Source organism: Actinoplanes sp. NPDC049599, from assembly GCF_044465625.1.
GTDB lineage: Bacteria > Actinomycetota > Actinomycetes > Mycobacteriales > Micromonosporaceae > Actinoplanes.
The window spans coordinates 55,841-167,417 of the sequence record NZ_JBITLX010000013.1 but is presented as its reverse complement, the minus strand read 5'-3'; the positions used below and the strand labels follow the sequence as shown (position 1 = coordinate 167,417).

Annotated in this window: 107 protein-coding genes and 1 pseudogene (2 of these 108 cut by a window edge); 61 read left to right on the top strand and 47 right to left on the bottom strand. The window is 73.1% G+C overall.

Annotation, left to right across the window (positions count from 1 at the left end; all coding sequences use genetic code 11):
• The 7 genes from ACIBQZ_RS23440 to ACIBQZ_RS23410 all read left to right on the top strand — a co-directional run.
• Positions 1–1,302 carry the 3' portion of a RecQ family ATP-dependent DNA helicase gene (locus ACIBQZ_RS23440; protein WP_396090888.1) on the top strand. It extends 384 nt beyond the left edge of the window, so the window shows 1,302 of its 1,686 coding nt (coding positions 385–1,686); its start codon lies beyond the left edge, outside the window; the stop codon is at positions 1,300–1,302.
• 10 nt (positions 1,303–1,312) lie between these two features.
• A complete protein-coding gene (locus tag ACIBQZ_RS23435) occupies positions 1,313–1,816 on the top strand; it encodes a hypothetical protein (protein ID WP_396090887.1) in 504 nt (167 codons plus the stop codon).
• Between the two features lie 63 nt (positions 1,817–1,879).
• Positions 1,880–2,725, top strand: a complete 846-nt coding sequence (locus ACIBQZ_RS23430; protein WP_396090886.1) for a helix-turn-helix domain-containing protein — start codon at positions 1,880–1,882, stop codon at positions 2,723–2,725.
• Positions 2,722–3,123: a VOC family protein gene (locus ACIBQZ_RS23425; RefSeq protein WP_396090885.1), complete on the top strand. Its 402-nt coding sequence runs from the start codon at positions 2,722–2,724 to the stop codon at positions 3,121–3,123. The genes ACIBQZ_RS23430 and ACIBQZ_RS23425 overlap by 4 nt, the downstream gene beginning before the upstream one ends.
• A 244-nt stretch (positions 3,124–3,367) precedes the next feature.
• The gene (locus ACIBQZ_RS23420; protein WP_396090884.1) at positions 3,368–3,649 is read left to right on the top strand and encodes a hypothetical protein; all 282 of its coding nucleotides are present in this window, start codon (positions 3,368–3,370) and stop codon (positions 3,647–3,649) included.
• Between the two features lie 77 nt (positions 3,650–3,726).
• Positions 3,727–4,194 carry an RNA polymerase sigma factor gene (locus ACIBQZ_RS23415; protein ID WP_396090883.1) on the top strand — a complete coding sequence of 156 codons (468 nt, stop codon included), beginning with the start codon at positions 3,727–3,729 and terminating at the stop codon, positions 4,192–4,194.
• A complete protein-coding gene (locus tag ACIBQZ_RS23410; RefSeq protein WP_396090882.1) occupies positions 4,191–6,077 on the top strand; it encodes an EAL domain-containing protein in 1,887 nt (628 codons plus the stop codon). The genes ACIBQZ_RS23415 and ACIBQZ_RS23410 overlap by 4 nt, the downstream gene beginning before the upstream one ends.
• A gap of 176 nt (positions 6,078–6,253) precedes the next feature.
• Here ACIBQZ_RS23410 and ACIBQZ_RS23405 read toward each other — a convergent pair whose 3' ends face one another.
• On the bottom strand, positions 6,254–7,459 hold the full coding sequence (locus ACIBQZ_RS23405) for a glycosyltransferase (RefSeq protein WP_396090881.1): 1,206 nt from the start codon (positions 7,457–7,459) through the stop codon (positions 6,254–6,256).
• Positions 7,460–7,577: 118 nt separating this feature from the next.
• Between ACIBQZ_RS23405 and ACIBQZ_RS23400 the strand changes: the two genes are divergently transcribed.
• Together ACIBQZ_RS23400 and ACIBQZ_RS23395 are read left to right on the top strand one after the other, a co-directional pair.
• Positions 7,578–8,033, top strand: a complete 456-nt coding sequence (locus ACIBQZ_RS23400) for an SRPBCC family protein (RefSeq protein WP_396090880.1) — start codon at positions 7,578–7,580, stop codon at positions 8,031–8,033.
• The gene (locus tag ACIBQZ_RS23395) at positions 8,030–9,034 is read left to right on the top strand and encodes an SDR family oxidoreductase (RefSeq protein ID WP_396090879.1); all 1,005 of its coding nucleotides are present in this window, start codon (positions 8,030–8,032) and stop codon (positions 9,032–9,034) included. Before ACIBQZ_RS23400 ends, ACIBQZ_RS23395 begins: the two co-directional genes overlap by 4 nt.
• Positions 9,035–9,037: 3 nt before the next feature.
• Here ACIBQZ_RS23395 and ACIBQZ_RS23390 read toward each other — a convergent pair whose 3' ends face one another.
• Positions 9,038–10,627 carry a phytoene desaturase family protein gene (locus tag ACIBQZ_RS23390; protein WP_396090878.1) on the bottom strand — a complete coding sequence of 530 codons (1,590 nt, stop codon included), beginning with the start codon at positions 10,625–10,627 and terminating at the stop codon, positions 9,038–9,040.
• Positions 10,628–10,733: 106 nt separating this feature from the next.
• On the opposite strand from ACIBQZ_RS23390, the gene ACIBQZ_RS23385 reads away from it, so the two are divergent.
• Positions 10,734–11,744 carry a YihY/virulence factor BrkB family protein gene (locus ACIBQZ_RS23385; RefSeq protein WP_396090877.1) on the top strand — a complete coding sequence of 337 codons (1,011 nt, stop codon included), beginning with the start codon at positions 10,734–10,736 and terminating at the stop codon, positions 11,742–11,744.
• Between the two features lie 47 nt (positions 11,745–11,791).
• Entirely contained in the window at positions 11,792–12,256 is a 465-nt protein-coding gene (locus ACIBQZ_RS23380; RefSeq protein WP_396090876.1) for an SRPBCC family protein, read from the top strand.
• Between the two features lie 52 nt (positions 12,257–12,308).
• Here ACIBQZ_RS23380 and ACIBQZ_RS23375 read toward each other — a convergent pair whose 3' ends face one another.
• On the bottom strand, positions 12,309–13,016 hold the full coding sequence (locus ACIBQZ_RS23375) for a hypothetical protein (RefSeq protein ID WP_396090875.1): 708 nt from the start codon (positions 13,014–13,016) through the stop codon (positions 12,309–12,311).
• 118 nt (positions 13,017–13,134) lie between these two features.
• Here ACIBQZ_RS23375 and ACIBQZ_RS23370 point away from each other — a divergent pair, with 118 nt between their 5' ends.
• Positions 13,135–13,332 (top strand): hypothetical protein, encoded by a 198-nt coding sequence (locus tag ACIBQZ_RS23370; RefSeq protein WP_396090874.1) that lies wholly within the window; start codon positions 13,135–13,137, stop codon positions 13,330–13,332.
• 27 nt (positions 13,333–13,359) lie between these two features.
• On the opposite strand, the gene ACIBQZ_RS23365 is transcribed toward ACIBQZ_RS23370, so the two are convergent.
• The gene (locus ACIBQZ_RS23365; RefSeq protein ID WP_396090873.1) at positions 13,360–13,785 is read right to left on the bottom strand and encodes a hypothetical protein; all 426 of its coding nucleotides are present in this window, start codon (positions 13,783–13,785) and stop codon (positions 13,360–13,362) included.
• 115 nt (positions 13,786–13,900) lie between these two features.
• Between ACIBQZ_RS23365 and ACIBQZ_RS23360 the strand changes: the two genes are divergently transcribed.
• The gene (locus ACIBQZ_RS23360; protein WP_396090872.1) at positions 13,901–14,248 is read left to right on the top strand and encodes a DUF6401 family natural product biosynthesis protein; all 348 of its coding nucleotides are present in this window, start codon (positions 13,901–13,903) and stop codon (positions 14,246–14,248) included.
• A gap of 79 nt (positions 14,249–14,327) precedes the next feature.
• Here ACIBQZ_RS23360 and ACIBQZ_RS23355 read toward each other — a convergent pair whose 3' ends face one another.
• Entirely contained in the window at positions 14,328–15,518 is a 1,191-nt protein-coding gene (locus ACIBQZ_RS23355) for a hypothetical protein (protein WP_396090871.1), read from the bottom strand.
• 100 nt (positions 15,519–15,618) lie between these two features.
• The gene (locus ACIBQZ_RS23350; protein WP_396090870.1) at positions 15,619–16,524 is read right to left on the bottom strand and encodes a cellulose binding domain-containing protein; all 906 of its coding nucleotides are present in this window, start codon (positions 16,522–16,524) and stop codon (positions 15,619–15,621) included.
• Between the two features lie 191 nt (positions 16,525–16,715).
• Here ACIBQZ_RS23350 and ACIBQZ_RS23345 point away from each other — a divergent pair, with 191 nt between their 5' ends.
• From ACIBQZ_RS23345 to ACIBQZ_RS23310, 8 genes are all read left to right on the top strand, one after another.
• Complete coding sequence (locus ACIBQZ_RS23345; protein WP_396090869.1) at positions 16,716–18,854, top strand: SpoIIE family protein phosphatase; 2,139 nt, start codon at positions 16,716–16,718, stop codon at positions 18,852–18,854.
• Positions 18,855–18,899: 45 nt separating this feature from the next.
• Positions 18,900–19,571, top strand: coding sequence for an HAD family hydrolase (locus ACIBQZ_RS23340; RefSeq protein WP_396090868.1), 672 nt, complete (start codon positions 18,900–18,902; stop codon positions 19,569–19,571).
• A 55-nt stretch (positions 19,572–19,626) separates the two neighbouring features.
• The gene (locus ACIBQZ_RS23335; protein WP_396090867.1) at positions 19,627–20,928 is read left to right on the top strand and encodes a cation:proton antiporter; all 1,302 of its coding nucleotides are present in this window, start codon (positions 19,627–19,629) and stop codon (positions 20,926–20,928) included.
• A gap of 156 nt (positions 20,929–21,084) precedes the next feature.
• Positions 21,085–21,867, top strand: coding sequence for a VOC family protein (locus tag ACIBQZ_RS23330; protein ID WP_396090866.1), 783 nt, complete (start codon positions 21,085–21,087; stop codon positions 21,865–21,867).
• 37 nt (positions 21,868–21,904) lie between these two features.
• Positions 21,905–22,114, top strand: a complete 210-nt coding sequence (locus ACIBQZ_RS23325) for a DUF3072 domain-containing protein (RefSeq protein WP_396090865.1) — start codon at positions 21,905–21,907, stop codon at positions 22,112–22,114.
• Between the two features lie 102 nt (positions 22,115–22,216).
• A complete protein-coding gene (locus ACIBQZ_RS23320) occupies positions 22,217–22,453 on the top strand; it encodes a helix-turn-helix domain-containing protein (protein WP_396090864.1) in 237 nt (78 codons plus the stop codon).
• Between the two features lies 1 nt (position 22,454).
• A complete protein-coding gene (locus tag ACIBQZ_RS23315; RefSeq protein WP_396090863.1) occupies positions 22,455–23,081 on the top strand; it encodes a Clp protease N-terminal domain-containing protein in 627 nt (208 codons plus the stop codon).
• A gap of 97 nt (positions 23,082–23,178) precedes the next feature.
• Positions 23,179–23,601, top strand: coding sequence for a hypothetical protein (locus tag ACIBQZ_RS23310; RefSeq protein ID WP_396090862.1), 423 nt, complete (start codon positions 23,179–23,181; stop codon positions 23,599–23,601).
• On the opposite strand, the gene ACIBQZ_RS23305 is transcribed toward ACIBQZ_RS23310, so the two are convergent.
• Entirely contained in the window at positions 23,589–24,119 is a 531-nt protein-coding gene (locus tag ACIBQZ_RS23305; RefSeq protein WP_396090861.1) for a GNAT family N-acetyltransferase, read from the bottom strand. The genes ACIBQZ_RS23310 and ACIBQZ_RS23305 overlap by 13 nt on opposite strands.
• 103 nt (positions 24,120–24,222) lie before the next feature.
• Here ACIBQZ_RS23305 and ACIBQZ_RS23300 point away from each other — a divergent pair, with 103 nt between their 5' ends.
• The gene (locus ACIBQZ_RS23300) at positions 24,223–24,882 is read left to right on the top strand and encodes a class I SAM-dependent methyltransferase (protein ID WP_396090860.1); all 660 of its coding nucleotides are present in this window, start codon (positions 24,223–24,225) and stop codon (positions 24,880–24,882) included.
• 5 nt (positions 24,883–24,887) lie between these two features.
• On the opposite strand, the gene ACIBQZ_RS23295 is transcribed toward ACIBQZ_RS23300, so the two are convergent.
• Positions 24,888–26,075, bottom strand: a complete 1,188-nt coding sequence (locus tag ACIBQZ_RS23295; protein ID WP_396090859.1) for an ROK family protein — start codon at positions 26,073–26,075, stop codon at positions 24,888–24,890.
• A gap of 51 nt (positions 26,076–26,126) precedes the next feature.
• On the opposite strand from ACIBQZ_RS23295, the gene ACIBQZ_RS23290 reads away from it, so the two are divergent.
• The 5 genes from ACIBQZ_RS23290 (at position 26,127) to ACIBQZ_RS23270 (ending at position 30,755) form a co-directional block, all read left to right on the top strand.
• Complete coding sequence (locus ACIBQZ_RS23290; RefSeq protein ID WP_396090858.1) at positions 26,127–26,750, top strand: HAD-IA family hydrolase; 624 nt, start codon at positions 26,127–26,129, stop codon at positions 26,748–26,750.
• A 4-nt stretch (positions 26,751–26,754) separates the two neighbouring features.
• Complete coding sequence (locus ACIBQZ_RS23285; RefSeq protein ID WP_396090857.1) at positions 26,755–27,834, top strand: hypothetical protein; 1,080 nt, start codon at positions 26,755–26,757, stop codon at positions 27,832–27,834.
• A gap of 56 nt (positions 27,835–27,890) precedes the next feature.
• Positions 27,891–28,355, top strand: a complete 465-nt coding sequence (locus ACIBQZ_RS23280) for a MarR family winged helix-turn-helix transcriptional regulator (protein WP_396090856.1) — start codon at positions 27,891–27,893, stop codon at positions 28,353–28,355.
• A gap of 11 nt (positions 28,356–28,366) precedes the next feature.
• Entirely contained in the window at positions 28,367–29,338 is a 972-nt protein-coding gene (locus ACIBQZ_RS23275; RefSeq protein WP_396090855.1) for a pirin family protein, read from the top strand.
• Between the two features lie 160 nt (positions 29,339–29,498).
• On the top strand, positions 29,499–30,755 hold the full coding sequence (locus ACIBQZ_RS23270; RefSeq protein WP_396090854.1) for an ATP-binding protein: 1,257 nt from the start codon (positions 29,499–29,501) through the stop codon (positions 30,753–30,755).
• Between the two features lie 38 nt (positions 30,756–30,793).
• Here ACIBQZ_RS23270 and ACIBQZ_RS23265 read toward each other — a convergent pair whose 3' ends face one another.
• Together ACIBQZ_RS23265 and ACIBQZ_RS23260 are read right to left on the bottom strand one after the other, a co-directional pair.
• Positions 30,794–32,194 (bottom strand): Nramp family divalent metal transporter, encoded by a 1,401-nt coding sequence (locus ACIBQZ_RS23265; RefSeq protein WP_396090853.1) that lies wholly within the window; start codon positions 32,192–32,194, stop codon positions 30,794–30,796.
• On the bottom strand, positions 32,191–32,517 hold the full coding sequence (locus tag ACIBQZ_RS23260) for a hypothetical protein (RefSeq protein ID WP_396090852.1): 327 nt from the start codon (positions 32,515–32,517) through the stop codon (positions 32,191–32,193). The genes ACIBQZ_RS23265 and ACIBQZ_RS23260 overlap by 4 nt, the downstream gene beginning before the upstream one ends.
• Before the next feature lie 121 nt (positions 32,518–32,638).
• Between ACIBQZ_RS23260 and ACIBQZ_RS23255 the strand changes: the two genes are divergently transcribed.
• Together ACIBQZ_RS23255 and ACIBQZ_RS23250 are read left to right on the top strand one after the other, a co-directional pair.
• Complete coding sequence (locus ACIBQZ_RS23255) at positions 32,639–33,316, top strand: TetR/AcrR family transcriptional regulator (protein ID WP_396090851.1); 678 nt, start codon at positions 32,639–32,641, stop codon at positions 33,314–33,316.
• Positions 33,317–33,441: 125 nt separating this feature from the next.
• A complete protein-coding gene (locus ACIBQZ_RS23250; RefSeq protein WP_396090850.1) occupies positions 33,442–34,194 on the top strand; it encodes a hypothetical protein in 753 nt (250 codons plus the stop codon).
• A gap of 166 nt (positions 34,195–34,360) precedes the next feature.
• On the opposite strand, the gene ACIBQZ_RS23245 is transcribed toward ACIBQZ_RS23250, so the two are convergent.
• A complete protein-coding gene (locus ACIBQZ_RS23245; RefSeq protein ID WP_396090849.1) occupies positions 34,361–35,734 on the bottom strand; it encodes a hypothetical protein in 1,374 nt (457 codons plus the stop codon).
• A 95-nt stretch (positions 35,735–35,829) separates the two neighbouring features.
• A complete protein-coding gene (locus tag ACIBQZ_RS23240) occupies positions 35,830–35,958 on the bottom strand; it encodes a hypothetical protein (RefSeq protein WP_396090848.1) in 129 nt (42 codons plus the stop codon).
• A 99-nt stretch (positions 35,959–36,057) separates the two neighbouring features.
• On the opposite strand from ACIBQZ_RS23240, the gene ACIBQZ_RS23235 reads away from it, so the two are divergent.
• The 3 genes from ACIBQZ_RS23235 to ACIBQZ_RS23225 all read left to right on the top strand — a co-directional run bounded on the left by ACIBQZ_RS23235 (position 36,058) and on the right by ACIBQZ_RS23225 (position 39,654).
• Positions 36,058–37,635, top strand: a complete 1,578-nt coding sequence (locus ACIBQZ_RS23235) for a phospholipase D family protein (RefSeq protein ID WP_396090847.1) — start codon at positions 36,058–36,060, stop codon at positions 37,633–37,635.
• Positions 37,636–37,705: 70 nt separating this feature from the next.
• Positions 37,706–39,013: a sensor histidine kinase gene (locus tag ACIBQZ_RS23230; RefSeq protein WP_396090846.1), complete on the top strand. Its 1,308-nt coding sequence runs from the start codon at positions 37,706–37,708 to the stop codon at positions 39,011–39,013.
• Entirely contained in the window at positions 39,001–39,654 is a 654-nt protein-coding gene (locus tag ACIBQZ_RS23225; protein WP_396090845.1) for a response regulator, read from the top strand. Before ACIBQZ_RS23230 ends, ACIBQZ_RS23225 begins: the two co-directional genes overlap by 13 nt.
• A 4-nt stretch (positions 39,655–39,658) precedes the next feature.
• Here ACIBQZ_RS23225 and ACIBQZ_RS23220 read toward each other — a convergent pair whose 3' ends face one another.
• The 4 genes from ACIBQZ_RS23220 to ACIBQZ_RS23205 all read right to left on the bottom strand — a co-directional run bounded on the left by ACIBQZ_RS23220 (position 39,659) and on the right by ACIBQZ_RS23205 (position 44,138).
• Positions 39,659–40,594, bottom strand: a complete 936-nt coding sequence (locus tag ACIBQZ_RS23220) for a sigma-70 family RNA polymerase sigma factor (protein WP_396090844.1) — start codon at positions 40,592–40,594, stop codon at positions 39,659–39,661.
• A gap of 10 nt (positions 40,595–40,604) precedes the next feature.
• Entirely contained in the window at positions 40,605–41,795 is a 1,191-nt protein-coding gene (locus tag ACIBQZ_RS23215) for an NAD(P)/FAD-dependent oxidoreductase (protein WP_396090843.1), read from the bottom strand.
• Between the two features lie 67 nt (positions 41,796–41,862).
• Positions 41,863–42,969 (bottom strand): protein-L-isoaspartate O-methyltransferase, encoded by a 1,107-nt coding sequence (locus ACIBQZ_RS23210; protein ID WP_396090842.1) that lies wholly within the window; start codon positions 42,967–42,969, stop codon positions 41,863–41,865.
• Positions 42,966–44,138 carry a phosphotransferase family protein gene (locus tag ACIBQZ_RS23205; protein ID WP_396090841.1) on the bottom strand — a complete coding sequence of 391 codons (1,173 nt, stop codon included), beginning with the start codon at positions 44,136–44,138 and terminating at the stop codon, positions 42,966–42,968. The genes ACIBQZ_RS23210 and ACIBQZ_RS23205 overlap by 4 nt, the downstream gene beginning before the upstream one ends.
• 65 nt (positions 44,139–44,203) lie before the next feature.
• On the opposite strand from ACIBQZ_RS23205, the gene ACIBQZ_RS23200 reads away from it, so the two are divergent.
• A complete protein-coding gene (locus tag ACIBQZ_RS23200; protein WP_396090840.1) occupies positions 44,204–44,989 on the top strand; it encodes a transglutaminase domain-containing protein in 786 nt (261 codons plus the stop codon).
• Here the strand turns inward: ACIBQZ_RS23200 and alc are convergent, their stop codons facing one another.
• Together alc and allB are read right to left on the bottom strand one after the other, a co-directional pair.
• A complete protein-coding gene (gene alc, locus ACIBQZ_RS23195) occupies positions 44,990–45,991 on the bottom strand; it encodes an allantoicase (RefSeq protein ID WP_396090839.1) in 1,002 nt (333 codons plus the stop codon).
• Positions 45,991–47,304: an allantoinase AllB gene (gene allB, locus ACIBQZ_RS23190; protein WP_396090838.1), complete on the bottom strand. Its 1,314-nt coding sequence runs from the start codon at positions 47,302–47,304 to the stop codon at positions 45,991–45,993. Before allB ends, alc begins: the two co-directional genes overlap by 1 nt.
• Positions 47,305–47,356: 52 nt before the next feature.
• On the opposite strand from allB, the gene ACIBQZ_RS23185 reads away from it, so the two are divergent.
• Entirely contained in the window at positions 47,357–47,977 is a 621-nt protein-coding gene (locus ACIBQZ_RS23185) for a hypothetical protein (protein WP_396090837.1), read from the top strand.
• A 45-nt stretch (positions 47,978–48,022) separates the two neighbouring features.
• Here the strand turns inward: ACIBQZ_RS23185 and ACIBQZ_RS23180 are convergent, their stop codons facing one another.
• From ACIBQZ_RS23180 to ACIBQZ_RS23170, 3 genes are read right to left on the bottom strand one after another with little or no spacing between them, the layout of a single operon-like run.
• Positions 48,023–49,180, bottom strand: coding sequence for a DUF6986 family protein (locus ACIBQZ_RS23180; RefSeq protein ID WP_396090836.1), 1,158 nt, complete (start codon positions 49,178–49,180; stop codon positions 48,023–48,025).
• Between the two features lie 2 nt (positions 49,181–49,182).
• A complete protein-coding gene (gene aceB, locus ACIBQZ_RS23175) occupies positions 49,183–50,730 on the bottom strand; it encodes a malate synthase A (protein ID WP_396090835.1) in 1,548 nt (515 codons plus the stop codon).
• On the bottom strand, positions 50,727–51,182 hold the full coding sequence (locus ACIBQZ_RS23170; protein ID WP_396090834.1) for a DUF4267 domain-containing protein: 456 nt from the start codon (positions 51,180–51,182) through the stop codon (positions 50,727–50,729). Before ACIBQZ_RS23170 ends, aceB begins: the two co-directional genes overlap by 4 nt.
• A gap of 79 nt (positions 51,183–51,261) precedes the next feature.
• Here ACIBQZ_RS23170 and ACIBQZ_RS23165 point away from each other — a divergent pair, with 79 nt between their 5' ends.
• Positions 51,262–51,864, top strand: a complete 603-nt coding sequence (locus ACIBQZ_RS23165; RefSeq protein WP_396090833.1) for a TetR/AcrR family transcriptional regulator — start codon at positions 51,262–51,264, stop codon at positions 51,862–51,864.
• Positions 51,865–52,339: 475 nt separating this feature from the next.
• Here ACIBQZ_RS23165 and ACIBQZ_RS23160 read toward each other — a convergent pair whose 3' ends face one another.
• The 5 genes from ACIBQZ_RS23160 to uraD form a co-directional block, all read right to left on the bottom strand.
• On the bottom strand, positions 52,340–53,839 hold the full coding sequence (locus ACIBQZ_RS23160; RefSeq protein WP_396090832.1) for a DUF1996 domain-containing protein: 1,500 nt from the start codon (positions 53,837–53,839) through the stop codon (positions 52,340–52,342).
• Positions 53,840–54,020: 181 nt separating this feature from the next.
• Entirely contained in the window at positions 54,021–55,373 is a 1,353-nt protein-coding gene (locus ACIBQZ_RS23155) for an 8-oxoguanine deaminase (RefSeq protein WP_396090831.1), read from the bottom strand.
• Entirely contained in the window at positions 55,370–56,230 is an 861-nt protein-coding gene (gene pucL / locus ACIBQZ_RS23150) for a factor-independent urate hydroxylase (RefSeq protein ID WP_396090830.1), read from the bottom strand. Before pucL ends, ACIBQZ_RS23155 begins: the two co-directional genes overlap by 4 nt.
• A 3-nt stretch (positions 56,231–56,233) precedes the next feature.
• Positions 56,234–56,596 carry a hydroxyisourate hydrolase gene (gene uraH / locus ACIBQZ_RS23145; protein WP_396090829.1) on the bottom strand — a complete coding sequence of 121 codons (363 nt, stop codon included), beginning with the start codon at positions 56,594–56,596 and terminating at the stop codon, positions 56,234–56,236.
• Entirely contained in the window at positions 56,583–57,092 is a 510-nt protein-coding gene (uraD, locus tag ACIBQZ_RS23140; protein ID WP_396090828.1) for a 2-oxo-4-hydroxy-4-carboxy-5-ureidoimidazoline decarboxylase, read from the bottom strand. Before uraD ends, uraH begins: the two co-directional genes overlap by 14 nt.
• A 106-nt stretch (positions 57,093–57,198) precedes the next feature.
• Between uraD and ACIBQZ_RS23135 the strand changes: the two genes are divergently transcribed.
• A complete protein-coding gene (locus ACIBQZ_RS23135; protein WP_396090827.1) occupies positions 57,199–60,156 on the top strand; it encodes an ATP-dependent RNA helicase in 2,958 nt (985 codons plus the stop codon).
• A complete protein-coding gene (locus ACIBQZ_RS23130) occupies positions 60,153–60,683 on the top strand; it encodes an adenylyl-sulfate kinase (RefSeq protein WP_396090826.1) in 531 nt (176 codons plus the stop codon). The genes ACIBQZ_RS23135 and ACIBQZ_RS23130 overlap by 4 nt, the downstream gene beginning before the upstream one ends.
• 677 nt (positions 60,684–61,360) lie before the next feature.
• On the opposite strand, the gene ACIBQZ_RS23125 is transcribed toward ACIBQZ_RS23130, so the two are convergent.
• The 5 genes from ACIBQZ_RS23125 to yidD all read right to left on the bottom strand — a co-directional run bounded on the left by ACIBQZ_RS23125 (position 61,361) and on the right by yidD (position 67,162).
• Positions 61,361–63,670 carry a putative bifunctional diguanylate cyclase/phosphodiesterase gene (locus ACIBQZ_RS23125; protein ID WP_396090825.1) on the bottom strand — a complete coding sequence of 770 codons (2,310 nt, stop codon included), beginning with the start codon at positions 63,668–63,670 and terminating at the stop codon, positions 61,361–61,363.
• 134 nt (positions 63,671–63,804) lie between these two features.
• Entirely contained in the window at positions 63,805–64,527 is a 723-nt protein-coding gene (locus ACIBQZ_RS23120) for a PP2C family protein-serine/threonine phosphatase (RefSeq protein ID WP_396090824.1), read from the bottom strand.
• A 94-nt stretch (positions 64,528–64,621) separates the two neighbouring features.
• The gene (locus ACIBQZ_RS23115; RefSeq protein WP_396090823.1) at positions 64,622–65,644 is read right to left on the bottom strand and encodes a hypothetical protein; all 1,023 of its coding nucleotides are present in this window, start codon (positions 65,642–65,644) and stop codon (positions 64,622–64,624) included.
• Positions 65,641–66,768 (bottom strand): transporter substrate-binding domain-containing protein, encoded by a 1,128-nt coding sequence (locus tag ACIBQZ_RS23110; protein ID WP_396090822.1) that lies wholly within the window; start codon positions 66,766–66,768, stop codon positions 65,641–65,643. Before ACIBQZ_RS23110 ends, ACIBQZ_RS23115 begins: the two co-directional genes overlap by 4 nt.
• Before the next feature lie 55 nt (positions 66,769–66,823).
• Positions 66,824–67,162 (bottom strand): membrane protein insertion efficiency factor YidD, encoded by a 339-nt coding sequence (gene yidD / locus ACIBQZ_RS23105; RefSeq protein ID WP_396090821.1) that lies wholly within the window; start codon positions 67,160–67,162, stop codon positions 66,824–66,826.
• 69 nt (positions 67,163–67,231) lie between these two features.
• On the opposite strand from yidD, the gene ACIBQZ_RS23100 reads away from it, so the two are divergent.
• The gene (locus tag ACIBQZ_RS23100; protein ID WP_396090820.1) at positions 67,232–67,981 is read left to right on the top strand and encodes a hypothetical protein; all 750 of its coding nucleotides are present in this window, start codon (positions 67,232–67,234) and stop codon (positions 67,979–67,981) included.
• Between the two features lie 12 nt (positions 67,982–67,993).
• Here ACIBQZ_RS23100 and treZ read toward each other — a convergent pair whose 3' ends face one another.
• The 3 genes from treZ to glgX form a co-directional block, all read right to left on the bottom strand.
• Positions 67,994–69,727: a malto-oligosyltrehalose trehalohydrolase gene (treZ, locus tag ACIBQZ_RS23095; protein WP_396090819.1), complete on the bottom strand. Its 1,734-nt coding sequence runs from the start codon at positions 69,725–69,727 to the stop codon at positions 67,994–67,996.
• Between the two features lie 263 nt (positions 69,728–69,990).
• Positions 69,991–72,306 (bottom strand): malto-oligosyltrehalose synthase, encoded by a 2,316-nt coding sequence (gene treY / locus ACIBQZ_RS23090; protein ID WP_396090818.1) that lies wholly within the window; start codon positions 72,304–72,306, stop codon positions 69,991–69,993.
• A 1-nt stretch (position 72,307) separates the two neighbouring features.
• Entirely contained in the window at positions 72,308–74,419 is a 2,112-nt protein-coding gene (gene glgX, locus ACIBQZ_RS23085) for a glycogen debranching protein GlgX (protein ID WP_396090817.1), read from the bottom strand.
• Between the two features lie 235 nt (positions 74,420–74,654).
• Here glgX and ACIBQZ_RS23080 point away from each other — a divergent pair, with 235 nt between their 5' ends.
• The 3 genes from ACIBQZ_RS23080 to ACIBQZ_RS23070 all read left to right on the top strand — a co-directional run bounded on the left by ACIBQZ_RS23080 (position 74,655) and on the right by ACIBQZ_RS23070 (position 76,919).
• Positions 74,655–75,632, top strand: a complete 978-nt coding sequence (locus ACIBQZ_RS23080; RefSeq protein ID WP_396090816.1) for an ATP-binding cassette domain-containing protein — start codon at positions 74,655–74,657, stop codon at positions 75,630–75,632.
• Positions 75,629–76,480 (top strand): ABC transporter permease, encoded by an 852-nt coding sequence (locus tag ACIBQZ_RS23075; RefSeq protein ID WP_396090815.1) that lies wholly within the window; start codon positions 75,629–75,631, stop codon positions 76,478–76,480. Before ACIBQZ_RS23080 ends, ACIBQZ_RS23075 begins: the two co-directional genes overlap by 4 nt.
• Before the next feature lie 232 nt (positions 76,481–76,712).
• Positions 76,713–76,919, top strand: coding sequence for a hypothetical protein (locus ACIBQZ_RS23070; RefSeq protein WP_396090941.1), 207 nt, complete (start codon positions 76,713–76,715; stop codon positions 76,917–76,919).
• 30 nt (positions 76,920–76,949) lie between these two features.
• Here ACIBQZ_RS23070 and ACIBQZ_RS23065 read toward each other — a convergent pair.
• The 6 genes and pseudogenes from ACIBQZ_RS23065 to ACIBQZ_RS23040 all read right to left on the bottom strand — a co-directional run.
• Positions 76,950–77,234 (bottom strand): annotated as a pseudogene (locus ACIBQZ_RS23065) (IS630 family transposase); the annotation flags it as partial.
• 761 nt (positions 77,235–77,995) lie between these two features.
• Positions 77,996–78,355 (bottom strand): hypothetical protein, encoded by a 360-nt coding sequence (locus tag ACIBQZ_RS23060; protein WP_396090814.1) that lies wholly within the window; start codon positions 78,353–78,355, stop codon positions 77,996–77,998.
• Positions 78,356–78,599: 244 nt separating this feature from the next.
• Positions 78,600–78,788, bottom strand: a complete 189-nt coding sequence (locus tag ACIBQZ_RS23055; RefSeq protein WP_396090813.1) for a hypothetical protein — start codon at positions 78,786–78,788, stop codon at positions 78,600–78,602.
• Positions 78,785–78,949, bottom strand: coding sequence for a hypothetical protein (locus ACIBQZ_RS23050; RefSeq protein WP_396090812.1), 165 nt, complete (start codon positions 78,947–78,949; stop codon positions 78,785–78,787). The genes ACIBQZ_RS23055 and ACIBQZ_RS23050 overlap by 4 nt, the downstream gene beginning before the upstream one ends.
• Entirely contained in the window at positions 78,946–79,212 is a 267-nt protein-coding gene (locus tag ACIBQZ_RS23045) for a UBP-type zinc finger domain-containing protein (RefSeq protein WP_396090811.1), read from the bottom strand. Before ACIBQZ_RS23045 ends, ACIBQZ_RS23050 begins: the two co-directional genes overlap by 4 nt.
• Entirely contained in the window at positions 79,209–80,783 is a 1,575-nt protein-coding gene (locus tag ACIBQZ_RS23040) for a Na+/H+ antiporter (protein WP_396090810.1), read from the bottom strand. Before ACIBQZ_RS23040 ends, ACIBQZ_RS23045 begins: the two co-directional genes overlap by 4 nt.
• Before the next feature lie 142 nt (positions 80,784–80,925).
• On the opposite strand from ACIBQZ_RS23040, the gene ACIBQZ_RS23035 reads away from it, so the two are divergent.
• The 6 genes from ACIBQZ_RS23035 to ACIBQZ_RS23010 are packed head-to-tail and all read left to right on the top strand — an operon-like array spanning position 80,926 to position 86,761.
• Positions 80,926–81,936, top strand: coding sequence for a 3-oxoacyl-ACP synthase III family protein (locus ACIBQZ_RS23035; RefSeq protein WP_396090809.1), 1,011 nt, complete (start codon positions 80,926–80,928; stop codon positions 81,934–81,936).
• Positions 81,933–82,664 (top strand): glycosyltransferase family 2 protein, encoded by a 732-nt coding sequence (locus ACIBQZ_RS23030; protein WP_396090808.1) that lies wholly within the window; start codon positions 81,933–81,935, stop codon positions 82,662–82,664. The genes ACIBQZ_RS23035 and ACIBQZ_RS23030 overlap by 4 nt, the downstream gene beginning before the upstream one ends.
• Entirely contained in the window at positions 82,664–84,115 is a 1,452-nt protein-coding gene (locus tag ACIBQZ_RS23025) for a class I adenylate-forming enzyme family protein (protein ID WP_396090807.1), read from the top strand. Before ACIBQZ_RS23030 ends, ACIBQZ_RS23025 begins: the two co-directional genes overlap by 1 nt.
• Positions 84,112–84,846 (top strand): glycosyltransferase family 2 protein, encoded by a 735-nt coding sequence (locus ACIBQZ_RS23020; RefSeq protein WP_396090806.1) that lies wholly within the window; start codon positions 84,112–84,114, stop codon positions 84,844–84,846. Before ACIBQZ_RS23025 ends, ACIBQZ_RS23020 begins: the two co-directional genes overlap by 4 nt.
• Positions 84,843–85,925 (top strand): cytochrome P450, encoded by a 1,083-nt coding sequence (locus tag ACIBQZ_RS23015; protein WP_396090805.1) that lies wholly within the window; start codon positions 84,843–84,845, stop codon positions 85,923–85,925. The genes ACIBQZ_RS23020 and ACIBQZ_RS23015 overlap by 4 nt, the downstream gene beginning before the upstream one ends.
• The gene (locus ACIBQZ_RS23010; RefSeq protein WP_396090804.1) at positions 85,916–86,761 is read left to right on the top strand and encodes an NAD-dependent epimerase/dehydratase family protein; all 846 of its coding nucleotides are present in this window, start codon (positions 85,916–85,918) and stop codon (positions 86,759–86,761) included. Before ACIBQZ_RS23015 ends, ACIBQZ_RS23010 begins: the two co-directional genes overlap by 10 nt.
• Here ACIBQZ_RS23010 and ACIBQZ_RS23005 read toward each other — a convergent pair.
• Entirely contained in the window at positions 86,749–87,387 is a 639-nt protein-coding gene (locus tag ACIBQZ_RS23005) for a hypothetical protein (RefSeq protein WP_396090803.1), read from the bottom strand. The genes ACIBQZ_RS23010 and ACIBQZ_RS23005 overlap by 13 nt on opposite strands.
• Before the next feature lie 31 nt (positions 87,388–87,418).
• Positions 87,419–88,120, bottom strand: a complete 702-nt coding sequence (locus ACIBQZ_RS23000) for an EcsC family protein (RefSeq protein WP_396090802.1) — start codon at positions 88,118–88,120, stop codon at positions 87,419–87,421.
• A 199-nt stretch (positions 88,121–88,319) separates the two neighbouring features.
• On the opposite strand from ACIBQZ_RS23000, the gene ACIBQZ_RS22995 reads away from it, so the two are divergent.
• From ACIBQZ_RS22995 to ACIBQZ_RS22985, 3 genes are all read left to right on the top strand, one after another.
• Positions 88,320–90,665, top strand: a complete 2,346-nt coding sequence (locus ACIBQZ_RS22995; RefSeq protein WP_396090801.1) for a putative bifunctional diguanylate cyclase/phosphodiesterase — start codon at positions 88,320–88,322, stop codon at positions 90,663–90,665.
• Positions 90,666–90,761: 96 nt separating this feature from the next.
• Positions 90,762–91,673 carry a proteasome assembly chaperone family protein gene (locus tag ACIBQZ_RS22990; RefSeq protein ID WP_396090800.1) on the top strand — a complete coding sequence of 304 codons (912 nt, stop codon included), beginning with the start codon at positions 90,762–90,764 and terminating at the stop codon, positions 91,671–91,673.
• Positions 91,674–91,884: 211 nt separating this feature from the next.
• Positions 91,885–93,342: a GAF domain-containing protein gene (locus tag ACIBQZ_RS22985; protein ID WP_396090799.1), complete on the top strand. Its 1,458-nt coding sequence runs from the start codon at positions 91,885–91,887 to the stop codon at positions 93,340–93,342.
• A gap of 15 nt (positions 93,343–93,357) precedes the next feature.
• Here the strand turns inward: ACIBQZ_RS22985 and ACIBQZ_RS22980 are convergent, their stop codons facing one another.
• Positions 93,358–94,128, bottom strand: coding sequence for an alpha/beta hydrolase (locus ACIBQZ_RS22980; protein WP_396090798.1), 771 nt, complete (start codon positions 94,126–94,128; stop codon positions 93,358–93,360).
• Positions 94,129–94,171: 43 nt separating this feature from the next.
• On the opposite strand from ACIBQZ_RS22980, the gene ACIBQZ_RS22975 reads away from it, so the two are divergent.
• From ACIBQZ_RS22975 to ACIBQZ_RS22925, 11 genes are all read left to right on the top strand, one after another.
• Positions 94,172–94,711, top strand: coding sequence for a putative immunity protein (locus ACIBQZ_RS22975; protein ID WP_396090797.1), 540 nt, complete (start codon positions 94,172–94,174; stop codon positions 94,709–94,711).
• Positions 94,712–94,970: 259 nt separating this feature from the next.
• Positions 94,971–95,312, top strand: coding sequence for an ArsR/SmtB family transcription factor (locus tag ACIBQZ_RS22970; RefSeq protein ID WP_396090796.1), 342 nt, complete (start codon positions 94,971–94,973; stop codon positions 95,310–95,312).
• Between the two features lie 3 nt (positions 95,313–95,315).
• Positions 95,316–95,822, top strand: coding sequence for an SRPBCC family protein (locus ACIBQZ_RS22965; RefSeq protein ID WP_396090795.1), 507 nt, complete (start codon positions 95,316–95,318; stop codon positions 95,820–95,822).
• On the top strand, positions 95,822–96,442 hold the full coding sequence (locus ACIBQZ_RS22960; protein WP_396090794.1) for a dihydrofolate reductase family protein: 621 nt from the start codon (positions 95,822–95,824) through the stop codon (positions 96,440–96,442). The genes ACIBQZ_RS22965 and ACIBQZ_RS22960 overlap by 1 nt, the downstream gene beginning before the upstream one ends.
• A gap of 33 nt (positions 96,443–96,475) precedes the next feature.
• Complete coding sequence (locus tag ACIBQZ_RS22955; protein WP_396090793.1) at positions 96,476–96,946, top strand: hypothetical protein; 471 nt, start codon at positions 96,476–96,478, stop codon at positions 96,944–96,946.
• A gap of 615 nt (positions 96,947–97,561) precedes the next feature.
• The gene (locus tag ACIBQZ_RS22950) at positions 97,562–98,167 is read left to right on the top strand and encodes a hypothetical protein (RefSeq protein ID WP_396090937.1); all 606 of its coding nucleotides are present in this window, start codon (positions 97,562–97,564) and stop codon (positions 98,165–98,167) included.
• 105 nt (positions 98,168–98,272) lie between these two features.
• Positions 98,273–99,283, top strand: coding sequence for a TolB family protein (locus tag ACIBQZ_RS22945; protein ID WP_396090792.1), 1,011 nt, complete (start codon positions 98,273–98,275; stop codon positions 99,281–99,283).
• A 585-nt stretch (positions 99,284–99,868) separates the two neighbouring features.
• Entirely contained in the window at positions 99,869–100,552 is a 684-nt protein-coding gene (gene trmB / locus ACIBQZ_RS22940; RefSeq protein WP_396090791.1) for a tRNA (guanosine(46)-N7)-methyltransferase TrmB, read from the top strand.
• 582 nt (positions 100,553–101,134) lie between these two features.
• Entirely contained in the window at positions 101,135–103,180 is a 2,046-nt protein-coding gene (locus ACIBQZ_RS22935) for an ATP-binding protein (RefSeq protein ID WP_396090790.1), read from the top strand.
• A 59-nt stretch (positions 103,181–103,239) separates the two neighbouring features.
• Positions 103,240–104,646, top strand: coding sequence for a selenium-binding protein SBP56-related protein (locus ACIBQZ_RS22930; protein ID WP_396090789.1), 1,407 nt, complete (start codon positions 103,240–103,242; stop codon positions 104,644–104,646).
• The gene (locus ACIBQZ_RS22925) at positions 104,643–105,308 is read left to right on the top strand and encodes a hypothetical protein (RefSeq protein WP_396090788.1); all 666 of its coding nucleotides are present in this window, start codon (positions 104,643–104,645) and stop codon (positions 105,306–105,308) included. The genes ACIBQZ_RS22930 and ACIBQZ_RS22925 overlap by 4 nt, the downstream gene beginning before the upstream one ends.
• Here the strand turns inward: ACIBQZ_RS22925 and ggt are convergent.
• The 4 genes from ggt to ACIBQZ_RS22905 form a co-directional block, all read right to left on the bottom strand.
• On the bottom strand, positions 105,305–107,101 hold the full coding sequence (ggt, locus tag ACIBQZ_RS22920; protein WP_396090787.1) for a gamma-glutamyltransferase: 1,797 nt from the start codon (positions 107,099–107,101) through the stop codon (positions 105,305–105,307). The genes ACIBQZ_RS22925 and ggt overlap by 4 nt on opposite strands.
• A gap of 92 nt (positions 107,102–107,193) precedes the next feature.
• Positions 107,194–109,095 (bottom strand): acyl-CoA dehydrogenase family protein, encoded by a 1,902-nt coding sequence (locus ACIBQZ_RS22915; protein ID WP_396090786.1) that lies wholly within the window; start codon positions 109,093–109,095, stop codon positions 107,194–107,196.
• 97 nt (positions 109,096–109,192) lie between these two features.
• Positions 109,193–110,728: an alpha/beta hydrolase gene (locus ACIBQZ_RS22910; RefSeq protein ID WP_396090785.1), complete on the bottom strand. Its 1,536-nt coding sequence runs from the start codon at positions 110,726–110,728 to the stop codon at positions 109,193–109,195.
• Positions 110,729–110,831: 103 nt separating this feature from the next.
• Positions 110,832–111,577 carry the end of a M14 family zinc carboxypeptidase gene (locus tag ACIBQZ_RS22905; protein ID WP_396090784.1) on the bottom strand. The gene runs 2,314 nt beyond the window's last position, so the window shows 746 of its 3,060 coding nt (coding positions 2,315–3,060); its start codon lies off the right edge, out of view — the gene reads right to left on this strand; its stop codon occupies positions 110,832–110,834.

Sequence of the window (111,577 nt, the reverse complement as noted above, 5' to 3'; positions counted from 1 at the left end):
CCGGAGCGGCTGGCCGAGGTGCGGGCGCTCAAGCCCGGCCTGGTCGCCATCGACGAGGCGCACTGCATCTCCATCTGGGGCAACGACTTCCGCCCGGAGTTCCTCTCCCTCGGATACCTGATCAAGGAACTCGGCCGGCCGCCGGTGCTGGCGCTGACCGCGACCGCCTCGCCGCCGATCCGCGAGGACATCATCAACCGGCTGGGCCTGCACAAGCCGGAGATCCACGTCTCCGGCCTGGACCGGGCCAACCTCTTCCTCGAGGTCGCCTACTGCCCGGACGAGGACTACCGCTGGCGCCGGCTCACCGCGCTGCTGGACGAGGCCAAGCCCCCGGGCATCGTCTACGTCGCCACCCGGCGCGCCGCCGAGGAACTCGCCGAGCGGCTCACCACGGCCGGCTACAACGCCGCGTTCTACCACGGCGGCATGGCCGGCGGCGCCCGCGAGCAGGCCCACGAGGACTTCCTCGCCGACCGGGTCGACATCATGGTGGCCACCTCGGCGTTCGGCATGGGCATCGACAAGGCCAACATCCGCTGGGTCGCGCACGTGGCCCTGCCCGACTCCCCGGACAGCTACTTCCAGGAGATCGGCCGGATGGGCCGCGACGGCGAGCCGAGCCGGGCGCTGCTGCTGTGGCGCGCCGAGGACGAGGCCATCCAGCGCTTCTTCGCCGGCGGTTCGCCGGACGTCAAGGAGCTCCGCGACCTGGCCGCCGCGCTGCGGGCCGGGCCCGCCACCAAGACCGCGCTCAAGGAGCGGACCGGCTTCGGCCCGCGCAAGCTCGGCCAACTGCTGGGCCTGCTCGAACAGGTCGGCGCGGCGGTCGCGGGCAGCACCAACAAGTGGACGGTCCCGGTCTTCGCCCCGCTGCCGGCCGCGGCGGCCGAGGCCGCCGTCGCCGAGCACGAGCGCCAGCAGGTGGTGCAGCGCTCCCGCACCGACATGATGCGGGGGTACGCGCAGAGCAACGCCTGCCGCTCGCAGACCCTGCTGGCGTACTTCGGCGAGGACCTGGCCAAGCGGTGCGGGCACTGCGACAACTGCGTCGACGGGGTGGCCGAGGAGACCGAGGAGGAGACCGGCGACGAGCCGTTCGCCGTGCACAGCACGGTGCGGCACGCCGAGTGGGGTCCCGGCATGGTGATGGGGTACGAGGAGGATCGCATGACCGTGCTGTTCGAGGAGGTCGGCTACAAGACCCTCTCGGTGCCGGTCGTCCAGGAGAACGCGCTGCTGGTCGCTGTGCCTACCCGCGGCGGAAAACCCCAGAAAAACCTCGTTGTGAAGAAGAAATGAGTGAGATTTCGTGACCGACGAACCGTTGTACGCCACGTTCGGGTTCACCGACGCCGAATGGGGGCTGCTGGTCGGCCTCCCGCAGTCGGTGCTGACCGCCGCGAGCGTGGCGACCCACGACAGTGCCCGCAGGACCCGTGCCGAGACGGCCGCCGGGCTCGACCGGATCGCCGACGCGCGCGCCTCGGCCAGCCCGCTGGTCACCGCGGTCGCCCGGGCCGTGCTGGACCAGACCGGCGACCCGGACCGCGGCGAGGAACTGCCGGCCATCGAGCCGGCCGACCCGGTGGGTTACGCCCACGACGTCCTCGGCCGCGCCGCTGAGGCGAACGCGCTGCTGGCGGCCAAGGCCGACGCGGCGGACGCGGAGACCTACAAGCACTGGCTGGTGGAGATCGCCGAGAGCGTGGTCGGCGCGGCGTCCAGCGGCGGGGTGCTGGGGATCGGCGGCGACGTCGTGACCGACAACGAGCGCGACTTCCGGGACACCCTGGCCAAGGCCCTGTCGGACTGACCCGCTCCGGGGCCGGGTCGCGCCGGGCGGCGCACCCGGGCCCGGCGGTGGGATGCTCGGGGCATGGTGACGGACGAGTCCGCCTGGGCGCGACCGGCGGCGGCGCTGCGGCCGTACGTCGCGCACTATGCGGGCTGGCGGCAGCACGGGGTGCCGGCGGTGACCCACCGCGGGCTGCCGTCGCCGTACCTCACGCTCGTGCTGACCCTCGACGACCCGCTCGTGGTGTACGCGCACCCGGACCGCCGCCAGCCGCCGGGCCGCTACGACGCGCTGGTCGGCGGGCTGCACCTGGCCCCGGCCCTGATCGCACACGGCGGCCGGCAGTCCGGCGTCCAGGTCGCCGTGCACCCGCTGGGCTGCCGCACGCTGTTCGGCCTGCCCGCGGGCGAACTGGCCGGCCTGGACCTCGAACTGGCCGACCTGCTCGGCGCCGCCGGCGTCGAACGGCTGCGCGCCCGGCTGCTGGCGGCGCCCACCTGGCCGGCCCGGTTCGCGGCCCTGGACACCGCGCTGACCGACCTGGCCCGGAGCCACGACGCCGAGGTGCACCCGGAGGTCGCGTACGCGTTCCGCCGGCTGCTGTCCACCGGCGGCCGGCTGCCGGTCCGCGAGCTGGCCGGCGAGACCGGCTGGAGCCCACGCCACCTCACCGACCGGTTCCGGCTGGAGACCGGCCTGCGCGTCAAGGAGGCGGCCCGGGTGATCCGCTTCGACCGGGCCCGCCGGCGGCTGACCCCGGCCACCCCGCTGGCCACGGTGGCCGCCGACGCCGGCTACTACGACCAGGCCCACCTGACCCGCGAGTTCCGGGCGCTGGCCGGCTGCTCCCCGACCCGCTGGCTCGCCGACGAGTTCAGTTTTGTCCAAGACGGCACCGCCCCGCCCGGCGCATCATCGGCGCCATGACAACTCCGCAACCCCAGGTCTGGCCCACCCTGTCGGCCACCGACGCCCGGGCCCTGATCACCTTCCTGGTCGACGCGTTCGGCTTCGTCACCCTCGCCGTGCACGGCGAGGGCGACGAGATCACCCACGCCGAACTGGCCTGGCCGCCGGGCGGCGGCATCATGCTCGGCTCCTACCGCCCGGACCGGGTCTGGTCGCTGCGCCCGGGCACCTTCGGCGCGTACGCGGTGACCGACGACCCGGACGGCCTGCACGACCGGGCGGTCAAGGCGGGCGCGACAATCGTCCAGGAACTGACCGACACCGACTACGGCTCCCGCGACTTCATCGCCCGCGACCCGGAGGGCAACCTGTGGTCGTTCGGCACCTACCGCGGCGCGCCGCGGCCGGCCGGATAGCACAGCTCGACCGCGCCAATTCTGTTGCTCCGCCGGACCCACGGCTGTTCGCGTTGACGGGAGGCAACCCACGCGTTACTCACGGTAGCCACCCTCGTCGTCGGCAGGAAGTTGCGGACATAGATATGTGCACTTGAGGCGCGTGATCAATGATCATGTCGAAAATTAGTCACCGTTTCGGGGCTTACAGACAGTCGCCTTCGCGGAGTTATATGCGGAAGCGAAGTGCCCTGAAGGGACAGACATGATCGACATGAACGAGTGGGTGGCGGCCGGCGCCGGGCTGCTGGGGACGGCCGTGGCCGCCCTCAACGGGGGCCGCTTGCTTCGGACCCACCTTCGGCATCGCACCCAGGTGCAACTGGAGCGAGAACGCTCCACCCGAAGCATCGCGCGGACGACGAGGCTCGCCCAGGTCTTCAACCATCCACACGCGAGAGTGCGGGTAGTGGAACGCGATGGAGACGGCGAGCGGCTGATCGAGATCGGTGCGCCTGCCGCCACCGGAGAGACGGCAGCCCGATGACGTCCGCCTCAGCGCTTCAGCCGGATGACGGAAATGGGTACCGCCGAGCCGACCGCAGCGCGTCACTGGACAGCTTTGTGACCCAGAACTACTCACGGCTGCTGAAGTTCCTCCTGCGCCAGTGCTTCGATCAGCACCTCGCTGAAGACGCACTGCACGAAGCGTTGATCGTGACGATGCACAAATGGGAGATCGTGTCCAAGCACGAGAGACCGCTCTACTGGGTCCGCCGCACCGCATGGCACAAGCTGCTCACCCTGGACGACAAGCAGAAGTGGAAGGACACCGTCCCGCTCGAGTCCATCCCGGAGGAACCCGCCGAGCCCACCGGCTCGCAGGAGGCCGAGATGGTGCTGCGATTCCTGCTCCGCCAACTACCCCTGCAGCAGCGGGCCGTCCTGGCCCTGATGGTCGAAGGGGACACCGACGATCAGATCGCGCTGCAACTGGGCCTGGCGATCACGACGGTTCGAACGTACAAGTGCGAAGTGCGCAAGAAGTATCGCAGTCTGTACCGCTCCGGCGATGAAGGGAGCCCGGCATGAATCTCGACGACTTGGTCATGCTGGCGGCCCTGGACGAACCCACTCCGCTGGAGCACGCACGGGCGCGTCGCGCCATGCGGCGCATCCACGAGGATCACGAACGCCGGCTGAGCGAAGGTGCGGAGATCCTCAGCGACGTTGACCTGCTTGACCCGCTGAGTGACGAGATCACGGAGGCCAAGCGGATAGGGCGCGCCGCGGAACTCCGCAAGCGCGGCGCTATCGTCTGGGACTCGAACACGCGGAGGCTGGACTGGTCGGACGAGATGTCACGGATCTTCGGTCTCGCTCCGGTCGAAGCCCGCAAGTCGCTCACCAGCCTGTTCGCCCTCATCCACCCCACGCATCGGGCAGCGGTTCGTAGACGGCTCCGGGCCGCCTGGCGCAACCAGTCCGCCGTCGACTTCGTCTGCCGGATCGTCGTGCGAGATGGATCCACAAGGTACGTCGAGGTTCTGCTCGAAGTGCTCACCGATCGCCTCGGCCGGCCTACCGGCATCATCGGCACCGGCCACGACGCCACTGCAACCCACAAGCGGCTGCAGGATGACAGGCGACGAGAGGTACGCGCCAGCAGCGTTCAGAAGGATCTGACCGAAGTGGATCCGGTCACCGGACTGCTGAGCCGCAAGGCCTTCGCCGATGAGGTAGGCCGAGCCCTGCGGGCCGGGACCGGCACCCTCCTGGTGATCTCCGCTCCGCCCTACATTCGGCTCAGCACAGACGCGGACACCGACCGCGACGACTGGTTCAGCACGGCCGCAGCCAACCTGGTCCGTGACATCGCGGGTCCGGACCCGTGTGGACAACTCGCCCGCCACGAATTCGGTGTCCTGATGCCATACACGACGTTGGAGACGGCCACCCCGAAAGCGGAGCGGGTGATCAGCAGTCTTCGCGAGACCCGTTTCATGGCCGGTTGCGGGCGCCTGGACGCCTTCGGCGGCCTGGTCCACTACGACTACCGGTTCCCGACGGCGAGCATCGAGCTGCTGCTCGACGCCGAGACTGCGTGGCGCCGGGCCAAGCACGAGGACCGGCCGCTGTACGTTCTGCGAAAGCCGCCATCAGCGGAGGAACGCGGTGAGATCTGCCGGGCCGGCATCCGAAACGCGGTCAAATACGGCCGTTTTGCCCTCTACGTGCAGCCGTTGCGTGACCTGGAACTGAACCGGACCACCCGACACGAAATCCTGCTACGGGTTCTCGACGACGTCGGCCGTCCGGTGCCGCCGACCGCGTTCCTGGACCTCGCCGAACACGTCGATGAGATCCTCGCGGTCGACAAGTGGGTGATCAACCAAGCGCTGCGGCTGATCGGCCAGGGCCCCCAGACATCGCACTACCAGATCAACATTTCCGGACGCTCGCTCGCAGATCCGCTGCTCCTCCATCACCTCCGCGACGCCGTCGAGCGATATGAGGTCGACCCGGAGAACCTGACGATTGAGATCACGGAGACTGCCGCCATCGGCAATCTGTCCGTCGCGCGCCGGTTCGCTGACGGCGTCCGGCAGTTGGGCTGCCAGCTGGCACTGGACGACTTCGGCACGGGCAACACACCGCTGGGCTTCCTGACCAAGCTGCCGGTCGACCTCGTCAAGATCGACGGCAGCTTCATCCACGGGCTGCCCGACTCCGAGCCGCTCCAAGCGGTCGTCGAGGGTCTGGTGCAGATGTGCCGGAAGCTGGGAATTCTGACCGCTGCGGAATACGTGCAGGACGACGCCACCCTGGACCTCCTGCGCGAGTACGGTGTCGACTTCGCACAGGGGTTTCACATCGGCGAGCCGGAACAACTCGCCACCGTTCGACGACCCACCCGATCCATCGAGTTGGAGCTGCCGTTGGCCACCATCCTCCATCAACGTGACGCGGTGTAGCAGCCGATTGATGCCCGACGGGTGTCGCCCGTCGGAAGCCGAGCAGGCCGCGCGCGTAGGCGGCGGCCACGACGCGCCGCGCGACGCACTCGACGGTGGTGGTCTTACCGGCGCCGTTCGGGCCGAGGATCTCGCCGGCCCACCGGTCACCCGATCGGTGGACCCGTGGTCACGCCTCAGACTGCGGGTGCCTCGGCGCCGGCCTCGCTGGGCTTGCGGCCGGCGACCGCCGAGTAGACCGAGCCGACCTGGGCGGCCACCCGCTTCCACGAGTACGCCTGGCGGGCCCGGTCCAGCGCCGCCGTCGCGTACGCGAAGCGGCGCACCTTGTCGTTGACCAGCCGGCGCAGCGCGCCGCCCAGCGCCCGTGGGTCGCGGGCCGGCACCAGGTCGCCGGTGAGGCCGTCGACGACGGTCTCGTTGATGCCGCCGACCGAGGTGCCGATCACCGGCAGGCCGCAGGCCATCGCCTCCAGCGGGGCCAGCTCGAACTGCTCCTGCCAGGGCGCGGCGACCAGCAGGTCGGCCGAGCGGTACCAGCGGGGCATGTCGGCGCTGGGCACGCCGCCGACCAGCCGGACCCGGTCGGCGACCTGGTAGTGCTCGGCCAGCGCGCGCAGCTTCTTCGCCTGCGGGTCGTCGGCGAGCTGGGCCGCGGACGGGCCGCCCACCACTACGTACTCGGCGCCGGGCAGGTAGCGCATGGCCTGGATGACGTCGCCGTAGCCCTTGCGCTCGACCAGCCGGCCGACCGAGAGGATCCGGGGCCGCTCCGGGTTGCGCTCGGCGACCGGGCCGTCCGGGGTGAACCGGTCGCTGTCGACGCCGGCGGGCACCACGGTCAGCTGGGTGCGGGGCACGCCGATCCGGACCAGCCCGCGCAGCTCGTTCTGGGTCTGCGCGACCACCCGGTCGACCGCCCGGCCCAGCGCCCGCTCGTAGCCGGCCCGCGACGGACCCGTGCCGGCCGGCTCGGCCGCGCCGAGCTCGTGGAACGACTGCACGACCGGGATGCCCACCTGCCGGGCCGCGGTGACGGCGGCCAGGCCGCTGGTCCAGAAGTGGGCGTGCGCGACCTCGGGCAGCCAGTCGGCGTCGCGCCACTCGGTGCGCAGCCACTGGGCGAAGTCCCCCATGTGCGACAGCAGCCGCTCGGACGGCAGCGTCAGGGCGGGGCCGGCCGGCACGTGGACGACGTGCACACCCTCGCTCATCTTGACGACGGCGGGCAGGTGCGGATCGTCCCGGCGGGTGTAGACGCGAACCTCGTGCCCCAGCTCGGCCAGAGCGGTCGACAATTCGGCGACGTGGCGGTGTTGCACGCCGGTGTTTTCCCTGGTGGTGAGCGGGCTCGCGTGCTCGGAGATCATCGCGATACGCACGGGGTCCTCCTCCGACAGCTTGATTCCGGGAGAAGACCGGAGTTGAGGCTGTGATACGCGGCGAGACATGCCCGTCACCCAAAAGCGTAAACATGCTGGTGCCGGGTATGGGAGCCGCGTGGCTATCGTGCAGCGTACCGTCCAGGCGTCCCCTCAGCAGATCTTCGCCGTGCTCGCCGACGGCTGGACCTACAGCGACTGGGTGGTCGGCACCGTCCACATCCGGGAGGTCGACGAGCATTGGCCGCGGGTGGGCGCCGAGCTGCACCACAAGGCCGGTCCCTGGCCGCTCTCCCTGCAGGACAGCTCGACCGTGCTGGCCGTCGAGCAGGACCGGCTGCTGAAGCTGCGCGCCGGTCTCTGGCCGCTCGGCTCGGCCGTCGTCGAGCTGGTGCTGGACCCGCAGCCCGGCGGCGGCACCCGGATCACCATGAAAGAGGACTTCGAGGCGGGCCCGCTGCGCTGGGCCCGTAACAAGATCAACGATCTGGTGCTGCACCGGCGCAACATCGAGTCGCTGCGCCGGCTGACCGACATCGTGCTGCGCTCGGCGAAGAACGGGGTGCGCCGATGAGCCAGGTCGTCGTGATCACCGGCGCCAGCGCCGGGGTGGGCCGGGCGGTCACCGCCGCGTACGCGGCCCGGGGCGCCAGGCTCGCCCTGATCGCGCGCGGCCGGGCCGGTCTGGAGGGCGCCTCGCTGGAGGCCCGGGCGGCTGGCGCCGCCGACGTCCGTACCTTCCAGGTGGACGTGGCCGACGCGGAGGCGGTGCAGGAGGTCGCGGACGAGATCGCCCGGGACTGGGGCGGCATCGACGTGTGGATCAACGACGCGATGGTGTCGGTCTTCGCGCCGGCCTGGGAGATCACCCCGGCCGAGTACCGCCGGGTCACCGAGGTCAACTTCCTCGGCACCGTGCACGGCACGCTGGCGGCGCTGCGGCACATGCGCCGGGCCGGGCACGGCGCGATCGTGCAGATCGGCTCCGCGCTGGCCTACCGGGGCATCCCGTTGCAGGCGCCGTACTGCGCGACCAAGCACGCCGTCCAGGGCTTCAACGACTCGCTGCGGGCCGAGCTGCTGCATGACGGCGACCGGGTGAAGCTGTCCATGGTGCAGCTGCCGGCGGTCAACACGCCGCAGTTCTCCTGGGTCCGCACCCGGCTGCCCCGGCACCCGCAGCCGGTGCCGCCGATCTACCAGCCCGAGGTGGTGGCCCGGGCCGTGCTCTGGGTTGCCGACCACGGCAAGCGCGAGATCAACGTGGGCGGCCCGACGCTGAAGACCCGGCTGGGCAACATGGTCGCGCCGGGCCTGCTGGACCGGTACCTGGCCCGCGACCAGCAGGGCTACCAGGGCCAGCAGACCGGCGACCGGATCGACCCGGCCACCTGGCAGGACAACGTCGACAAGCCGGTCGACGAGGACCGCGACCTCGGCGCCCACGGCGTGTTCGACGCCCGGGCCCGGACCAGCTCGTTCGCCCTCTGGGCGGCGATGCACAAGCCGCTGGTCACGAGCCTCGTCGGCGCGGGGCTGGGCGTCGCGGCGACGGCCCTGCTGCGCCGCCGCTGACGCTCAGCGGTAGATCGCCTTGTGCGCGGCGCCGACCGCGGCCTGGTAGAGCTTGCCGGTCAGCAGCCGGTCGCGGGCCAGGGCGGCGCGGGCCGCGTTCGCCCCCGGCGCGCCGTGCACCCCGCCGCCCGGGTGCGCGGACGCGCTGGCCAGGAACAGCCGGTCCACCGGCGTGTCCGCCCGGCCCAGCCCGGGGATCGGGCGCAGGAACAGCTGCTGGAACGCGGCCGCCGTGCCGCCGCCCAGGGCGCCGCCGACCAGCGACGGGTTCTCACGTTCCAGGTCGGCCGGGGAGAAGACGTTGCGGCCCACGACCATCCGGCCGAAGCCCGGCGCGTGTTCCTCCAGGACCGCCTCGATCCGCTGGACGTGGGCGGCGATCTCGTCCGGCGCCCAGTGCTTGCGGTGCGGCAGGTGGGTGTACGCCCACACCGACTCGGTACCCTCCGGCGAGTGCGCCGGGTCCGCGGTGGTCATCTGGCCCAGCAGCAGGAACGGGTCCGGTGGCATCTCGTCGACGGCGAGGTGGGCCGCGTACCGGGTCAGGCCGTTGAGGTCGGCGCCCAGGTGCACCGTGCCGGAGCCGGCCGCCGCCGGGTTCTTCCACGGGACCTTGCCGTTGACCGCCCAGTCGACCTTGACCGTGGCCCCGTCCCAGCGGAAGAACTCCAGGTCCTCGGCGAACCGGGAGGGCAGCCAGCGCGCGCCGACCAGGTCGAGGTAGAGCGCGGGGGCCGGGACGTCGGCGAGCACCGCCCGGCGGGCGCGCCAGTTGCGGCCGTCGGCTGTCCGTACCCCCATCGCCTTGCCCCGGGCCACCAGGATCCGGGTCACCGGGGTGTCGTAGGTGATCCGGCCGCCGCGCGCCACCAGGCGGGCGACCAGCGCGGACGTGATCTGCTGGGCGCCGCCGACCGGGACCGGCCAGCCGTACTCCTGGCCGAGCATGGCCAGCAGCCAGCCGTAGACCCCGCCGCCCGCCTCCTCCGGCGAGAGGTCGGTGTGCAGCGCGCAGCCGGCCAGCGCGAGCTGGGCGCCCTCGCCCCGGAACAGCTCCGAGCCCAGCTCCCGCACCGACAGCACGAGCCGGCGGGCCAGCCGCAGCGCGCCGCCGACCTGGAGCCGGCGGGCCAGGTCGAGCCCGGAGCGGACCGGCGGGAACGGCGTGAACAGCACGTCGAGCATGTGCGGGGAGACCTCGCGCCAGTCGTCGTACGCGTGCCGCCAGCGCTCCCCGTCACCCGGCGCGAACTGTTCCATCGACGCCATGGTGGTCTCGAGGTCGCGGTTGACCGTGGCCGCCCGGCCGTCCGGCAGCAGATGGGTCAGCACGTCGGGCGCGTGTGTCCAGCTCAGCCCGTGGTCATCGAGCGCCAGGCCGCGCATCACCGGGGAGGCGTAGCCGAGCGGATAGAACGAGCTGAACAGGTCGCTCAGATAGCCGGGAGCCGTCACGTACCCGGAGCGCACCGCCCCGCCCGGCTGGGGGGTCGCCTCCAGCACCTCGACACTCCAGCCGGCGTCGGCGAGCAGGTTCGCCGCCACCAGCCCGTTGTGCCCCGCTCCGATGACTATCGCGTCCGCACGTTCCACGTCACCCGCCGCCTCTCGTCGCGCTCCGCCTACCCCGCCGAGTTTGTCGCAAACAACGCGCGGGTAGTGCTCCGAGCGCACGCCGTGACGGATGAGGAGCCCGACCATGACAGCCGCCACGGCCCGCACCGAGACCGAGCCGCTGCCCACCGGCTTCCGCCAGCTGCACTGGTCGACCTGGCGCGGGGTGCTGTGGCGCAGCGCCAACGGCTTCCTCGACGACGACTGCAGCGACCTGGCCGCGGCCCTGACCTACAACGCGGTGCTGGCTATCTTCCCGGTCGGGATCGTGGTGGTCGCCCTGGTCAACCTGGTGACCGACGGGCGCACCGCGGTCAACACGGTGGTCGGCATCCTCAAGGACCTCGGCGCCGGCTCGGTGGTGGCGGAGAAGAGCTTCACCGACCTGCTGGACGCGATCATCGTGCAGCAGAGCTCCGCCAAGGTGCTGCTCAGCTTCGGCCTGCTCGGCGCCCTGTGGTCGGCGTCCAACTACATCGGCGTCTTCACCCGGGCCTCCAACCGCATCTACAGCGTGCGCGAGGGCCGGCCCTGGTGGAAGCTGCGCCCGTTGCAGCTGCTGGTCAGCGCGGTCGCGCTGGTGCTGATGGCGGTCGTGGCGGCCGGGCTGGTGATCAGCGGGCCGCTGGTGGACGCGGTCGGCAACGCCCTGCACGCCGGCGACGCCGCCAAGCTCGCCTACTCGGTCGGCCGCTGGCCGGTGCTGGTGCTGATCCTGATGCTGCTGCTGTCGGTGCTGTTCTGGATCGCGCCCAACGTCCGGCAGCCGCGGTTCCGCTGGATCACCCTGGGCGGCATCGTGGCGCTGCTGGCCTGGGCGCTCGCGTCCTTCGGCTTCGGCCTGTACGTGGCCAACTTCGGCTCGTACGACAAGACGTACGGCAGCCTCGGCGCGGTCATCGCCTTCCTGGTCTGGATCTACCTGTCCAACTCCGCGCTCATGCTCGGCGTCGAGATCAACGCCGAGGTGCAGCGGGGCCGCCAGCTGCAGGCCGGCGACCCGGACCCGGACCCGCCGCTGCCGCCGCGTGAGGAGCCTGACGACGACAAGAAGGACGCTCCCGGTTTAGCCCCGGAGCCGTCGGGCACCACTTGAGGAGCACCACAGCAAGGCGGGGCAACAAACAGCGAAGGGGAATCACCGTGAGTACAGTCACCGAGTCCGTTGACGTCAAGGTCCCGGTAACCACCGCGTACAACCAGTGGACCCAGTTCGAGGAGTTCCCGCGTTTCATGAGCGGGGTGGACGAGATCAAGCAGCTCGACCCCACCACGACGCACTGGAAGACCAACATCGACGGTGTGAAGCGTGAGTTCGACGCCAAGATCACCGAGCAGCTCCCGGACGAGCGGGTCGCCTGGACCTCGATCGAGGGCTCCAAGCAGGCCGGCGTCGTGACGTTCCACCGTCTCGACGACACCACCACCCGGGTCACCTGCCAGATGGACTTCGAGCCGCAGGGCGTGGCGGAGACGGCCGGCGACAAGCTCGGCTTCCTCGACCGCCAGGTCAAGGGCGACATGAAGCGGTTCAAGGAGTACATCGAGAGCCGTGGCGGCGTCGAGACCGGCGCCTGGCGCGGCCAGGTGGACCGCCCCGGGGCGTGACCGCCTGATCCGAACGGCCGCCGGTTCCCCGGCGGCCGTTCTGCTGTCCGGGTCAGCCCCAGACGGTCACGCTGCCCACCGGCGAGGCGACCAGCACGGCGTACCGGTTCGGCGCCCGGCCCCAGCCGGCCGGGGCCAGCAGGGTTCCCGCGTCCGCCCGGGACCGGCCGGTCCACGGGACGGCGACCAGGTCCGCGCCGCCGCGCAGGTGCAGGCGCAGCGGCGTACCCGGGGGCAGCGCCACCGCCACCTCGCCCACGCCGCCCGCGACGATGATCGGCACCGTGCCGCGGGGCGGCGGCAGCCGCATGCTGACCAGGCCGGTGCCGGAACCGAGCTCGAGGCGGTCCAGCCGGCCGGCGGCCAGGTCCAGGTGCTGCTCCCCGGCGCCCGCCGGGAGCCGGATGTCCCAGCGCACCGCCCGGTTCAGCAGGATCTCCACGGTGTCCGGGCCGTCCGCGCCGGTCGGGCGCAGGCCGAGGCTGACCCGGCCGGGGGCGCCGGTGATCGCCGGCGCCAGCCCGGAATCGGCGGGGGTGCTGATCCGGTAGAGCAGTCCCGGCAGGTCCGCCAGGCGCACGTCGACCCGCGACGCGGCGTCCCGGACGATCAGAAAAGCCCCGGTACGGCCGTGCAACGCGCCCGCCTGCACATGCCGCTGCGGCTCGTCCGGGGCGGGCACCTGCCGGGCCCCGAGCCGGGTCTCCGGGCCGCAACCGGCACCCGAAAGCACCACGATCAGGGCAGTGAGCAGCGACAACACGGAACGCGTACGGTTCGTGGAACGATCATGACGCTGCGCAGTAGGCACCATCGGACAACCCGAGATCGGCCGAAAGGGTGACGGCGAAGGCCCCAAATCGGGCAACAATATCCGGATGCGTTCAGCCGGTTTTCTGTCCGAGCGTCAGCGCCGCCTCGCGTGGGTGGGTTTTCTGCTCGCCGCGTTCCAGGCCCCTGCCGCCGCCCAGCTCATCGACGACGCCTCCTGGCTCTTCGCCGTGGTGGTCGCTCTCCTCGTCGCCGCGGTGATCATCGCCGACGACGCCCAACGCCGCCGGCCGGCCTCGGAGTAGGCCCGGCGCGCCGCGCGCGACCCACGATCAGCGGGCCTCGTGGCCCGCCCGGCCGTGGGTACGCCGGCGTTCCTTCAGCTCGGCCTCGTAGAGGTGGCGCCGCCCGCCGGCCAGGTCGTCGCGGGCGTCGCGCTCCAGCGCGCGGAACTCGGCGTAATAGCCGTCGTCGAACTCCTCGACCAGCTGGAACGTCCAGTGCCCCGGCACCACGTTGCGGCCGATCAGCTCCTGTTCGATCCGCTGGGCGAGCTCGGGGTGCCCGGCCTGCATGAACAGCGAGACAGCCGCGTCGAGCTTGAAGTCGGCCTCGCCGACCAGCTGGTGCAGCGAGTACAGGTGGCCGCGGACCCGCTCGACGGTCTCCAGGGCCTCGCTGAGCTTGCCGAGCGCCTCGACCGTGCCGTCGTCCAGCCCGGCGGGCCGCCGGTGTGCGCTGTCCGAGCCGTCCCTCATCCGCGTCTCCCTCGCCTCGTAGTCCGGTTTCTCCCTTCCCCGCCGGCGCCGGTTCAACCGAGCTGCACCGATCGGAGACACCGTTGGCTACCCCGGGCTCCCTAACGTCTATCTCATGAATGGCCTGTTCAGCGGCGCTGCCGCCCGTGCTGCCCTGCGTTCCGCCCACGCCTGCCTCGAGGAGCTGATGTCGTCCGTCGGCACCACCGGCCTCGCGGCCGCGACGCAGTCCCCGGGACTGCTCGCCACCGTCGACCAGCACATCGCCGGCATCCGCGACAGCCTGTCGTCGGACGTCCGCCCGCTGACGCCGGTCATCCTCGCGGCGTACGCCGAGGGGGTCCGCGACGCGGCCTTCAAGCACGGCTGGCGTCCGCCGGCGGACCCGATCGACTGGACCGACAACGACTGGGTGCTCACCCGCCTGCTGGCGGTGTGCTCGCTCGCCCGCACCCTGCCCTGACCACTCGCTGACAGGCCACACCGACCACTGCGGGGCCGGTACCGGATCTTCCGGTGCCGGCCCCCTCTGCCGTCCGCCGTCAGGACTTCCGGCCGTCGTCCGGCCGCGAGCGGATCACCTGGGTCTGCTCGCCCTCGGAGATCGTGACAGTGCTGTCGGAGTCCTGGGCGGGGACGTCCGCTGTGGTCTCGGCCTCGTCACCGGGCGCCGGTTCGCCGGTCTCGGGCGCGGCGGGTGTCGCGGTGTCCTCGGCCGGCTCGGGGTCGTCGAAGCCCGGCACCAGGTGCGGGCGGTCGTCGCTGCCCGGACGCGCCCGCCGCACCGGGATGACCTGGGTCTTCTCCGCGGCCGCCGCGTCCAGCGCCCGCTGCCGCTCGTCCTCCTCGGCCGCCCGCCGCGCCTCGACCCGGGCCGCCTCGGCCGCCGCGGCCTCGCGGGCCTGCCGCGCCGCCTCGTCGACCCGGGCCTGCTCGGCCAGCCGCTCGCGCTCCGCCTCCTCGGCCGCCGCCCGCGCCGCCGCGGCCCGGGCGGCCTCCTCCTCGGCCGCCTTCTGCTCGGCCGCCACCCGGGCGCGTTCCGCCGCGTAGCTGCGCGCGTGCTCGCGGATCGCCGCCGACTCCGTGCTCGCCCGGTCCAGCCAGGTCTCCCAGCGCTGCTGCATCGGCCGGACCAGCCCGCCGCCGACGCCGACGATCACCACCCCGGCGACGGTCGCCAGCACGGCGATCAGCACCGGCTGGGTGACCGCGGTGGCGATCTGCACCTGGTCCAGCGCGGCGATCACACCCAGCGCCACGATCAGCCAGTACGCCGCCTGGGCCAGCACCCGCCCGTACGCCAGGCCGCCGAGCGCGCTGCCGATCAGGTCCCGCACCGCCCCGCCGATCGCCGCGGCGACCACGATGATGACGATCGCCACGAAGGCCCGGGGCAGCCAGCCGATCAGCGCTGTGAGCAGGTCGCTGACCGCGTTCGGGCCCCAGATGCCGAAGGCCAGCTGGAGCGCGAAGAGCAGCACCGCGTAAAAGGCGATCTTGGCGCACAGGTCGCTGGGCTCGACCCGGCCGCCCAGCGCCTTGCCGATGGCGCCGCGCTCGACCGCCCGGTCGAAGCCGATCCGGCGCAGCGTCTTGACCATCACCGTGCGGACCAGCCGGGCCAGCACATAGCCGATGAGCAGGATGGCCAGGAACGCCAGCGCCGTCGGCACGAACAACAACACGGAACGCCACATGTCGCTGAGCGCGTCGCTGAGATCGGTGCCGCTCATCTGCTCTCCCTCGCCGCTCGGTGGCCGGTAGTGATGCGGCCTGCGCCGACCTTAGGACGACCGGCGTCACCGCGCAGTACGGCGGCCGGCCGGGCAAGGTTCAGGAGCAGGCGACGCCGTCGATCACACAGTCACCGGGCAGCGCCGCCAGCAGGCCCGCCACCTCGAACGAGAAGCTCACCGCGCCGCCGGCCGGCACCGTCGGATCCCCGTCCGGCGTGAACGTGACGATCTCGCCGTCCCGGGCGACCGTCGCCCCGGATGCGGTCACCGGGTGGTCGCCGGGCACCGAGAGCGTCACCCGCCAGCCGGTCACGTCGCGGCTGCCGGGGTTGGTGATGCGGACCGTGCCGGCGTACCCCAGGAAGCCGTCCCCGGCGGCGTCCGCGACGTGGCTGAACGTCGCCGCCAGCGGGAGCGGCGCGGCCGGCGGCTCGGTCGTGGCCGGGTCGCCCGGGTCCGTCGGCACCGAGGTGGCGACGGGCGCCGGCGGCACCGGACCGGGCCGGCCCGGCGGGACGGGCGGCGCCGGCGGGGCCTTACCGCCCGGGAGCTGATCGGTGGTGCCGGTGCTGCCACCGGCCGGCAGCACGGCGCTCGTCGTGGCCGGCGTGGTGCGGCCGGTGACCGGGTCGGCGCCGGGCAGCGCGGGGTCGAGCGGGAGGGAGCCCTCGGCGGGCGAGCCGGACGCGACGGCGCCGGTGGCGCGGGCCCGCGAGGCGTCGTGCGGGCCGCGGAGCCCGGCGTAGGCCAGCCCGGCGCCGGCCACGATCACCAGGGCCGCGCCGGCGATCATCGCGGCCCGGATCCGGCGCTGCGACTGCTGTCGAATGTGCGACACGACGGTCACCGCCGGGGCCCGCGGCGCAACCGGGACGGGCGCCGGCGGCGGGGCGCCGGTCGGCGTGAGCTCGTAGACGTACGGCGGCACGGGATCGAATTGCTGCAGCTCAGCGACGTATCCCATGACGCCGCGGCTGGGCCGGGGCCGCGGGGTTTCGGTCACGGCGGGACTATAGGCGAGCCAAGATCAGCAGGGCCAAGGGCAATTCCGGTACGGCCGGATCACACACCGTGAGATCACGCGGGAACGGTGCAGGTACGGCACACCCCCTTCACCCGCGCGTACCGGGCATAATCGGACGTCCGTACGGTGCCCCCATCGTCCGAACGGCGGAGGCGGGCTACGCTCATCTCATGGTCGGCATGGGGAGCTCTTTAGCGATGACCACGCTGCCCGATCAGACCGGTGTGCCGCCGGAGCGTGCCCTCGACTGTGCCGGGCTGGTCGGCCGGCTCGCCTGGGAAGCGACCTCGCTGGGCCCGGTCGACGCGTGGGATCCGGTGGTCCGGGCGACCGTCGACCTGCTGCTGGCCTCGCCGGTGCCGATGGTGCTGGCGTACGGCGACGACCACGTGCTGATCTACAACGACGCGTACGCGGAGGTGCTCGGCGCCCGGCACCCGGCGGCGCTGGCCCGCCCGGCCGCCGACGTGTTCGGCGAGCTGTGGCACGCCCCCGGCGTGGGCGGCGTCATCGCCGACGTCTACCGCTCCGGCCAGTCGTTCCTGGAGGCCGAGACCCAGGTGGCGGTGGCCCGCGGCGGCGCCGGCCACGTCGAGCAGGCCTCGTTCACCCGGGGCCACTCGGTGATCCGCGACGCGCACGGCGCCGTGGTCGGCGTGCTGACCGTGGCCGCCGAGACCACCCAGGTGACCCGCCGGCTGCAGAGCCTCGGTGACCTCACCGCCCGGCTGGCCTCCGCGCTGACCATCGACGACGTCGCCAGGGTCGTGCTGGCGTACGCGATGAGCTCCTTCGACGTCGACCACTGCGTCTTCGCCGTGGACGACGGCCCGGAGTTCCGCTACGTGCGGCGGATCCGCGGCGAGATGATGGACGAGGCCGACGAGCGGCTGCCGCCGCTGTGGAAGCGGATCGGCCCGGACCCCGGCTCGCCGATGGCGACGGCCGCGGAGACCGGCCGGCCGCTCTTCCAGGCCGACGGCGCCCCGCTCGCCAAGATCGCCACCGACCGGCACGAGCGCCGGATCCGGGCACTGGCCGCGATGCCGCTGCGCACCGCGTCCCTGCGCGGCGCCGTGACCATGGGCTACCGCACCGCGCACACCTGGCTGCCGGCCGAGCGCGCGCTGCTGTACGCGGCCGCCGAGCTGGTGGCCCAGGCCGCCGAGCGGGCCCGCCGCTTCGAGGCCCAGCACGGCACCGCCCAGCTGCTGCAGCGCAGCATGCTGCCGGAGCACCTGCCCGAGCTGGACCGGTTCCGGATCGCCGCGCGATACGACGTGGGCGTGGACGGCAACGCGGCCGGCGGCGACTTCTACGACGCGTTCGAGCTGTCCGACGGGCGTCTGGCGATGGTGCTGGGCGACGTGGCCGGCCACGACGTCAAGGCGGCCGCCGTGATGGGCCAGGTGCGGGCCGCGCTGCGCGCGCTGGCGCTCACCGACCCGTCCCCCGGCACCGTGCTGGCCGGGCTGGACCGGCTGGTCGGCTCGCTCGGCGCCGAGTCCCGCAACGAGGAGATCTTCGTGACCGTCGTGTACGGGGTCCTCGACCCCACCGACGGCACCATCACCCTGGCCAGCGCCGGCCACCCGCCGCCGGTGCTGCGCCACGCGGACCCGCTCGGCGGTCCGGCCACCGCGGAGCTGGTCCGGGTGCCGCCGGGCGCGCCGCTCGGCCTGGGTGGCCGCTGGCAGACCACGGTCCTGCAGCTGCAGCCGGGCGACTCGATCCTGATGTTCAGCGACGGCGTCGTCGAGCGCCGGGACCGCCCGCTGAGCGACGGCCTGGCCGACCTGGTGGCCGCGGCCGCCGCGGCGACCAGCGGCGACCCGCGCAACCTGTGCGCGCTGGCGACCGCGGCGGTCTCCGGCAGCACCGACGACGACGTGGCGGTGCTGGCCGTCGAGCGGGCGGTGGCGCTGAGCCGCTCGGCCACCATGCTGGTGCCGGCCGAGCCGACCGGGCCCAGCCGGGTGCGCCAGTGGATGACCACCCGGCTGCGCGAGTGGTCGGTGCCCGAGCCGGTGATCGGCGCGGCGATCCTGTGCACCAGCGAGCTGACCACGAACGCGCTGCTGCACGCCGGCACCCCGGCCCAGGTGCACATCGACCTGAGCGCGGAGCGCCTGCTGGTGTCGGTGGCCGACACCGGCACGCGCGGCAGCGTGACCCGGGCCCGGACGGACGCGCTGAGCAGCCGGGGCCGCGGGCTGGGCCTGATCGAGGAGCTGAGCGACACCTGGGGCACCGACCCGACGGTGCGCGGCTCCACGGTCTGGTTCGAGATGCTCATCCCGCCCCGCTGAGCCGCCCGGCGCGTTTGCCGCCACCCACCGGGGTATATGCCCGGTATGACGGCGAAACCCGGGGTCCTCTTCGACGTCGACGGCACCCTCGTCGACACCACGTACCTGCACACGGTCGCGTGGTGGGAGGCGCTGCGCCGGTTCGGCCACGACGTACCGATGGCCGAGATCCACCGCGGCATCGGGATGGGCTCCGACAAGATCATCGACCACCTGCTCGGCACCGACCGGGACCAGGACGCGGACCCGGAGCTGACCACCGCGCACGACGTGCTCTACGGCGCCTGGTGGGAGCGGTTGCGCCCGCTGCCCGGCGCGGCCGACCTGCTGCGCGCCTGCGCCGGCCGCGGCCTCGCCGTGGTGCTCGCCTCCTCGGCCAAGGAGGCCGAGCTGGCCATCCTGCGCAAGGTCATCAACGCCGAGGACGCCCTCACCGCGGCCACGTCGTCGTCGGACGCGGCGCAGAGCAAACCGGCCCCGGACATCCTCCAGGCGGCGCTGGACCAGTCGGACGTCGACCCGCACCGGTGCGTGTTCGTCGGCGACGCGGTCTGGGACGTCAAGGCGGCGGCCGCGCTCGACATCCCGTGCATCGGCCTGGCCTGCGGCGGCACCAGCGCGGCCGAGCTGACCGAGGCCGGCGCGATCACCACCTACGCCGACCCGGCCGCCCTGCTGCGCGACCTCGGGCAATCGCCGATCGCCAAGCTCGGCTAGCCACCGGTCCGGGTGCGGCGCACGCCCTCCCGGCCGGCCGTCGGGGTCGGCCGGCATGGTCACCCCGGTCTGTGGGCAGTTGAGGGGCGTGCAGCTGTCCGACCTTCTCTTCGCCCTGTTCGGCGTGGGCGCCCTGCTGGCCGGAATCCTGCCGCGGGTGCTCGAACGCCGCCCCCTGTCCATGCCGATCGTCTTCCTCGCCCTCGGGATGCTGGTCTTCGCGCTCCCGTTCGGCCTGCCGGACGTGGATCCGCCGGCCCACCCCGAGCTCACCGAGCACCTCACCGAGGTGTGCGTGATCGTCGCCCTGATGGGCGCCGGCCTCAAGATCGACCGGCCGCTGACCGCGGGCCGGTGGTCGTCCACGTGGCGGCTGCTGGCGGTCGCGATGCCGGTCACCATCGCGGCCGTGGCCCTGGCCGGCTGGTGGTGGGCCGGGCTGGTGCCGGCCACGGCCGTGCTGCTCGGCGCGGCGCTGGCGCCGACCGACCCGGTGCTGGCCGCGGACGTCCAGGTCGGCGAGCCGACCGACGAGGAGGACAACGAGGACGAGGTGCGGTTCGCGCTGACCTCGGAGGCGGGCCTCAACGACGGGCTGGCCTTCCCCTTCGTGTACGCGGCGATCGCGCTCGCCACGGTCGCGCTGACCGGCGAGGGCTGGCTCGGCGAGTGGGCGCTGCGGGACGTGCTCTACAAGGTCGGCGTCGGGGTCGCCGGCGGCCTGCTCGTCGGCAAGCTGCTGGGCAAGCTGTTCTTCCGCGCCCCCAACCGCAAACTGCGGCTGGCCCACCACTCCGAGGGCTTCCTGGCGCTGGCCGCGACGTTCCTCGCGTACGGGCTCGTCGAGGTGGCCGGCGGGTACGGCTTCCTGGCCGTGTTCGTCGCCGCCCGCGGCATCCGCGCGGCGCAACGCACCGATGAGTACCACCAGGTGCTGCACGACTTCGCCGAGCAGATCGAGCGGCTGCTCACCGTGCTGTTGCTCCTGCTGCTCGGCGGCGCCGTGGTCGGCGGCCTGCTCGGCCCGCTCACCTGGCCCGCCGCGCTGACCGGGCTGGCATTGATCTTCGTGGTCCGGCCCGTGGCCGGCTTCCTGTCGCTGCGCGGCGCGCCCGGCCATCCGGCCGAGCACGCCGTCATCGCGGCGTTCGGCATCCGCGGGATCGGCTCGTTCTACTATCTGGCGTACGCGATGACGCACGCACCGTTCCCGGCCATCGATGTCGCATGGGCGACAGTGGCCTTTGTCGTGGTCGTGAGCGTGGTGTTGCACGGCGTTGCGGTGACGCCCGTGATGCGGCTTCTGGACCGATACAACGAACGGTCCCGAACCCCGGAAGAACGACACGCTCAGTAATCACCATAACTGTCCGTGATCCCTGCCCCGTGAAGTCGTAGTTCTTTTAGGACATTGAACCCGGGTGTAGTGGCAGAGCGTATTCATGGCTGTAAGGTGATCGGCATCTCCCCCAGGGCCGAGATTCCATGATGGAACAACAGGAAGGTGCTGCCGATGCGTATCCGGGGCTTTGCGCCGGCGACCCCCTGCTGGGTCGAGCTGGCGAGTGCGGATCCCGCACGCGCGGCGGACTTCTACGCCGGGCTGTTCGGCTGGGAACCCGCCGGCGACCGGTTCAAGCTCGGCGGGCGCGCCGCGGCCGGGCTGACCCGCGCCCGCGCGGACCGGCCGGCCGGCTGGCTCACCTACCTGACCGAGCACAACCTGGAGGCGTCGATCACCCGGGTCCGCGAGGCCGGCGGTCGCCTGCTCGGCGAGCCGGTCGAGGGCCGGGGCGGGCGTTCCGCGCTGATCGCCGACCCGGCCGGCGCGCTGCTGGGCCTCTGGGAGAGCGCGGGCTTCACCGGCGCCCAGGTCGGCGGCGAGCCCGGCACGATGACCTTCCCGGAGCTGCTCACCGACGACGCCGAGGCCGCGGCCCGCTTCTACGGCCAGGCGTTCGGCTGGCTGCTGCGCGACGAGTACGGCAGCGACGGCACCCGCGGCGAGTGGATCACCACGGCGCACGACGCGATGGCCGGGCTGGCGCCCAGCCGTGGCGGCAGCTGGTGGCGCGCGGCGTTCCAGGTGGCCGACTGCGCGGCGACCATCCAGACGTGCCGGGACCTGGGCGGCGGCGTGATCGCCGGCCCGACGGACATGGGCTTCGGCAGCTACGCCGAGCTGCTCGACCCGTGGGGCGTGCCGTTCGCGGTGGCGGCCCCGGCGGCACTGCCGGTGGAACTCAGCATGTCGTTCACCCCCACGGCAGGCATGGAGTTGACTTTCGGGGGGTAGTGGCACGCCTGTTCGAGCAACTCGAGGAGGCAAGGCCATGACTGACCCCGACCAGGATCCGGCGTCGAACACGATCAAGGATCCGGCCGACTGGACCACCGGCGACGAGCCGGCCACCGGCGCCCAGCAGTCGTACCTGCAGACGCTGGCCGCGGAGGCCCACGAGGACGTGCCGGAGGACCTGACGAAGGCCGACGCGTCCCGGCGCATCGACGAACTCCAGGAGAAGACAGGCCGCGGCCAGTAGGCCGCTGACAGCAAAGGCGCCGGGCATCCGCCCGGCGCTTTTTGCGGCCCCTGCGTGTCAACCAGAGTTGACACTTGGCCGCTGTCAACGTAAGTTGACAGCATGACCGAAGCAACCGATCTCGCCGCCGCCGCCGGCAGCGCCGATCCTCGGGTCGGCCTGCGCGCGGTCGTGGCGCTGCGCCGCCTCCTGGAGGGCCTCGAGCTGCTCCAGGTGGCCAACGCGAGACGCAAGGGCTGGTCCTGGCAGGAGATCGCGGACGCCCTCGAGGTGACCCGCCAGGGCGTCCACAAGAAGCACGCCGGTCGCGTGCCCACGCAGGACCAACGGGAGGGCTGAGATGTTCGAGCGATTCACCCATGCCGCACGCGCGGTCGTGACGGGCGCCCAGGGCGAGGCCCGGGACCTGCAGCAGAGCCCGATCGGCACCCAGCACCTGCTGCTCGCCCTGCTCGCCGATCCGGCCGGCCCGATCGCGTCGGCGCCGGCCCTGACGGCCCGGGGCGTCGACGCCCGGTTCGTCCGCGCCGAGGTGATCCGGCTGGTCGGCCCGGGCACCGCCGCGAGCGATCCGCTGCCGGACACCGACGCGGAGGACGCGGCCGCGCTCAAGGCGATCGGCATCGACCTGGCGGCGGTCCGCCGGGCGATCGAGGAGAACTTCGGGCCGGGCGCGCTGCGGCTGCCCCGCCCCGAGGCCGCCCCGAAGCGCCGCGGCCTGCTGCGCCGCAACCGGGCCGGCACCGGCGGCCACATCCCGTTCTCGCCGCGCAGCAAGAAGGTGCTGGAGCTGGCGCTGCGCGAGGCGATCCGGCTCAAGCACAACTTCATCGCACCGGAACACCTCATGCTGGGCATCCTGCGCGAGGGCCGGGGCCTGGCCGCGCAGATCCTCACCGGGGCGAAGGTGGACCTGGGCCAGCTCCGCGAGGACGTCACCCGGTCCCTGGGCAACCGGGCGGCCTGAGCCATCCGGCGCGGCGACCGGCGGCGCACCGACTAGAACCCGGCCACACGGGGTAAGGGCTCGCTGCTGGTCGCTCGCTTGATCGCCGGAGGACAACGTGAACTATCGGGTCGAGTACAACGGCGAAGATCTTGAGCTCGCCACCCTGGACGCCGCCCTCGACAACGCCAAGCACGCCATCGCCGCGGACGTCGGGCCGGTCAGCGGGTGGACCGTGGAGCACGACGAGTCGATCAACGACTGGTTCGTGCAGGGGGTGATCGACGGCCAGGCCGTCGGCGCCACCGCGGTGGTCACCGGCCCGGAGCCGATGATGGCCGCGGCCACCTACCCGCGGCACGCGCCGGCCGGCGCCGACGACCTCGCCCGGCGGCAGGTCTTCACCGGGTCGACCCCGGCCGACGCGCTCGGCATGGCCGCGAACTGGCTGGCCGGGCGGCCCGAGGTGGTGGCCGTCGACGACCTGGGCTGGCGGCCCGGCCGCAACGGCTACGAGCTGCGGGTCTACTACCGCAGCTGAGCGAGCTTGGCGTAGAGCAGCCGGTCGCGCCACTCGCCGCGGATCAGGAAGTGGTCGCGCAGGTGGCCCTCGCGGCTCATGCCGATCTTCTCCAGCACCCGGACCGAGCTGTGGTTCTCCGGGTCGCAGGTCGCGGTGATCCGGTGCAGTCCCCCGGCGGTCAGCCCGAACTCCAGCACCGCCCGCGCGCCCTCGGTCGCGTAGCCGTGGCCCTGGGCGGCCGGCGAGATCAGGTAGCCCATCGTGCCGCGGCGGTGCTCCGGGCTCTCGATGTGCAGCTCCGCCGAGCCGATGAGCCGCCCGTCCGACCGCCGGACCACCGCGAACCGCCAGGTGCGGCGCGGCTCCTCGCACTCCGACTCCAGGGCGTACGCGAGGAACACGGCGGTGACCTCGGGCGTGTTCGGGCCCCAGTCCATCCAGCGCACGACCGCCGGGTCGCCGGCGATGGCGTGCAGTTCCCCGTGATCACCCGCGCGGAACGGGCGCAGGAAAAGCCGTGCGGTCGTCAGCTCCATCGCGCGATTATGGCCCGCCCCGGCCTGCGACAACGTTCCTCATCCGCGCCGTCACCGAGCGATATCGGGTTGCGCGCAGCGCGTAATGGAGTGGACTGAGGTGATGACCGACGCCGGGTACGACGAGATCGCCGACTGGTACGAGTTCGAGTTCCTCCCCGCCCAGTCCGCACAGGACGATCCCCTCGGCGTGCACGAGGCGCTGCGCGAGCTGCTCGGCCCCGGCTCGGGCCGCTGCCTGGAGGTCGGCTGCGGCACCGGCGTGTACGCGGCCGACGTCCGCGCGCTGGGCCGCACGCCGATCGGCGTGGACCTGTCCGCGGGCATGCTGCGGCACGCCGCCGGCCGGCTCCCGGTGGCCCGCGCGGACGCCACCCGGCTGCCGTTCGCCGACGCCTCGCTGCCCGCGGTCATCGCGATGATGGTGCACACCGACATGCCCGACTACCCGGCCGTGCTGCGCGAGGTGCGCCGGGTGCTCGCCCCCGGCGGCGTCTTCGTACACGTGGGCGTGCACCCGTGCTTCTGCGGCGCGTTCGCGGACCGGTCCGATCCGGCCGCGGCGGTGATCCGGCCCGGTTACCGCGAGCGGGGCTTCAGCCGGGATTCGTGGACCAGCAAGGGGGTCCGCGACAAGGTCGGCGCGATGCACTTCCCGCTGGCGGACCTGCTCGGCGCGTTCGTCGCGGCCGGACTGACCACGGAGGCCTTCGCCGAGGGCGGCGCACCGACACCGATCACCTTCTCCGTCCGGGCCCGCTGACCGGTTCATCCCCGACCCGCCGACCACTCGGCCAGGGCGGCCTCGGTGGTGACGTGGTCCAGGGCCAGGATCGCCGCGCCGTGCAGGGCGCCGTCGTCGCCGTGCGTCGCGTCCACCACCGGCGGCGGCTGTCCACGATGGAAGGCCATCAGGCCGCCGGTGTAGGCCGCGGCGAACCGGTCCGGCGCGGCGGCGCGCAGCGGAGCGGCCAGCCCGCCCAGCGTGACCGTGTCCGGGTCGTGCAGGTTGACCAGGGCGCCGATGCCCGCACCGAGTGCCGCCGCGACGGTCTCCAGCGCTCCCCGCACAGCCGGGTCCCGCGGCGCGCGGTCCAGGACCTGCCGCGCGTACGCACGCGGGTCTGCCGGGGCGGGCACGCCCAGGTGCCGGGCCAGGGCGCGGCCGTCGATCTCCAGGTCCCAGCAGCCGCGCGCCCCGCACGGGCAGGGCAGCGACCGGTCACCGTACGGCTGGTGGCCGTACTCACCCGCGGCGCCGTGCGCGCCGGTCGACGGGCGTCCATCCACAGTGAACGCCCCGCCGATGCCGACCTCGACCATCAGGTGCAGCGCCGCGCGCGCCCCCACGGCGGCGCCGGTGCGGGCCTCGGCCAGGCCGGCGAGCGTGGCGTCGTTGCCGGGCAGCAGTTCCAGGGCGGTGCCGGCGGTGAGCGCGGTCAGGTCGACGTCGCGCCAGCCGAGCGTCGCGGACTGCGCGAGCCGGCCGTCGTGGATCGTCCCGGCCATCGCGACCGCCACCGCCCGCAACCGCGTGCCGTAGACGGCCCGGCTGTCGTCGACGGTGCGCCGGACGGCCGCGAGCACCGCGGCCGGATCGGGCACGTCGGCGCCGTGCCGGGTGGTGGTGACGGGGTGCAGGCGGCCGTCGAGGCCGGCGATCGTGTGCCGCCGGTCCGCCATCCGGATGTCGATCGCCAGCACCACCGGGCCGGCCGGATGGGCCGCCAGCACCGTGGTCGGCCGGCCCCGGCCCTGCGGCGGCGCGGGCGTCTCGGCCAGCAGGCTCAGCGCCCGCATCCGGCCGGTGAGCTCGGTCGCCAGCCCGCTGGTGAGCTGCAGGTCCTGGGCCAGGGCGGCGCGGGTCGCGCCCGGGTGCAGGCGCAGCCAGGCGAGCACCTGGGACGCGGTGTGCCAGCGGGTCTCCTGGGCCCGGCGGCGGATCGGACTTGCCACGGCGGGGGTTCACCACCTTATCCTCGTGATACGAGCATATTGGGAGGACGCATGGATCTGACCATCGTCGAGGCGGTGCTCTTCGACATGGACGGCACCCTGGTCGACTCCGACGCGGCCGTCGAGCGGGCCTGGCGGAGCTGGGCCGCCGAGTACGCCGTCGACCCGGATGCCGTGCTGGCCGTCGCGCACGGCGCCCCGGCTGACCGTACCGTCGGGCTGGTCCGCCCGGACCTGGGCGCCGCCGAGGCCGCCACGGCCGCCGCCCGCCAGCTCGACCTGCAGTACGACGACCTGGCCGACGTCGTGCCCACCCCCGGCGCCCTGGCGCTGCTGGCGGCGCTGCGGCTGCCCTGGGCGATCGTGACCAGCGCCGACGTCCGGCTGGCCGAGGCCCGGCTGGGCGCGGCCGGCATCGTCGCGCCGCTGCTGGTCACCGTGGAGGACGTCCGGGCGGGCAAGCCCGATCCCGAGGGTTACCTGCGCGCCGCCGAGCTGCTCGGGGTCGCGCCGCAGCGGTGCCTGGTGGTGGAGGACGCCGCGGTCGGCGTCGCCGCGGGCCGGGCCGCCGGGGCGCGGGTGGCCGCCCTCAAGGGTGTCGAGGCCGACCTCGCGCTGCCCGATCTCGGCACGCTGGCCCGGCTGCTGGCCGCCCGGGACGAAGCGAGCGTCTGACCGGATGGCGAGCCACGTCCGGCAGGCGGGGATCGCGCAGGCCGGGCTGGGGTACGCGATCACCGCGCTCGGCGCCTGCATCGTGCTGCTGGCCGGCGACTTCGGCGTGCCACCGGAGGAGCTGGCCTGGCTGCCCGCGACGTTCGGCTTCGGGCTGCTGGCGCTGGCGCCGGCCGGCCCGCTGCTGCTGCGCGGCGGCCCGCACGCGGCGCTGACCGGCGGTTCGCTGGCCGTGGCGGCCGGGGCGACGCTGCTCGCCCTCGCCCCGGGGCCGGCCGTGGCGGTCGCCGGCGCCCTGCTGCTGGGCGCGGGCGGGGCGGCGTTCGCGCTGGTCACCCCGGCCCTGCTGGCCGGGCCCGCGGCGGCGGTGCAGCTCACCAGGGTCAACGCCGCGTCGAGCAGCGCCGCGGTGCTCGCCCCGGCGGCGATCGGCGGCCTCAACGCGACCGGGCTGGTCAGCGGGCGGCTCGCGCTGCTCGTTGTCGTACCCCCGCTGCTCTATCTGGCCGCGACCAACCGGCCGACCGCGGCCGGCCCGCGGGCCGCACCGGGGATCCGGCCGGAAGCCGGCGCCGTGGCGCGGCGCTGGGCCGTGGTCGTGCTGGCCGTCGCGGTCGAGTTCTGTTTCACCATCTGGGCCGTGGCCCGGCTCGCCGAGGCGGGCCTGGCCGCCGCGAGCGCCGCCGCGCTCGGCACGGCCTTCCCGATCGGGATGGCGCTGGGTCGGCTGGCGGGCCCGGCGCTGATCCGCCGGATCCCGGTGGTGCCGATCGGCGCGGCGGTCACCGCGGCGGGCACGCTGCTGGTGGTCGCGGCCAACACGCCGGCCGTGATCACCGCGGGGCTCGTCGTGGCCGGGGCGGGCGTGGCGACCCTCTACCCGGTGGCCCTGGCCGGCCTGGTCGGCACGCCACGCCTGAGCGCCGCGCACGCCGCGTCGCTGGGCGCGCTGGCCTCCGGTACGGCCATCCTGGCGGCCCCCGCGGCGCTGGCCCGGCTCGCCGACGCGGTGGACATGCGGCTCGCGTTCCTGATCACGCTCCCGCTGCTGGCGGCCCTGCTGCTGTTGCGCCGCCGGCAGTGACGACCACCACGGGCGTGCCACTGGTATTTCAGATTTGAAGGAGTATGGTTCGGAGCATGACCGAACCGCTCAGCGACACTCAGCAGGCCGCCTGGCGCGCCTTCATCGAGAGCAGCTGGGCGTTGCACACCCGGCTCGAGGACGACCTGCGGGCCACCACCGGCCTGAGCATGGCCGACTACCACGTGATGGTCGTGCTCTCCGAGGCGCCCGGGCACCGCATCCGGATGGGCGAGCTGGCCAGCCGGCTGGTCTTCTCGCCCAGCCGGTGCACCTACCAGATCACCTCGATGACCAAGCGCGGCCTGGTCCGCAAGCAGAGCTGTGCCGACGACGGCCGCGGCCAGGAGGCCGTGCTGACCGAGGCGGGCCTGGCGGCACTGACCGCCGCCGCGCCGCTGCACCTCGCCACCGTGCGGGAGACGTTCATCAACGACCTCGACGACGCCGAGCTCGCCACCATCACCCGCGTCTTCGGACGCCTGGGCCCCCGACTGCGCACGCAGCCGGTCGCAGTCTGAGGGAGAAGATCATGCCAGCGATCACCGTCGACGACGTCCTGGTCCTGCCGCGCCTGCCGCAGCTCGACCCCGCCACCACGAGCTACCGCCCGGTCCGCCGGCTGACCACCGCCCCGTCCGGCTTCGAGGGCGAGGGCTTCCCGGTCCGCCGCGCCTTCGCCGGCGTGCCGGCCAACGAGCTCGACCCGTTCATCCACCTCGACCAGATGGGCGAGGTCGACTACGCGCCGGGCGAGCCCAAGGGCACCCCGTGGCACCCGCACCGCGGCTTCGAGACCGTCACCTACATGATCGACGGCCAGATGGACCACCAGGACTCCAACGGCGGCGGCGGCTCGATCACCAACGGCGACACCCAGTGGATGACCGCTGGCGGCGGCATCCTGCACATCGAGGCGCCGCCGGAGCAGCTGGTCACCAGCGGCGGGCTGTTCCACGGCCTGCAGCTCTGGGTCAACCTGCCGCGGGCCGCCAAGATGATCGCCCCGAAGTACCAGGACATCCGTGGCCGCGAGTCCACGCTGCTGACCACCGCGGACGGTGGCAGCCTGATCCGGGTGATCGCGGGCGAGGTGGCCGGCCACACCGGCCCCGGCTCCACGTTCACCCCGATCAACCTGGCACACGTCACCCTGCAGCCCGGCGCCCGGCTCGACCTGCCCTGGCAGCCCGGCTACAACGCGCTGGTCTACGTGCTGGCCGGCCGCGGCACGGTCGGCGCGGAGCAGCGCCCGATCCAGCTCGGCCAGCTGGCGGCGCACGGCGCCGGCGACGCCATCCGGGTCACCGCCGACAAGTCGCAGGACTCCAACATCCCCGCGATGGAGCTCTTCATCATGGGCGGCCGGCCGATCCGCGAGCCGGTGGCACAGTACGGGCCGTTCGTGATGAACACCCGCGAGGAGCTGGTGCAGGCGTTCGAGGACTACCAGAAGGGCCGGCTGGGCGTGATCCCGGCCGAGCGGCTGCCGCACACCGGCTGACCGGAGAAGGCGCGGACGGCACGCAGCCGTCCGCGCCGCGGACCGCGCCCCACCGGTGCCGCGGATCGAACGGCGAAGGCCCCGCAAATCGAACACGCGGCCCGCGCAAATCGAACACGCAAGCCCTCGCAAATCGAAAGCTTACGGGTAGAATGACCCAGTGCCCGGACGAAATCTGATTCCTCGCCACGTCGCCGCACAGGTGGATGCGGCACTGACGGACACCCGGGTCGTCCTGATCAGCGGAGCCCGTCAGGTCGGTAAGAGCACCCTCGTGCGCGTTGTCGCAGGCGACCGTCTCGCCGAGCGGCGCGACCTCGACCGGGCGCAGGATCGGGCCGCCGCCCTGGCCGACCCGGTGGGCTTCGTTGCCTCCCCCGACCTTCTCGTGATCGACGAGATTCAGCGAGCACCGGAACTGCTCCTGGCTATCAAGAGCGCCGTTGACGAGGACCCTCGCCCCGGCCGGTACCTGCTCACCGGCTCGTCGCAGCTGTTCGGGATGATCGCTGCTCCCGACGCCCTGCCCGGCCGGATGGAAAGCGTCGAACTATGGCCGTTCTCCCAGGGCGAGATCGACGGCGACCCGGACCGCTTCCTCGATGCCGTGTTCATGCACGGCCCCGACCTGCGCCATGAGTCGGACGTGACGCGGGCCGGCTACGCCGACCGGATCGTCCGCGGCGGCCTGCCCGAGGCTGTCTCACGGGCGGACCCGCGGCGCCGTGGACGATTCTTCGACGCCTACGTCCAGGCCCTCATCGACCGTGACGTCCGGCAGCTCTCGGACATCCAGCACAAGAGTCAGCTCCGCACCCTGGTCCGCCTGCTCGCCGCCCGATCCGCAACCCTCATCCCGGCCGGATCCCTCGAGTCGACGCTCGGCCTGAGCCGACCGACGATCGCGCGATACCTGCGCGCACTCGAGGAGATCTTTCTTGTCAAGCGGATCCCGGGCTGGTCCCGCAACCTCGGCACCCGGGTCACCGCCACCCCGAAACTCATCTTCGTCGACTCCGGGATCGCTGCCCACGAGGTCTCCTTCGATGCGCGCGCGCTGCTCCGGCCAGGTGCGCCGTTCGGGCCGCTGCTCGAATCCTTCGTCCTGTCCGAGCTTGCCCGGCAGCTCACCTGGTCGACACAGCTCGCCGACCTGTATCACTATCGCGACCGAAGCGGATACGAGGTCGACGCCGTGCTGGAGAACCGCCGCGGACAGGTCGTCGGCATCGAGGTCAAGGCCGCGTCAACGGTCGGTCCTGACGACTTCCGCGGCCTGCGTCGGCTGGCCGAACGGCTCGGTGACGACTTCCTCGTGGGTGTTGTTCTCTACACCGGCACGGCGACGCTGCCGTTCGGGACGAAGCTGCGGGCGATCCCGGTCAGTGCGCTCTGGCAGGTGCCCGCGCCCGGGTAGCGGCAGCCTCGGGGGCAGAGCATGCCTGGTGATCACGGCTACCAGCGCTGCAGCTGCGTCACCACCATCGCGATGGCGAAGAAGCCGTAGAAGCAGATCGCGACCACCATGCCGCCCAGTCGCCAGCCGCGCAGCCGCACCGGCACCGGCAGGTCCCGGATGTTGAGGCGGATCAACAGGATCGAGTAGAGCAGCGTCACCACCGAGGCCGCGCAGGTCGAGACGATCAGCAGGCCGATCGGCTGGCTGAAGCCCGCCAGCAGGATCAGCGACCCCAGCACGATCTCGGCCCAGACCACGGTCAGGTACAAGCGGGGTTCGGTCCAGCGGGTGGAGGTCATCAGGTACGTCCGGCGCAGGAAGTCCGACGCGACCCGGCCGATGATGTCGAGCAGGCCCATCGCCGCCGCCCACAGCGAGACCGCCGCCACCGCCAGGAACAGCAGCCTCAGCCAGCCGCCGACCTGGCCGGCGAGCACGTCGGCCTCGATCCGCAGGAACGACGCGTCCGACCTGAGGTCGTCGCGGCCGAAGAGCGTCTCGTACGCGAGCAGGCACATGATCGTGATCGTCGCGAAGCAGACCGCCACGAAGGTGACGAGGTGTTCCACGTTGGCCCGCCGCCACCAGACGTGCCAGCGGCTCAGGTTCTCCTCGTCGACGGCGAGCCGGTACCGGTCGGCGCCCGCGGCCTCCTCCCGGCCGGTGATCGGTGACACCAGGCGGGGGACGTGCGCGCCCATGCCGTACCGCTTGTCGCGGATCCAGTTGCTCAGCACCAGGTTGTGCACGCCGCCCGCGCCGGCCGCGCCGATCGCGCTGAGCAGCAGGGTGAACGTGATGCCCTCCGGGATCTGCCCGAACTCGGTCACCGTGGCCCGGGCGCCGTCGCCCCAGGTGCCCAGCGAGATGACAAAGACGACCACGACGACGAGGAAGAACAGGGTGAGAGCGACCTTGACGAGCTCCACCCGTTCGACCGTGGTGTAGACCACTTTGGACACCGACAGCAGCGCGCCGACGATGACCAGGCCGGCCACCGTGATCCAGACGACGTCACCGCCGCCGGCCAGGTAGGTGAACACAGTGGAGCCACTGGTCGCCCAGCCCGGCCAGACGTACTGGAAGGCCCCGGCCAGGCAGATGACGATCCCCCAGCCCTTCCACCACCGGGAGGAGCCGGCGACGACCGTCTGCCCGGTCGCCAGCGTGTAGCGCTCGATCTCCATGTTGATGACGAACTGCACGGCCAGGGTCGTGAAGGCCAGCCAGAGCAGGCCCAGGCCGCCGATCGCGGTCAGGTAGGGCCACAGGATGATCTCGCCCGCGGCCATGCCGATGCCGACGGCGATCACGCCGGGACCGATCATCCGGCGCAGGGACAGGGGTTCGGGAAGGTTACGGACGTCGACGGCGAGGTCGGTCTGGGATCGACTCATGTCGTGCTCCATGGCGTGGGAGGGTCACGCGGGACGATGCGTGCCCCGCGCGGCCGGCAGCCGGTCGAGGCCGCGAGCATCCGCGCGGTGTCGGGGGTACGGCCGGTGAGCAGCTCAAAAGCGGCGGCGGCCGGACAGACGCACATCGCCGCGCCGTCCAGCGTCCACAGGCCGGCGGCCCGGGCGGCGCGCAGCAGCGCCGCCTCCACCGGCATGGAGACGATGTCGAAGAGGTGGCCGAGCAGCTCGATCACCTGCTGCTTGATGGGGTGGGTGATGGTGAGCCCGGCGAAGCCGGCTCGCCCGCCTCGATCAACCCGCATCGGCACGCTGCCATCACCCGCTCCCCACTGATGCCGGTTGATGTACGAACCGTTACGTTAGTTATCAGGTGTGACGGCGGCCACTGTCAAGGCCTCCGGGCGCACGCGGTTAACTGGTCCGATGACGCCCAGCGCGAAGGAAGAGCCGATGTCGGTGGACGTGGCCCCGCCCGCCGTGGTGCAGCGGCGCCGGGACGCCGAGCGCACCCGCGCGGAACTGCTCGACGTGGCCACCGACGAGTTCGCCCAGCGCGGCTACAGCGGCGCCCGGGTCGACGAGATCGCCAACCGCACCCGCACCACGAAACGGATGATCTACTACTACTTCGGCGGCAAGGAACAGCTCTACCTGGCGGTACTGGAGCGGGCGTACGCGGAGATCCGCCGGGCCGAACGCACCGTCGACGTCGACCACCTCGACCCGGTCGCCGCGGTGCGCCGGCTCGCCGAGGTCACCTTCGACCACCACGAGGCGCACCCGGCGTTCATCCAGCTGGTCGGCGTGGAGAACGCCCAGCAGGCCAAGCACATGGCGCACGTGGCCCGGCTGGTGGACCTGAACAGCTCCGCCGTCGCCGTGCTGCACGGGGTGCTGGCCCGCGGCCGGGCCGCCGGGGTGTTCCGCGCCGACGTCGACGCCCTCGACGTGCACATGATGATCAGCTCGTTCTGCTTCTTCCGGGTCGCCAACCGCCACACCTTCGGCGCGCTCTTCGACCGGGACCTGCTCGACCCGGCACGCCGGACCCACTACCGCACCATGCTCGGCGACCTCGTGACCGGATATCTGCGACTGTGACCCCGAGGCTCGACGACCGCGGACAGCAGCAGCGTCGCCGGGCCACCGCCGCCGCACCTGTCGTCCTCCTGAAACCCTCGTGCTTGGTAGAACGGCTGCATGCCGCCATCGGCGACGAGCATCACGTGGCGTCGCCGTTGGGCGCGTGGCTGCTGCTGGGGTTGTGCGCCTCGGCAGGCCGCGGCGCGGTTGGTGAGGAGCTGGCCGAGGTGCTGGGCGTGCCGGCCGGCGACGCGACTGCCGCGGTCGCCGCGCTGCTGGAGCATCCGCACCCGCTGGTGTCGTCGGCGACCGCGGTGTGGCACGCGCCGGGCCGGGACACCGAGGGCCTGCGCGGCTGGCAGGCCGGGCTGCCGGCCGGCACGGCCGTGGGGGTTCCGCCGGACCAGGACGGCGTCGACGCCTGGGCCCGCGAGCACACCGGCGGGCTGATCGGCGCCTTCCCCCTGCCGAAGCTCCAGGAAGTGGTGTTGTTGCTGGCCAGCGCGCTGGCCACGCGGGTGTCCTGGGCCGATCCGTTCGAGGTGGCGCCGGCCGGCGCGCTCGGTGCGGGCAGCCCCTGGGCCGCCCGCCTCACCCGGGTGCTCCGCACTCCCGAAAACGGGCACTCGGCGCACATCGCCGCCACGAAGCGGGCCGGTGACGCCATCGTGCACGTCGTCGAGGCCGACTGTGCGGACCGGAGCCGTCCGTCCGGTCCAAGCTGCTGGTGCTCTCGGTTGCCGCCGCGCCCGAGGTGGCGGCCGGTGACGTCCTCGCCGCCGCCTACGAAGTGGGCCGCACCGTCACCGACAGCGCGGCGGCCGCACGCCGGTCGCTGTTCGACCTGCCGCTGGGAGATACCCGGCTGTGGAGCATCCGCGAGGAGCCGGCGCTGACCTACGCGCCCCGGGGGAGCGGCACACGGCGGTGCTGCCGTGCTGGTCGGCGGAGAGCGACCACGACCTCGGCCGGCAAGGGCTGGGCTTCACCGCCTGGGTCAGCGAACCCGAGGACCCTGCCCGCCGCCGAGGCCGACTGATCAGCGCCCTCGGCGGGGTGCGGTCACTTCGGGAAGGAGTTGGGGTCCACGTCGCTGGTCGAGGCGTTGCCGCCGACCACCGGCGTCAGCGTGATCGTCCAGATCGAGGCCGAGAACGACGTTGTCGTGAACTTGAACGTGTCGTCGAACTTGGAGAACGAGCAGTCCCGGGTGAAGCCCTTCTTGCCCTTGTCCCAGTCCTCCCCCGACGCCGTGTAGACGCGGTAGGTGCCGTCGCGGACGCCCTTGGCCGTGAACGTGCCGCCGCCGCGGACATAGACCGTCAGGACGGGCTTCGGCTTCTTGCCCTTGGTCGGCACCAGGCTGACCGTGGTGTCGTCCGCGCCGTTCTTGATTTTGAAGTGACCCGAGCCGCCGGTGCTCGAGCGCTTCAGGAACGTGCCCGTCTTGAGGCGGCGCTTGGTTTCCTTCGGCGCCGCCGGCAGGAACGTGCCGAACTTGAACGTCGCGTCGGCCGCTGCCAGCTTTTTCGCGTCCTCGCGGATGCCGTCGGCCCAGCCGGACTGCAGCACCGCCACCCACGGCGAGGCCGCCGGGCATTCCTGCTTCGCCGCCGCCGTCTCCTCCACCATGTCGCCGAGGCTTTCCAGCTCGAGGGTGAGCTGGCCGTGCGCCGGCGCCGCGCCGGACGGCGGCTGGGTGGCGCGCAGCTTGTCGGCCTCGGCGCGGATGGCGCTCGCCGCCGCCGGGGCCGCCTTGGCGAAGGTCGCGGTGTCGGAGGTGTTGAGCTTGCTGAAGGTCGCCCCGATCGCCGCGTCCGAGGCCGCCAGGGCCTGGACGTACTGCTCCGGGGTGAGCGGGCCGGTGGCCGTGGGGCCGCCGCTGACGTTGGCGGCGACGCCGTTGCGGCCGGCCTGCGGGCTGTCGTCGTCGCCACCGCCGAAGACCCGGACGATGCCGCAGCAGCCCAGGGCGAGCAGGACGACCAGGGAGCCGCCGATCACCGCGTTACGCCGGGTGTGGCTCGGCGCGGCGGGCGGCGGGGCGAAACCTTGCTGCTGGCCCGGGAAAGGCTGGCCCGGGAAGGGCTGGCCGGGGAACTGGGGCTGGCCGGGCGGCGGGTAACCCGGCGGCGGGTAGCCGGGCCCGGCCGCGGGCACCCCGGACTGGGGCTGCGCCGGGTAGGGCTGGGTCGGGAACTGCTGCCCGGGGTAGGGCTGCGGCGGCGGGAAGGGCGAGGACACCCGGATGGTCACGGCGACGTTGCCCGCCGTCGGGCTCTGCACCCACACGACCGAGCCGTCCACGGTCCCGGGCGGTACGACCACGGTCAGCTGACCGTGTGTCGGCGACCAGACGCTCCTGGTGGTGCCGGCCGCCGCTTCCGCCTGCGGGACCTCGATGACTGCGCTGCTGTACCCCGGATCCCCCGTCATGCCGACGAGTATGGATGAGCCGCGCCACGCCACGCTGCCCGGTATCCGTCAGCAGGGGCAACGGTTCGGTATCGACGGCGCGGAAACCCGGCGGATCAGGACATCATCACCATCGCGCCCGCGCCGAGCAGCACCAGCAGCAGCATCGCGATGAGCAGGCCGCGCTCGGAGGCGGCGGCGGGGTCGGCCGGGGCGGCGGTCGAGGTCAGCGGCTCGGTGCTCATTCGGGTTTCCTGTCTCGCGGGGGGACGCGTGCTTCAGCGTGCGTTCGGCCCTCGGGGGGCCTACGGTGAGGGCGTCGTCGACCTCGGAAGGGCTGCCCCGTGCCACTGGAGGACTGGTTCCTGACCGCGGGCGAGCGTGGCAACCCGGACTCCGAGATACCCACCTGGTGCGCCGGAAACACCGCCGAGCCGCTCATTCACGGAAAAACCTACTTCGACCGTCTGGTGGCGGAGGTGGAAGCGCTGCACGAGGGCGACCACCTGTTCTTCACCGACTGGCGGGGTGATCCCGACGAGCGGCTGCGCGACGACGGGCCGACGATCGCCGAGCTGTTCGCCGCGGCGGCCAAGCGCGGCGTGGTGGTCAAGGGCCTGCTCTGGCGCTCGCACCTGGACAAGCTCGCGTACAGCGAGGAGGAGAACCGCAACCTCGGCCAGGACATCGCGGCCGCCGGTGGCGAGGTGCTGCTCGACCAGCGGGTCCGGCGCGGCGGCTCGCACCACCAGAAGGTGGTGATCCTGCGTCACCCCGGCGAGCCGGAACGTGACATCGCGTTCGCCGGCGGCATCGACCTGTGCCACAGCCGCCGCGACGACCACGAGCACCACGGCGACCCGCAGCCGATCGCGATGGCCACGGCGTACGGGAAGAACCCGCCCTGGCACGACGTCCAGCTCGCGCTGCGCGGCCCGGTGGTCGGCGCCCTGGATCTGAGCTTCCGCGAGCGCTGGCAGGACCGGGTGCCGCTGGACCAGCACGGCCCGATCTCCACCATCGAGGACAAGCTCAAGGGCGCCGACCTGCACGCCGACAAGCTCCCGCCGCAGCCGCCGGACCCGCCGGAGTGCGGCCCGCACGACATCCAGGTGTTGCGCACCTATCCGGCGATGCGGCCGCCGTACGGCTTCGCCGGCCTGGGCGAGCGCAGCATCGCCCGCGGCTACACCAAGGCCATCAAACGGGCCCGCCGGCTGATCTACCTCGAGGACCAGTACCTGTGGTCCAAGGAGGTCGCCCAGCTCTTCGCCGACGCGCTCAACGACAACCCGGAGCTGCACCTGATCGCGGTCGTGCCGCGGCACCCGGACGTGGACGGCCGCTTCGCGCTGCCGCCCAACCAGGTGGGCCGCGAGGAGGCCATCGCGCTGTGCCGCAAGGCCGCCGGCGACCGGGTGCACGTCTTCGACGTGGAGAACCACGCCGGTGCGCCGGTCTACGTGCACGCCAAGGTCTGCGTGATCGACGACACCTGGGCCAGCACGGGCAGCGACAACTTCAACCGGCGCTCGTGGACCCACGACAGCGAGCTCTCCTGCGCCGTCCTGGACCGGACCCGTGACGAGCGCGAGCCCCGGGACCCGGCCGGCGGCGGCGAGGGCGCCCGGACGTACGCGCGGAACCTGCGGCTCACCCTGATGCGGGAGCACCTGGACCGCACCGACGACACGGACCTGCTCGACCCCGACGACGCCGTCCGCACGATCCGCGCCGCCGCCGACGCGCTGCGCGACTGGCACGCGGACGGCGAGCGGGGCCCCCGTCCGCCCGGCCGGCTGGTGCCGCACGAGACCGAGCGCCTGCCGTGGTACCAGCGGATCTGGGCGGTGCCGGCGTACCGGTTGATCTACGACCCGGACGGTCGCCCGTGGCGGGCCCGCCGTGACGGCACGTGGTAGTGCCAGGCATACCCCGGAAGTAGCCGTGGACGGCTGGGAACGACCACCCCGGGCTCCGTACGGTGACGCTGTGTCAACAATAGAAGCCCCCTGGCGATCCCTCGGCCGGCGCCGGTACCTGCTCTCCGCGGGCCCGTGGCGCGCCCTGCTCTACGTCCTGACCACGCTGCCGTTCGCCGGCGTCCTCGGCGCCGCCGTGGGCACGCTGATCCTGCCCTGGCTGGTCGCCGGCGTGCGGCTCACCGAGGGTCCCCCGCTCACCAGCGCGCTGCTGTTCCTCATGGTGACCGCGCTGGTGGTGCTGGCCGTGCTGGGCCCGCTGATCGCGATCCCGCTCGCCGCGGTCGAGCGGGGCCGGCTCGCGCTGATCGACCAGCGGCCGCTGCAGTCGGCGCACCGGCCGGTCGCCGCCGACCCGCTGATCTGGCTGCGGGTGCGCTACACCGAGGCGGCCACCTGGCGCGAGGTGCTCTACGGCGTCTTCCTCGGCCTGGTCGTCCCGGTCGTCTACAGCGCGTACGCGCTGTTGGTGCTGATCGACATCGGCTTCCTGCTGAGCCCGCTGTTCGCCGCGACGGGCACCGACAGCTGGCAGTTCGGCGTGTTCACCGTCCGCAGCGTCGGTCAGGCGATCCCGCTGGCGGTGGCCGGGCTGCTGCTGATCCCGGTCCTGGTCTACCTGCTGGGCCTGATCGCCGCCGGGCAGGGCACCGCCGCGCGGGCGCTGCTCGGCGACCGCGACGGCACCGCGCTGCGGGCGGTGGCGCAGTCCCGGGCCCGGCTGGTCGACGCGTTCGAGACCGAGCGCCGGCGCATCGAACGCGACCTGCACGACGGCGCCCAGCACCGGCTGACCAGCCTCACCCTGCAGCTAGGCATGGCCAGGCTGGACGTGCCGGCCGAGTCGCCCGCGGCTGCGCCGCTGGCCCGGGCGCACGACGAGGCCAAGGAGCTGATGGTGGTGCTGCGCGACCTGATCCACGACATCCGGCCGCAGGCGCTGGCCGACCTCGGGCTGCCCGCCGCGCTGCGGGAGCTGACGGTCCGTTCGCCGCTGCCGGTGACGGTCACGGTCGCCGACGGGCTGCACCGCCCGGCGCCGCACCTGGAGAGCACCGCGTACTTCGCGGCGTCGGAGGCGCTGGCCAACGTGGTCAAGCACGCCGGGGCGCACCGCGCCGACCTGCTGCTGGCCCGGATCGGCGACATGCTGGTGCTGGAGGTCCGCGACGACGGGCGGGGCGGCGCCGACCCCGCGCACGGCACCGGGCTGACCGGGCTCGCCGACCGGGTCGCGGCCGTCGGCGGCCGGCTGCTGCTGGCCAGCCCCGCCGGCGGCCCTACCCTGGTCCGGGTGGAGCTTCCGTGGCAGAGCTGATCCGGGTGGTGCTCGCCGAGGACGGCGTGCTGCTGCGCGAGGGCCTGGTCGGGGTGCTGTCCCGCTTCGGCTTCAGTGTGGTGGCGGCGGTCGGCGACGGCCCGGCGCTGCTCGCGGCGGTCGCCGAGCACCGGCCGGAGCTGGTGATCACCGACATCCGGATGCCGCCGGGCCACTCCGACGAGGGCCTGCGGGCGGCGGTCACCCTGCGCCGCCGGGAGCCCGGCCTGGCGGTGGTCGTGCTGAGCCAGTACGTGCAGGAGGAGTACGCGACCGCGCTGCTCGACACCGGCGACGGGCGGCGGGTCGGTTACCTGCTCAAGGACCGGGTGGTCGACGTGCAGGACTTCGTGGCGTCGCTGCGGACGGTGCTCGGCGGCGGCACGGTGGTCGACCCCGAGGTGGTGCGGCGGCTGCTGCGCCGGCCCCGGGACCCGCTGGCGGCGTTGTCGGCCCGCGAGCGGGAGGTGCTGGCGCTGGTCGCCGAGGGCCACTCGAACTCGGCGATCGCGGCCCGGCTGTTCGTGACCGAGGCGGCCGTGGGCAAGCACGTGGGCAGCATCCTGGCCAAGCTGGACCTGCCGCCGGCCGAGGACACCAACCGCCGGGTGCTGGCCGTGCTCGCCTATCTGCGCGCCTGACAGGTCACCACGAGGCGATCAGCGGGTCGGTGTGCTCACGCCGGCGCCACTGCAGGGTGAGGCGGGCGAGGCGGTCGGGGGCGGCGATGGCGCGTACGGCCGCGACCTTGCCGGAGCGGACCTCCAGGACCACCACGCCCACGACCCGGTCGGGCAGCGCGGCGATGACGGCCGGGGAGCCGTTGATCACGCCGGCGTACATCGCCAGGGCGCCGCCGGCCAGCCGGCGCTTCGCCGGGGTCGGCTTGAAGGCGCCCCGCAGGACGGCGGCGATCCGCTCGGGCGTCGAGAACCGCAGGATCTTCCCGGCCGGCCCCGCGCCGTCGGAGATCGCGGTCGCGTCGGCGGTGAGCAACGCCACCAGCCGTTCGGTGCGGCCCGAGGAGGCGGCATCGACGAAGGCCTCGACGACCCGGCGGGCGGCGGCCCCGGTGATCTCCCCGGCGCCGCGGCCGGTGGCGACCCGGCGGCGGGCCCGGTGGGCGTGCTGCTGGCTCGCCGACTCGGTGATGTCGAGGATCTCGGCGATCTCGGCGTGGCTGTAGGCGAAGGCCTCGCGCAGCACGTAGACGGCCCGCTCGACCGGCGAGAGGCGTTCCATGAGCAGCAGCACCGCCAGCGTCACCGATTCGCGCTGCTCGGCGGTGTCGGCCGGGCCCAGCATCGGGTCGCCGTCCAGCAGCGGTTCGGGCAGCCAGTCGCCGGCCGCGCGTTCGTGCCGCATCCGCGCCGAGCGCAGCCGGTCCAGCGCCAGGTTGGTGACCACCTTGGTCAGCCACGCCTCGGGCACGTCGATGCGCTCCCGGTCGGCGGCCTGCCAGCGCAGGAACGTATCCTGCACCGCGTCCTCGGCGTCGGCGGCCGAGCCGAGCAGCCGGTACGCGAGCGAGGCCAACCGGGTCCGGTTGGCCTCGAAACGCGCCACGGTGGCGGGGTCCATGAGCGCCACGCTAGTCGGTGACCAGCTCCGCGGCGCGGGCCGGCGTGACTGTCACGCGGCGCCGGCGGGCCGGCAGCCCGTACGTGGGGTGGTGCATGTTCCAGGCCGTTCCGCGCAGCACGAAGGCCTTGACCCGGGCGGCCGGGCGCCCGCGCAGCGACCAGGAACGGGACCGGGCGGCGCCGTCGACCGTCTGGAAGATCGCGTCCCGCCCGCCGAGACCGATGCAGTTGCCGAGGTACGGCAGCGGGCTCGTCGCGACCTTGTCGCCGGTGAGGTCCCCGATGATCGCGGCGGTCGCCTGCATCCGGGTGAACCCCGCCGAGGCGCACGACATCGGCAGCGGCTGCCCGTTGTCACCGACGGCGTAGGCGCTGTCGCCGGCGGCGTAGACCGCCGGGTGCGAGACGGAGCGCATCATGCGGTCGACGATGATCCGGCCGTCGTCCGCGACCTCGAGGCCGCCGGCGGCGGCGATGGGGTGCGCGGCGAAGCCGGCCGCCCAGACGGTCACGTCGGCGGCGAGGTCGGTCCCGTCGGCGGCCGTCGCACCGGTCTCCCCGACGCGCGTGATGGTGGTGTGCTCGTGCACGGTGATGCCGAACCGGTCGAAGGCGCGCAGCAGGTGCCGGCGCCCCTTCGCGCCCAGCCAGCCGCCCAGCTCGCCGGTGGTGGCGAGGGTGACCGTGAGCCCGGGCCGGGTCTCGGCGATCTCGGTGGCGGCCTCGATCGCGGTCAGGTTGCCGCCGACGACCAGCACCCGGCCGTGCCCGCCCAGCGCTGCCAGGCGGTGGCGCAGGCGCAGCGCCGCCGGCCCCTCAGCCACGTGGAAGGCGTGCTCGGCCACGCCCGGGACGCCCTGGTCGCCGATGGTGCTGCCCAGGGTGTAGAGCAGCGTGTCGTAGGGGATCCGGTCGGTGCCCGTGCCGTCGGTCACCGTGACGGTCCGCCGGCCGGCATCGACGGCGGTCACCTGGGCCACCCGGAGCCGGATGCCCGTGCCGGCGAACATCTCCGCCAGCGGGTAGCGGCGCAGGTCGTGGCCGGCGGCCACCTGGTGCAGGCGGATCCGCTCGACGAAGTCCGGCGCGGCGCTGACGACGGTGATCTTGACGTCGTCGGGGTGCAGGTGGCGGGCGAGGTAGCCGGCCGCGGAGGCTCCGGCGTAGCCGGCCCCCAGAACGATGATGCGGTGCCGCATGGTGTGACTCCCGTCTGGTTCGCGTGCCCTCTGAACGAGACAGCACCCGGATTCCTGACAGGACGGGCTACAGATGTTCCGGGCGCAGCTCCCAGGTGGCCGGCACCCAGATCGGCGCCTGCGGGTCGCCGGCGAGCTCCAGGCCGATCCGCCAGCTGCGCATCGACGGGCGGCCCGCCTCCAGCCAGCGGTCGACGATCTGCACGGCCGTCGTGCCGTACCGGTGAGCCTGCTCTCCCCCGGCCAGCACCGCGCCGTCCGGCAGGATCGCCGCGCCGCCGGTGCCGTCGTCGTCCAGCAGGACCAGCCCGCTCAGGTCGCGGTCGGGCAGCGCGGCGTGGGTGGCCCGGCGGCTCCACACCCCGGCGGCGTACCAGAGGTCGCGGTAGCTGTAGGAATCCAGCGCCGGGCTCCAGCGCGCCGGGGCGAACGGCACGAACCCGATCAGCCCCCCGGACGGCACCGGCGCCGGGTGCGAGCCCGGGTGCGCCGCGGTCAGCGGCCCGGCGGCGCTCATGAAGCCGGACGGGCAGATCACCGTCGCGGTCACCGGGCCCTCCGCGCCGCCCTCGACGGCCAGCACCGGGTGGGTGCCGGCGTGCTCGACGGGTACGACGATCGGGCCCGGCACGGTCTGGGCCAGCCAGCGGGGGGACACCCCGGCGACGCCGACGGTCACGATGGCCCGGTCGAAACTCTCCCCCGGCACGCCGGTGTAGCCGTCGCCGGTGAGCACGCGGACCCCCGGCACGCCGGCCGCCGCCAGCGCGGCCCGGGCCTGCTCGGCGACGTCGGCCTGCACGTCCACGCTGGTCACCCGCGCGCCCAGCGCGGCGAGCAGGGCGGCGTTGTAGCCGGTGCCGGCGCCGATCTCCAGCACCCGGTCGCCGGGACGCACGGCCAGGGCGTCCAGCATGATCGCCATCAGCGACGGCTGGCTGGAGGAGCTGACCGCCACCCGGCCGTCGATCTTGGTGACCAGCACGTCGTCGCGGTACACCGCGGCGCGGAAGCCGGCCGTGCCGGGCCGGGCCCAGGAGCCGTCCCGGCGCTGGAAGCCCTCGGCGACGAAGACGTCGCGGGGCACGGCGGCGAAGGCGGCGGCCAGCTCCGGCGTCAGGGGCGCGCCGTTGCGACGGAGCTGCTCCACGAACCGTCGGCGCAGGTCGGTCACGCCCTCCACCGTACGGCGGCAGCCACGGCCGCGCTCAGCCGCACCGGCACGTCCTCGGCGTGGTACGGCCGTTCGGCGGGCTCGATCCGGTCCAGGAAGTCCGCGTATGCCGCGGCCGCGCGCAGCTCCGCGACCGGCCGGAGCAGGTCGGCGGCCCGTTCCGGGGCACAGCCGGGCCGTTCCGCGCGCCACCGCCGGGCCCACTGCGCCAGCACGTCGCCGGGCTCGGCCAGGCCCTCGATGAGCCGCAGGATGTCGTACCCCGGATGGGCGACCGTCGCGTCACCCCAGTCGACGATCACCCGGGTGGCGCCGTCGCCACGCACGTTGCCGGGATGCAGGTCGCCGTGCACGAGCGTGTCGGGCAGCCCGCACTCCTCGATCGCCGCGAACCGCCCGGGCAGCTCGTCCACCAGCGCGGCCAGCCCGTCGATCCGGTCCAGGTACGGCTCGGCCACCCGGGCGTACCGGTCGGCGTCGAACCGCCGGTCGGGCACGCCGGCGGTGAGCAGGTCGTCGATCCGGGCGGCGAAGTGCGCCTGGACCGGGTGCCAGTCGGCGGCGACCGCGGCGCAGAAGCCGGCCCCGGCGCCGTACCGGTCCTCGCCGGGCACGTGGGCGAGCAGCATCCGGCCCGGGGCGGCGGCGCGCAGCACCCGGGGCACCAGGCCGGGCGCGACGCCGTCCACCTGCGCCAGCACGACGGGCTCGTGCGCGAACATCGCCGGCACCTGCTTGAGCCAGGCCACCGGGCCGTCCGGGCCGTCCAGGTGCCAGATCATCGACAGGTTCCAGGTGCGCTGCTGCACGGCGGTCAGGTCGTCGCGCCCGGCCGCGGCGAGGGCCCAGGCCACCGAGGCGGCCGGGCCACCGGGCTCCGCGTACGGGGCCCGCAGCGGGTGCGGCGACAGATCCACGTCGGCCGGCGCCAGCACGGCCACGGGCGGCACGAAGACCTGGGCGAGGTATGTCACGTGACCGCCCGGCCAGTGCGCCCGGTCGGCGTGGAGCAGCCGCAGCACCTGCACCTCGACGCCGTGCTCCCGGCGGGCCGCGTCGACCACGTCGGCGACCTCCTGCCACCACGGCACCTCGACGGGGAACGGGGGCAGCGCGCCGAGCAGCCCGCCGTCGGCATCAACAAGGACAAGCGTCACGGTTCGGCCCACGCCCAGGACCGTAGCGGGTGTCCGACGAAACCCGGTCGACATATCCGTCTGGATACCGTGGCGTGGTGAACAACTCCCAGGTCGGCGCGACCCTCGTCTTCGACGTCACCGAGCCCGCCGAGATCGTCCTGCAGATCGCCGCCGCCGACCCGGTCACCGAGACGCTGACCCTGCAGAGCGGCGGCCGCGCGCTGGCGGCGACCGAGCTGCCCGGCCGCCAGCACTACGTCCGGGCGCCCGAGGGCCGGCTGACGGTGACGTACGCGGCGGAGGTCGCCGGCACCGGCCCGGTGCCGGCCGACGTCACCGAGCTGGACCGGATCGTCGCGCTGCGGCCCAGCCGGTACTGCCCGACCGACCGGATGACCGGCTTCGCGGGCGGGCTGTTCGGCGGCCTGCCGGACGCGACCGCCACGGTCCGGGCGATCCGCGACTGGGTGCACGACCACCTGAGCTACGAGCCGGGCAGCAGCGGCCCGAGCACCGACGCGGCGGACACGCTGCTCGACGGGCGCGGCGTGTGCCGCGACTACGCCCACCTGGTCGCGACGCTGTGCCGGGCGATGAACGTGCCGGCCCGGGTGGCCGCGGTCTACGCGCCGGGGCTGTCCCCGATGGACTTCCACCTGGTGGTGGAGGCCGCGCCGGCGGGCCGCTGGCAGGTCTGGGACGCGACCGGGCTGGCGCCGCGGCAGAGCCTGATCCGGATCGCCACCGGCCGGGACGCGGCGGACACCGCGCTGGCCACCACCCTGTCCGGCCTGCTGACCATGCCGGAGCTGGTCATCACCGCGGTGGCCGGCGGCGACCTGCCGCTGGACGACCACACCGGCCCGGTGGAGCTGCGCTGACTACGTGACCGCCTCGTAGCGGGCGCGCAGCACCGCGCCGTCCGGGCGCCCATGCAGGCGGATCCGGGCCATCCCGCCGTCCGGGAAGATGTCCAGCCGGACGTGGGTCGCCACCGGGACCACCGAGACACCGAAGCGGTGCCGGGTGTCCGGCGAGAGCCGCACCTGCGGCAGCAGGTCGAACCAGTCGGTCGGGTCGTCGAGCAGCCCGGTGCGCGCGTCGATGCCGCGCAGCGTGGCGCTGCCCGGGGCGTTGCCCTTGAAGTGGCTGGTGTCCAGCTCGGCCAGCTCGATCACCGACGGCACCGCCAGCTGCACCAGCACCCAGTCGTTGCCGTCGTCGCGGCGCCGGGAGGTCTCCCAGCCGTCGCCCATCGACCGGGCCAGCCCCGGGTAGATCATGTTCTGCGGGTGGCCGTAGAACATGTTGCTGCACCCGGCGATCCGGGCGCCGTGCTCGGCGGCGGCCACGTCGAAGACGCTCGGCAGCAGCCGCGGGTCCGGCACCACCTCGCCGTGCACCCGCAGCCGGGCCACCCCGCCGTCGGGGTAGATGTTCAGCCGCACGTGGGTGTAACGCTGGCTGGAGTCGACGGCGAACAGGTTCTGGCTGTCGCCGACCAGCGGCGAGCGCGGCACCAGCGACACCCAGTGCGCCTCGGCGAGCTGGATCGGATCGGGATAACCCTCCAGCGCCGCGGCCTCGACCGAGGCGTGCGGCGGGTAGTTGCCGGTGAAGAACGCGGTGTCGATGTCAACGCCGTGCACCACGCCGGGCGCGCCGAGCCGGACGATCGCGGTGTCGTGGCCGGGCTCGCGGCGCCGGCGGGTCTCCCAGCCGTCGTACACCTGGCCCTTGTGCCCGAAGGTCTGCGGCGCGAACACCGGCCGGGCCGGCTCGACCAGGTGGTCGGCGGCGGCGAAGAACTCGTCGTTGGTGAACACCACCCCACCGCCGAAGGTCCGCGACGCCAGGTCGGGCAGCAGCGTGAACTCTTCCATCAGGAACCCTCCCGGGTCAGCAGGACGCCGCGAGGGGCGTCGCCGGTCACGGTCCGTCCGCGCAGCCAGGTGGTGCGGACCACCCCGGTCAGAACCTTTCCCGCGTACGGGGTGACGGGGTTGCGGTGATGCAGCCGTACGGGATCCACGGTGAACTCCGCCGCCGGGTCGAAGGCGACCAGGTCGGCGTCCGCCCCCACCGCGATCCGGCCCTTGCCGGCGAGCCCGACCAGGTCGGCGGGCCGGCGCGCCATCCAGCTCACCACGTCGGCGAGGGTGTAGCCGCGCGCCCGGGCGGCGGTCCAGACCACCGGCAGGCCGAGCTGCACCGACGCGATGCCGCCCCACGCCGCGGCGAAGTCGCCGGTGTCCTGCCGCTTGAGCTCCGGGGTGCACGGCGAATGGTCGCTGACCACGCAGGTGATGAGCCCGTCGGCGAGCGCGGCCCAGAGCAGGTCGGCGTTCGCGGCGTCGCGGATCGGCGGGCAGCACTTGAACTCGGTCGCGCCGGCCGGGATCGCGGCGGCGTCCAGGGTCAGGTAGTGCGGGCAGGTCTCGGCGGTGACCCGCAACCCGTCGGCCTTGGCCCGGGCGATCAGCGGCAGGGCACTCGCGGCGGACAGGTGCAGGATGTGCACGCGCCCCCCGGTGGCCCGGGCGGCCTCGACGGCGGTCGCCACGGCGGCGTGCTCGGCCTCCGGCGGCCGGGAGGCGAGAAAATCCGCGTACGCCGGGGAGGACGCGGCGGCGTGCAGGTGGTCGGGGTCCTCGGCGTGCACCACGAACTGGGCGTCGACCGCGCGCAGGGCCTCGCCGAGCTGGTCGGCGGTCAGCGGCGGGAACTCGGGCACCCCGGAGTCGGCGAGGAAGGCCTTGAAGCCGTACACCCCGGCGGCGTGCAGGGCGGGCAGCGCGCCCGCGTTGCCGGGCACGGCGCCACCCCAGAAGCCGACGTCAACGTGGATCTGCCCGCGGGCCGCCGCCTGCTTGACCACGAGCGCGGCCACGTCAACCGTCGGCGGCAGGCTGTTCAGCGGCATGTCCACGATGGCGGTGACCCCACCGGCCGCGGCAGCCCGGGTAGCGGTGGCAAAACCCTCCCACTCGGTGCGCCCGGGCTCGTTGACGTGCACGTGGGTGTCGACCAGCCCGGGCAGCAGCGCCAGCTCGCCGAGATCGATGTCCTCATCCGCCTCGACCACCGCGTCCCGGTCGTCGACGGCCACGATCCGCCCCCCGGCGACGGAGACCGCGGCGGGACGCTCACCACCCGCGACAACGGCACGCCGGGACCGCAGCACGAGATCGACCATGCGCCGAGCCTAGCTGCCCGGCGTCGCCGGACGGCTCCGTCACGCGAAGCCGATGTCCGGTTCCCGACCGTCCCGGGCACCGAATCTGATGATCGTCTATAAAGAGGCACCGACCACGAGGAGCACCGACACCTTGACCCGCCGCATGTCCTCCCGCAAGGTCGCCCTGAGCGCCGCCTTCCTCGCCCTGGCTGCCGGCGGCACCGCCGCCTGCGACACCACCTCGGACGAAGACACCTACGAAACGGTCTACAGCTCGGACTCGGACGGCTACGACCCGGCCCCGTCCGACGAATACCTCGACGAGGACGAATCGGACGAGGAGGTCTTCTACTGCGCCGACGAGAACGGCGAAATCGTCGACGAGGACGAGTGCGACACCAGCGACGGGGGTTCGTCGTATTTCCTGTGGCACTCCAGCGGCTATGCGCGGGGCCTGCGCCCGGGGACGACGCTGAACGGTGGTGACTCGTTCCCGGCGAACGACCGGACCAGCCGGCGAGCGTTCGCCCTGCCGGCGAAGGGGAAGGTGGGCAATGGCACCGTCAAGACGAACGTCGTGGGGCGCAGCAGCGGCGGGTCCGGGGTCAGCGGTGGATCTGGGGTCAGCGGTGGCGGGTCTGGGATCAGTGGCGGCGGGTCTGGGATCAGCGGCGGCAGCTCGGGCGGCTGAGCAGGCTCAGGTCAGCGGCGGCAGCTCGGGCGGCTGAGGCTCGGGTCAGCCCGGTCGGGTCAGGGCGGTCAGTTCCGCGCGGGTGAAGCCCACGTTGTCCAGCGCGCCGCAGTCCAGCCCGCGCAGCAGGTAGCCGGCCAGCGCGCGGGCCGTTGCCGGCTCGTCCAGGATTCCGCCCGACTGGCGGTCCAGGTAGCGGCGCAGCCGGCGCGAGGCGGCGTCCATCCCGTCGGCGAAGAAGGCGTAGGTGGCCGCATACCGGGTCGGCAGCTGCGCCGGGTGCAGGTCCCAGCCCTGGTAGAAGCCGCGTTCCAGAGAGCGGCGGACCAGCCGGTGGTGCAGCGCCCAGGCGTCGTGGACAGCCACGTCGGAGCCGACCGGCAGGATGTTGGTCGAGCCGTCCGAGAGCCGGACCCCGGTGCCCGCCGCCGCAGCCTGGATGACCGCCTTGGCGTAGTCGGCGACCGGGTGGTCCATCGCCTGGTACGCGGCCGCCACCCCGGCCGCCGCGCTGTAGTCGTACGTGCCGTAGTGCAGGCCCGTGCACCGGCCGCCGGCCGCAGTGATGAGGCGGGCCACCGTGGCGGTGCCGTCCGCGCCGAGCACCGCCGCGGGCAGCTCGATCTGGATCTCGAAGCGGAGCGTGCCGGCGGCCAGCCCGTACCCGCGTTCCAGCAGCTCGCAGAGCGCGACCATCGCGGTGACCTGGTCCGGACCGCTCACCTTGGGCAGCGTGACCACGAACGGCTCGGCGTACAGCGACAGGAACAGGTCCAGCGTGCGCAGGCTGCGGTGCCGGGTCGCGGCCTCCAGCGACTTGATCCGGATGCCGACGAACGGCGGCCGCGGACCCTCGGTCAGCACCGCGACGGCCGTCTTGACCGCCGCGTCCTCCTGATCGTCGTCCCGGACGCCGTAGCCGTCCTCGAAGTCGACCCGCAGGTCCTCGATCGGCTCGGTGGCCAGCTTGGCCCGGACCCGGTCGGCGAGCGCGGCCGGGAACGGCAGCGGCGGGCAGTCGTCCAGGGCCTGGAGCGCCAGCGCACCCCAATCCCGGAAGCCGCCGATGCGGTCGGCCGGGATGTAAACCGTGTGCACCGGCTGCCGCCCGGCCCGCTCCCCCGGATAACGGGTCCGCAGGAACGCGTCGTGGGCGGCGAGCCGGTCGTCCAGGGCGGCGTAGTCGTCGTCGCTGAGCCGCATCGTCAGTCGATCGAGTCGTAGGCGGCCGTCGTCAGGAAGTCCGCGAAGTCGTCGGCGAGTGCGACCCGCTCGAACAGCTTGCGGGCGTCGTCGAAGCGGCTGCCCGCCCAGGCCTGGTCGCCCAGCGCCTCGCGGATCTTGGCGAGCTCCTCGTCCTCGATCCGGCCGACCAGGTCGGCGGTGATCTCGGTGCCGTCGTCGAGGCGTACCCCGTTGTGGATCCACTGCCAGACCTGGGAGCGGGAGATCTCCGCGGTGGCCGCGTCCTCCATCAGGTTGTTGATCGCGACCGCGCCGTTGCCACGCAGCCAGGCCTCCAGGTATTGCAGGGCGACCGAGACGTTGCCACGCAGGCCCGCCTCGGTGACCGCGCCGCCGGTGGCCGCCACGTCGAGCAGCTGGGCCGCGTCGACGCTGACCTCGTCGCGGCGGCGGTCGAGCTGGTTCGGCCGGTCGCCGAGCACCCGGTCGAAGATCTCCTGGCAGACCGGGACGAGGTCGGGGTGGGCCACCCAGGAGCCGTCGAAGCCGTCGCCGGCCTCGCGTTCCTTGTCCTCGCGGACCTTGGCCAGCGCCACCTCGTTGACGGCCGGGTCACGGCGGCTGGGGATGAAGGCGGCCATGCCGCCCATCGCGAAAGCGCCGCGCTTGTGGCAGGTGGAGACCAGCAGCTCCGTGTACGCCCGCATGAACGGCGCCGTCATCGTGACCGCGGCCCGGTCCGGCAGCACCATCGTCGGGTTGTCCCGGAAGTACTTGATGATGCTGAACAGGTAGTCCCAGCGGCCGGCGTTGAGCCCGGAGATGTGCGGGCGCAGCGCGTGCAGGATCTCGTCCATCTCGAACGCGGCCGGGATGGTCTCGATCAGCACGGTGGCCCGGATGGTGCCCACCGGGATGCCGAGCGTCTCCTGGGCGTACGTGAAGACGTCGTTCCAGAGCGCCGCCTCCTTGTGCGACTCCATCTTGGGCAGGTAGAAATACGGCCCGCTGCCCCGGCTGAGCAGCTCGGCGGCGTTGTGGAAGAAGTACAGCCCGAAGTCGACCAGCGCACCGACGGCCGGCTCGCCGTCCACCGGCAGGTGCCGCTCGTCCAGATGCCAGCCCCGCGGCCGCATCACGATGGTCGGATACGGCCCGCCGCCCAGCTCGTACGTCTTCGTGTCGGTCTCCAGGCTGATCGTGCGCCGGATCGCGTCATAGAGGTTTTGCTGGCCGTCGACCACGTTCGACCAGTGCGGGGTGTTGGCGTCCTCGAGGTCGGCCAGCCACACCTTGGCGCCGGAGTTGAGCGCGTTGATGGTCATCTTGCGCTCGGTCGGCCCGGTGATCTCCACCCGCCGATCGGTGAGGTCGGCGGGCGCGGCGGGCACCGTCCAGTCCCCCGCGCGCACGTCGGCCGTCTCGGGCAGGAAGCCCAGGCTGCCCCCGGCGGCGATCTCGGCCCGCCGGGCGCCCCGGGCGGCCAGCAGCTCGTTGCGGCGCGGCCGGAACCGCCGGTTCAGATCGGCGACGAACGCCACAGCCTCGTCGGACAAAATCTCGGTCACGGTCGGCGACTCCCCTCACTCAGATGACTCGCACCGCGCGCATCTCCTCGTACCGTATCGGTCCGCGCGCCCGGCGCGCGCTTCTCGCGCAGCAGCAGGACCGCGGTGAGAAGGACCACCGCGGCCGCGCCGCCGTGCACCATCAGCGCGGTTGCCCAGGTGCCGCCGTCGGTGACGACGGCGGCCGCGTCGCCGAGCGGGATCACCAGGTCGGCCAGGATGACCCAGCCGAGCGTCCGCCGGCTGCCGGTGGCCAGCACCGCGAAGATCACCAGCCCGTAGGCGACATCGCGGACCCCCTTGACGACGAAATAGCCCGCGGCGTCGCCGGTCGGCCAGGGCTCGATGCCGAAGCCGGCGGCCGCGCCGTCGGGGTTGAGCAGGAAGTTGAGGCCGAAGAACAGGCCGGCGAGACCACAGAGAACCGCAAGTGCGGTGGTGAAGCGAGCCATGATGCCCCTATCGGCGCTAGGTGTGCGAGCAACGCTAGCGCGACTTTGCTAGAAAGTCTAGCGGTGCTAGAGTCGGGGCATGGCCGTGAAGGAAAGACGCGAGCGCGAGCGTGCCGAGCGTCGTCAGCTGATCCTCCGCTCAGCCCGGGAGCTGGCCGAGGCCGAGGGCTGGGAGGCGGTGACCACCCGCCGCCTTGCGGACCGGGTGGAATACAGCCAGCCGGTCCTCTACAGCCACTTCGCCGGCAAGGACGCGATCGTGGCGGCGGTGGCCGTCGAGGGCTTCGCCGAGCTGGCCGCCGAGCTCCGCACCGCCCGAGCCGGCGCCGGCCGTGCCGATGCCGCGTTGCGCGCGGTCGCTGACTCCTACGTGGAGTTCGCCCGCACCCACCCCGCGCTGTACGACGCGATGTTCGCCCAGCCCGTCGGCCTCACCTTCGGCACCGGCGAGTCACCGGCCGCGGCGCGGGAGGCGTTCGATGAGCTGCGGACGGCCCTGCTCTCCGTGGTGGCGGGCCACGACTTGGAGAGCCTCACCGAGGTCTTCTGGAGTTCGCTGCACGGCTTGGTGAGCCTCGGCCGCGGGCACCGGCTGCGGGTCGACCACGCGGCGGCCCGGCTCGACATCCTGGTCGACTACGTGGCCTCCCCGCACGGTCACCGCACCGGGCCGCCGCCGTGACGCCGCACCGCGGCCGGGATTGGCTCATCACGCCAGAACATCGCAGGGCAACGCGCCGAATTCCCGCCGTGCAACCACCGGACCGCCGCCCCGATGCCGCACCCGGCCATGACCGCCTCACCACACCGGACCGCCGCGCAGCCACCCCGGCCGGGCCGCCGCGGCCTACAGCCCGACCACCCGCCGGACACCGCGCCGCACCCCCGCCGGGCCGCCACCCCGATGCCGCACCCGGCCATAACCGCCTCACCACACCGGACCGCCGCGCAGCCACCCCGGCCCGGCCGCCCGCCGGCCTACAGCCCGACCACCCGCCGGACCACCGCGCCATACCCCCGCCGGGCCTCCACGCCCGACACCCGCCCGCTCCGCGACGCCGGCATGGCGATGGCCCCCGCGGGGAAACGGGGGCCATCGCTTTTCTCTATCTGGGGATGAAGGTGCCCCTGGGGATGGGGCACCCGATGGAGCCGATCTAGAAATTGCCGAACGAATCGCACTTCGCCTTCTGCACGATGCAGTTCTTGACCCGGCTGCCCAGAGCCGCGTCCTCCCAGGCGAAGAACGCGTCACCGTGCATCGACGAAGCCAGGCCCGACGACAGCTTGAAGCCCGCCGCGCTGCCCGACGTCGGGTAGCCGATCACGAAGGCCAGCGACGGGATCGCGATCGGGAACTTGCCGCTCGCACACGTTCCGTCGTTGCCGGTCGGGCCCACGTGCGACTTGTGGTCGGGGCTGTCCAGGTGCACGCCGTCCCAGCAGTCCGGGAAGGTCAGGTGGTAGGTCAGCTCGGCGGTCTTCGCGCAGACCGGCCAGTTGCCGTCCGCGCTGCGGCCGATCTCGCCGCCCGCGCCGGCGCACCAGAACTGGCCCGCGGCGCCCTTCGGTGTGGGCACCTGCCGCTTCGCGTCGCCGACGATCATGCGGAAGCCCTGCGGGAACGGCACTGTCCTGGTCGGGTCCTTGAGGCGTGAGCCGTAGTAGACGGTGACGCCGTGCGGGTCGACCTTCTTGCCGTTCTCGGTCAGTTCCGGCACCCAGTACGCGGACCGGTCCTCGCCGGGCTTGCAGCTCGATCCGGCGTTGGCCAGCAGCGTCATGGTGGTCGTGTTCGCGTCGGTGCTGTTGTTGCCCAGGAACGTGTGCATGTGCGAGGCGGCCGACATGCCCGGGAAGACGATCGGGTCGTCGGGCAGCGAGTGGCTGACCGTGCAGGAGGCGTTGAACTCCGGCACCCGCACGTTGCCCGCCGGCACCGCCTCGGGCTTCATCGCGGTGAACTCGGCGAGTTGCTTCTCCCACTTCGCCCGGTCCATGGTGACCCAGCCGTCACCGGACGGGGCGTCACCGCTCGGCGTCGGCGCCGCGGAGGTCACCGGAGGCGGGGACGACGGCAGCGACGGAGACGATGGCGGAGATGAAGGCGGTGCCACCACCGGCCCGAACGTGAACCAGTTGATGTTCACGAAGTCGTTGCGCTGCGCGCTCTTGAGCACCGCGAAGACGGTCTGCTTGCCTGCCGGCACGGACGCCGCGGTCGCCTTGACCGTGGTCCACTTCTGCCAGCCGCCGGTCCTCGCCACCGGGAATGTCGCCAGCAGCGCGCCCGTCCGCGAGCCCAGGTGCAGCTCGATCGAGCCACTCGCGGTGTTGTCCGAGGCGATCCGGGCGGTCAGGTCCGCGCCGGTCACCGGGACCCCGTCGTATCGCAGCCAGTCGCCGGACGCGAGCCAGCCGACGTTTCTGCCCCCGTCGGCGTCGCCGGTGCCCTCGACCCGCGCGCCCGACTGGGCGCCGTACGCCTCGGCCTGGACGCGGCCCGGCACGACGGTTTCGGCGGCGCTGGCGTTGGCGACGTAGATGCCGCTGCCGCCGAGCGCGGCGGCCACCGCCGCGGCCAGGGCGATGCGGGTGGTGCGCCGGCGCCGCTTGGCGGTCTCGCCGGGCGCAACGTGTGCGGGGGTTGTCCGCATGACCATTCCTTCGTTCTGCCAAGCCGGGCGGAGAAAGCGTTTCCGCCAGGGAGTATGCAGAGGTCAGGAGGCTTGTATCAAGCTGCGAAAGAAGATTTCAGAAAGGCCTTTTCGAACCCCGCAGGTCGCCGCGACACGGCCTACGGATAACAATTAATCGGGGCGACTTCCTTAAGTTTTCCTAAACTTCGTCGAGCAACCGGCGGTGCGCCTTGCGGGCACGCAGGGTGAGAGCGCGGGCGTCCGCGTGCACCAGCTCGCCGCGTTCCACCACCGGCCGGCCGCCGACCAGGGCCAGCTCGACCGGCGCCGCCGGGCCCAGCACCAGCGCCGCGACCTTGTCGTCGATGCCGTCGTGGCCCAGCCCGTCCAGGCGCCACAGCACCAGGTCCGCGAGCTTACCCACCTCGATCGATCCGAGGTCGTCCGCCCGGCCCAGGCAGCGGGCGCCGCCCATCGTGCCGAGCCGCAGCGACTCGCGGGCCGACAGCGCCGTGGGGCCGCCGCGCAGCCGGGCCACGTACAGGGCCTGGCGGAGTTCCTCGCCCAGGTGGGCCGCCTCCTGCGATGCCGAGCCGTCCACGCCCAGGCCCACTGGGACGCCGGCGTCCAGCAGGTCGCGGACCCGGGCCAGGCCGGCGCCGAGGCGGGCGTTGGAGCTGGGGCAGTGCGCCACCCCGGTGCCGGTCGCGCCGAGCCGGGCCACGGCCGCGTCGTCCAGGTGCACGCCGTGCGCCAGCCACACGTCCGGGCCGAGCCAGCCGAGCTGTTCCGCGTACTCGACCGGGGTGCAGCCGAACTGCTCCCGGCAGAAGTCCTCCTCGTCGTCGGTCTCCGCCAGGTGGGTGTGCAGCCGGACGCCCTTGCGGCGGGCCAGCGCGGCGGCCTCGCTCATCAGCTTGCGGGTCACCGAGAACGGCGAGCAGGGCGAGACGCCGATCTGCAGCATCGACTCCGGCGACGGGTCGTGCCAGCGGTCGATCGCCGCCTCGGTGGCCGTCAGCGCCGCGTCGGTGTCCTCGACCACGTGGTCCGGCGGCAGCCCGCCCGCGGACCGGCCCAGGTCCATCGAGCCGCGGGTCGGGTGGAACCGCAGCCCGATCTGCCGTGCCGCCTCGATCTCGGCGGCCAGCACGTCGCCGCCGTCGCGCGGGAAGACGTAGTGGTGGTCCATGCTCGTGGTGCAGCCCGACAGCGCCAGCCAGCCCAGGCCCGCGCCCGCGGCGGCGCCGACCGCCTCGGCGTCGATGCGCCCCCAGATCGGGTACAGCGTGGTGAGCCAGCCGAACAGGTTGTCGTCCTGGGCCAGGCCTCGGGTCACCCACTGGTAGAGGTGGTGGTGGGTGTTGATCAGCCCGGGGGTGACCAGGCAGCCGGTGCCGTCGACCCGGCGCGGCGAGCCCGGCAGCGGGCCCGCGCCACCGGCGCCGACAGCGGTGATCCGGCCGTCGTCACCCACGACCACATGGCCGTCCGCATACTCGGTGCCGGCCGCGTCGACCGTCGCGACGGTCACGTTCTCGATCACGATCACAGGTACCACTCCGCGCCGGCCGGGGACGCGTCGTCGCGGGTCACGGTGCCCTCGATCAGACCGTACGGGCGGTCGCCGGCGATGAAGACCTCCTGCGGGTTGTCCAGCCCGAACGGCGCCAGGTCGACCAGGTAGTGATGCTTGTTCGGCAGCGCCAACCGCACCTCGGCGATCTCCGGCCGCTCCCGCAGCACCCGCTCGCCCATCGCGTACAGGGTCTGCTGGAGCGAAAGGCTGTACGTGCCCACGAAGGCCGCCACCAGCGCGTCCCTGGCGCCGGCGAACGAGGCGTCCCAGTCGGTGTCGTCGGTCGCGTGCCGCCAGCGAGCGTCGACGGCGGTGGCCAGGATCCGGTCGGTGGTCTCCGGCAGCGTCGTGTAGCGGTCGCGGGGGAAGCCGTGGAACTCCGAGTCGGTCGTGTTGAGCAGCACCAGGTCCTTCAGGCCGGACACCACCTGCGCCCCCGCGCCGGTGACGGTCACCGCGGCGGTCCGTACGAGATCACCCGAGCGGCGGAACGAGTGCGGTCCCAGCCGCTCCCAGCCGAACGACTCGATGCTCACCGTGGCGGTGGCGACCTGCGGCTGGGTGGTCACGAAGTGCCGGGCCAGCAGCAGCCCGAACGCCTCCGGCGCGCCGACGCCGTGCTCGCGGGCGAACGCGTACACGGTGTTCTTCATCGTGTCGGTGGGCAGCACCCCGGCGTTGTCGCCGGTCAGGTGGGTCGCCGCCAGGTCGCCGGAGAGCGCGACGCTGACGTTGAGGTCCGCCAGCTCGTGGCTGTCCCCGCCGCGGGCGACGTGCACCAGGCGCGTCTCCGCCTTGCCGTATCGGTTGCGGCCCAACACGATCGCCACGCGTCAGCTCCCTCGGTAAGTGGTGTAGCCGTAGCGGCTCAGCAGCAGCGGCACGTGGTAGTGCCGGTCCGGGTCGTGCACGTGGAACGCGACCGTGATCTCCGGGAAGAAGGCGCCGCCACCCAGGTACGGCTCCACGTAGAACACGAACCGGTAGCCGCCGGCCTGCCAGTCGTGCAGCGGCACCTCGTGGCGCAGCCGGCCGTCGTCGTCGGTGCGCCCCTCGGCGATCAGCTGCCAGCCGGCGGAGTCGCGGCGCTCCAGGCGCACGTACACGTCGCGGGCCGGGTCGCCGGTGACGGTGTCGAGGATGTGCGTGGAGAGCTTGGCGTGCGACGTCGCCGCCGTACCTTCAGTCGAGGGCATCAAGCAGCCTCTCCAGCCGCAGCAGGGCGATCTTGCGCAGCTCGCCGGCGACGATCTCCCGCTCGAGCGCCTCGTTGTTGCCGATCCGCTCGCGCGCCGCCGCGAGGATCTCCTCCTGCGTCCGGCCGCTCGCGAAGATCAGGAACACGTGCCCGAACTTGTCCTCATAGGCGTGGTTCGCGGCGATCAGCGCGGCCCGGGTGTCGTCGTCGCCGCTGCTCGCGGCCGTGGACTGCTCGCGCCGCGACCATGCGGCCTCCTGCGAGTCGCCCTGCGCACGCTCCCCGATCCGCGGGTGCGCGGACAGACCCTGCAGGACATCCGGCCAGCTCAAGCCGCGTGCGGCCGCGTCGGCCGCGGCCAGCACGGCGTCCCTTGACCGGTACGGCCGGAGCGCGGCGACCGCACTCCCCCAGGCGGGAGCGGCGCACACAGCAAGCAGCTCCGCCTCGAGCTTGCCGGCGGGCAGGGAGTTGAAGGCCTCGACCCCGTCCATCCGTCACCCCCTGTCGGCAGACGGACAGTCAACCAGCCCGCCGGCGAATTCGGCACCCGATCCCCCCGATTTAACACACCGCACACGTGACCGCGAGACTGGTCCGGTGCTGATCGCCGCGGACGCCCTGCCCGACCTGCCCATCCGCGCGGTGCTCCCGGCGGTCACCGCCGCCCTGGCCACCGCGGGCGCGGCGGTGCTGGTGGCGCCCCCGGGCACGGGCAAGACGACGCTGGTGCCGCTGGCCCTCGCCGGCGCCGCCCCTAACGCGAAGGTGGTGGTGGCCGAGCCCCGCCGGGTCGCGGCCCGCGCGGCGGCCCGCCGGATGGCGGCCCTGCTCGGCGAGCAGGTCGGCGAGCGGGTGGGCTACACGGTCCGCGGCGACCGCCGCGTCTCGGCCCGGACCCGGGTCGAGGTGGTGACCACCGGAGTTCTGGTACGCCGGCTGCACCGCGACCCGGAACTGGCGGGCACCGCGGTCGTGATCCTCGACGAGTGCCACGAACGGCATCTGGACTCGGACCTGGCGCTGGCGTTCCTGATCGAGGTCCGCGCGGCCCTGCGCCCGGACCTGCGGGTGCTGGCCACCTCCGCGACCGCCGAGTCCGAGCGCCTGGCCGAGGTGCTGGGCGACGCCCCGGTGGTGGAGGCGAAGGCGGCGCTGTTCCCGGTCGAGGTGCACTGGTCGCCGCCGCCGGCCCCGGTCGCGCCGCCGCTCGGCCTGCGGGTGGACCCGAAACTGCTCGACCACGTCGCCACCACGATCCGCCGGGCGCTGGCCGAGGGCGACGGCGACGTGCTGGCGTTCCTGCCGGGCGCCCGCGAGATCGAGACGGTGGCGACCCGGCTCCGCGGCGCGCCCGCGGAGATCGTCACCCTGCACGGCCGCCAGTCCGGCTCCACTCAGGACGCGGCCCTGCGCCCCGGCCGGGCCCGCCGGGTGGTGCTGGCCACGGCGGTCGCGGAGAGCAGCCTGACGGTGCCCGGCGTACGGTCGGTGGTCGACGCGGGCCTGAGCCGGGTCCCCCGGATGGACCACAGCCGGGGCCTGGGCGCCCTGGTGACGGTCGCGGTCTCCCGCGCTTCGGCAACCCAGCGGGCCGGCCGGGCCGGGCGTGAGGCGCCGGGCCGGGTGTACCGCTGCTGGTCCCAGGCCCAGCACGACCGCCTGCCGGCGCAGCCGGAACCGGAGATCGCGGCGGCGGACCTGACCGGCTTCGCCCTGGACCTGGCCCAATGGGGCCACCCCGACGGTACGGGCCTGAGCCTCCCGGACGCACCACCACCCGGCGCGATGCAGGTGGCGACCGGCACCCTGCAGGCGCTGGGGGCGACGGACGCCGCCGGGCGGATCACCGCTCGGGGCCGGGCGCTGGCCGACGCGGGCCTGCACCCCCGGCTGGCACGGGCGCTGCTGGACGGCGCCCGGACCATCGGCTCGCGCCGGGCGGCCGAGGTGGTGGCGCTGCTGGACGGCGAGCGGACCGCCGACGATCTGGCCGGGGCGTGGCGGCGGGCCCGCGCCGACCGGGACCCGGGGTGGCGCACCGAGGTCCGGCGGCTGACCGCGGCCGTCACCCGGAACCCGGCGGCCGAGGAGGGTGAGGGCGCCACCGCCGCTGCCGAATACGCCCTCACCGGCGACCGCGGCTCCGCCGACCCCGGCGACCGCGACCCCTTCGACCGCGACCCCGGCGACCGCGGCCCCGGCGACCGCGGCTCCGGCGACCGCGGCTCCGGCGGCCCCGGTGCTGGCGGCCCCGGCGACCGCGACCCCGGCGACCGCGGCCCCGGCGGCCCCGGCGACCGCGGCTCCGGCGACCGCGGCTCCGGCGGCCCCGGTGCTGGCGGCCCCGGCGACCGCGGCCCCGGCGACTCCGGCCGCTCCGGCGACTCCGGCCGCTCCGGCGACCCCGGCCGCTCCGGCGACCCCGGCGACTCCGGCGACTCCGATGGCGGCACCGGCGGAGGAGGCCGGACGGTCGGCGGGGAGGGTGGACGCTGCGGCGATCGGGGGGCCGGCGGGGGCCGGGAGACTTCCCGGAGTGGCGGCCGGGATCGCGGGCCGCAGGGTGCACCGGAGTGGCTGCCGGACGACCTGGCCGCCGGGCTGATCGTCGGGCTCGCGTACCCGGAGCGGGTGGCCAAGGTGCGGGAACCGGGCGGCCGGTCGTACCTCATGGCGGGCGGCACCGCCGCGGAGCTGACCGGCGGCAGCGGGCTGGCGGGCGCGACCTGGCTGGCGATCGCGGACGCGGACCGGGCGCCGGGGGCCCGCACCGCGCGCATCCGCAGCGCCGCCCCGCTCGACGAGGCGACCGCCCGCGAGGCCGCGGCCACTCTGCTGCACTCCGGCACCGAGATCGGCTGGCTCGACGGCGACGTGGTCGCCCGCCGCACGGAGAAACTCGGCGCCATCACCCTGGTCGAGCACCGCCTCGACAAGCCGGACCCGGCCCGGCTGCGGGCGGCCCTCCTCGACGGCGTGCGGCGTGCGGGACTGGGCCTGCTGACCTGGTCGCGAGCCGCCACCGAGCTGCGGGCACGCCTGGCGTTCGCGCACGCCGCGATGGGCGGCCCGTGGCCGGCCGTCGACGACGAGTCCCTACTGGCGACACTGGAGGACTGGCTGCCGCTGGGCCAGGCACGCCGCCGCGCGGACCTGGCGAAGATCGACACCGCGAACGCCCTGCGCCGGCTGCTCCCCTGGTCGGTGGCGGGCCGCCTGGACGAGGTCGCCCCGGAACGCCTGCCGGTGCCGAGCGGCTCGAAGGTCCGCATCGACTACACGGACCCGGCGGCCCCGGTGCTGGCGGTGAAGGTGCAGGAGGCGTTCGGCTGGCGCGACGCCCCCCGCCTGGCCGACGGGCGCATCCCGGTCCGGCTGCATCTGCTCTCCCCGGCGGGGCGCCCGGTGGCGGTGACCCAAGATCTGGCGTCCTTCTGGGCGACGGGGTACCCGCAGGTGCGGGCGGAACTCCGCGGGCGCTACCCCCGCCACCCGTGGCCGGAGGACCCGACCACCGCCCAGCCGACCCGCCGCCTGAACCGCCGCACCCCATGAGCACACCCGATGGCGCCCGGGCCCTGCTGCTCACGGGCACCGTCGGTGCCGGCAAGACCTCCGTCGCTGACGCGCTCGGTGACCTTCTGACCCGGGGCGCGGTGCCGCACGCGATTCTCGACGTCGACTGGCTGCGCCGGTCGTGGCCCAGCCCGCCGGATGACCCGTTCAACAGCGCCATGGCCCTGCGCAACCTGCGGACCGTCGCGGCCAACTACCTCCAGGCGGGCGCCCTGCGGCTCGTTCTGGCCGGCGTGCTGGAGAGCCGAGCGGAACGGGACGCCTACCAGGCCACGCTGGGCGTCCCGCTCGCCGTCTGCCGGCTGCGTGTGGCGCTGCCGACGATCCGGCAACGGCTCCTCCGCCGCCACGAGCACGACGCCGCCGGGCTGCGCTGGCACCTCGCCCGCTCCGGCGAGCTGCACGACATCCTTGAGCGGGTCCGGATCGAGGATGTCGTCGTTGACGGGGAACCCGGCTCCGTCCACCAGGTCGCGCGGACGGTGATGGCGGCGGCCGGCTGGTGAACGGCGGCAGCCATCCGATGAGGTGACCGATCTTCGGGCTTGGCTCCAGCCGTTGTCAGCGGTGGCCGTCTTCCGACCTCGGGTGTGCTGGAATCTGCTCGAAGCGATGGCTCCTCGCGCATTGCGGCGCCGTGGCCATGCTAGAGCTGCAACACGCGAAGGATTGAGTTGCGGGGTGGGGTTTCCGCGGGTGTGTTGATCGGTGGTGTTGAGCTGCGGGTGGGTTTGGTGGTGCGAAGGGGGACATGTCAGGAGGAAAGGCGCGTGACTGGTGGATCTTGCGGAGTGGTGGTTCGGCTGGATCGTTTTAGCTCTTCAAGATCCGCTGGCGGTGGTGTGGTGAACGATCGTGGCGGTCAACCCTCGCCGTTTCGCGCAGCCGCAGCCGCAGCCGCCGGCACGGCCGTGGGTGCTGGTCAGGCTCGACAGGGGATCCCGCGGATGGCCGGGCCGGCGTGGGGAGGAGTCCTGTTCATGAGCGCCTTGCAAGCTCAACCGAGTTCCTCACTCGGACCTGCGACCTGGCAGACGGCCATCAAAACTCGTGGACGAGGCTCGCTCAATCGGGTGAGCTATCCGATATCTGCCGCGATCGGCAGGCGAGCCGCAGCGCCACAGAACCTGCGACCGACCGCCGGCATCAAACCCGCCGGACCCCCACACCCCCGGCCGGCATCCTAGGAGGCTAGGTGTGAGGGGTGATGCGGCGCGCTCTGGGCGGGGATGGTCGCCGCCAGCCGGTGCACCGGGCCCGGCTGGCCGAACAGATACCCCTGCCCGAGGTGGCAGCCCAACGCGGCCAGCGCCCGGGCCCGGGCCGGCGTCTCAATCCCCTCGGCCACCACAGCGATCCCCAGCTCGGCGCAGATCGCCAGCACGGATCGGCACAGCGCCCCGGCCCGCTCCGGTGACACGTCCACATCGGTCAGGGTCGAGTCCAGTTTCACGATGTCCACCGGCAGCGAGTGCAACTGCGCCAGGGCGTTGTATCCGCTGCCGAAGTCGTCCAGGGCCACGCGTACCCCGCGCCGGCGCAGCCGCTCGGCGACCTCGATCGCTCGCGGCATGTCCGGGATGCGGCGGGTTTCGGTGATCTCCACGACCAGCCGGGACGGCCGGACGTTGTGCCGCTCCAGCGCCTGCGCCACCGCCTCCTCCAGGCCGTGCTGGCCCAGCCGGGCCGCCGAGACGTTGACGTGCATGTCGATCGGGCGGCCGTACGTGTTCGCCAGCGCCGACGCGTCCGCGCAGGCCCGGTCGAGCACGAAGTCGTCGATCGCCGCGACCAGGCCGGTGCGTTCCGCGACCGTCACGAACACGTCCGGGTCGACCGGGCCGGCCACCGGGTCGGTCCAGCGGGCCAGCGCCTCCACCGCGACGATCGCGCCGTCGGTGAGCCGGACGATCGGCTGGTAGTAGACCTCGAAGCCGGCCGCCGCGGGCGCGCCGGACAGGGCCCGGGCCAGCAGGTGCGGCAGGTCCGCGTTCGGGCCGCCGTCCGCGCCGCCGGCATAGCGGACCAGCGCGTTCTTGCCGCGACGTTTGCTCACGTACATCGCCGCGTCGGCGCGGCGCAGCAGGGCGTCCGCGGACAGGTCGGCGTCGCCCGGCTCCGGCAGGACCAGGCCGAGGCTGGCGCTCACGCCGACCGTGTGGTCGTCGATCACGAACGGTTCGCGCAGCGCCGCCAGGATGCGGTTGCCGGCCGGCTCGGCGTCGGCCGTCCGGTGCTCGAGCAGGACCGCGAACTCGTCGCCGCCGAGGCGGGCCACCAGCGCGCCGGGGCCGGCGGCGGCGACCAGCCGGTCGCCGATCGCGCGCAGCACCCGGTCGCCCATGGCGTGCCCGAAGCTGTCGTTGATCAGCTTGAAGTCGTCCAGGTCGGCGAAGAGCAGCGCCACCGGCACGCCGCGATGCCGGTACGCGTCCAGCGCCAGCACCAGCCGCTCGCGGAACAGCGCCCGGTTGGCCAGGCCGGTCAGCGGATCGTGGTACGCCTGATGGTGCAGCCGCTGCTGTCCCTCGGAGACGCGGGCCAGCAGCACCGTGTTGTCGACGATGGTGAACATCTGCCGGGCCACCACCAGCCCGAGCCCCAGCCAGCCCAGGTACGCCTCGTACGAGGTGAGCTGCCCGCCCGCCCCGGTGCGCACCGCGATCACCACGCCGGTCGCCACCACCGGCACGTACGGCAGCAGCAGGTGCAGCCAGTCCGCCTCGGCCCGTTCCGCGATCCGCGGGTCGCCCAGGCCGGGGTTGCTGATCGCCGCCAGGCCGAGCAGCGCCGGCCCGAGCAGGTAGCCCGCCGACTCGACCGGCGTGAGCCCCCCGCTGCTCAGGTGCAGCAGCCGCAGCGTGTCGGAGACGCCCAGGGCCAGCATCGCCAGCGCGGTGAGCCGCAGCGGCACCCGGGCCGCGCGCGAGGCCGGCCGGGTCGCCAGCAGCAGCAGGACCATGACGGCGATGAGCAGGTCCGCCACCGGGTACGCCGCCGCGAACCCGACCACCCAGGGTTTCTCGCCCCCCTCGTCGAACAGCCGGCCGGGCAGCGCCGACCAGGCCAGCGCCAGCAGCGAGCCGGTGATCAACACGCTGTCGATGACCAGCACCACCCGGTCGCGGCGCAGCGAGGCCTGGACCGGCCGGGGCAGCGCCATCGAGCCGGCGATCAGGGCCAGCGCCGCGAAGACCGGCAGCACCAGGAAGCCCACGTCGCCGAGCCGGCCGGCCACCGGGCGGGCGGGGTCCAGGATGTCGGCGACGATCCACCAGAGCCGGACCGCGGCGAAACCGGCCAGCCCGGTGCCGATCAGCAGCCGCCACCGGCGCCGCGGGCCGGTCCGCTCACGGCCGGTGGCGAGGCAGATCAGGGCGGCTGTCGCGCCCGCGGCGAACTGCGCCGCGTCGGCGAAGAGGCGCTGGCCGGCTCCGGCGGGCACCGCGTACGTGCCGATCGCCGTGACGGCGGCGACGAGCGCCAGCGTCACGGCTGACTGTGCCGACAGCCGTCCCGTCGTCATCACCACCCGCAGCCGAGCCGCGGCAGGCCCCCGCGACCGGAGTAAGGTACCGCAGCCCCGGGCCGTTGCGAGAAGTCCGGGCGGAGCCGGGACCGCACCGCTCAGGCGACGGTGACCAGATCGGCGACGATCACCGTGATGTTGTCCGGTCCGCCGCCCTGCAGGGCGAGATCGAGCAGGCGCTCGGCGCAGCTCTGCGGCGCGTCGCAGGCGAGCAGCTCCTCCTCGATCCGCTCCGCGGAGACCACGGTGGTGAGGCCGTCGCTGCACAGCAGCCAGCGGTCGCCCGGCTCGGGCTCGACGATGACGTACGAGGGGCTGACCGGCTCGCCCTGCAACGCCTGGGTGACGACCGCGCGGCGCGGATGGCTGCCCGCCTCCTCCGGCCGGATCAGACCCTGGTCGACCAGCATCTGCACGTACGTGTCGTCCTTGGTCAGCTGGTTCAGCCGGCCGTCGCGCAGCAGGTAGGCCCGGGAGTCGCCGACGTGGGCCAGCGCGGCCCGGTCGCCGGAGAAGATCACGGCGGTCAGCGTGGTGCCCATGCCCTGCAGGGCGGCGTCGGTGGCGACGGTCTCGGCGATCCGGCCGTTCGCCACCTCGAGCGCCTTGTGCAGCGCGTCCATCTGGCTGTCGTTGTCGATCGCGACGTCGAGGGAGGTCATCGCCTCGACGGCGAGGCGGCTCGCGACGTCACCGGCGGCCATGCCGCCCATGCCGTCCGCGACGACGAGCAGCCGGTCACCGGCGTAGTAAGCGTCCTGGTTGTTGCTCCGGACGTGGCCTCTATCGGTGACGGCCGCCCACCGCAGGTGCAAGGTCATGGCGTGCAGCCTGCCAGGTCCGGTCCAGCCTGTCTGCACGTGGTCGGCGGCGCGCCGGGACAACCGGTCCGTACCCGCGCAAATTCCGAGGTCATCAGGGTTGCAGGGGGCGGCCGAGGCAGCGCGGGTCGACCTCGGTGACCTGCCGGACGGGCGCGACCCATTCCAGCGCGGACTCGTCGATCGGCCAGCCGCGTACCGTGATCCGGCTTTTCTGGGTGCGGATCGGCTCCGGGCACAGGGTCTTGGACCGCACCCGGTCGTTGGGGATGAACACCACCTCGCCGCCGCGCTGCAGGAGTGTGGTGGCGGTGTCGTCGACCGTGATCAGCTGCCCGCGGAGCACCCGGACCGGCTCCCGGCCGTCGCCGACCTCAACCGCGCTGTTGGGCAGCACCGGCGCGCGCAGGAAGACCACCCCGATCACGAACGGGGCGAGGATGACCGCCGCCACCGCGGGCCAGTGCGTGGCCAGCCGGGCCGCGCGGGCCGGCACCGGGCCGGTGAGCAGCCAGCCGAGCAGCGCGGGCGCGGTCAGCAGCACGGCCGTGCCGTACTCGCCGGCGGCCAGCGACATCCGGATGCCGGGCCACACCCAGAGCAGCACCACCAGGCCGAGCACGATCGGCACCACCAGCGTCACCACGACCAGCATCCGGCGCTCGCCGGGATACCGCTGCACCGCGGTCAGCGCGAGGATGACGGCGACGAGCATGAGCAGCGTGGGCAGCAGGCGCAGCTGCCAGGTGAAGCCGGCCAGCGCCACGGCGACGCCCACCACCCAGTCCGGCATGCGCAGCGCGGTCAGCGCGAGCAGCGAGCGCCGGGCGGCCTCCTCCGGGTCGGGCGAGCTGATCAGCAGCAGGCCGCCGAGCGCCCGCAGCACCAGCACGACGGCCGGCACGGTCCAGATCAGCGTGATGATCAGCGCGCTGATCATGCCGAGCGGGCTGATGTACTGCACCAGCAGCAGCATCGTCGGCAGGTCCTGCCGGCTCAGGTACCAGAGCCGGAGCACGAGCAGCACCAGCGGGAACGCCGGCAGCGCGGTGAGCACCCAGTTGAGCTGGCTGCGGCGCACCCGGCGGGCCGGCCGGGGGTACGGCGCCACCGTCACGGGACCACCTCCTCCCAGGGCAGCTCGCGCACCCGGGGCCGGACGGTGTCGGGCTGCTGCGGCCGGGACAGCGGCACCAGCTTGCCGTCACCGGTCTTGTTCTGCACCGTCTCGGGCAGGATGTTCCGCTCGTACGCCTGCTCCCAGCGCGCGTCCTTCGGATCCTCGAACGAGCGGTAGAGCGTGACGTTCACCAGGTCGCGCAGGGCCTGGTTGGCGCCGACGCTGACCCCCCACGCCTCGGTCTTGTCCAGGCCCAGGTCCCAGTGGTCGTACTTGGCCGGGTGCTTGGCCTTGAAGCCGCCGAGGATCACGGCGTCGGTGGTGATCGCGTGAACCCGGTCGGTGTCCAGCAGGTCGAAGCACTCGGAGACGCGGTTGCGCCGGGTCAGGACGGCGCCGGAGCTCCGGGCGGCGTCAGCACTGGTCGAACTGGACAGCGAGCAGACATTCTTGCCTTTGAACTCCTCCAGGCTGGCCACCTTGGCGTGGCCCTTCAGGGTGATCACCGACTGCTCGGTGTGCAGATACGACTGGGTGAACATGACGTTCGGCTCGCGCTCGCGTGCCTCGGTGATGCTGTAGCTGGCGATCACCATCTTGACCGGCACCGGCTCGCCGGCCAGGTCGGTGGCCTCCAGCCGGGCCCGGTCCTCGCTCTCGATGCCGTAGAACCGCACCTCCTCGCGGCGGAAGCCGAGATCCTCGGCGATCATGTACGCGATGTCGATGTCGAAGCCGCGCCAGCTGCCGTCCTCGGGGTCGCGCTCGGCGATGCCGGGCTGGTCGTCCTTGACGCCGATGGGCAGCGTCTTCCACTCATCGACGCCGGCCGCGCGGCGCAGGTCCTCGATCGAGGGCGGGCCGATGTGGAACAGCCGGACCCAGGAGAAGGCCAGCACCAGGATGATGATCGTGCCGACCGCGACCAGCCGCCACGGCGCGAGCGAGCCGCCCCAGCTGCGCGCCAGCTGATCGGCCCGGGCGAAGTCGGGCTGGGCGAAGGTGCGCCGCAGCCCGGTGAGCGCGCGCTGGGCCCGGGCCCGGCGCGGGCGGCGCTGGGTGGGCACCCGCCGGTGCACGACCACCTTGCGCACCGGCGCGCCGCCGCTGTCCTCGTCCATCGTCGACACTGCTCTCCCGTCACCGCACCGGATCGACCATCGTGCCCGACCAAGGTCACGGAACGGGGTCCGCGGTCCCGTATGCGACGCCGGGCCGGCAGCGCCGCAGCCGGCCGGCGGTCAGCCGCAGCCCCTTGCGGGTGCCGTAGCGCTGGACCGCCGCCAGCCCGTAGGCGCTGCACGAGGGGGTGTAGCGGCAGCGGGTGGGCAGGCGCGGCGAGACCTTGCGGTAGCCGCGGATGGCGCCGGTGACGGCGGCGTCGGTGCGCGAGCCGCCCACCCGGGCCAGCGCCAGCAGCAGCGCGCTCAGCGAAAAGATGTCGCAGACCTCGCAGCCGCAGTCGCAGCCGTCGTACCACTTGTCCTTGCGCTTGCGGCGCTTGCTCCCCACCATGGCGACCATGGTGGCGCACCGGTGCGACAACCTCGCATAGGCACCACCGGTTCGGGGTACCAGGGCGGGATGAAGCTCGCTCCCACCCTGGCGGCGGCCGCCCTCGGCGCGGCCGTGGCGGTGCGGGCCGCGCGCTCCCGGTACCGCCGTTTCCTGCACCCCGACGGCCGCTCGTTCACCGGTGACCTGGAGGTCTGGGGCACGCTCGAGCCGACCGGCGCGGAGCTGATCGACCGGCCCGGCCGGCACCCGGTGACGCTGCGGATCTCCAAGGGCGTCGGAACCCGGCCGGGGTTCCCGGACATCCTGGGCGTCGCCGTCCGGGTGCACGGCCCGGTGGCGGGGCGCCGGCACGACCTGCTGTTCTCCACGGCCGGGGCGGGGCGGGTGCTGCGTCACGTGCCGGTGCCCCGGCGCGGTTTCGACACCACGTACGGCTCGATCCTGCCGTACCGGTCGGGCTCCGGCCGCACGTTCCACCTGGGCGTGCACGCGGACCCGGACGGCCGGCCGCTCGGCCGTACCCTCGAATCGGTGGTCACCGCGGCCCGGCACGACGGCGCCGGGCTGCTGCTGACGCTGGCGGACGGCGCCGCGGTCGAGGCCGTCGGCCGGCTGCGCTTCGGCGCGGTCCTGTCCCCCGCCCAGGACGCGGCGCTGGCGTTCGACCCGGTCCGCAACGTGCCGGCGGATCTCCACCCGACCGGGCTCGTGCACGGCAGCCGGGCGCCCGCCTACCGGCTCAGCCAGCGCTGGCGCGGCGCCCGGCCGGCGACGGCGAACCCGGCGGCCGTGGCCCGGACCGACCTGCACCGCTGACCGCCCGGGCGGTCAGCGGAAGGCAACCACCACGGCGGTCTCCGGCGGCAGCTCGACCCGGTCGCGTTGCAGCACCACACCCGGCTCGGTGGCCAGCAGCACGCTGCGCGGCACCGCCCGCAGGCTGATCGTCTGGGGCACCGGCGCGAGGTTCACCGCGACCGCGCAGCCGCCGCGGCGCAGCACCACGTGCTGGTCGCCGTGCCGGACGTCAACCCGGTCCAGCCGCGGGTCGGACAGGTCCGGGTGGCTGCGGCGCAGCGCGATCAGCCGCCGGTGGAACGCCAGCATCTCGGCGTGGCCGGGCTTCTCCCGCTCGTCCCAGTCCAGCTTGGAGCGCTGGAACGTCGCCGGGTCCTGCGGGTCCGGCACGTCGGCCTCGGCCCAGCCGTGCGAGGCGAACTCGCGCCGCCGGCCGTTCTGCACGGCGGCGGCCAGCTCGGGCTCGGGGTGGCTGGTGAAGAACTGCCACGGGTTGCTGGCCGCCCACTCCTCGCCCATGAACAGCATCGGCGTGAACGGCGAGGTGAACAGCAGGGTGGCGCCGATCTTCAGCCGGCCCGGCGACAGGGTCGCCGACAGCCGGTCGCCGGTCGCCCGGTTGCCGATCTGGTCATGGTTCTGCAGGTACGCGACGAACCGGTGCCCGGGCATGCGGGCGCGGTCGACCGGACGCCCGTGCCGGCGCCGGCGGAAGCTCGACCACGTGCCGGCGTGGAAGAAGGCGCCGGTCAGCACCGTCTCCAGGCTCTCCAGCGAGCCGAAGTCGCCGTAGTAGCCCTGCCGCTCGCCGGTGAGCATCGTGTGCAGCACGTGGTGCACGTCGTCGTCCCACTGGGCCTGCAGCCCGTAGCCGTGCGCCTCCCGGCTGGTGATCAGCTTCGGGTCGTTGAGGTCCGACTCGGCGATCAGCGACAGCGGCCGGTTCAGGTGGGTGGACAGGCTCTCCACCTCGACCGCCAGCTGCTCCAGCAGGTGCGTCGCGTTGTGGTCGGTCAGCGCGTGCACGGCGTCGAGCCGCAGCCCGTCGACGTGGTAGTCGCGCAGCCAGCCCAGCACGCTGTCGATGATGTAGCGGCGGACCTCCTCCGACAGCGGGCCGTCCAGGTTGACCGAGTCGCCCCACGGATTGGTCCCGGCCGCGCTCAGGTACGGCGCGAACATCGGCGCGTACGCCCCGCTCGGGCCGAAGTGGTTGTACACGACGTCGAGCACCACGCCGAGGCCCTTGCGGTGGGCGGCGTCGACGAACCGCTTGAGCCCGTCCGGGCCGCCGTACGCCTCGTGCGGGGCGAACCAGCAGACCCCGTCGTAGCCCCAGTTGTACTCGCCGTTGAAGGAGTTCACCGGCAGCAGCTCGACCAGGTCGACACCGAGCTCGACAAGGTGGTCCAGCCGCTCGATCGCCGCGTCGAAGGTGCCCGCCGGGGTGAAGGTGCCCACGTGCAGCTCGTAGAGGACCGCACCGGGGAGCTGCCGACCGGTCCAGGAGCCGTCCGTCCAGGCGAACGCCGCATGGTCGTACACCCGGCTAGGGCCGTGCACGCCCGCGGGCTGCCACGCCGAGCGGGGGTCGGGCAGCGGGGCGTCGTGATCCGGCAGCAGGTACGCGTAGTCCGTGCCCGGTCCGGCGTCGGGCACCTCCCGCCGCCACCAGCCGTCCGCGCCGCGTTCCATCTCGTGGTCCGTCCCGTCGACCCGCAGCCTGACGGACTTCTCCGGCACCCACACCTCGAAGAGCGTCATGCTCGTCTCACCTTCAGCATGCCCTCCTGGCCCTCACCGGCAAGGCCGCGGGCAACGAACGGTAGGCGACGTTCGGTGCAGTCGGTCATGCTGCGCTCACCTTCAGCATGCCCTCCTGGCCCTCACCGGCAAGGCCGCGGACGACGAACGGTAGGCGACGTTCGGTGCAGTCGGTCATGCTGCGCTCACCTTCAGCATGCCCTCCTGGCCCTCACCGGCAAGGCCGCGGGCAACGAACGGTAGGCGACGTTCGGTGCAGTCGGTCATGCTTGCTTCACCAGCAGGGCGACGGGGTAGGTGTGCAGCAGATCGGCCACCGCGAGGCGGCTGCCGCCGTAGCTGGTGTTGGTGAAGACTTCCGTCCAGGTGTGACCGTTGAGTGTCAGCGCGGTGTCCTGCCAGCCGCCGTGGCGTGACAATCCGACCGGCAGCCGGGTCGCGACCGCCACCACGCCGCCGCGGTCGAAGGCCAGCACGTGCTCGGCGACCCGGCCCTCGGCGAAGACCGGCCGGTAGCCGGCGAACAGCTCCGGCCGCTGCCGGCGCAACCGCAGGGTACGGCTGGTGACCAGCAGCTTCGCGGCGCCGGTCGGGTCGATCGGCGGCTGCCAGCCGTCGTCGAGCCGGCCCAGCAGCTCGCGCCGCAGGCCGAAGTCGACCGGCCGCCGGTTGTCCGGGTCGACCAGCGAGAAGTCCCAGAGCTCGGTGCCCTGGTAGGTGTCCGGCACGCCGGGCACGGTCAGCTGGACCAGCTTCTGGCCCAGCGCGTTGGACCAGCCGGGCGGCGTGATCGCCGTGACGAAGTCGCCGATCTCGCGGTGCAGGACCGGGTCGTCGTAGAGCTTGTCGACCATCTCGCGCAGCGCGTCCTCGAACCGGGCGTCCGGGTGCTGCCAGGTGGTGCTCGCCGCGCCCTCGCGGGCGGCCTTGAGCGCGTACGCCTGCAGCCGCTCGCGGTCGATCGGCCACGCGCCGACCGCGGCCTGCCAGATCAGGTGCGCCAGCGCCGGATCGGGCAGCGGCGCGACCCGCATCCAGCGGCGCACCACCTCGGTCCAGTCCCCCGGCAGCTCGCTGAGCACGGCGAGCCGGGCCCGGACGTCCTCGCTGCGCTTGGTGTCGTGGGTGGAGAGCGTGGTCATGCTCCCCGGCCAGTGCCGCCCGCGCTCGTGGGCGCACTCGTGGAACTCGTCCGGGTGCACACCGAATTTCGCCGGGTCGTTGCCGACCTCGTTGCGGGCGGTGAACCGGGTCCACCGGTAGAACGCGGTGTCCTCGACGCCCTTGGCCATGACCGCGCCGGTGTACTGCTGGAAGCGCACGGCGAGCTCGTCGTCCGGGCGCCGCAGCCGGGCGGTGAGCTGGTCCAGGGCCGGGATCAGCGCGGGCCGCCGGCGGCCCGCCTCGGCCCGGGCCCGGGCCAGGTGCCGGGAGCCGAACGGCAGGTAGGAGCGGTACACCGGGAAGCAGGCGGCCAGCTCGGCCAGCGCCCGCAGGGCGGCCTCGATCTCCGGCACCAGCCGGCACATCCGGGCCAGCTCGGCGGCGAGCAGCGCGGTCGCCGCGTGCAGCTTCGTCTCGTGCACCAGGTCCTGCCAGCTGCGCTCGCCGCCGGTGAGGTGGTGGTCGAGGGTGTCGAAGAACGCCTCGGTGCCCGGGTCGACGAAGACCCCGCAGATCTCCGAGAGCGCGTCGTAGCCGGTGGTGCCGGCCACCGGCCACTCCGGCAGCTGCTCGCCGGGCTCGAGGATCTTCTCGACTGTCAGCCAGGCCTCCGGCGCGGCCGCGTGCAGCCGCTCCAGGTAGCCGCCCGGGTCGCGCAGCCCGTCCGGGTGGTCCACCCGGATGCCCTGCACCGCGCCCTCGGCGTACCAGCGCAGGATCTCGGCGTGGGTGGCCTCGAAGACCTCCGGGTCCTCGACCCGCAGGCCGGCCAGGTCGACGATGGCGAAGAACCGGCGGTAGTTCAGCTCCGCGTCACCGCGAGTCCAGTTGACCAGCTCGTAATGCTGCCGGTCGTGCACCTCGCGCGCGGTGCCGGCGCCGGTGCCGTCGGCGATCGGGTAGCGCTTGTCGAAGTAGTGCAGCTCGTCGCCGACGACCTCGAGCTGGTCCAGCGCGTCCGGCTCGTCGGCCAGCACCGGCAGCAGCAGCCGGCCGCGGGACCAGTCGATGTCGTAGAACCTCGCGTACCGGGACTGCTCGCCGTGCTTGAGCACGTCCCACCAGGTCGGGTTGGCAGCCGGGACGCCCACGCCGGCGTGGTTGGGCACGATGTCGATCACCAGCCCCAGCCCGGCGGCGTCCAGCGCCGCCTTCAGGGCCAGCCGCCCCTCCTCGCCGCCGAGGGCCGGGTTGACCTGGCTGTGGTCGACCACGTCGTAGCCGTGCTCGGAGCCGGGCGTCGCGGTCAGCAGCGGCGCGGTGTAAAGGTGGCTGACCCCCAGGTCAGCCAGGTAGTCGGCCAGCTCGGCGGTGGCTTTCAGGGGGAACTCTGGGCGGACCTGGACGCGGTAGGTACCGGTAGGAAGGTCATCAGTCCGGTCAGGGGCGGTGGCGAGGTGGTCGGATGTGGGCAATTTAGACCGTCCTGTCCAACACGATGAGCGAGCGATCCGGGACGACGATGGAGGAGGCCGCCTCGACGAACATCGGGCTGTCCGGCGCCGGCGCCGCGGTCTCGATGACCTTCTCCCACTTGTCGCCGTACTCCGCGGGCGGCGTGTGGAACTCGATGGGGGCGTCGTGGGCGTTGAAGAACAGCAGGAAGGAGCTGTCCACGTGGCGCTGGCCGTACTGGCCGCGCTCGCGGATGCCCTCGCCGTTGACGAACAGGGCCACCGCCCGGCCGAAGTCGTTGCCCCAGTCGTCGCCGGCCATCTGCCGGCCGTCCGGGGTGAACCACTCCAGGTCGGGCAGCGGATCACCGCCGCCGCGCGCGGTCACCGGCAGCCCGGTGAAGAACCGGCGCCGCTGGAACACCTGGTGGCGGTGCCGGAACGCGGTCAGCTTGCGGGTGAACTCGAGCAGCGTCTCGTCGGCGTTCTCCCAGTCGATCCAGCTGATCTCGTTGTCCTGGCAGTACGCGTTGTTGTTGCCCTGCTGGGTGCGGCCCAGCTCGTCGCCGTGCGAGATCATCGGCACGCCCTGGCTGAGCATCAGCGTGGCCAGGAAGTTGCGCCGCTGCTTGGCCCGCAGCGCCAGCACGTGCTGGTCGTCGGACGGGCCCTCGGTGCCGCAGTTCCAGGACCGGTTGTGGCTCTCGCCGTCCCGGTTCTCCTCGCCGTTGGCCTCGTTGTGCTTGTCGTTGTACGAGACCAGGTCGTTGAGGGTGAAACCGTCGTGCGCGGTGACGAAGTTGATCGAGTGGAACGGCTTGCGGCCGTCGTCCTGGTACAGGTCGGCCGAGCCGGTGATGCGGCTGGCGAACTCCGCCAGGGTGGCCGGCTCGCCGCGCCAGAAGTCGCGCACGGTGTCGCGGTACTTGCCGTTCCATTCGGTCCAGTTCGGCGGGAAGTTGCCGACCTGGTAGCCGCCCGGGCCGACGTCCCACGGCTCGGCGATGAGCTTGACCTGGCCCACCACCGGGTCCTGCTGGACCACCTCGAAGAACGTGGAGAGCCGGTCGACGTCGTAGAATTCCCGGGCCAGGGTCGAGGCGAGGTCGAAGCGGAACCCGTCGACGTGCATCTCGGTCACCCAGTAGCGCAGCGAATCCATGATCAGCTGGAGGCTCTGCGGGCTGCGCACGTTCAGGCTGTTGCCCGTGCCGGTGTAGTCCATGTAGAAGTGCGGCTGATCGTCGACCAGCCGGTAGTAGGTCCGGTTGTCGATGCCCTTGAGGCTCATCGTCGGCCCGAGGTGGTTGCCCTCGGCGGTGTGGTTGTAGACGACGTCGAGGATGACCTCCATGCCGGCCGCGTGCAGCGCCTTGACCATGCCCCGGAATTCCTGGGTCTGCTGGCCGAGCGAGCCCATCGCCGAGTAACCGTGGTACGGCGCGAAGAACCCGAGCGTGTTGTAGCCCCAGTAGTTGCGCAACCCGAGATCGGCGAGCCGGTTGTCGTGCACGAACTGGTGCACCGGCATCAGCTCGACGGCGGTGATCCCGAGCTTCTTGAGGTGGTCGATGACCGCCGGGTGCCCGATCGCCGCGTACGTGCCGCGCATGTCCTTGGGCACCTCGGGGTGCCGCTCGGTCAGCCCCTTGACGTGCGTCTCGTAGATCACCGAATGGTGGTACGGGATGTCCGGGCGCCGGTCGTTGCCCCAGTCGAAGTACGGGTTGACCACCACACCCTTGGCCATGTGCGGCGCCGAGTCGAGATCCGACATCTCGTCCGGATTGTCGAAGTCGTATGCGTACAGCGACGGATGCCACGCGATGTCCGCGTCGACCGCCCGCGCGTACGGATCGAGCAGCAGCTTGTGCGGGTTGCACCGCAGCCCGCGCGACGGCTCGTACGGCCCGTAGACCCGGTAGCCGTAGCGCTGTCCCGGCTCGACTCCGGGCAGGTACGCGTGCCACACGAAGGCGTCCTGCTCGTGCAGCTGGACCTTCCGCTCGTTGCCCGACGGATCGAACAGGCACAGCTCCACCGCCTCGGCGACCTCCGAGAAGATCGCGAAGTTGGTGCCCGTCCCGTCGTACGTCGCGCCCAGTGGATACCGGTGACCCGGCCACACCTGCATGTGCTGCTCCCACCCTCGACCGTCGGTGCCCTGCGGTCGTGAGGGCATCGCCGCCGGCGGGCCGAGAAGTGCCCCGCGCGGGCGATGCTCAATCCTCCACGGCCGCGTCAGCGGCCATTGTCTCCGATGGCCCGGTCACCGTCCCGGCGACTGTCCGGTAGTCCGGCCACCGGGGTAGCGGATCTCCTCGGGAAAATGCCCCAGAAATGTCATACCCGTGCGGCACCATGCCTGCATGAGCTCACCAGCCATCGAGACCTCCGGTCTCGTCAAGATCTTCGGTGACAACCGCGCGGTCGACGGCGTCGACCTGACGGTGCCGGCCGGCACCGTCTACGGCCTGCTGGGGCCGAACGGTGCGGGCAAGACCACGGTGGTGCGCATGCTCGCCACGCTGCTGCGCCCCGACGGCGGCAGCGCCCGGGTCTTCGGCCACGACATCCTCCACGAGGCCGACGCCGTCCGCGCCCGGGTCAGCCTCACCGGTCAGTACGCCTCCGTCGACGAGGACCTGACCGGCTCGGAAAACCTGATCCTGCTGGCCCGCCTGCTCGGCCACTCGCGGCCGGGTGCCCGCGCCCGGGCCGCGCAGCTGCTGGCGGCGTTCGGCCTGACCGAGGCCGCCGACCGGCAGGTGAAGAAGTATTCCGGCGGCATGCGCCGCCGCCTCGACATCGGCGCGAGCATCCTCAACACCCCCGACCTGCTCTTTCTGGACGAGCCGACGACCGGCCTCGACCCGCGCAGCCGCAACCAGGTCTGGGACATCATCCGGGTGGTGGTCGCCAACGGCACCACCGTGCTGCTGACCACGCAGTATCTCGACGAGGCCGACCGGCTGGCCGGCCGGATCGCGGTGATCGACCACGGCCGGATGATCGCCGAGGGCACGCCGGGCGAGCTGAAGTCCTCGGTGGGCGCGGGCACGATCCACGTCCGGATCCGCGACGCCGGCCGGCGGTCCGCCGCCGAACGCATCCTCGCCACCGCGCTGGAGACCACGATCGACCTGGAGGCCGACCCGGTGGCGCTGACCGCGCGGGTCACGGGCTCCGAGCAGGGCGCCGCCGAGCAGGCGTCCCGCGCGCTGGCGGCGCTGGCCGCGGCCGACATCGTGGTGGACGACTTCGCCCTCGGCCAGCCCAGCCTGGACGAGGTGTTCCTGGCCCTCACCGACCGGCCCGCCGAGCAACCGCAGGAGGTCACCGCATGAGCACCGCGACCAGCGCCCCGGAGGCACCCACCGGTTACACCCCGTCGCCCGAGGCCCTGGCCGCGGTGCTGACCCGCGGGGAACGCCCACCGCGGCCCAGCGCCCTGTCGGCCTCGCTGACCTTCGGCTGGCGCGCGGTGCTGAAGATCAAACACGTCCCCGAGCAGCTCTTCGACGTGACCGCGTTCCCGATCATCATGACGCTGATGTTCACCTACCTGTTCGGCGGGGCGCTCGCCGGCTCAACCGGCGAATACCTCCAGTTCTTCCTGCCCGGCATCATGGTCACCAGCGTCGTCATGATCACCATGTACACGGGCGTCGGCCTCAACACCGACATCGAGAAGGGCGTCTTCGACCGGTTCCGCACGCTGCCGGTGTGGCGCCCGGCGGCGCTGGTCGGCATGATCTTCGGCGACGTGCTCCGCTACATCCTGGCGGCCACCGTGATCATGTCCGTCGGGCTGATCCTCGGCTTCCGGCCGGCGGGCGGCGCGACCGGCGTGATCGCGGCGATCGGCCTGCTGGTGGTCTTCTCGTTCGCCTTCTCCTGGGTGTGGACGATGTTCGGCCTGTTGCTGCGCTCGGAGAAGTCGGTGATGGGCGTCAGCATGCTGGTGCTGATGCCGCTGACCTTCCTGAGCAACGTCTTCGTCGACCCCCGGACGATGCCGGGCTGGCTGCAGGCCTTCGTCGAGCTGAACCCGATCAGCCACCTGGTGACCGGCGTGCGCTCCCTGATGGCCGGCGCCTGGGACCTGGGCGAGATCACCTGGACCCTGATCGCAAGCGCGGGCTTCGTGCTGATCTTCGGCACCCTGACCATGCGTCTCTACAACCGCCGCTGACACCTACCGAGGCTGGTCGCCACCGCCCCCATCCGATACTCTGCGTGGCAGACATGTAACGCAACGGCCACGACGATGGCCGCGAGGCTTCGCATCGCCACTCGGCGGCAACCGGGCGGCGGTCCGCCTCAACTGTTGACCAGTTCCAGCTGGTCGAGTTGAGTTGGATCGCCACTCGGTCGCATCGGGTGGCGTCTCTTCTCCCACTCGACCGCACGAGTGGGAGGTAACCGTGGGGCTCTCGTTGCTCGACCAGCTGCTCGCCGCCGGCCCCTGGGCCTTCGCGCTGGTCATGTGCGTTCCGACCGCAGGAATCGTCATCATGTTCGTCGTCGCGCTGGTGCTCGCGCCGAAAGGCGAGCGGGTCAAGGCGATCGAGGCAATGGCGGGTGTGGTGCGTGCCCTCAAGTCGGGACGGCGAGGCGGACCGCTCCCCTGAAACAGCCGGTCCCAGTCGATCGATCCCTAAAGCGCCTGGTCTGAACTGTTGTTCGTAACCCTCGCCGAGCCAGGGTGAGGTCCATGGTGCGGCGGTGGTGAGGTTGTCGGCGTCGGTGCGTTGGCGGAAGAAGGTGTGGGCCTGACGGATCCGGGCGGCCATGGTCGCGGGTGCGGTGTTGGTGGTGTTCTGTTTCAGGGCGGCCCAGATCCGTTCGACCGGGTTGTCTTGTGGGCTGTATTTCGCGCCTTCGATGGCCTGCAGGCGGGGGTGCTCAGCGAGCCACCGCTTCGTGATGCCGCCGTGGTGGGTGGCCGGCCGACGTGCCGGCGGGCGACCGGCCGACGTGCCGGCGGGCATCCTGTCGGCGTGCCGGCGGCGTGCCGGCGGGCATCCTGTCGGCGTGCCGGCGGCGTGCCGGCCTCCCGAATTCCGCCAAAGCCCCGAAGCCTTCACCCAACTCCGCAACGGACCGGCCCGACTAACAGGAACCACCCGAAAAGGTACAGCTTTGTCGCCCCGCAGGACCCACCCGGCGGCCTGGTGGCGTAACGGCGCGCAGCCGGCACCCGCCGTTCGCCATTTCTGGACCACGCCCCCGCTTGCTCGGTTCATCCCATATGCGGGGCCTGTCCCGCGGAAAGACGCAGCGATGGCGGAGATAGACGGATTCCTATATCAGGAGGAAACCGGCACGACTGACAGATCTTGCACCGCCGTGGTTCAGCTACATCGTTCTAGCTCGCCAAGATCTACAGGAAGGCCGCCACCGAGGCCGCGCGGCGAACGATCTGACCAGTAAACGAGAGCGTTATGCCATGACATATCCTGTTTTGCGGATTTCCAGCGGGCGTGACGGAGGTGCCGACGCCCCCACCGGATCGCGCACCGGTCCCCAGGATTCGATCGTCTAGACGAGTTTCAGTGGTCGTATGCGTTCAGGGACCGTTTGACTTCGGCGTTGATCCGCCAGTTGTGCCAGATCGCTGCGGTCATGGCGAGGAGGCATTGGGCGACGCGGGCGTAGACCCCGGACGGGGTGCGACCGCGGTGTCCTTCCAGGCTGAGCTGGCTTTTCATGGTTGACCGACTCGATCCACTGCCGGACACCGGCAAGGTTGCCGAACCGGCGGGTTTTCTCGTCCGAGCAGGTCGGGGCGGGCCAGTAGCACCCCGACCTGCTCGGCGGCGTACCGTTCGATGGCCTTGCCGGCCAGGCCCTTGTCGGCCAGCACGACCATGCCCGGGGCGAGTGCGCCCAGCTCGCGAGCAGGGTCCTCGGCGATCTCCCGCTCGCCGATCAGCCGGCCGGGTTCAGCACCAGCCGCAGCCGTCTTCGGATTCGCCAGGCACCACGCCACCGGCAGTCCTTCGACGGTGGTCAGCAGGTACAGCTTCAACCCCCAGTACCAGCGCGAACCGGCGATCTCGGCCAACACGGAACGCTGCATCGTGCCACACGGCGCCGGCGTGGCGTCCTTCAGCCGCAAGCACTCGCCCAGGCTCGGGCACACCCCCAGCCAGGTACATCGTGGTCCGGCAGATCAGCGGTGCGCAGGCTTTGACCCGCTTGTGGCAGCCGGGCAGGTAAGAGGGTGTCGAGGTCTGTCTTCACAGACAACCATCGATGCCCTCCCTTCTTGCCCTGATCCACCCCGCCACGCCGTTCACCGGCCAGAGTCAGGAGTCACTCGTCTGGACGAGCCGGTGGCCGTAGGTGGTCAGGGATCGCCCGATCGGCTGCCCGGGTGTGACGCCCGTAATGTGCCGCATGCCGTTGAGCAGCGGCACGATCACCGTCTCCGGGCTCCCGCTCTTCACGGCCGGCACGATCAGGTCGTACGGGCCGTCGAGGGACGCCGCGGTCACCGTCCGGACCGCGGTGATGCCTCGCCCGCCGGGGAGATGGTCCGCAGGCCGCGCTCGGCGAGCTGCGCCGCCCGGGCCGGGCGGACCAGGAACGTGACGTCCCGGCCGGCCGCCGAAGCAGCCACCTGTCGCCCCCGCGCGCCGACGACCACGGTTCTCATGCGCCGAGCAGCTCGTCGACGAAGCACCACTTCCAGTTCTCGCCCGGCTCGTACGAGCGCATCACCGGGTGGCCGTCGGTCTCGTGGTGCTTGGACATGTGCCGGCGCGGCGACGAGTCGCAGCAGGCCACGTAGCCGCATTCCAGGCACAGGCGCAGGTGCACCCAGTCCTGGTGGCCGTCGGCCACGCACTCGGGGCAACCGCCCTCGTACGGCGCCTGCGGTTCCGGGTCGGCGGCTTCCTTCAGGTGCTGGCAGGTCACTCGGCACTCCGGTTCAGCTGGGATTCTTCCAGGTCGAGTTCGCGCTGGGCGCGGTTGAGCACCTCTTCGGAGATCCGCCCCTCGTTGCGGGCGACCTTGAAGACGTGGCGCTCGGCGCCAATCATCTCCCGACGCAGCCGACCGTACGCCGCCGACGGGGTCTCCTGCTCCTGATTGCCCAGGCGTTCCCAGGCGCTGTTGGCCCGGCTGTCGGTCAGCGCCCGCAGCCGTTCCACCACCGAGCGGGGTGCGCCGCCGGCCGCCTCCTCCAGCCGGGCCAGCGCCGCCCGGCTCGCCGCGTGCTGCACCCCGGCCTCGGCCAGGGCGTCCTCGGCGGTGGTGTCCTCCTCGACGCCGAGCCGCCGGGCCAGCATCGGCAGCGTGGTGCCCTGGATCAGCAGGGTCAGCACGATGATCGCGAAGGCCACGAAGACGAACAGCTCGCGCGGGTAGTCGGCGTTCGCCACGTCCTTGTTGAGCGGCAGGGTCAGCGCCGCGGCCAGCGTGACCACGCCGCGCATGCCGGCCCAGGCGAGCACCGTGGGCACGCTGGCCGGCGGGCGTTCCTCGCGGGCCCGGATCCGCGGGATCAGCCGGGCCAGGTAGGTGGCGGGATACATCCACACGAACCGGACCAGCACCAGCGTGACGAACACCGCGGCGGTGACCTGGACGGTGGTCGCCAGGTCCCGTTCGATCTTGCCGATCAGGTCCCGGATCTGCAGCCCGACCAGGAGGAAGACCACCCCTTCGAGCAGGAACGTGACCAGCCGCCAGACCGCGTCCATCTGCAGCCGCGAGGTCGCCGAGAGCAGGTACGGGATCCGGTGCCCCAGGTACAGCCCGGCCACGACCACCGCCACGATGCTGGAGGTGTGCAGCCGCTCGGCGACGATCACCACGACGAACGGGGTGAGCAGCGACACCGCGTCGTCCAGCAGCGAGTCCTCGATCCGCTTGTGCACCCAGGCGGCGCCGATCGCGAACGCGAAGCCGAGCAGCACCCCGCCGCCCGCCTTGAGCGCCACCTCGCCGGCGATCTCCCAGAAGCCCACGGCCGAGCCGAGCAGCGCGCCGACCGAGATCCGCACCAGCACCAGCGCGGAGGCGTCGTTGAGCAGGCTCTCGCCCTCGAGAATCGTGACCACCCGGCGGGGCAGCCCGATGCGGCGGGCGATGGCGGTGGCCGAGACCGCGTCCGGCGGGGCGACGACCGCGCCGAGCGCGACGCACGCGGCCAGCGGCACCTCCGGCAGCAGCGCGTGCACGACAAAACCGACGACGAACGCGGTGAGCACGACCAGCCCGACCGCGAGCAGCAGGATCGGGCGCAGGGCGCGGCGGAACGCGACGACGTTCGTCTGCAACGCGGCGACGTAGAGCAGCGGCGGCAGGATGCCGATCAGCACCAGTTCCGGCTCGATCTCCACCTCCGGCAGGCCGGGAACGTAGGACAGGCCGAGGCCGGCCACGAGCAGGACCAGGGGTGCGATGAAGCCGAGCCGCCGGGCGAGAGCCGCGCCGAGCACCGCGATCGCCACCAGCACGACCGTGTCGACGATGGGTTCCATGCCGGGAAGCTTAGAGAAGTCCGGGCGCCGCCGACTGTGGCGCCACCCACGCTCCAGCCGTCTGTGCCTGAGCGTCCGGCCCCGACAGAATGAGCCGTTCTACTCACGCCGCGGACCCCGGCACTACTGAAGGCTGGCGCCCATGACTACGACCGTTCCACGGGTGGGCATCACCGCGGTGGCCAGTTGCCTGCCCGACCGCCAGGTGACCACGGCCGAACTCCAGGCCGAGGTGGCCCTGGCGAGCGGCCTGCCGCTGCCGGCCGGCATGTTCGCGCAGGCCACCGGCATCGCCACCCGCCGGGTCGCGGCCTCCGACGAGTACGCCTCCGACCTGGCCATCCGCGCCGGCCGGGAGGTCCTCGAGCAGGCCGGCCTGGACGCGCTCGACGTGGACCTGCTGCTGTTCGCCTCGGCGAGCCGGGACATGGCCGAGCCCGCGACCGCGCACGTCGTGCAGGCCGCCCTGGGTGGCCGGGCGCACGCCCTGGACGTGACGAACGCCTGCAACAGCTTCCTCAACGGCATCGACCTGGCCCGTTCGATGATCCTGTCCGGCCGGGCCCGCCGGGCGCTGGTGGTGACGGGCGAGACACCGACCCGGTCGATGCGGCCCCGGCTGGACGGCATGCGGATGGCCCGCCTGGCGTTCGCCGGCTACACGTTCGGTGACGCCGGGGCGGCGGTGCTGCTCGAGCCGGTGGCCACCGGCGGCATCCTGGACGTGGACGCCGAGACGCACTCGCAGCACTGGGCGGTCGGCGGTGTCTTCGGCGGCGGGTCCCGGCATCCGCGCGGTGACGAGCACACCTACTTCACCGGCGACGGGCACAAGCTGCGCGGGGTGTTCGAGAAGATCGGCATCGGCCTGGTCGAGCGGGTGCACCACCGCACCGGTCTGACCTGGGACGACTACGCCCGGGTGCTGGTGCACCAGGTGACATTGCCGTACCTGGACCGGTTCGTCGAGGTGGCCGGGGTGCCGGTGGACAAGCTCGAGGTGACCGTGGCCGAGCTGGGCAACATGGCCAGCGCCTCGCTGGGCGTCCAGCTCGCCCGGGTCCGTCCGGGTCTGCACCCCGGCGACAAGGTCCTGTTCCTCGGGCTCGGCGGCGGCGTCAGCCTGATGACCATGGTCTGGGAGGTCTCGTGACTGCGCTGTGGGTGATCGTGCCGGCGTACAACGAGGCGGGCCGGATCGGGCAGACCCTGCGGGCGCTGGCCGCGCAGACCGACACCGGCTTCGAGCTGCTGGTGGTGGACAACGGCTCGACCGACGACACCGCGGCGATCGTCCGGGAGTTCCGGGCGCCGTTCCCGGTGCACGTCGTGGTCGAGCCGGAGAAGGGCGTGGGCTGCGCGGTGGACACCGGCTTCCGGCACGCCATCGCGGCGGGCGCCACGCTGCTGGCCCGCACCGATGCCGACTGCCTGCCCCGGCCCGGCTGGCTGGCGGCGGCGCGGGCCGGGCTGACCGGCGGCGCCGGGCTGGTCTGCGGGCGGATCACCGCCCGCGGCGACGAGCACGGCCCGGCCGGGCGGGCCCTGTTCCGCCTGCTGGTGGCGGTCGCGGCGGCCTTCGGGCGGCTGCGCCCGGCGCACCGCGCGCGGGGCTACCGGGCGCCGTACCGGATGCACGCGGGCAACAACATGGCGATCACCGCCGAGCTGTACCAGGCCTGCGGCGGGATGCCCCGGCGCCCGTCGCCGACCGACCGGATCTTCCTCAACCGGGTACGCCGCAGCACCACGGCGATCCGGCACAGCCGCACGATGGTGGTGGAGAACTCGACCCGCCGGCTGGCCGCGTACGGGATCGTCGGCACCGCCAAGTGGTACCTGGACCGCGGCAGCGGCGCGCTCACGGCGGACCCGCGCTGATGCTCGCCGACCTGATCGCGGGCCTGCGCGACGACGACACCCGGCCGGCCGTGCTCGGCGCCCGGCGCACCGGGCAGACCGTGGTCCGGGCCACCCGCGCCGACCTGTCCCGGCTGACCAGCGGGTATGCCGCCGCCCTGCACGCCCGGGGGCTGACCGCCGGGGACACCGTCGGCATCGCCGTGCGCCCGGGGCCACGGTCGCTGGCGGTGCTGCTGGCGGCGTACCACCTGGGTCTGCGGATCGCGGTGCTGGACCCGACCGCCGGGCCGGACGTGCTGGTGTCCCGGCTGCGGCTGGCCGAGCCGCGGCTGGTGCTGGCCGACGCGGCCGCGCAGGCGGTGGCCGGCTGGGCCGCGCCGCTGGCCCGCCGCGCCCACCTCGCCCTGCCCGACCTGGCGGCGCTCGCGCCCACGGTGACCGTCGGGCGGCGGCTGCCCGGCACCGCACCCGGCCTGGCCCCGGCGAGCGGACCGCCCCCGGCGGCCTTCGACGGCGACGGCGACGCCGTGGTGGTCTTCACCTCGGGCACCACCAGCCGGCCGCGCGCGGTCGTGCACACCCGGGCGAGCGTCTCCGCGGGCATGCGCACGGTGGCCGAGCTGGTGCGCCCGGCGCCCGGCCGGGCTGTGCTGGGCGGCACCTTCTTCGTGCTGGTGCCGTCGCTGGCCGGCGGCGCGCCGGTGGCGCTGCCCGCGCGCCGGCCGCGGACCCTGGCCCGGCAGACGGCCCGGCTGGCGCCGCAGGCCACCTACCTGACCCCGCCGCAGCTGCGTGCCGCGCTGGCCGCCGGCGTCCGGTTCACCGGCCGGGTCTACAGCGGATCCGCGCCGGTCAGCGCCGGGCTGCTGGCCGCGGTCCGGCGGGCGGGCGCCGACGAGGCCTGGGGCGTGTACGCCCTCACCGAGGTCTTCCCGGCCGCCGCGGTGGAGAGCGCCACCAAGGCGGCCTTCACCGGCACCGGCGACCTGGTCGGTGAGCTGCTGCCGGGGGTACGCGCCCGGGTCGGCGACGACGGGCAGCTGCTGCTGGCCGGGGCGAACGCCGCCGACCGCTACCTGGGCGAGCCGCCCAGCGAGTGGGTGGCGACCGGCGACATCGGTCGGCTCGACGGCGGCTCGGTCGTGCTCGGCGGCCGGTGCAAGGACATGATCCTGCGCGCCGCCGAGAACATCTACCCGGGCCTGTACGAGCCCGCCCTGCACGTGCCCGGCGTTGAGCTCGCGGTGATCGTGGGCGTGCCGGCCGGCGACGGTGACGAGCGGGTGGTGGCCGTCGTGCAGCCCGCCGCCGGGGTCGCGCCGGAGGCCGTCCGGGCCGCGCTGCGGGAGCCGCTGGCCCGGATGGGCGCGGCCCGCCCGGACACGGTGCTGGTCGCCGAGGTGCCGCTGTCCGGGCGGTCCCGCAAACCGGACCGGGCGGCCGCGGCCCGGCTGGCGGCGCGCTCGTGAGGGACCTCGCGGTGATCGTGCCCGCGTACAACGAGGGGGCGCTGCTGCCCGGGCTGCTGGCGGCGCTGGCGGGCCAGTCCGATCAGGACTTCACGCTGGTGGTCGTGGACAACGGCTCCACCGACGGCACGGCCGGACTGGCCGGGGCGTTCCCGGGCGACGTGGTGGTGCTGGGCGAGCCGGAGCCGGGGGCGGGCACGGCCGCCGACACGGGTTTCCGGCACGCCATCGCCGGTGGCGCGACGCGGCTGCTGCGCACCGATGCCGACTGCCTGCCGGCCCGCGACTGGGTGGCCACCGCCCGCGGCCTGCTGGACCGGGCCGACCTGGTCTGCGGCCGCAGCGTGCCGCGCCGCGACGAGTTCCCCAGCCGCGTCGAGCGGCACGTCTACCCCGCGGTCGTCCGGCTCGCGGCGCGGTGGGGCCGGTGGCAGCACCGGGGGCCGGCGTACCAGTGCCCGTTCGTGCTGGTCCACGGGCACAACGTGGCGATCACCGCGGAGCTCTACGAGCGCTGCGGTGGCACGCCCCGGGAGGAGCTCGGCGCCGGCCCGGAGGACGTGACCATGCTGAACCGGGCCCGCCGGCACAGCGACCGGATCGTCCGGGCCGAGCACCTGGTGGTGGAGTCGAGCCTGCGCCGGCTGCGGGCCTGGGGTGCCCGCCGCACGCTGCTGTGGCACTGGGACCGGCGCTACCGGCCCGCACCCGCCGCGGTGCACGTGCGATGAGGGCCCGCACCCGGGACCGCCGGGTCTACCTGCGCAGTCATCCGCTGCTGTTCGCGCTGCTCGCGGCGAGCCGGCGCCGCCCGGTGCTGCGGCTCGGCGGCACCCTGCTGGTCAACGACGCCGAGGCGTACACGGCCGGGCTCACCCGGATCCCGCTGGACCGCACCGCCGAGGGCACCACCGGCGGGGCCGCCGGCGCGCTGGTCGGCGGTGACCTGCTCTTCGACCAGCACGGCGAGGAGCATCGGCGGACCCGGCGGGACACCGCCGATTCGCTGGGCGCGGCCGGGGTGGCCCGGCTGCGTCCGAGCTGGACCGAGGTGCTCGACCGAGGGCTCAAGCCGCTGGCCGACGGCGAGACCGTCGACCTCGTACCGGTGGTGACCGAGCTGGCCGGGACGACGGCGGCGGCGCTGCTCGGCCTGGAGCTGGACGGTCCGGCGCTGGCCGCGGCCGCGCGGGAGGCGGCCGCGACGGCGGCTCGGGCGCACCTGCCCGGCCCGCGCCGGCGCCGCGCCACCGACCTGGCCCGGGAGGCGACGGACCGGCTGTCGGCGCTGGTCGCACCGGCCGGTGGCCCCGACGCCGGGCTGGCCGTGATGCTGACGGTGGCCGCGGTCAACACGACGGTCGCCGCCCTGCCGCGCGCCGCGGCCTGGGCCGCGGACGCCGACCTCTGGGGGTACGCCGGCAGCCCCGCTCTCGCCACCGAGCTGCTGCGGGTCACCGCCCCGACCCCGCTGCTGCCCCGGGTCGCCGCCGCACCCGGCCGGTTGCCGACCCCGTCCGGTGGCTGCCCGGTGCGCGCCGGCGACCGGCTGCTGCTCATCGCCCGGCACGCCGTCGGCGCCCACCACCTCGACCCCGACCCCGGCGCGCCCGCCCCGGCACACATCGCCCAGCTCGTCTTCGGCACCGGGCAGCACGCCTGCCCCGGCGCGCGGCTGGCCCGCACCCAGCTCACCGACCTGCTCCAGGCGCTGGCGCCGCTGCGCCCGGTGGTGGTCCGGGCCCGGGCCGACCGGCACGCGGCGCTGCCCGGCTGGCGCTCCCTGACGGTACGGGCGACGTGCGGCTAGCGGTCACCGGCGCCTCCGGCTTCTGCGGCGCGGCGGTGGCCGGGCTCGCCGCCGCCCGGGGCCACGAGGTGCTCTGCCTCGGCCGCCGTCCCGGGCCGGTGGGCCGGCACGTCCGGTGGGACGCCGCCCACGAGCCGCCCGAGCTGGACGGCGCGGACGCCGTTGTGCACCTGGCCGCGGCGGTCGGCGATCCCCGCCCCGGGCGGGCTGCCGAGGCGGCCTTCCGGGCGGTGAACGTGGACGGCACCGCCCGGTTGCTGCAAGCGGCGGCCGGCCGGCCGGTGGTGTGGGTGAGCAGCGCCAGCGTCTACCGGCCGGGCCCCTATCCGGGTCCGGTCCGCGAGGAGCATCCGGCCGACGGCCAGCGGGGCGCTTACGGGCGGACCAAGGCGGCCGGCGAGCGGCTGGCCCTGGCGGCCGGGGCGGTGGCGCTGCGCCCGCGCGCGGTCTACGGCGCGGGCGACCGGCACCTGCTGCCCCGGTTGCGTCGCGTGGTGCGTGGGGGCCGGGCGTGGCTGCCGGGACCGGACGTGGCGATGAGCCTGACCGCGGTGGAGAACCTGGCGGCGGCCTGCCTGGCGGCGCTGGAGTGGCCGGGCGGGGTGTACAACATCGCCGACGAGCGGCCGTACCGGCGGGACGAGGTCTTCGCGCGGGCGCTGGGGGTGCCGGTGCGGCACGTGCCGGCCGGGCTCGCGCGGGCGCTGGCCGCGGTCTCGCCGACGCTGACCCGCTACGCGGTGGATCAGCTCACCGACGGCATGGTGCTGGAGCTGACCCGGGCCCGCGAGCAGGGCTACCGCCCGGCGCGGACGCTGGCCGACTACTTGGTGTAGACCACCGACGAGCGGAAGACCGTCGCGGCGTGCGTGCCGTCGCCGCTGCGGCGCACCACCACGGCGTCGACGGTGAAGACGTAGCCGGTCCGGCGGTCCAGGTTGCGCACGGTCGCGGTCAGGAACCCGCACGGGTTGGCCGGCTTGATCGTCACGAAGCCGATGTCGCGCTGCCCGCCGAGCACCAGGTCCTGGCTGATCGCGGTGATCCGGAACTCGACGATGTTGTAACCGCCGACGTTGTACCAGTTCACCGCGGCCGAGGTGGTGCCCGGGGTGACCTGCAGCGCGTTGATCTTGTTGAAGTGCGGGGTGTCCCGGGCACAGGTCGGGCTCGGAGTCGGCCGGACGACCGGGGCCAGGGGCAGGAAGCCGCCGGTGGTGGCGGTCGGGGCCGGCGAGACGCCGGTGCTGACCCGGGGGGTGGGCGTGGCGCTGCCCTGGGCGACGACCAGCCACTCGGCGCTGCCGGTCACCGCGGTGGTGGGGGCGGTGCCCCCGCTCTTGGTGGCGCTGGGCGCGGTGAACATGCTGCACCCGGAGAGCAGCAGCGGAACGGCGAGCAGCAGGGACCACCGCTTGCGGCGGGACGGGCCGCCGCTCCTGGATGGTCCTCTGGTTGTCACGGAGGCCCCATCGACCTGCCGCGGTCCGACTTTAGGAGTGGCGGTACAGCTCCGTGGTGCGCCGGGCCAGTTCCTTGGTCGCGGCCGAGTTCGCCCAGGTGCCCAGCACCATCGCGGCGCCGGGGACGACCTTGGCGAACATCCGCTGGGCCGCGCGGACGCCGGCCATCTGGGCCAGCTTGACGCCGAGCTTGAACATCACCCCGCTCAGCGGCTGGCCGGCGGAGGTCGCGAAGAGCCGGCTGGCGCGTTCCCGGCCCGCCGCCACCCCGAGCGCGAGCCGGGCGGCCTCGGCGGCCTTGTGCACCCGTTGCAGCACCAGCAGGTCGGTGGCGCGCTCCGGGCCGGTCGGGTCGATGCCGTACGCGGCCGCCACGTGCAGCACCATCCGGGCCTGGGTCCAGGCCAGCACGCCCACGTCCACCACCGCCCCGGGCAGGCCGGTGGCGCCGGAGACGGCACCGGAGAGGCGGGCGTGGTTGGTGAAGCGCCGGATCACCTGCTGGGCCAGCGCGTCGGGAGTGAGGGCGGGCTGCTCCAGCCGGACCCGGTCGGCCCAGCGCTGCGCCTCCGGGCCGAGCCGGCGGACCGCCTCGAGGGCCAGGTGCTCGGGCGCGTACTGCGGGTCGGCCTTCATCCGGGCCCACAGCGTGCCGGGCGGGGCCGCCGGGTCGGGGCCCTGGTCAGCGGTGTTCGGCGGGGGCGGAAGGGCGGGTACGGCGGAATCGGTCACCAGATCACTCCGAGGGGTCGAGAGGGGATCTTCATCCATTGTGCCGTGCAGCTGCACGTGCACGGCAACAGTTGGCGAGATCCCACGCTGTGCATCCGGCCGGTGACGCTCGCCGCCCTCCCTTTTAACTCATGCCGTCCACCCGTCGACCGATGAGGGCTGCGCAGGCAACACCACCGGCGGAGGGGACGACGCGGGCATGACGGCGGGCGAGGAACGGCAGGTGGAGCGGCTGCGGCCGACTCCGATGCTGGTCACGGCTGTCGCCGTACTGGCCGTCTCGGTCGGGCTGTTCGCGGTGAACTACACCGTGCAGCACAGCCTGGTGGTGTGGGGCTGGATGCCCGCCATGATCGGCACCGCCACCGCGGGCTGGGCCTGCTGGCGCACCGCCTTCACCCCCGGCCTGGACAAGGTCACCCGGCGGATGTGGCGGTCCCTGGCGGTGGTCTGCGTGCTGATCGTGCTCGGGGTGGCCGGCGACGCCCGGTTCACCGTGCTGAACCCGCTCCGGCTGGATCAGCAGCACGACCTGCCCACCTCGATCTGCTACGCGCTGGCCATCGTCGCGCTGCTCTGGGCGCTGCTGCGGCTGCCCATGGCCCGCCGCGAGGGCCGCGAACGGGTCATGGCCCGCTTTGTCATGGACGCCGCGACGGTCACCATCACCGTCGGGATCTTCTCCTGGTACCTCATCGCGAAGGTGGCCGGCGCCTGGGCCGCCGACCGGCCGGCCGCCGTACCGATGATCATGCTGATGGCCCTGGGCCTGATCGGCTCGCTGGCCTTCGTCAAGGTCGCGCTCAGCGGCTTCGGCGGGGTGGACCGGATCGCGCTGCGGCTGCTCGCGGCCGCCGCGGCGGTCGGCGCCGTGGGCGGCGGCCTGTTCCCGCTCTTCGTCAAGCTGCACCCGGGGCTCAGCGGCTCGCAGATGTTCGTGCCGGCCACCCTGATCTTCGTCGCGTTCGCGGCCGACCGGCAGCGCCGGGCCGCCGGGGTGCCGCAGCCCGAGCGCCGCGACCGGTCCTTCAGCGTGGTGCCCTACCTGGCCGTCGCGGCCACCGACGGGCTGCTGCTGGTGGTCAGCGCCGACGCCGGCGGGGCCGTGCTCATCGTCGCGCCGGCCGCGGTCCTGCTGACCGCACTGGTGGCGGTACGCCAGATCAACGCGCTGCGCGAGAACGGCCGGCTGCTCGGCCGGGTGGACGCCAACCTGGTCGAGCTCAACGGCTTCCAGCGCCGGCTCACCCACCGGGCCAGCCACGACGACCTGACCGACCTGGCCAACCGCGTGCTGTTCGAGCAGCGGACCCGCGAGGCGCTGGCCGAGGCCGGCGACGGCGGCACGCTGAGCCTGGCCCTGATCGACCTCGACGACTTCAAGGCGATCAACGACCGGCTCGGTCACGCGGTCGGCGACGCGCTGCTGGTGGTGGTCGCCCAGCGGCTGCGCGAGGCGGTCCGTGAGGACGACGTGGTCGCCCGGCTCGGCGGCGACGAGTTCGGCCTGCTGCTGCGCGGCGTCCGGATGCACGAGGCGACCGAGGTGCTGGACCGGATCGCCGAGTCGCTGACCCGCCCGGTGCGCGCGCTCGGCTACGACCTGCTGGTCAAGGCCAGCATCGGGCTCGCCGAGGTGTGGCCGGAGGCCAGCCCGCAGGAGCTGCTGCGCCGCGCCGACCTGGCGATGTACGCCGCCAAGGAGCGCGGCAAGGGCCGGCACGCCGTTTACGACGCTCGGCTCGAGCAGGATCAGGCGGCGGACGCCCAGCTCGGCGCCGAACTGCGCCAGGCCCTCGACAACGGCGACTTCACGCTGGTCTACCAGCCGATCGTCGCGCTGCCGGACGGCGAGTGGACCTCGCTGGAGACGCTGGTCCGGTGGAAGCACGCCGAGCGCGGCTTCATCGGCCCGGACGTGTTCATCCCGATCGCCGAGCGCACCGGCCTGATCGTGCCGCTGGGCGACTGGATCCTGCGGACCGCGCTGCGCCAGGCCGCCGAGTGGCAGGAGGTGTTCGGCTCGGCCGCGCCCGCCGAGATCGGCGTTAACGTCTCGGCCCGCCAGCTGCGCGAGCCGGGCTTCGCCGCGGACGTCCGGGCGGCGCTGGCGGACAGCGGTTTCGACCCGGAGAAGCTGGTCGTCGAGGTCACCGAGACCGCGGTGTTCGACGGCGGCGTCGCCCTGGAGACGCTGCACAACCTGGTCACGCTCGGGGTCAAGGTGGCGCTGGACGACTTCGGCACCGGGCACTCCTCGCTCGGCCTGCTGCGCACCTGCCCCGCCGACACCCTCAAGGTGGACAAGTCGTTCGTCGACGGGATCGGCGGACGGTCGGAGGAGGCGGTGATCGCCACCGCGATGATCCAGATCACCAACGGGCTGCACCTGCAGGCGATCGCCGAGGGGGTGGAGACGGCCGAGCAGGCGGAGACGCTGTACCGGCTGGGCTACCGCTTCGCCCAGGGCTACCACTTCTCCCGGCCGCTCTCCCCGGACCAGGTGACCCAGCACCTGGCCGCCGCCCGACCGCTCCCGGTGTGAACCGATTTCCGCGAACCGGCAGGAATGAACGCGCGCGGCCCGGTGTTCCCACCACATGGCCCGCCCCCGCGGGCGCATCTCGAGGAGGTCCGCAGCGTGCTCGACCCACATGGGCTCTACGAGTTGGCCGACGACCTGCCCGACCTGGACGAGCCGGTGCTCGTGCAGGCGCTCACCGGGTTCGTCGACGCCGGGAGCGCGATCCAGCTCTCCCGGGAACATCTGCTGGAGCACCTGGACGCCCAGGTCCTCGCGACCTTCGACATCGACCAGCTGCTCGACTACCGGTCCCGCCGGCCTTCGATGATCTTCGTCGAGGACCACTGGGAGAGCTACGACCGGCCGACCCTGGCGCTGCACCTGGTGCGCGACCAGCTCGGCATCCCGTTCCTGCTGCTCGCCGGCCCCGAGCCCGACCTGCAGTGGGAGCGCTTCATCGCGGCCGTCACCGGCCTGATCGAACGCTTCGGCGTCACCCTGACGGTCGGCCTCAACGCCATCCCGATGGCCGTGCCGCACACCCGCCCGGTGAGCGTCACCGCGCACGCCACCGACCAGCGCCTGCTCGGCGACCGCGAGTCCTGGCTGCAGCGCGTCCAGGTCCCGGCGAGCGTGGGCAACCTGCTGGAGTTCCGGCTGGGCGAGTCGGGCCACGACGCCATGGGGTACGCCGCCCACGTCCCGCACTACCTGGCGCAGACCACCTACCCCGCCGCCGCCGAGCTGCTGCTCGACTCGGTGTCCCGGACCACCGGGCTGGCCCTGCCCACCGGCCAGCTGCGCGACGCCGCCGCGATGATCCGCCAGGAGGTGGACAAGCAGGTCGCCGACGACGAGCAGGCCGGCCGCCTGGTGCAGTCGCTGGAGCAGCAGTACGACGCGTTCCTGCGCGGCCGGGAGACCAACCTGCTGGCCGACGCGAACGGGCCGCTGCCGACCGCCGAGGAGCTCGGCGCCGAGCTGGAGCGGTTCCTGGCCGAGCAGAGCCGGGACTCCGACCAGGGCTGACCGGGCCGGTGCCCGACCGAAGCCGGTGCCGGGCGCGGCACCGGCTTCGGCAATCCCGCCCCGGCGCGGCCGTCCTGTCCGATGATGGGTCGATCGGGCAGTAACGGACTTGCGGGTATGGGGGATTCCGGTGGCACCTTTTCGTTCCCGTCGGTCGGAAACGGCGCTGCGCCCGATCCCCCGTGATGTCGAGAGTCTCGAAAAGCTGATCATGGACCTGGACCGGGCGGACGACCTGAAGTCCACCTGGCGGATCACCGTCGACAGCACGGTCCAGTCGCACAACTTCAGCTACGGCGCGGTCTGGCTGCCCGACGGCAAGGGCAACGTCTCGATCGGGTACGAGACCGGCCCACTCGTCCGCGAGATGCAGGCCGTGGTCGCCCCCCAAGGGGTGCCCGCCGACGTCGGCCTGGTCGGCAAGGCCTGGCGGACCAAGCAGTTCGTGTACCTGGGCTCGATGGCCGAGTGTGCCGACTGCCTGCGCTGCCAGGCGGCGGGCCGGGCCGGCATGACCGCCGCCGTGGTCATCCCGGTCATGCACCGCCAGCAGCAGGTCGCGGTGCTGGAGTACTACTCGGCCGAGCCGCTCTACATCGACGGCCCGCGCAGCGAGAAATGGGCGTCCATCGCCCGCATCGCCGAGCAGGCCCGCTACACCGCGGTCGCGTCCGCCGAGCTGCGCCAGGTCGCCGACGACCGGCTGGCCGTGACGGACGTGGTCACCGCCCTGGGCGAGGCGACGGACTCGGCGACGGCACTGAAGATCGCGCTGGACTCGGTCCGGACCTCGTTCGGCTGGGCCTACGGCTCGTACTGGCAGGTCGACGACGAGCAGCACGTGCTGCGCTTCCAGGTCGAGTCGGGCTCGGCCGGCGACGAGTTCCGCAAGGTGACCCTGGCGGCCACGTTCGCCGAGGGCGTCGGCCTCTCCGGCCGCGCCTGGCGGGCCCGGGACCTGGTCTTCGTCCACGACATCGGCGAGCTCACCGACTGCGTCCGGGCGCCGGCCGCGCAGCGCGCCGGGGTGCGCTCCGGCGTCTGCTTCCCGGTCCTGAGCCACGGCCGGATCATCGGCACGATGGACTTCTTCACCACCGAGTTCATCGACCTGTCCGACTCCCGGGCCTCCGCGCTGCGCAACGTGGCGCAGCTCGTGTCGCAGCGGCTCGACATCGTGCGGGCCGCCGAGGCGGCCCGGGAGAGCGCGCGGGCCCTGCTGGACACCGTGTCCCGGCTGCGCGCGGCCAGCGACGACGCGACCCGGGTGGCCCAGGACGCGGTGAGCCGCGCCTCGGACATGACCCACGAGGTGGAGGCGCTGGGCAACGCCTCCACCGCGATCGGCGACGTCATCAAGATCATTTCTTCGATCGCGGACCAGACCAACCTGCTGGCGCTCAACGCCACCATCGAGGCGGCCCGCGCGGGCGAGGTCGGCCGCGGCTTCGCGGTGGTCGCCGGCGAGGTCAAGGACCTGGCCCGGGAGACCGCCGAGGCCACCCAGCGGGTGGCGGCCCAGATCACCGGGATCCAGAACAGCGCCCGTACGGTCGCCGCCGGCATCCTCACCACCAGCGACACGATCGGGCAGATGGACGCCGTCCAGGCCCGGATGAACGACGTGCTCGAGGAGCAGGCCCGGATGGCCGGCTCGCTGCAGCCGTAGGCCCCGGCGGCGGCCTCAGTTCTTCAGCGGCAGCCAGTCCAGGACGGTCTGGATCTGGGTGTCCCAGTAGCCCCACTCGTGCGCGCCCGGGCCGAAGCCGGCGTCGAGGTCGACGTCGTGCTCGCGGCAGGCCGCCACGAAGCGCTCGTTGCCGGCCAGCAGGTGGTCCTCGGTGCCGCAGCGCAGCAGCAGCCGGGGCAGGTCCGGGCCCGCGCCGGCGAGCAGGTGCAGCAGGTCGTCGTCGGTGCCGGCGACCGGCCGGCCGAAGACCCGGCCGATCAGCTCCACGATGTGCGGACGGTCGTCGTGCTGCTGCATGCCGGCCAGGTCCAGGGCGCCGGAGAGGCTGGCCGCCGCGGCGAACCGTCCGGGCTCCCGCAGCGCCCACTTGAACGCGCCGTAGCCGCCCATCGACAGCCCGGCGACGAAGGTGTCCTCGCGCCGGGTCGAGACCCGGAAGAACGACGACACCACGGCCGGCAGCTCCTCGCTCAGGAACGTGTAGAACCGGGAGCCGTACGTCTCGTCGGCGTAGAAGCTGCGGTGCACCTGCGGCATGACCACCGCGATGCCACGCTCGGCGGCGTACCGCTCGATGGAGGTGTAGCGGGTCCAGGCGGTGTCGTCGTCGGTGAGCCCGTGCAGCAGGTAGAGCACCGGCGGCGGGGCGTCGGTGTCGTGGCCCGTCAGGCCGATCTGGGTGCTCGCTCGTTGCGGCAGCAGCACGGTCATGGAGGTGCCGAGCGCGAGCGTCTCGGCCGAGAAGTCAACACGGAGCAGGGCCATCGCACGAGTATCCACCGGCGCGGCAGTGGTCGACCATGGAGCCATGACAGCGGACGCCGGCGGGATCGAACTGACCGAACCGGAGCTGCGCGAGGTGACCGCGTACGCCGCGAGCTGCGCGGAGCCGGCCCTGGAGATCTTCGAGGCCGACCGCCCGGACGACCCCCGCCCACGCGCCGCGATCGGCACGGCCCGGGCGTTCGCCGGCGGCGGCGTGCGGGGCAAGGCGCTGCGCGACGCGGCCTGGGCGGCGCTCAAGGCGGCCAAGGACACCAACACGGCGGCCGCGGGCGAGGCGGCGCGGGCGGCGATGGCTGCGGCGGGCGCCGCGTACCTGCATCCGCTGGCCAAGGCCACCCAAGTCAAGCACATCCTCGGCGCGGCCGCGCACGCGGCCCGGGCGGCCGAGCTGGCCGCCGGCGACGACCGGACGGTGGGCGCGGAGCGCCTGGAGCAGGCGGTACGCCGCGCCACGCCGGTCGTGATCGAGGTGCTCAACCGCTTCCCGGCGGCACCGGACGGCGGCGGACGGGTCGGTGAGCTGATCCGCGCGCTGGACGCCGGCCTGCGACCCACCGGGTGATCGCCGCTCCCCGGCTCAGCGGGTGGTCAGATGGTCGAGCACAACGTCGGCGAGGTCGGCCGCGCGGCCCTCGTCGTCCAGCGCGAGGACCCTGCCACCACGTATCGTCCATCGGTTTTGATCTTGGTTTGGTAGCTGTTGCCGTCGGCCTGGGCGCGGGCCGCGGAGACGCCGATCCGCGCCGGCAGCAACCATCAGCCGGATCGCCGCGGCGGCGCACCGGCTTGACGCGCGCCTATATAGGCATATGATGGCGGCCATGGCACGAGCAGCGACGACGTCGGACGCGTTCAACGCGATAGCCGAGCCGCAGCGCCGGGACATCCTGGTGCTGCTGCGGGCGGGTGAGCGGCCGGTGACCGACCTGGCCCAGGAGCTGGGGATGAGCCAGACCCGGGCGTCCAAGCACCTGCGGGTGCTCCGGGAGGTCGGGCTGGTGCGGGACCGCAGGGCGGGCAAACACCGCCTCTACGGCCTGGACGCCCGCGGGCTGCGACCGATCCACGAGTGGACGGGCGGATTCGAGCGGTTCTGGAACGAGAGCTTCGACCGGCTGGACGCGTACGTCCAGGACCTCAGACAACCACAGCAGGAGGAGTAGCAGATGAGCGCGACGGGACGAGGAGCGCCGGCGCAGTCCGCGACGGCCGACCGCGAGATCGTGATCTCCCGGGTCATCAACGCCCCACGGGAGCTGGTGTTCGAGGCGTTCACCGAGGTCCGGCACCTGTCGCAATGGTGGGGGCCGGAGGGGTTCACCACCACCACGCGGGCGTTCGCGTTCCGCGTCGGCGAGGTGTGGGAGTTCGTGATGCACGGACCGGACGGGACGGACTACCAGGAGTGGATCTCCTGGACCGAGATCAACCCGCCGGAGCGGATCGCGATGCTGCACGGCGAGTCCCGCGACGACCCGAACGCCTTCGAGTCGGTCCTGACGTTCGAGCCCGACGGCGCGGCGACCCGGATCGAGATGCACACGGTCTTCCCCACCCGGCAGCTACGCGACGAGGCGGTCGAGAAGTACCACGCGATCGAGGGCGGCCGGCAGACCCTGAACAACCTGGCCGCCTACGTCACCGAGCTCGTTCGCCAGGGAGCTGAGAGCTGATGGCCGGCAAGGTGTTCTTCAGCGTGTCGATGTCGCTGGACGGCTTCATCGCGCCCGAGTCGCCCGCGGACCTGATGGGTCAGCAGTGGCGGGAGCTGCAGCAGTGGGTCTTCCCGCAGCGGTTCTTCCGGGAGAACCTGAAGTTCGGCGAGGGCGGCGAGGAAGGACGGGACAACGACATCCTGCGGGAGACGTTCGAGCGCACCGGCGCGAGCGTCATGGGCAAGCGCATGTTCGACGCAGGCGAGCACGCATGGCCGCAGGACGCGCCGTTCCACACGCCGGTCTTCGTCGTGACCCACGAGAAGCGCGACCCGTGGGAGCGCCCCGGCGGCACGACCTTCCACTTCGTCAACGACGGCATCGAGGCCGCGCTCGACCAGGCCCGCGCGGCCGCGGGTGACCGCGACGTCCGCATCGCGGGCGGCGGCGCGACCATCCTGGAGCACGTGAACGCCGGGCTGATCGACGAGTTCTCGATCGCACTGTCGCCCGTGCTGTTCGGCTCCGGAATCCGCCTGTTCGAGGGCGTGGACGCGGGCCGGGTGGCCCTGGAGCTGGTCCGCACGGAGCCCTCACCGAGGGTGACGCACCTGACCTACGCCGTCCGGGAGCGGTAGCCGGAACGATTGACCAGACATCCATAGGCATTGATGGCGTTGCCGCTGGCGCTCGAATTCCCGGTCGGCCTTCAGCACGCTGCGGGCGCCCAGCATCCGGCCGATCACCATGAATCATGGAAGGAGCAGAGCATGCCACCGTCAGAGAACCTGCCCCCCGCTCAGTCATGCCGCGTCATCGACTTCGAGCGGGCCGACGTCGTCTCCCTCATGATCTATCCCCCGCCGCCTCCGATGCTCGTCGTCGCCGGGGAAAAGCCGTTCGCGAACATGCAGGTCTCGCTCAACCCGCTGCGCTACGTGCAGAAACCGGAATACTGGGGCATCGAGGTCGTCGGATGCATGCCCCCGATCGGCCGGCCCGCGATCGTCCCGTACGTCGTCGAGCTCAACCTGACCGGCATTATCGGAACGCGAGGCATCGAAGTCATCGGAGCGAACCACACCGAGCGGATCGAGCTTGCGGCCGCGGCCGAGGGCACGCCGCCCGAGACGGCGACCTGATCACGCTCGGCACCGGCAACCGGTCAGGCGAGCGACGTGGTCCGGGACGCGCCCGGCGCCCCGCCGATCGTGACCAACTGGTCCATTCGGCATCCGTCGTGTGGGTATGCCGCCGGCCGGCGGCTTCCTGGAAGGCGACGGCCACCGATGGCGTTCGGCGCTTGCGCCGTGGGGTGCCCGGGTTCGTCTGCCGCACATGCACCCCGCCTGGGCGCCCGGCTCCGAGCAACGGCCGAACTGCCTCCTGCGCACCCGATCCGGCCCGCACGGGGTGATCCCCGACCTTCGCCATTCAGCGACGTCGCAGCCTCAGCGGCAGCCTTCCCGCAGATCTTGATGAGCTAAAACGTTCCACCCACACCGCACCGCCACAAGGTCCACCACTCACGCCCCTTTCCTCCTGAGATGAACCCCTCTGCAAGATCATCTGCAGGCCGCGTCCAGACTCCTCGGGGTTCGGCGGGCGGGACGTGCCAGGCCGCCCCGACAGGGTTGGGAATGTCGTACCCGTCGATTAGAATGTGTGTACTAAAACAAGCGCTGAGCTGCGGGGAGATCACCTTGACGACGCCCGTTTCGTCCACTGCCACTCCGATCATTCCGCCGTACGCGACGATGCTCGGGTTCACCCGCTACGTAGCGCGGACCGGGCCGGCGAAGGCCACCTTCGTCGGCGGTTTGCGTCGCCAGCGCGAGCGCCGCTCGGGCTTCAACCCGCATGGTCAGCTCGTGAAGGCCCTCAAGGCGGACATCGCGTTCCGCACCGGCGGCAGCTACCTCAACGGTGTCGTCGACCTGGTCAAGCCGCGCTGGAAGCCGCTCTACGAGGCGGTCAGCGCCGGCGCGACGACCTACCTGCACTCACTGGGCGACCCCGAGGAGGTCGGCCTCGCCCAGACCCGCGAGGCGATCGCCTCGGTCGGCCCGCTGGCCGTGAAGATCAACCCCCACTTCGGCCTGCGGTACGCGGACAACCGGCGCGAGGCGGTCCGGCTGCACTTCGACGAGTTGCCGCCCACCCCGGAGGCCGTCACCGCGACGCTGCACCTGATGGCCCGGCACATGGAGCAGATCCTGCCCAACGCCGAGCCGGTGCTGGTCGACCTGCGCCGCGGCACCACCCACCGGATCGACCCGGGCGCCAAGGCGGGCGACGTGGAGCGCTGGCTGGCCGGGGAGGCAGCCGCCTTCACGGCCATGTGGGCGACCATGGCAGCCTGACCGACCAGCCACCCCACCTGTCCGAACGGCCCGTATTGCTCCCGGTTTCGGCGCGGGAACTTCTTAGGTGCAGCCTGGTTGCGACGATGTCTCCGGTGTAGGTGGATGACTAACGTCGGGGGGCGTTCGGACATGCGGGTGATCGCGCGGGTGGCAGGCAACATGGTGCTGGCGGCACTGGGGGCCGCGGCGGGTGCACTGTTCCAGACGGTGCCCGCCGCCGCGGCCACCCCGGTGGCGCCGAGCCTGGTGGCGTACGTGCGGTCCGGCGACGTGTGGGTGAGCAGGGGCGCGACCGAGACGAAGCTGACCACCGGCGGCGGCTGGTCGCGCCCCCGCTTCTCCCCCGACGGCCGCTCGATCGCCCTGCTCAAGGCCGGCCAGCTGTGGACCATGAAGGCCGACGGCAGCGCCAAGCGCCGGCTGACCACCCGCGCCGCGTCCGGCCCGTCCTGGTCACCCGACGGCTCGACCATCGCGTTCGCGTCGCTGTCCTGCTCCGGCGGCCCGGGCGTCTACCGGATCTCGGCGACCACGACCGCGGCCACCCCCGCCGTGCTCTTCCCGGCCTACTGCCGCGAGGAGGAACTGCCGGCCGAGCCCGCCCCGGCCCCGAAGGCGGCGGCCACCAGCTCGCTCAGCGAACGCCTCCGCACCGACGACGCGGTGGCCTGGTCGCCGGACGGCACCCGGGTCGCCTTCCGCGGCGGCGACTGCGAGTCGACGTACGACGCCTGCCTGACGGTGGGCACGGTGGCAACCGGCGGCGAGCGGACGGTGGCGGCGTACGGCGGCGGCAGCCTGCAGACCTCCGGCTTCGCGGTGGTCCCCCACTGGCGCACCGACGGGGCGAAACTGTCGTGGACGGCGTACCAGAAGGGCGAAACAACCGCGGAGAACCAGCCGCTGCACGTGGTCGAATACGACCCGGCCACGGGCGCGAAGCGCACGGTAGGCGCAATCCAGGACCGCGAACTGGCATACGTGGACGCAAACCGCGCGGTGGCGACGGGCACGTACCGGAAAGGCTCCTGGATCATGATGGTGAACCTGGCGACGGGCGCCCGCACACCGTTCCACCAGGGCTCCCAGCCGAGCGTCCAGCCGATCGGGTAGTCCCGGGCCGGCCATGCTCGGTGGACCGCCGCCGCGGGGCTGGGCGCCAGGGCGCCGGTGACCGCGGCCGGCGGGACGGTGCCGGTAGCCGACGGGACGGTGCCGGTCGCCGCTGCGGTTGGAGTGCGACAGGAGACGGTCGGTAAGCCCCACCCGGGCGAACCGGCCGTTTGGCTTTCCGTCTGCCGGCGTTTCACCCTGAGCGCCCATCGCGCCAGCACCCGCCAAGCGGCAGCAGCAGCGGCAGCGGCAGCGGCAGCGACGACAGTGGGAGCAGCAGCGACAGTGGGAGCGGCGACAGTGGGAGCGGCAGCAGCAGCAGCGGGCGGCATCTGCCCGGCAGCAGCAGCTACCAGGCCGTTGGTGGGAGCGGCAGCGGCGGCGGCACCTGGCAAGCCGCGCCGGCGGCGTCGGCGGCTTGACGCGCGGTCTTCGCCGTCAGTGCCAGTCCCGGCCGCTCGTGCCGCCACACCAGTCCCGCGAGCCACACCGCTGAGCCGACCGATCCACGGCTGGCTGCGCCGGTCACACCTCGCTGGCCAGCACGCCGGCGTGCGGTAGGCGCTGCGTATCGTTGAGCGCCTGATGAGTGAGACGACAGAGCGGCCGATCCGGACGTTCCACCCGCGTCGGGGCCGGATGAGTGGGCGGCATGCGGATGCGATGGCCGACGTCTGGCCGGTCTACGGGTTCACCGTGGTCGACGGGGACCGCACCCCGCTCGATCCGGCGGAGTTGTTCGGCCGGGGCGCGCCCGTCGTGCTGGAGATCGGGTTCGGGATGGGTGACACGACCGCGGCCATGGCGGCGGCGGACCCGGGTCGGAACTATCTCGCCGTCGAGGTGCACACGCCCGGCATCGGCAGCCTGCTCTCCCTGGTCGGCGAGCTGGGCCTGACCAACGTCCGGGTGGCGCGTGGCGATGCGATGGAGCTGGTTCGCCGGCTGCCGGTGGGTTGCCTCGACGCCGTGCACGTCTTCTTTCCGGATCCGTGGCCCAAGGCCCGCCACCACAAGCGCCGCCTGATCCAGCCCGGCAACGTCGCCCTGCTGCGGGAGCGGCTACGGACCGGCGGCACGCTGCACTGCGCCACGGACTGGGCGCACTATGCGGAGGCGATGGCCGGGACGCTGGACGCCGATCCCGGCCTGACCAATCCGCACGGCGGTTTCGCGCCCCGGCCGGCACATCGGCCGGAAACGAAGTTCGAGCGGCGCGGGACCGCCTCGGGCCGGGCGATCTTCGACCTGATCTACCGCCGGAGCTGACACCGCGGCGGCGATACCCGGATCATGCGGGACGGATTACTGGCATTTTGCCGGTTTTATGGCTTTGTCGCCCGTAGGCTCAGGGGCGGAGGTCCAAGCATGCCGCGAAGTGATCTTGGCCTCGAGCGCCATGCCGGGCTGGTGGCGCCGAGCGCCCGGCCAGCCGTCACGGCCGCGGCGGCGACCGCGCCGACCCGGGCCGACCGGGTCGGGACCGCGCAAACCCCCGCTCGCCGTGACGCTCCCGCGCCCGACACGGCACCCGGTCAGCCGGCCACGACCCGCGCCGAGCCCGCACGCGATCACGTCGCCGCACCCGGACCCGCCGATCACCCGGCCACAGCCCCCAGCCACGCCGCGCGCGGCAACTCCCCCGCCGATCACCCAGCCACAGCCCCCAGCGACACCGCGCGCGGCAACTCCCCCGCCGATCACCCAGCCACAGCCCCCAGCGACACCACGCGCGGCAACTCCCCCGCCGATCACCCCGCCACAGCCCCCGCCGAGAGCGCCCCCACCGGCGCCCCGACGCCCCCCGCCGCAGCAGGACATCCGGGCGCCGGCCGCCCCTGGCCCGACGCGTTGTCCGCGCACGGTGAAGCGATCAGCAGCAGCGCCGGCGATCACCTGGCCGGGCTCATCGCCCGGGCCGCTCATGCCCCCAGCGGCCTGGTGCACTTCGTCGACGGTGAGGTGCTCCGGTTCTACGGTGGCCATGGCCTGCAGATCCGCTGGGAGGACGTCCGCGACACCCAGTTGCGGGACAGCCTCGCCGGCCTGGTTGTTGCGGGTTGCCAGCCGCTGGTGATCAATGATCTTGCTACCGATCCGCGGGTGCCGGCGAATTCTCCCATTCGGCAGCGGGGGCTCGGCGGGGCTTATCTCGGGCAGCCGATCTGCGATGAATCCGGCGCTGTGCTCGGCATCTGTTGTGCGCTCGACACCGAGCCGCACGAGTGGTCCGACGATGATGTGGCCGCCGTCGGGGCCGCCGCTCAGCTCGGCACCCTGCTCATCACCGAGCAGCGGGGGCGGCAGGAGGTCGACCGGCAGCGGCGGTTTCTCGACGCCGTGCTCGACAATTTGCACGACGGGGTCACCGCCTGCGATGCCGATGGGCGGATTGTGCTGGTCAACGCCCGGATGCAGCGGCTCTGGGGCAGTGCGCGGGTGCCCGACGACCTTGCCGACGAGGCCGCCGTCGCCGGGCTGACCGATGGGGACGGGCTGCCCATCAAGCCCGGGGACGTCGCGTTGTTCCGGGCGTTGCGGGGTGAGCGGCTGCGCAACGAGGAGATGGTGTTGCAGGGCCGGGGGCGTGGAACCCGGTACTACCTGATCGACGCCCAGCCCATTCTCGGCCCGGGTGGGGAGACCGTCGGCGCGGTGCAGGCCGTTCAGGATGTCACCCGGCGGCGGCGCAACGAGCGGTTCCGTACCTGTGAACTCGCCGTGGTCACGGCGCTTGCCGCCGCACCCACCATCGAGGCCGCCGGGCCGCGGGTGCTCGAGGCCGTGGTCGGTACGCTCGGCTGGACCCACGCCGAGTTGTGGCTGGTCGACGACGACGCCGGGGTTGTCCGGTCCGCCGCGAGCTGGAACTCGCCCAGCTGGCAGTCCGACATCGCGGTGCCCGCCGAGCTGCCGTACGGGACCGGGCTGGCCGGGCGCGCCTGGCAGGCCGGCAAGCCGTTGTGGATCCGGGACGTCGGGCAGCCGCAGAGCCTGATCTCGCCGGAGACCGCCGAGTCCTCGCGGCTGCACACCGCGCTGGCGATCCCGGTGCGCAACGGGCTCGAACCGCTCGGCGTGCTCACCGCCTTCGCCGACACCGTCGAGGATCCCGAGGACGAGCTGGTCGCGCTCATGTCCGGGATCTCGGCGCACATCGCCCAGTTCATCGAGCGGCGCCTGGTCGAGGATCTGCAGCGGCAGCTGATCCGGACCAAGAACGAGTATCTCGCGCTGGTCGGCCACGAGCTGCGCACGCCGCTGACGTCCATTGCCGCCTACACCGAGCTGCTGCGCGACGCCGACCCGGAGACGCTGGTCGCCGAGGGGCCGCGGCTGCTCGAGGTCGTCGACCGCAACGCCACCCAGCTGCGGCACATCATCAACGAGCTGCTGGAGCTCTCCGCACTGGACACCGGGCACGCCGCGGTGCAGCTCAGCCCGATCGACCTGGCCGAGGTGGTGCGGGAGTCGGTGCAGTGCACCCGGGCCGCGGTCACCGGCGAGCCGGTGTCGATCGTGGACGAGCTGCCGGGTGCACTGGTGCTGCCCGGTGACCGGCGGCGGCTGCGTCAGGTGCTCGACAACCTGCTCGGCAACGCGGTCAAGTACAGCCCGGACGGCGGGCGGATCGCGGTCCGGCTGCGGACGGTCGGGCGCGCCGCCGAGCTGTCCATCTCCGACACCGGGATCGGGGTCTCGCAGGAGGAACGCGAGAAGATGTTCACCGGCCTGTACCGCACCAGCCGGGCCCGGGACCGGGCGATTCCCGGCACCGGCCTGGGGCTCACGCTCAGCCGCGCGGTCGTGCAGCGCCACCACGGCAGCATCGAGCTCAGCGAGCACGAGGGGCCGGGCACCACCGTGCTGGTGCGGCTGCCGCTGGACGCCCGTTGACGGGTCGTTGACATGTGTGACCCTGTTCACCGGGCGCCCGCCGGACGAGGATGACCATCATGACGAGGTGGACCCCAGATCCGACGTTCTATCCCTCTCCGCGTGACGCCGCCGGCGCGCCCGCCGAGCAGCTGGCGTACCTGGCCGCGTTCGACCGCTCCGCCGAGCAGCCGGACGCCATCGCCGTCGTGGACACCGACCCGGCCTCGGCCGCCTACGGCACCGTCGTCGGCTGGACCGAGCTGCCGCACACCGGCGACGAGCTGCACCACTTCGGCTGGAACGCGTGCAGCAGCGCCCTGTGCCCCACCGCGCCGCACCCGCACGTCGAGCGGCGCTACCTGATCGTGCCGGGGCTGCGGTCGTCGCGGATCTACGTGCTGGACACCAAGGACGACCCGCGTCACCCCGTACTGGTCAAGGAGATCCCGGCCGAGGAGCTGGCCGGCAAGGCCGGCTATTCGCGGCCGCACACGATCCACTGCGGCCCGGACGGGATCTACGTCTCGGCGCTCGGCGGCGGCGCCGCCGACGGCCCGGGCGGCATCGCGGTGCTGGACCACACCACTTTTGAGGTACGCGGCGCGTGGGAGCACGACCGCGGCGACCAGTATCTGGCGTACGACTTCTGGTGGCACCTGACCCGGGACGTGCTGGTCTCCTCCGAGTGGGGCACCCCGTCGATGATCGAGGACGGTCTCGTCCCGGAGCTGCTGCTGGGCCGCAAGTACGGCCACCGCCTGCACTTCTGGGACCTGGCCAAGCGGACCCTGACGCAGACCGTCGACCTCGGTGACCAGTACCAGATGACCCTCGAGCTGCGCCCGGCCCACGACCCGCGCAAGGAGTACGGCTTCCTCGGCGTCGTCACCAGCGTCGAGGACCTGTCCGCCTCGGTGTGGGTGTGGCACCGCGACGACGGCGGCGACTTCACCGTCACCAAGGTCATCAACGTGCCGGCCGAGCCCGCCGACGCCGCCGACCTGCCGCCGGCGCTGCAGCCGTTCGGTGCGGTCCCGCCGCTGATCACCGACATCGACCTGTCGGTGGACGACCGCTTCCTGTACGTCTCCTGCTGGGGCACCGGCGAGCTGAAGCAGTTCGACGTGAGCGACCCGTTCCACCCGGTCGAGACCGGCTCGATCCGGCTCGGCGGCGTCACCGGCCGGGTGGCGCACCCGTCGTTCCCGGACGAGCGGCTGGCCGGCGGCCCGCAGATGGTCGAGGTGTCCCGGGACGGCAAGCGGGTCTACGTCACCAACTCGCTGTACGGCTCCTGGGACGACCAGTTCTACCCGGACGGCGTCGGCGCCTGGCTGGCGAAGATCGATGTGGACACCGACAACGGGGGCATGACCCTGGACCCGCGGTTCTTCCCGCACGGCGACGAGTTCCGCGGCCGCCGGGTGCACCAGGTGCGGCTGCAGGGCGGCGACGCCTCGTCCGACTCGTACTGCTTCCCGTGACGGCCGGCCAGCTCGCGGTGCTGGCGGCGCTGGGCGCCTTCCACGGGCTGAACCCGGCGATGGGCTGGCTGTTCGCGGTGGCCCGTGGCATGCAGGAGCGCAGCCGCCCGGTGCTGCTGGGCTCGTTGCCGCCGATAGCCGCCGGGCACCTGGCCTCGGTGGCGATCGTCGCGGCCGTGGTGTCGGCGACGGAGTCGGTGGTGGCCGGCAACGTGGTGGCGATCGTCGGCGGGGTCGTGCTGGTCGGCTTCGGGCTGTGGCGGCTGCTGTCGGCGCGGCACTTCCGGTGGGCCGGCATGCGGCTGTCCGCGGCCCAGCTGGCCGGCTGGTCGTTCCTGATGTCGTCGGCGCACGGCGCCGGGCTGATGCTGCTGCCGGTGCTGGCCACGACGTCGGCGCCGGCGCCGGCAGGCGGGCATGCCGCGCACCTGGCGGCCGTGGCCCCGGCCGGTCTCGCGGGCACGCCCGCCGCGGCCCTGGACGGGCTGTTCGCGGCGGGCGTGCACACGGTGGCGATGCTCGCGGTGATGGCGACCTGCGCGCTGCTGGTCTACGAGTTCGTGGGCCTGAGCGTGCTGCGCCGGGCCTGGTTCAACATGGACAAGTTGTGGGCGGCGGTGATGGTGGCGGCCGGCGCCCTGACGATCGCCCTGACCGCCTAGCGCCGCACCACGCCCGCCGCGCCGCCGCCTCGCCGGGCCGGCTCGGCGCTGGCGATCAGCTTGCCGTGCCGGCCGAACTCGATCGCGGTGGCCGCGCCCAGCTCGGGCACGTCCGGGGCGAAGGCGTGGCCGAGCGCGGTGAGGTCGGGGCCGTAGCGGGTGTGGAAGGCCGGCTCGGCCTGGACGCCGGGGCTGTTGCGCTGCGAGGCCCGCGGTGCGGCCATCGCCTCGGGCAGGGTCATGCCCAGGTCGACCCGGTTGACCAGCACCTGCAGCACGGTCGTGATGATGGTGGCGCCGCCGGGCGAGCCGAGCGCCAGGAACGGCTTGCCGTCCTTGAGCACGATCGTCGGCGACATCGAGCTGCGCGGGCGCTTGTTCGGGCCGGGCAGGTTGGGGTCGGGCGCGGTGCCCTGCGTGCCGGTGAAGTTGAAGTCGGTCAGCTCGTTGTTGAGCAGGAAGCCGCGGCCCGGCACCACCATGGCGCTGCCGCCGGTCTGCTCGATGGTCAGGGTGTACTCGACGACGTTGCCCCACTTGTCGGCGACCGTGAGGTTCGTGGTGCTCTGCCCCTCCTCGACCGGCTGGCCGGCGAGGGCCGGCGTGCACCCGGAGGCGCCGAGGTCACCCGGTGGCACGGGCTTGACCAGCGCCTTGTCCGCGTCGATCTGGCAGGCCCGCTGCCGCGCCCACCGGTCGCTGATGAGCCGGTCCAGCGTGGCCTGCGGTGTGTAGGCGCCCACGTACCGGTTCCGGTCGGCGAACGACAGCGCGGTCGCCTCCAGGTACTGGTGCAGGGCCTGGGTCACGGAGACCGCCGAGAGGTCGGTCTGCTCCAGGATGTTCAGCGCCTCGCCGACCGCCGTGCCGCCGCTGGACGGCGTGGACATGCCGTAGACGGTGAGGCCCCGGTAGTCGGACTTGGTCGGCGCCGGGAAGCGCAGCCGGTAGCCGGCCAGGTCGGACAGGCGCAGGTCACCGGGGCGGATCGGGTACGCCCATGGGGCCGTGGGGTTGTCGGCGACCGGCGGGTGCTGCACGGTACGGACGATGTCGGCGCCGATCGGGCCGCGGTAGAAGACGCCGGTGCCGCGCTCGGCGATCAGCCGGTAGGTGTCGGCGAGATCCGGGTTGCGCTGCACGGAACCGACCGCGGGCGGCGCGCCGCCGGGCAGGTACAGCTCGCTGGTGGCGGCGAACTGGGCGAACGGCGCCGCGTTGTCGGCGATCTGCTGGCGGAACGTGGCGTCGACGGCGAACCCGCGGTCGGCCACCTCGGCGGCGGGCCGCAGCAGGCTGCCCAGCGACCGGCTGCCCCACTTGCCGGCGGCGGCCTCCCAGGTGGCGAGGGTGCCGGGGGTGCCGACGGACAGGCCGCTGACGCGGGCCTCGGCGAAGTCGTACGGCAGCCCGTCGGCCGGGTCGATGAAGATGTCCTCGGTCATCGTGGCCGGTCCGGACTCACGGCCGTCGATGGTGTGCACCCGGCGGTGCTGGGCGTCGTAGTAGACGAAGAAGCCACCGCCGCCGATGCCGGCGGAGAACGGCTCGGTGACCCCGAGGGTGGCGGCGGCGGCCACCGCGGCGTCGACCGCGTTGCCACCCCGGCGCAGCACGTCGAGCCCGACGGCGGTCGCGGTGGGATCAACCGTGGAGACGGCACCGCCGTAACCGGTGGCGGTGGGTGTCCGGGGAGGTGCGCCGCCGTGGGCGGAGGCCGCAGCGGGCACGAGGGCGACGGTGGTCGCGGTGAGCGTGGCCGTCATGGCCAGCGCGGTCGAAAACCGCATCATGCCTCCGGGAGCGGTGAGAACAGTGTGGACAGACTCCTGCCTACCGCTAGTGGAGGGTGGGCACAACCCGGGACACGCCGGGCCGGCGCCGCTCAGTCCGACCCGGTGATCGGCGGGATCCGCCGGCGGACGTCCGGCACCGTGGCCGGGCCCGGCTGCCAGGCGGCCACCCAGGCGCCCTCGGTCGACCGGGGGACGACGCCGCCCTCCAGGAACGCGTAGCGGCCGTCCAGCACCCGCTGCGCCGCCTTGCCGTCCAGCTCGTCGGTGTTGTCCCAGAGCGCGGCGAACAGCGCATCTGCCCGCAGCCGCGCCTGGCGGCAGAACAGGTCGGCCAGTTCGCGGCCCGCCGGCTGCTGCTGCTGTTCGGTGCGGGCCCGCACGCACACCGCCGACATCGCGAAGAGTTCCGCGCCGATGTCGACGATGCGGCCCAGGAAGGCCTGCTTGTGCTCCAGCTTGCCCTGCCACCGCGACATCGCGTAGAACGTCGACCGGGCCAGCTTCCGAGACGCTCGTTCGACGTAGCGCAGATGGCTCGCCAGCGGGCCGTACTCGCCGTACCCGGTCGGCACCTGGCCGCGGCCCACCGTCAGCGTCGGCAGCCACCGCGCGTAGAACGCGCCGGCCCGCGCCCCGGCGCGGGCCTTGCGGCCGAGCCCGGCCTCCGGGTCGATGATGTCGCCGGCCACCGCGAGGTGCGCGTCGACCGCCTCGCGGGCGATCAGCAGGTGCATGATCTCGGTCGAGCCCTCGAAGATCCGGTTGATCCGCAGGTCCCGGAGCACCTGCTCGATCTCGGCCGCGCGCTCGCCCCGGGCGGCCTGCGAGGCGGCCGTCTCGTAGCCCCGGCCGCCGCGGATCTGGATCAGCTCGTCGGCCACCTGCCAGGCCATCTCGCTGGCGAACAGCTTGATCAGCGCGGCCTCGATCCGGACGTCGTTGCGGTCGTCGTCGGCGATCGCGCAGCACAGGTCGAGGGTCGACTCCAGCGCGTACGTGGTGGCGGCAATGAACGCGATCTTGGTGGCGACCGCCTCGTGCCGGCCCACCGGGCGGCCCCACTGGACCCGCTCCGCCGACCACTCCCGGGCGACCGACAGCGACCACTTGGCGGCGCCGACACACATCGCGGGCAGCGACAGCCGGCCGGTGTTGAGCGTGGTCAGCGCGATCTTCAGGCCCTTGCCGAGGCCGCCGATGACGTTCTCCTCGGGCACGAACACGTCGTGGAACCGGGTGACGCTGTTCTCCAGCCCGCGCAGGCCGAGGAACTCGTTGCGGCGTTCCACGGTGATGCCCTCCGCGTCACCCTCGACCACGAACGCGGTGATGCCCTTGCCGGGCACCCGGGCCATCACGACCAGCAGGGTGGCGACCGTGCCGTTGGTGGCCCACAGCTTCACCCCGTTGAGCCGGTAGCCGCCCGCGACCGGCTCCGCGACGGTGCCCAGCCGCGCCGGGTCGGAGCCGACGTCCGGCTCGGTCAGCAGGAAGGCGGACACCTCACCGGCGGCCAGCCGCGGCAGGAACGCCTTCTTCTGCGCAGGGGTGCCGAAGGTCTTGAGCGGCTGCGGCACGCCGATCGACTGGTGCGCGGACAGCAGCGCGCCGACGGCGGGACTGACCGAGCCGATCAGCGTCAGCGCCCGGCAGTAGTCGAGGTTGGAGAGCCCGAGACCGCCGTACTCCTTGTCGATCTTCATGCCGAACGCGCCGAGCCGGGCCAGGCCGTGGAAGACCTCGTCGGGGATCCGGGCCTCACGCTCGATCCGCGCCCCGTCCACCTCCGCCACCAGGTACGCCTCCAGCTTGGCGAGGAAGTCCTCGGCGTCCGGACGGGACTCCGCCACCGGCCACGGCTCGATCAGTTCGAGGTGCAGCCGGCCCAGGAAGAGCTCCTTGCCGAAGCTGGGTTTGCGCCACTCGGACTGGCGAGCGTCCTCGGCGACCTTGCGCGCCTGCTTCTCTGAGACATCGGCCGGTTCGGTCACGGCTTACCCCCTGGGGCCCGAGTGGATGGCACCCGGCGCAGACGCTCAGCTCCGCATCTGCGTCGGACCTCGCTGCCCGCCACGCTACCCACCGTTGTTACCGGACGGTAGCCCAACGCGCATGATCGTTTCGTCCGGCCCGGCTGCTCCGCCTGGGCGCAATGCTGCCCACCCCCGCGGCCTTCGGCTCGACCCCCGGGCAGCTGGCGCCGGCCGGCGGCGGCTCGACAGTCAACAGGTAGTGGTCGACCCGCCCGCCCACGCAGTCGCTGCGGCCGTAGACGGTGTGCCCCCAGCCTTCGTAGGTCAGCAGGGACGCCGCCGGGCCGAGCTGGGCGGCCACGTGCTGCGCCCACGGGTACGGCGTGGCCGGGTCGTGCCGCGCGTTGACCAGCAGCACGGGGCCGGTACGGGCCGGCGACAGCGCCCGCTGCGGGTTGTTCACCACGCCGGGCCGGCCCAGGCAGCCGTACGCGGAGGTGAGCGCGAGCGGGGAGAACGGCATCTGCGGCCCGGTGCGGGCGATCCGGTCCAGCCGGGCCCGCAGCTCGGCGTACCCGGCCACCGGCATGGCCCAGTCGTCACAGAAGGCGGCGTGGAAGTTGTGCTCGCTGACGTCGACCGGCGCGGCCCGGGCCAGCCGGGTGCCCGTACCGGCCGTCGCGTCCTTGATGAAGATGCCGAGCGAGTGCCACTGCGGGTCGTACATCGAGGTGAACGCGACGCTGACCAGCTCGTACAGGGTCAGCCGGTAGGCCGTGTCGTTGGGGTCCCGCAGCGTCCCGCGGCGTGCGGCGGTCAGCAGCCCGGCCCAGAGCTTCCGGACGTCCTGGCCGTGCACGGCGCACTCGGTGCTGCGCGCGCACCAGGCGACGAACTCGTCGAAGGAGTCCTGCGCGGTGGCCGCCTCGGCGCCGAGGAAGCCGTCCAGGTCGACGGTGTGGTCCATGACGCTGTCCAGCACCAGCGCGCGGATCCGCCGCGGGTAGAGCTCGGCGTACTGCTCGCCGAGCAGGGTGCCGTACGACGCGCCGTAGAAGCTGACCTGCTCCTCGCCCAGCGCGACCCGCAGCGCCTCCAGGTCCCGCGCCACGCTGAGGGTGTCGACGTGGTCGTAGAGCGGGCCGGTGTGCCCGGCGCAGTCGGCCGCGAGCCGGCGGTTGTAGGCGACGAACGTGGCGTACCCGGGCGCGCTGTCGATCGTCGGCGGCGGAGCGGCCGTCAGCAGCGTGGTGGTGCAGACGACGGGGTGGCTGCGGGAGACCCCGCGCGGGTCGAAGCCGACGATGTCGAAACGGTCGCGCAGCTCCGCGCTGAAGAACGAGGCGCTGGTCAGGGTGAAGTCGACGCCCGAACCACCGGGCCCGCCGGGGTTGACCACCAGGGTGCCGATCCGCCTGGCGGGATCGCCGGCCGGGCGGCGGGCCACCGCGACGGCCACGGTCGGCCCGTACGGCTGCGCCCGGTCGATCGGCACGGTGAGCGTGGCGCACTGGGCGGTCGGGTCCTCCGCGCACGGCTGCCAGCGCAGCGGGCCGGGGCGGGACGCCGCCTGTGCGGGGGCGGTGATCGAGGCGACCGTTGCCAGGACAATGAGGAACGCGGCCAGGATCGGCCGTGTCTTTGCTCGCACCGGTTGTCTCTCCGCCCTGCCCGGCAGCCGCGCCGCGCGCCTCCTGTCTAGAGCAAGCGCGCGGCGCGGTCCGGGGTTCCGGCGGTTTACCGCCGAAAGAGGATTACCTCTTCAGGTGACGCAGCGCCCGGCGGATCAGGTCGGCCCGCTTGTCCTCGGGCAGCCCTTCCAGGCCGAAGCCCAGGTAGACGCTGTCCGTGGTGGTCACCGCGGCACCGGAGTCGAAGGCGAGCTGGCTGCGCGCCCAGTCGTTGCTGTTCTTGCTCGAGCCCGGGGGCGGACCGGCGACGGCCCAGCCGCCGAGGTCGGTCTCGAACGAGGTCTGCTGCGCGACCGCGCCGCCCACCTCGACCCGGACGTCGTCCAGGAAGACGCCCAGACCCTGGGTGCCCCAGTCCGACATGTAGGAGATCGAGAGCTCGACCTGCTTGCCCGCGTACGCGCCCAGGTCGGCGTCGAACGTCTGCCAGCCGGCGCTGGAGCCGGTCGCCGCGTTCCAGGTGCCGGTGGTGCCGGTCGGGGTGCAGCCCTCGCCCTGGTAGTGCGCCAGGAACGGGTGGATGGTCTGGATGTTCGACGCGCAGCTCTCGCCGGTCGCCGTGGTGGTCAGCCCGCCCGCGTCCGGCAGCGTGGTCCACTCGTCGGTGCCCACCACGTGCGCCTCGACGAACATGAAGTCCCAGTCGGCCTCGACGTCGAAGGACGTCTGGAACTTCAGCCGCGCGGCCGTCGCCCCGGTCAGGTCGACCGTCTTGGTGAGCCGCTTGTAGGACACGTCGGCCTGCCCGCTCCACAGGTACCAGTCGCCGTCGTACGGGTCGTACGGCGCGGCGCCGGGCAGCTGCCAGT

Excerpts from the sequence above, each read along its gene's own strand:
- ACIBQZ_RS23430 (WP_396090886.1), top strand. The coding sequence starts at position 1,880 with ATGGTGACGGACGAGTCCGCCTGGGCGCGACCGGCGGCGGCGCTGCGG.
- ACIBQZ_RS23425 (WP_396090885.1), top strand. The coding sequence starts at position 2,722 with ATGACAACTCCGCAACCCCAGGTCTGGCCCACCCTGTCGGCCACCGAC.
- ACIBQZ_RS23420 (WP_396090884.1), top strand. The coding sequence starts at position 3,368 with ATGATCGACATGAACGAGTGGGTGGCGGCCGGCGCCGGGCTGCTGGGG.
- ACIBQZ_RS23410 (WP_396090882.1), top strand. The coding sequence starts at position 4,191 with ATGAATCTCGACGACTTGGTCATGCTGGCGGCCCTGGACGAACCCACT.
- ACIBQZ_RS23395 (WP_396090879.1), top strand. The coding sequence starts at position 8,030 with ATGAGCCAGGTCGTCGTGATCACCGGCGCCAGCGCCGGGGTGGGCCGG.
- ACIBQZ_RS23385 (WP_396090877.1), top strand. The coding sequence starts at position 10,734 with ATGACAGCCGCCACGGCCCGCACCGAGACCGAGCCGCTGCCCACCGGC.
- ACIBQZ_RS23370 (WP_396090874.1), top strand. The coding sequence starts at position 13,135 with ATGCGTTCAGCCGGTTTTCTGTCCGAGCGTCAGCGCCGCCTCGCGTGG.
- ACIBQZ_RS23365 (WP_396090873.1), bottom strand. The coding sequence starts at position 13,785 with ATGAGGGACGGCTCGGACAGCGCACACCGGCGGCCCGCCGGGCTGGAC.
- ACIBQZ_RS23360 (WP_396090872.1), top strand. The coding sequence starts at position 13,901 with ATGAATGGCCTGTTCAGCGGCGCTGCCGCCCGTGCTGCCCTGCGTTCC.
- ACIBQZ_RS23355 (WP_396090871.1), bottom strand. The coding sequence starts at position 15,518 with ATGAGCGGCACCGATCTCAGCGACGCGCTCAGCGACATGTGGCGTTCC.
- ACIBQZ_RS23345 (WP_396090869.1), top strand. The coding sequence starts at position 16,716 with ATGGTCGGCATGGGGAGCTCTTTAGCGATGACCACGCTGCCCGATCAG.
- ACIBQZ_RS23340 (WP_396090868.1), top strand. The coding sequence starts at position 18,900 with ATGACGGCGAAACCCGGGGTCCTCTTCGACGTCGACGGCACCCTCGTC.
- ACIBQZ_RS23335 (WP_396090867.1), top strand. The coding sequence starts at position 19,627 with ATGGTCACCCCGGTCTGTGGGCAGTTGAGGGGCGTGCAGCTGTCCGAC.
- ACIBQZ_RS23330 (WP_396090866.1), top strand. The coding sequence starts at position 21,085 with ATGCGTATCCGGGGCTTTGCGCCGGCGACCCCCTGCTGGGTCGAGCTG.
- ACIBQZ_RS23325 (WP_396090865.1), top strand. The coding sequence starts at position 21,905 with ATGACTGACCCCGACCAGGATCCGGCGTCGAACACGATCAAGGATCCG.
- ACIBQZ_RS23320 (WP_396090864.1), top strand. The coding sequence starts at position 22,217 with ATGACCGAAGCAACCGATCTCGCCGCCGCCGCCGGCAGCGCCGATCCT.
- ACIBQZ_RS23315 (WP_396090863.1), top strand. The coding sequence starts at position 22,455 with ATGTTCGAGCGATTCACCCATGCCGCACGCGCGGTCGTGACGGGCGCC.
- ACIBQZ_RS23305 (WP_396090861.1), bottom strand. The coding sequence starts at position 24,119 with ATGGAGCTGACGACCGCACGGCTTTTCCTGCGCCCGTTCCGCGCGGGT.
- ACIBQZ_RS23300 (WP_396090860.1), top strand. The coding sequence starts at position 24,223 with ATGACCGACGCCGGGTACGACGAGATCGCCGACTGGTACGAGTTCGAG.
- ACIBQZ_RS23290 (WP_396090858.1), top strand. The coding sequence starts at position 26,127 with ATGGATCTGACCATCGTCGAGGCGGTGCTCTTCGACATGGACGGCACC.
- ACIBQZ_RS23285 (WP_396090857.1), top strand. The coding sequence starts at position 26,755 with ATGGCGAGCCACGTCCGGCAGGCGGGGATCGCGCAGGCCGGGCTGGGG.
- ACIBQZ_RS23280 (WP_396090856.1), top strand. The coding sequence starts at position 27,891 with ATGACCGAACCGCTCAGCGACACTCAGCAGGCCGCCTGGCGCGCCTTC.
- ACIBQZ_RS23275 (WP_396090855.1), top strand. The coding sequence starts at position 28,367 with ATGCCAGCGATCACCGTCGACGACGTCCTGGTCCTGCCGCGCCTGCCG.
- ACIBQZ_RS23265 (WP_396090853.1), bottom strand. The coding sequence starts at position 32,194 with ATGAGTCGATCCCAGACCGACCTCGCCGTCGACGTCCGTAACCTTCCC.
- ACIBQZ_RS23260 (WP_396090852.1), bottom strand. The coding sequence starts at position 32,517 with ATGCGGGTTGATCGAGGCGGGCGAGCCGGCTTCGCCGGGCTCACCATC.
- ACIBQZ_RS23255 (WP_396090851.1), top strand. The coding sequence starts at position 32,639 with ATGACGCCCAGCGCGAAGGAAGAGCCGATGTCGGTGGACGTGGCCCCG.
- ACIBQZ_RS23245 (WP_396090849.1), bottom strand. The coding sequence starts at position 35,734 with ATGACGGGGGATCCGGGGTACAGCAGCGCAGTCATCGAGGTCCCGCAG.
- ACIBQZ_RS23240 (WP_396090848.1), bottom strand. The coding sequence starts at position 35,958 with ATGAGCACCGAGCCGCTGACCTCGACCGCCGCCCCGGCCGACCCCGCC.
- ACIBQZ_RS23220 (WP_396090844.1), bottom strand. The coding sequence starts at position 40,594 with ATGGACCCCGCCACCGTGGCGCGTTTCGAGGCCAACCGGACCCGGTTG.
- ACIBQZ_RS23215 (WP_396090843.1), bottom strand. The coding sequence starts at position 41,795 with ATGCGGCACCGCATCATCGTTCTGGGGGCCGGCTACGCCGGAGCCTCC.
- alc (WP_396090839.1), bottom strand. The coding sequence starts at position 45,991 with ATGGAAGAGTTCACGCTGCTGCCCGACCTGGCGTCGCGGACCTTCGGC.
- allB (WP_396090838.1), bottom strand. The coding sequence starts at position 47,304 with ATGGTCGATCTCGTGCTGCGGTCCCGGCGTGCCGTTGTCGCGGGTGGT.
- ACIBQZ_RS23185 (WP_396090837.1), top strand. The coding sequence starts at position 47,357 with ATGTCCGGTTCCCGACCGTCCCGGGCACCGAATCTGATGATCGTCTAT.
- ACIBQZ_RS23180 (WP_396090836.1), bottom strand. The coding sequence starts at position 49,180 with ATGCGGCTCAGCGACGACGACTACGCCGCCCTGGACGACCGGCTCGCC.
- ACIBQZ_RS23170 (WP_396090834.1), bottom strand. The coding sequence starts at position 51,182 with ATGGCTCGCTTCACCACCGCACTTGCGGTTCTCTGTGGTCTCGCCGGC.
- ACIBQZ_RS23165 (WP_396090833.1), top strand. The coding sequence starts at position 51,262 with ATGGCCGTGAAGGAAAGACGCGAGCGCGAGCGTGCCGAGCGTCGTCAG.
- ACIBQZ_RS23160 (WP_396090832.1), bottom strand. The coding sequence starts at position 53,839 with ATGCGGACAACCCCCGCACACGTTGCGCCCGGCGAGACCGCCAAGCGG.
- uraH (WP_396090829.1), bottom strand. The coding sequence starts at position 56,596 with ATGCCCTCGACTGAAGGTACGGCGGCGACGTCGCACGCCAAGCTCTCC.
- uraD (WP_396090828.1), bottom strand. The coding sequence starts at position 57,092 with ATGGACGGGGTCGAGGCCTTCAACTCCCTGCCCGCCGGCAAGCTCGAG.
- ACIBQZ_RS23130 (WP_396090826.1), top strand. The coding sequence starts at position 60,153 with ATGAGCACACCCGATGGCGCCCGGGCCCTGCTGCTCACGGGCACCGTC.
- ACIBQZ_RS23120 (WP_396090824.1), bottom strand. The coding sequence starts at position 64,527 with ATGACCTTGCACCTGCGGTGGGCGGCCGTCACCGATAGAGGCCACGTC.
- ACIBQZ_RS23110 (WP_396090822.1), bottom strand. The coding sequence starts at position 66,768 with ATGGACGAGGACAGCGGCGGCGCGCCGGTGCGCAAGGTGGTCGTGCAC.
- yidD (WP_396090821.1), bottom strand. The coding sequence starts at position 67,162 with ATGGTGGGGAGCAAGCGCCGCAAGCGCAAGGACAAGTGGTACGACGGC.
- ACIBQZ_RS23100 (WP_396090820.1), top strand. The coding sequence starts at position 67,232 with ATGAAGCTCGCTCCCACCCTGGCGGCGGCCGCCCTCGGCGCGGCCGTG.
- treZ (WP_396090819.1), bottom strand. The coding sequence starts at position 69,727 with ATGACGCTCTTCGAGGTGTGGGTGCCGGAGAAGTCCGTCAGGCTGCGG.
- glgX (WP_396090817.1), bottom strand. The coding sequence starts at position 74,419 with ATGCAGGTGTGGCCGGGTCACCGGTATCCACTGGGCGCGACGTACGAC.
- ACIBQZ_RS23080 (WP_396090816.1), top strand. The coding sequence starts at position 74,655 with ATGAGCTCACCAGCCATCGAGACCTCCGGTCTCGTCAAGATCTTCGGT.
- ACIBQZ_RS23075 (WP_396090815.1), top strand. The coding sequence starts at position 75,629 with ATGAGCACCGCGACCAGCGCCCCGGAGGCACCCACCGGTTACACCCCG.
- ACIBQZ_RS23050 (WP_396090812.1), bottom strand. The coding sequence starts at position 78,949 with ATGAGAACCGTGGTCGTCGGCGCGCGGGGGCGACAGGTGGCTGCTTCG.
- ACIBQZ_RS23040 (WP_396090810.1), bottom strand. The coding sequence starts at position 80,783 with ATGGAACCCATCGTCGACACGGTCGTGCTGGTGGCGATCGCGGTGCTC.
- ACIBQZ_RS23035 (WP_396090809.1), top strand. The coding sequence starts at position 80,926 with ATGACTACGACCGTTCCACGGGTGGGCATCACCGCGGTGGCCAGTTGC.
- ACIBQZ_RS23025 (WP_396090807.1), top strand. The coding sequence starts at position 82,664 with ATGCTCGCCGACCTGATCGCGGGCCTGCGCGACGACGACACCCGGCCG.
- ACIBQZ_RS23015 (WP_396090805.1), top strand. The coding sequence starts at position 84,843 with ATGAGGGCCCGCACCCGGGACCGCCGGGTCTACCTGCGCAGTCATCCG.
- ACIBQZ_RS22995 (WP_396090801.1), top strand. The coding sequence starts at position 88,320 with ATGACGGCGGGCGAGGAACGGCAGGTGGAGCGGCTGCGGCCGACTCCG.
- ACIBQZ_RS22985 (WP_396090799.1), top strand. The coding sequence starts at position 91,885 with ATGGACCTGGACCGGGCGGACGACCTGAAGTCCACCTGGCGGATCACC.
- ACIBQZ_RS22980 (WP_396090798.1), bottom strand. The coding sequence starts at position 94,128 with ATGGCCCTGCTCCGTGTTGACTTCTCGGCCGAGACGCTCGCGCTCGGC.
- ACIBQZ_RS22975 (WP_396090797.1), top strand. The coding sequence starts at position 94,172 with ATGACAGCGGACGCCGGCGGGATCGAACTGACCGAACCGGAGCTGCGC.
- ACIBQZ_RS22970 (WP_396090796.1), top strand. The coding sequence starts at position 94,971 with ATGGCACGAGCAGCGACGACGTCGGACGCGTTCAACGCGATAGCCGAG.
- ACIBQZ_RS22965 (WP_396090795.1), top strand. The coding sequence starts at position 95,316 with ATGAGCGCGACGGGACGAGGAGCGCCGGCGCAGTCCGCGACGGCCGAC.
- ACIBQZ_RS22960 (WP_396090794.1), top strand. The coding sequence starts at position 95,822 with ATGGCCGGCAAGGTGTTCTTCAGCGTGTCGATGTCGCTGGACGGCTTC.
- ACIBQZ_RS22955 (WP_396090793.1), top strand. The coding sequence starts at position 96,476 with ATGGCGTTGCCGCTGGCGCTCGAATTCCCGGTCGGCCTTCAGCACGCT.
- ACIBQZ_RS22950 (WP_396090937.1), top strand. The coding sequence starts at position 97,562 with ATGCTCGGGTTCACCCGCTACGTAGCGCGGACCGGGCCGGCGAAGGCC.
- ACIBQZ_RS22945 (WP_396090792.1), top strand. The coding sequence starts at position 98,273 with ATGACTAACGTCGGGGGGCGTTCGGACATGCGGGTGATCGCGCGGGTG.
- trmB (WP_396090791.1), top strand. The coding sequence starts at position 99,869 with ATGAGTGAGACGACAGAGCGGCCGATCCGGACGTTCCACCCGCGTCGG.
- ACIBQZ_RS22930 (WP_396090789.1), top strand. The coding sequence starts at position 103,240 with ATGACGAGGTGGACCCCAGATCCGACGTTCTATCCCTCTCCGCGTGAC.
- ggt (WP_396090787.1), bottom strand. The coding sequence starts at position 107,101 with ATGATGCGGTTTTCGACCGCGCTGGCCATGACGGCCACGCTCACCGCG.